Annotated in this window: 115 protein-coding genes (2 of these 115 only partly in view); 70 read left to right on the top strand and 45 right to left on the bottom strand. The window is 67.7% G+C overall.

From position 1 onward, the window contains the following. Both KIT25_19795 and KIT25_19790 read right to left on the bottom strand, forming a co-directional pair. Positions 1 to 2,804, bottom strand: the 5' portion of a protein-coding gene (locus tag KIT25_19795) for a glycosyl hydrolase (GenBank protein ID UYN94258.1). Its footprint begins 370 nt before the window's first position; 2,804 of the gene's 3,174 nt are visible here — the first part of the coding sequence; it begins with the start codon at positions 2,802 to 2,804; its stop codon lies off the left edge, out of view. A gap of 69 nt (positions 2,805 to 2,873) precedes the next feature. Continuing rightward, the gene (locus KIT25_19790; protein UYN94257.1) at positions 2,874 to 3,140 is read right to left on the bottom strand and encodes a Usg family protein; all 267 of its coding nucleotides are present in this window, start codon (positions 3,138 to 3,140) and stop codon (positions 2,874 to 2,876) included. Between the two features lie 282 nt (positions 3,141 to 3,422). Here KIT25_19790 and groES point away from each other — a divergent pair, with 282 nt between their 5' ends. From groES to KIT25_19775, 3 genes are all read left to right on the top strand, one after another. After that, entirely contained in the window at positions 3,423 to 3,737 is a 315-nt protein-coding gene (gene groES, locus KIT25_19785) for a co-chaperone GroES (GenBank protein UYN94256.1), read from the top strand. Positions 3,738 to 3,795: 58 nt separating this feature from the next. Beyond that, positions 3,796 to 5,433: a chaperonin GroEL gene (groL, locus tag KIT25_19780; protein UYN94255.1), complete on the top strand. Its 1,638-nt coding sequence runs from the start codon at positions 3,796 to 3,798 to the stop codon at positions 5,431 to 5,433. Between the two features lie 158 nt (positions 5,434 to 5,591). Next, positions 5,592 to 5,984 carry an NUDIX domain-containing protein gene (locus KIT25_19775; protein ID UYN94254.1) on the top strand — a complete coding sequence of 131 codons (393 nt, stop codon included), beginning with the start codon at positions 5,592 to 5,594 and terminating at the stop codon, positions 5,982 to 5,984. A 58-nt stretch (positions 5,985 to 6,042) separates the two neighbouring features. Here KIT25_19775 and KIT25_19770 read toward each other — a convergent pair whose 3' ends face one another. The 4 genes from KIT25_19770 to KIT25_19755 form a co-directional block, all read right to left on the bottom strand. After that, a complete protein-coding gene (locus KIT25_19770) occupies positions 6,043 to 7,092 on the bottom strand; it encodes a hypothetical protein (protein UYN94253.1) in 1,050 nt (349 codons plus the stop codon). Continuing rightward, entirely contained in the window at positions 7,085 to 7,378 is a 294-nt protein-coding gene (locus KIT25_19765; protein UYN94252.1) for a DUF1330 domain-containing protein, read from the bottom strand. Before KIT25_19765 ends, KIT25_19770 begins: the two co-directional genes overlap by 8 nt. A gap of 13 nt (positions 7,379 to 7,391) precedes the next feature. Beyond that, entirely contained in the window at positions 7,392 to 8,258 is an 867-nt protein-coding gene (locus KIT25_19760; GenBank protein ID UYN94251.1) for a sulfurtransferase, read from the bottom strand. 273 nt (positions 8,259 to 8,531) lie between these two features. Then, on the bottom strand, positions 8,532 to 8,813 hold the full coding sequence (locus KIT25_19755) for a hypothetical protein (GenBank protein UYN94250.1): 282 nt from the start codon (positions 8,811 to 8,813) through the stop codon (positions 8,532 to 8,534). A 117-nt stretch (positions 8,814 to 8,930) separates the two neighbouring features. On the opposite strand from KIT25_19755, the gene KIT25_19750 reads away from it, so the two are divergent. From KIT25_19750 to KIT25_19740, 3 genes are all read left to right on the top strand, one after another. Continuing rightward, on the top strand, positions 8,931 to 9,869 hold the full coding sequence (locus KIT25_19750) for an AEC family transporter (GenBank protein ID UYN94249.1): 939 nt from the start codon (positions 8,931 to 8,933) through the stop codon (positions 9,867 to 9,869). Between the two features lie 120 nt (positions 9,870 to 9,989). Then, positions 9,990 to 10,412, top strand: a complete 423-nt coding sequence (gene mscL / locus KIT25_19745; protein UYN94248.1) for a large conductance mechanosensitive channel protein MscL — start codon at positions 9,990 to 9,992, stop codon at positions 10,410 to 10,412. Positions 10,413 to 10,551: 139 nt separating this feature from the next. Then, positions 10,552 to 10,689, top strand: coding sequence for a DUF433 domain-containing protein (locus KIT25_19740; protein ID UYN94247.1), 138 nt, complete (start codon positions 10,552 to 10,554; stop codon positions 10,687 to 10,689). Positions 10,690 to 11,670: 981 nt separating this feature from the next. On the opposite strand, the gene dapA is transcribed toward KIT25_19740, so the two are convergent. Continuing rightward, positions 11,671 to 12,552: a 4-hydroxy-tetrahydrodipicolinate synthase gene (gene dapA / locus KIT25_19735; protein ID UYN94246.1), complete on the bottom strand. Its 882-nt coding sequence runs from the start codon at positions 12,550 to 12,552 to the stop codon at positions 11,671 to 11,673. Positions 12,553 to 12,732: 180 nt separating this feature from the next. Between dapA and KIT25_19730 the strand changes: the two genes are divergently transcribed. Then, a complete protein-coding gene (locus tag KIT25_19730; GenBank protein ID UYN94245.1) occupies positions 12,733 to 13,623 on the top strand; it encodes a LysR family transcriptional regulator in 891 nt (296 codons plus the stop codon). Between the two features lie 69 nt (positions 13,624 to 13,692). Beyond that, positions 13,693 to 13,908 carry a hypothetical protein gene (locus KIT25_19725; protein ID UYN94244.1) on the top strand — a complete coding sequence of 72 codons (216 nt, stop codon included), beginning with the start codon at positions 13,693 to 13,695 and terminating at the stop codon, positions 13,906 to 13,908. Here the strand turns inward: KIT25_19725 and KIT25_19720 are convergent. Further along, positions 13,901 to 16,090 (bottom strand): hypothetical protein, encoded by a 2,190-nt coding sequence (locus KIT25_19720; GenBank protein UYN94243.1) that lies wholly within the window; start codon positions 16,088 to 16,090, stop codon positions 13,901 to 13,903. The genes KIT25_19725 and KIT25_19720 overlap by 8 nt on opposite strands. Positions 16,091 to 16,184: 94 nt before the next feature. Here KIT25_19720 and KIT25_19715 point away from each other — a divergent pair, with 94 nt between their 5' ends. From KIT25_19715 to KIT25_19705, 3 genes are all read left to right on the top strand, one after another. After that, entirely contained in the window at positions 16,185 to 16,991 is an 807-nt protein-coding gene (locus tag KIT25_19715) for a response regulator (protein UYN94242.1), read from the top strand. Positions 16,992 to 17,068: 77 nt separating this feature from the next. Beyond that, positions 17,069 to 17,539, top strand: a complete 471-nt coding sequence (locus tag KIT25_19710) for a response regulator (protein UYN94241.1) — start codon at positions 17,069 to 17,071, stop codon at positions 17,537 to 17,539. A 123-nt stretch (positions 17,540 to 17,662) separates the two neighbouring features. After that, on the top strand, positions 17,663 to 18,037 hold the full coding sequence (locus KIT25_19705) for a response regulator transcription factor (GenBank protein UYN94240.1): 375 nt from the start codon (positions 17,663 to 17,665) through the stop codon (positions 18,035 to 18,037). Here the strand turns inward: KIT25_19705 and KIT25_19700 are convergent. Beyond that, entirely contained in the window at positions 18,034 to 18,465 is a 432-nt protein-coding gene (locus tag KIT25_19700) for a hypothetical protein (GenBank protein ID UYN94239.1), read from the bottom strand. The two genes, KIT25_19705 and KIT25_19700, sit on opposite strands and share 4 nt — an antisense overlap. 266 nt (positions 18,466 to 18,731) lie before the next feature. Here KIT25_19700 and KIT25_19695 point away from each other — a divergent pair, with 266 nt between their 5' ends. After that, complete coding sequence (locus KIT25_19695; GenBank protein ID UYN94238.1) at positions 18,732 to 19,055, top strand: hypothetical protein; 324 nt, start codon at positions 18,732 to 18,734, stop codon at positions 19,053 to 19,055. A gap of 46 nt (positions 19,056 to 19,101) precedes the next feature. On the opposite strand, the gene KIT25_19690 is transcribed toward KIT25_19695, so the two are convergent. Next, positions 19,102 to 20,688, bottom strand: a complete 1,587-nt coding sequence (locus tag KIT25_19690) for a TRAP transporter large permease subunit (GenBank protein UYN94237.1) — start codon at positions 20,686 to 20,688, stop codon at positions 19,102 to 19,104. A 4-nt stretch (positions 20,689 to 20,692) separates the two neighbouring features. Continuing rightward, positions 20,693 to 21,154, bottom strand: a complete 462-nt coding sequence (locus tag KIT25_19685) for a TRAP transporter small permease subunit (protein ID UYN97996.1) — start codon at positions 21,152 to 21,154, stop codon at positions 20,693 to 20,695. A gap of 291 nt (positions 21,155 to 21,445) precedes the next feature. Here KIT25_19685 and KIT25_19680 point away from each other — a divergent pair, with 291 nt between their 5' ends. Further along, on the top strand, positions 21,446 to 22,552 hold the full coding sequence (locus KIT25_19680; GenBank protein ID UYN97995.1) for a TRAP transporter substrate-binding protein: 1,107 nt from the start codon (positions 21,446 to 21,448) through the stop codon (positions 22,550 to 22,552). Positions 22,553 to 22,680: 128 nt separating this feature from the next. Here the strand turns inward: KIT25_19680 and KIT25_19675 are convergent, their stop codons facing one another. Beyond that, positions 22,681 to 24,810, bottom strand: coding sequence for a TRAP transporter fused permease subunit (locus tag KIT25_19675; protein ID UYN94236.1), 2,130 nt, complete (start codon positions 24,808 to 24,810; stop codon positions 22,681 to 22,683). A 94-nt stretch (positions 24,811 to 24,904) separates the two neighbouring features. Then, positions 24,905 to 25,930: a TAXI family TRAP transporter solute-binding subunit gene (locus KIT25_19670; GenBank protein ID UYN94235.1), complete on the bottom strand. Its 1,026-nt coding sequence runs from the start codon at positions 25,928 to 25,930 to the stop codon at positions 24,905 to 24,907. Positions 25,931 to 26,384: 454 nt separating this feature from the next. Here KIT25_19670 and KIT25_19665 point away from each other — a divergent pair, with 454 nt between their 5' ends. After that, complete coding sequence (locus KIT25_19665) at positions 26,385 to 26,585, top strand: hypothetical protein (protein UYN94234.1); 201 nt, start codon at positions 26,385 to 26,387, stop codon at positions 26,583 to 26,585. Positions 26,586 to 26,593: 8 nt separating this feature from the next. On the opposite strand, the gene KIT25_19660 is transcribed toward KIT25_19665, so the two are convergent. The 4 genes from KIT25_19660 to KIT25_19645 form a co-directional block, all read right to left on the bottom strand. Beyond that, positions 26,594 to 27,052, bottom strand: a complete 459-nt coding sequence (locus tag KIT25_19660) for a nuclear transport factor 2 family protein (GenBank protein ID UYN94233.1) — start codon at positions 27,050 to 27,052, stop codon at positions 26,594 to 26,596. Between the two features lie 40 nt (positions 27,053 to 27,092). After that, on the bottom strand, positions 27,093 to 27,704 hold the full coding sequence (locus tag KIT25_19655; GenBank protein ID UYN94232.1) for a hypothetical protein: 612 nt from the start codon (positions 27,702 to 27,704) through the stop codon (positions 27,093 to 27,095). 59 nt (positions 27,705 to 27,763) lie between these two features. Further along, complete coding sequence (locus KIT25_19650; GenBank protein ID UYN94231.1) at positions 27,764 to 29,287, bottom strand: hypothetical protein; 1,524 nt, start codon at positions 29,285 to 29,287, stop codon at positions 27,764 to 27,766. A gap of 92 nt (positions 29,288 to 29,379) precedes the next feature. Next, positions 29,380 to 30,471 carry an NAD-dependent epimerase/dehydratase family protein gene (locus KIT25_19645; protein ID UYN94230.1) on the bottom strand — a complete coding sequence of 364 codons (1,092 nt, stop codon included), beginning with the start codon at positions 30,469 to 30,471 and terminating at the stop codon, positions 29,380 to 29,382. Positions 30,472 to 30,577: 106 nt separating this feature from the next. Between KIT25_19645 and KIT25_19640 the strand changes: the two genes are divergently transcribed. Next, positions 30,578 to 30,991, top strand: coding sequence for an MAPEG family protein (locus KIT25_19640; protein UYN94229.1), 414 nt, complete (start codon positions 30,578 to 30,580; stop codon positions 30,989 to 30,991). A 27-nt stretch (positions 30,992 to 31,018) separates the two neighbouring features. On the opposite strand, the gene KIT25_19635 is transcribed toward KIT25_19640, so the two are convergent. Continuing rightward, a complete protein-coding gene (locus tag KIT25_19635; GenBank protein UYN94228.1) occupies positions 31,019 to 31,717 on the bottom strand; it encodes a YbaY family lipoprotein in 699 nt (232 codons plus the stop codon). 889 nt (positions 31,718 to 32,606) lie between these two features. On the opposite strand from KIT25_19635, the gene KIT25_19630 reads away from it, so the two are divergent. The 5 genes from KIT25_19630 to KIT25_19610 all read left to right on the top strand — a co-directional run bounded on the left by KIT25_19630 (position 32,607) and on the right by KIT25_19610 (position 35,130). Further along, positions 32,607 to 32,834, top strand: coding sequence for a hypothetical protein (locus tag KIT25_19630; GenBank protein ID UYN94227.1), 228 nt, complete (start codon positions 32,607 to 32,609; stop codon positions 32,832 to 32,834). Between the two features lie 336 nt (positions 32,835 to 33,170). After that, positions 33,171 to 33,941: a 2,4-dihydroxyhept-2-ene-1,7-dioic acid aldolase gene (locus KIT25_19625; protein ID UYN94226.1), complete on the top strand. Its 771-nt coding sequence runs from the start codon at positions 33,171 to 33,173 to the stop codon at positions 33,939 to 33,941. Positions 33,942 to 34,199: 258 nt separating this feature from the next. Further along, entirely contained in the window at positions 34,200 to 34,556 is a 357-nt protein-coding gene (locus KIT25_19620) for a hypothetical protein (protein UYN94225.1), read from the top strand. Positions 34,557 to 34,607: 51 nt separating this feature from the next. Beyond that, on the top strand, positions 34,608 to 34,904 hold the full coding sequence (locus tag KIT25_19615; GenBank protein ID UYN94224.1) for a hypothetical protein: 297 nt from the start codon (positions 34,608 to 34,610) through the stop codon (positions 34,902 to 34,904). A gap of 16 nt (positions 34,905 to 34,920) precedes the next feature. After that, entirely contained in the window at positions 34,921 to 35,130 is a 210-nt protein-coding gene (locus KIT25_19610; protein ID UYN94223.1) for a hypothetical protein, read from the top strand. Between the two features lie 68 nt (positions 35,131 to 35,198). On the opposite strand, the gene KIT25_19605 is transcribed toward KIT25_19610, so the two are convergent. After that, on the bottom strand, positions 35,199 to 35,729 hold the full coding sequence (locus KIT25_19605; GenBank protein UYN94222.1) for a hypothetical protein: 531 nt from the start codon (positions 35,727 to 35,729) through the stop codon (positions 35,199 to 35,201). 286 nt (positions 35,730 to 36,015) lie between these two features. Between KIT25_19605 and KIT25_19600 the strand changes: the two genes are divergently transcribed. Next, positions 36,016 to 36,360, top strand: a complete 345-nt coding sequence (locus KIT25_19600) for a hypothetical protein (GenBank protein ID UYN94221.1) — start codon at positions 36,016 to 36,018, stop codon at positions 36,358 to 36,360. Between the two features lie 209 nt (positions 36,361 to 36,569). Here the strand turns inward: KIT25_19600 and KIT25_19595 are convergent, their stop codons facing one another. Continuing rightward, positions 36,570 to 36,764 carry a hypothetical protein gene (locus KIT25_19595; GenBank protein UYN94220.1) on the bottom strand — a complete coding sequence of 65 codons (195 nt, stop codon included), beginning with the start codon at positions 36,762 to 36,764 and terminating at the stop codon, positions 36,570 to 36,572. A gap of 180 nt (positions 36,765 to 36,944) precedes the next feature. Between KIT25_19595 and nhaA the strand changes: the two genes are divergently transcribed. From nhaA to groL (KIT25_19575), 4 genes are all read left to right on the top strand, one after another. Then, positions 36,945 to 38,255 (top strand): Na+/H+ antiporter NhaA, encoded by a 1,311-nt coding sequence (gene nhaA / locus KIT25_19590; GenBank protein UYN94219.1) that lies wholly within the window; start codon positions 36,945 to 36,947, stop codon positions 38,253 to 38,255. A gap of 246 nt (positions 38,256 to 38,501) precedes the next feature. Continuing rightward, on the top strand, positions 38,502 to 38,720 hold the full coding sequence (locus tag KIT25_19585) for a hypothetical protein (protein UYN94218.1): 219 nt from the start codon (positions 38,502 to 38,504) through the stop codon (positions 38,718 to 38,720). A gap of 162 nt (positions 38,721 to 38,882) precedes the next feature. After that, positions 38,883 to 39,197: a co-chaperone GroES gene (locus KIT25_19580; protein ID UYN94217.1), complete on the top strand. Its 315-nt coding sequence runs from the start codon at positions 38,883 to 38,885 to the stop codon at positions 39,195 to 39,197. Between the two features lie 40 nt (positions 39,198 to 39,237). Then, positions 39,238 to 40,866, top strand: coding sequence for a chaperonin GroEL (gene groL / locus KIT25_19575; protein ID UYN94216.1), 1,629 nt, complete (start codon positions 39,238 to 39,240; stop codon positions 40,864 to 40,866). 628 nt (positions 40,867 to 41,494) lie between these two features. On the opposite strand, the gene KIT25_19570 is transcribed toward groL (KIT25_19575), so the two are convergent. After that, on the bottom strand, positions 41,495 to 44,239 hold the full coding sequence (locus KIT25_19570) for an ATP-dependent DNA helicase (protein ID UYN94215.1): 2,745 nt from the start codon (positions 44,237 to 44,239) through the stop codon (positions 41,495 to 41,497). A 108-nt stretch (positions 44,240 to 44,347) separates the two neighbouring features. On the opposite strand from KIT25_19570, the gene KIT25_19565 reads away from it, so the two are divergent. Then, positions 44,348 to 45,583, top strand: a complete 1,236-nt coding sequence (locus KIT25_19565; protein ID UYN94214.1) for an FAD-dependent oxidoreductase — start codon at positions 44,348 to 44,350, stop codon at positions 45,581 to 45,583. Here KIT25_19565 and KIT25_19560 read toward each other — a convergent pair. Continuing rightward, complete coding sequence (locus KIT25_19560) at positions 45,576 to 46,661, bottom strand: YbfB/YjiJ family MFS transporter (protein ID UYN94213.1); 1,086 nt, start codon at positions 46,659 to 46,661, stop codon at positions 45,576 to 45,578. The genes KIT25_19565 and KIT25_19560 overlap by 8 nt on opposite strands. Positions 46,662 to 46,723: 62 nt before the next feature. On the opposite strand from KIT25_19560, the gene KIT25_19555 reads away from it, so the two are divergent. The 8 genes from KIT25_19555 (at position 46,724) to KIT25_19520 (ending at position 52,850) form a co-directional block, all read left to right on the top strand. Then, complete coding sequence (locus KIT25_19555; protein ID UYN94212.1) at positions 46,724 to 48,325, top strand: lysine--tRNA ligase; 1,602 nt, start codon at positions 46,724 to 46,726, stop codon at positions 48,323 to 48,325. Then, the gene (locus tag KIT25_19550; protein ID UYN94211.1) at positions 48,322 to 48,726 is read left to right on the top strand and encodes a hypothetical protein; all 405 of its coding nucleotides are present in this window, start codon (positions 48,322 to 48,324) and stop codon (positions 48,724 to 48,726) included. The genes KIT25_19555 and KIT25_19550 overlap by 4 nt, the downstream gene beginning before the upstream one ends. Positions 48,727 to 48,757: 31 nt before the next feature. Next, positions 48,758 to 49,057 carry a type II toxin-antitoxin system prevent-host-death family antitoxin gene (locus KIT25_19545; protein UYN94210.1) on the top strand — a complete coding sequence of 100 codons (300 nt, stop codon included), beginning with the start codon at positions 48,758 to 48,760 and terminating at the stop codon, positions 49,055 to 49,057. Then, positions 49,054 to 49,473: a hypothetical protein gene (locus KIT25_19540; GenBank protein ID UYN94209.1), complete on the top strand. Its 420-nt coding sequence runs from the start codon at positions 49,054 to 49,056 to the stop codon at positions 49,471 to 49,473. The genes KIT25_19545 and KIT25_19540 overlap by 4 nt, the downstream gene beginning before the upstream one ends. A 74-nt stretch (positions 49,474 to 49,547) precedes the next feature. Beyond that, entirely contained in the window at positions 49,548 to 50,021 is a 474-nt protein-coding gene (locus KIT25_19535) for a MarR family transcriptional regulator (protein ID UYN94208.1), read from the top strand. Then, positions 50,018 to 51,229, top strand: coding sequence for an amidohydrolase (locus tag KIT25_19530; protein UYN94207.1), 1,212 nt, complete (start codon positions 50,018 to 50,020; stop codon positions 51,227 to 51,229). The genes KIT25_19535 and KIT25_19530 overlap by 4 nt, the downstream gene beginning before the upstream one ends. After that, a complete protein-coding gene (locus tag KIT25_19525; protein UYN94206.1) occupies positions 51,226 to 52,404 on the top strand; it encodes a hypothetical protein in 1,179 nt (392 codons plus the stop codon). Before KIT25_19530 ends, KIT25_19525 begins: the two co-directional genes overlap by 4 nt. Beyond that, complete coding sequence (locus tag KIT25_19520) at positions 52,401 to 52,850, top strand: OB-fold domain-containing protein (protein UYN94205.1); 450 nt, start codon at positions 52,401 to 52,403, stop codon at positions 52,848 to 52,850. The genes KIT25_19525 and KIT25_19520 overlap by 4 nt, the downstream gene beginning before the upstream one ends. On the opposite strand, the gene KIT25_19515 is transcribed toward KIT25_19520, so the two are convergent. Beyond that, complete coding sequence (locus KIT25_19515; protein UYN94204.1) at positions 52,822 to 53,478, bottom strand: TetR/AcrR family transcriptional regulator; 657 nt, start codon at positions 53,476 to 53,478, stop codon at positions 52,822 to 52,824. The two genes, KIT25_19520 and KIT25_19515, sit on opposite strands and share 29 nt — an antisense overlap. Positions 53,479 to 53,561: 83 nt before the next feature. On the opposite strand from KIT25_19515, the gene KIT25_19510 reads away from it, so the two are divergent. Together KIT25_19510 and KIT25_19505 are read left to right on the top strand one after the other, a co-directional pair. Then, a complete protein-coding gene (locus KIT25_19510) occupies positions 53,562 to 54,023 on the top strand; it encodes a sterol desaturase family protein (protein UYN94203.1) in 462 nt (153 codons plus the stop codon). Then, positions 53,948 to 54,469 carry a sterol desaturase family protein gene (locus KIT25_19505; protein UYN94202.1) on the top strand — a complete coding sequence of 174 codons (522 nt, stop codon included), beginning with the start codon at positions 53,948 to 53,950 and terminating at the stop codon, positions 54,467 to 54,469. The genes KIT25_19510 and KIT25_19505 overlap by 76 nt, the downstream gene beginning before the upstream one ends. On the opposite strand, the gene KIT25_19500 is transcribed toward KIT25_19505, so the two are convergent. Then, a complete protein-coding gene (locus KIT25_19500) occupies positions 54,466 to 55,038 on the bottom strand; it encodes a TetR/AcrR family transcriptional regulator (GenBank protein ID UYN94201.1) in 573 nt (190 codons plus the stop codon). The genes KIT25_19505 and KIT25_19500 overlap by 4 nt on opposite strands. Before the next feature lie 109 nt (positions 55,039 to 55,147). Here KIT25_19500 and KIT25_19495 point away from each other — a divergent pair, with 109 nt between their 5' ends. After that, a complete protein-coding gene (locus KIT25_19495) occupies positions 55,148 to 56,077 on the top strand; it encodes an SDR family NAD(P)-dependent oxidoreductase (GenBank protein UYN94200.1) in 930 nt (309 codons plus the stop codon). Positions 56,078 to 56,133: 56 nt separating this feature from the next. Continuing rightward, positions 56,134 to 56,859: an SDR family oxidoreductase gene (locus KIT25_19490; GenBank protein UYN94199.1), complete on the top strand. Its 726-nt coding sequence runs from the start codon at positions 56,134 to 56,136 to the stop codon at positions 56,857 to 56,859. 44 nt (positions 56,860 to 56,903) lie between these two features. Here the strand turns inward: KIT25_19490 and KIT25_19485 are convergent, their stop codons facing one another. The 4 genes from KIT25_19485 to KIT25_19470 form a co-directional block, all read right to left on the bottom strand. After that, on the bottom strand, positions 56,904 to 57,113 hold the full coding sequence (locus KIT25_19485; GenBank protein UYN94198.1) for a hypothetical protein: 210 nt from the start codon (positions 57,111 to 57,113) through the stop codon (positions 56,904 to 56,906). Between the two features lie 124 nt (positions 57,114 to 57,237). Next, a complete protein-coding gene (locus KIT25_19480) occupies positions 57,238 to 57,828 on the bottom strand; it encodes an NAD(P)H-dependent oxidoreductase (GenBank protein UYN94197.1) in 591 nt (196 codons plus the stop codon). Between the two features lie 39 nt (positions 57,829 to 57,867). Then, entirely contained in the window at positions 57,868 to 58,854 is a 987-nt protein-coding gene (locus KIT25_19475) for an OmpA family protein (protein ID UYN94196.1), read from the bottom strand. Positions 58,855 to 58,946: 92 nt separating this feature from the next. After that, a complete protein-coding gene (locus tag KIT25_19470) occupies positions 58,947 to 59,804 on the bottom strand; it encodes a branched-chain amino acid aminotransferase (protein ID UYN94195.1) in 858 nt (285 codons plus the stop codon). Between the two features lie 42 nt (positions 59,805 to 59,846). On the opposite strand from KIT25_19470, the gene KIT25_19465 reads away from it, so the two are divergent. The 14 genes from KIT25_19465 to KIT25_19400 all read left to right on the top strand — a co-directional run bounded on the left by KIT25_19465 (position 59,847) and on the right by KIT25_19400 (position 74,181). Beyond that, positions 59,847 to 60,710, top strand: a complete 864-nt coding sequence (locus tag KIT25_19465) for a DMT family transporter (protein ID UYN94194.1) — start codon at positions 59,847 to 59,849, stop codon at positions 60,708 to 60,710. A 136-nt stretch (positions 60,711 to 60,846) separates the two neighbouring features. After that, positions 60,847 to 61,365 carry a YXWGXW repeat-containing protein gene (locus KIT25_19460; GenBank protein UYN94193.1) on the top strand — a complete coding sequence of 173 codons (519 nt, stop codon included), beginning with the start codon at positions 60,847 to 60,849 and terminating at the stop codon, positions 61,363 to 61,365. Between the two features lie 96 nt (positions 61,366 to 61,461). Next, positions 61,462 to 62,979: an altronate dehydratase gene (locus KIT25_19455; protein ID UYN94192.1), complete on the top strand. Its 1,518-nt coding sequence runs from the start codon at positions 61,462 to 61,464 to the stop codon at positions 62,977 to 62,979. Positions 62,980 to 63,210: 231 nt separating this feature from the next. After that, entirely contained in the window at positions 63,211 to 63,417 is a 207-nt protein-coding gene (locus tag KIT25_19450) for a cold-shock protein (GenBank protein ID UYN94191.1), read from the top strand. Positions 63,418 to 63,421: 4 nt separating this feature from the next. Further along, positions 63,422 to 63,880, top strand: coding sequence for a GNAT family N-acetyltransferase (locus KIT25_19445; protein ID UYN94190.1), 459 nt, complete (start codon positions 63,422 to 63,424; stop codon positions 63,878 to 63,880). Between the two features lie 8 nt (positions 63,881 to 63,888). Beyond that, entirely contained in the window at positions 63,889 to 65,280 is a 1,392-nt protein-coding gene (locus tag KIT25_19440) for an amidase (GenBank protein ID UYN94189.1), read from the top strand. Between the two features lie 70 nt (positions 65,281 to 65,350). Beyond that, complete coding sequence (locus tag KIT25_19435) at positions 65,351 to 67,453, top strand: hypothetical protein (GenBank protein UYN94188.1); 2,103 nt, start codon at positions 65,351 to 65,353, stop codon at positions 67,451 to 67,453. Continuing rightward, on the top strand, positions 67,450 to 68,151 hold the full coding sequence (locus KIT25_19430; protein UYN94187.1) for a methyltransferase: 702 nt from the start codon (positions 67,450 to 67,452) through the stop codon (positions 68,149 to 68,151). The genes KIT25_19435 and KIT25_19430 overlap by 4 nt, the downstream gene beginning before the upstream one ends. 1 nt (position 68,152) lies before the next feature. Further along, on the top strand, positions 68,153 to 69,805 hold the full coding sequence (locus KIT25_19425; protein UYN94186.1) for a transporter substrate-binding domain-containing protein: 1,653 nt from the start codon (positions 68,153 to 68,155) through the stop codon (positions 69,803 to 69,805). Positions 69,806 to 69,807: 2 nt separating this feature from the next. After that, complete coding sequence (locus tag KIT25_19420; GenBank protein ID UYN94185.1) at positions 69,808 to 70,443, top strand: hypothetical protein; 636 nt, start codon at positions 69,808 to 69,810, stop codon at positions 70,441 to 70,443. Further along, positions 70,440 to 71,306 carry an SDR family oxidoreductase gene (locus tag KIT25_19415; GenBank protein ID UYN94184.1) on the top strand — a complete coding sequence of 289 codons (867 nt, stop codon included), beginning with the start codon at positions 70,440 to 70,442 and terminating at the stop codon, positions 71,304 to 71,306. The genes KIT25_19420 and KIT25_19415 overlap by 4 nt, the downstream gene beginning before the upstream one ends. Positions 71,307 to 71,334: 28 nt before the next feature. Then, positions 71,335 to 71,829: a superoxide dismutase family protein gene (locus tag KIT25_19410; GenBank protein ID UYN94183.1), complete on the top strand. Its 495-nt coding sequence runs from the start codon at positions 71,335 to 71,337 to the stop codon at positions 71,827 to 71,829. 121 nt (positions 71,830 to 71,950) lie between these two features. Then, a complete protein-coding gene (locus KIT25_19405; protein UYN94182.1) occupies positions 71,951 to 72,337 on the top strand; it encodes a DUF4168 domain-containing protein in 387 nt (128 codons plus the stop codon). Between the two features lie 74 nt (positions 72,338 to 72,411). Continuing rightward, on the top strand, positions 72,412 to 74,181 hold the full coding sequence (locus KIT25_19400; GenBank protein UYN94181.1) for an adenylate/guanylate cyclase domain-containing protein: 1,770 nt from the start codon (positions 72,412 to 72,414) through the stop codon (positions 74,179 to 74,181). Here KIT25_19400 and KIT25_19395 read toward each other — a convergent pair. Then, positions 74,166 to 75,113, bottom strand: coding sequence for an alpha/beta hydrolase (locus KIT25_19395; protein ID UYN94180.1), 948 nt, complete (start codon positions 75,111 to 75,113; stop codon positions 74,166 to 74,168). The two genes, KIT25_19400 and KIT25_19395, sit on opposite strands and share 16 nt — an antisense overlap. A 265-nt stretch (positions 75,114 to 75,378) precedes the next feature. Continuing rightward, the gene (locus KIT25_19390; GenBank protein ID UYN94179.1) at positions 75,379 to 76,035 is read right to left on the bottom strand and encodes a glutathione S-transferase family protein; all 657 of its coding nucleotides are present in this window, start codon (positions 76,033 to 76,035) and stop codon (positions 75,379 to 75,381) included. A gap of 37 nt (positions 76,036 to 76,072) precedes the next feature. Between KIT25_19390 and phaZ the strand changes: the two genes are divergently transcribed. Next, positions 76,073 to 77,284, top strand: a complete 1,212-nt coding sequence (gene phaZ, locus KIT25_19385) for a polyhydroxyalkanoate depolymerase (protein UYN94178.1) — start codon at positions 76,073 to 76,075, stop codon at positions 77,282 to 77,284. Between the two features lie 41 nt (positions 77,285 to 77,325). Continuing rightward, positions 77,326 to 79,497, top strand: a complete 2,172-nt coding sequence (gene scpA / locus KIT25_19380; GenBank protein ID UYN94177.1) for a methylmalonyl-CoA mutase — start codon at positions 77,326 to 77,328, stop codon at positions 79,495 to 79,497. 10 nt (positions 79,498 to 79,507) lie between these two features. Here the strand turns inward: scpA and KIT25_19375 are convergent, their stop codons facing one another. Further along, positions 79,508 to 80,332, bottom strand: a complete 825-nt coding sequence (locus KIT25_19375; protein UYN94176.1) for a DUF3108 domain-containing protein — start codon at positions 80,330 to 80,332, stop codon at positions 79,508 to 79,510. Between the two features lie 102 nt (positions 80,333 to 80,434). Here KIT25_19375 and KIT25_19370 point away from each other — a divergent pair, with 102 nt between their 5' ends. From KIT25_19370 to rpmB, 5 genes are all read left to right on the top strand, one after another. Continuing rightward, positions 80,435 to 82,303, top strand: a complete 1,869-nt coding sequence (locus KIT25_19370; protein ID UYN94175.1) for an ABC transporter ATP-binding protein/permease — start codon at positions 80,435 to 80,437, stop codon at positions 82,301 to 82,303. Beyond that, complete coding sequence (locus tag KIT25_19365; GenBank protein UYN94174.1) at positions 82,290 to 83,450, top strand: MFS transporter; 1,161 nt, start codon at positions 82,290 to 82,292, stop codon at positions 83,448 to 83,450. Before KIT25_19370 ends, KIT25_19365 begins: the two co-directional genes overlap by 14 nt. Before the next feature lie 14 nt (positions 83,451 to 83,464). Further along, positions 83,465 to 84,433, top strand: a complete 969-nt coding sequence (gene meaB / locus KIT25_19360) for a methylmalonyl Co-A mutase-associated GTPase MeaB (GenBank protein UYN94173.1) — start codon at positions 83,465 to 83,467, stop codon at positions 84,431 to 84,433. Then, positions 84,423 to 84,905 (top strand): YcgN family cysteine cluster protein, encoded by a 483-nt coding sequence (locus tag KIT25_19355; GenBank protein ID UYN94172.1) that lies wholly within the window; start codon positions 84,423 to 84,425, stop codon positions 84,903 to 84,905. The genes meaB and KIT25_19355 overlap by 11 nt, the downstream gene beginning before the upstream one ends. A gap of 73 nt (positions 84,906 to 84,978) precedes the next feature. Next, positions 84,979 to 85,284 carry a 50S ribosomal protein L28 gene (gene rpmB / locus KIT25_19350; GenBank protein ID UYN94171.1) on the top strand — a complete coding sequence of 102 codons (306 nt, stop codon included), beginning with the start codon at positions 84,979 to 84,981 and terminating at the stop codon, positions 85,282 to 85,284. 9 nt (positions 85,285 to 85,293) lie between these two features. On the opposite strand, the gene KIT25_19345 is transcribed toward rpmB, so the two are convergent. The 4 genes from KIT25_19345 to KIT25_19330 all read right to left on the bottom strand — a co-directional run bounded on the left by KIT25_19345 (position 85,294) and on the right by KIT25_19330 (position 89,971). Next, positions 85,294 to 86,301, bottom strand: coding sequence for an esterase-like activity of phytase family protein (locus KIT25_19345; protein UYN94170.1), 1,008 nt, complete (start codon positions 86,299 to 86,301; stop codon positions 85,294 to 85,296). A gap of 43 nt (positions 86,302 to 86,344) precedes the next feature. After that, entirely contained in the window at positions 86,345 to 88,270 is a 1,926-nt protein-coding gene (gene cobT, locus KIT25_19340; GenBank protein ID UYN94169.1) for a cobaltochelatase subunit CobT, read from the bottom strand. Positions 88,271 to 88,279: 9 nt separating this feature from the next. Continuing rightward, entirely contained in the window at positions 88,280 to 89,284 is a 1,005-nt protein-coding gene (gene cobS, locus KIT25_19335; GenBank protein UYN94168.1) for a cobaltochelatase subunit CobS, read from the bottom strand. 111 nt (positions 89,285 to 89,395) lie between these two features. Further along, entirely contained in the window at positions 89,396 to 89,971 is a 576-nt protein-coding gene (locus tag KIT25_19330; protein ID UYN94167.1) for a J domain-containing protein, read from the bottom strand. Between the two features lie 62 nt (positions 89,972 to 90,033). Here KIT25_19330 and KIT25_19325 point away from each other — a divergent pair, with 62 nt between their 5' ends. Next, positions 90,034 to 90,300, top strand: a complete 267-nt coding sequence (locus KIT25_19325) for a BolA family transcriptional regulator (GenBank protein ID UYN97994.1) — start codon at positions 90,034 to 90,036, stop codon at positions 90,298 to 90,300. A gap of 11 nt (positions 90,301 to 90,311) precedes the next feature. On the opposite strand, the gene KIT25_19320 is transcribed toward KIT25_19325, so the two are convergent. The 4 genes from KIT25_19320 to KIT25_19305 are packed head-to-tail and all read right to left on the bottom strand — an operon-like array spanning position 90,312 to position 93,976. After that, a complete protein-coding gene (locus KIT25_19320) occupies positions 90,312 to 90,962 on the bottom strand; it encodes a DUF2889 domain-containing protein (GenBank protein UYN94166.1) in 651 nt (216 codons plus the stop codon). Between the two features lie 12 nt (positions 90,963 to 90,974). Continuing rightward, complete coding sequence (locus KIT25_19315) at positions 90,975 to 92,291, bottom strand: HlyC/CorC family transporter (protein ID UYN94165.1); 1,317 nt, start codon at positions 92,289 to 92,291, stop codon at positions 90,975 to 90,977. Positions 92,292 to 92,294: 3 nt separating this feature from the next. Further along, entirely contained in the window at positions 92,295 to 93,422 is a 1,128-nt protein-coding gene (gene aroB, locus KIT25_19310) for a 3-dehydroquinate synthase (protein UYN94164.1), read from the bottom strand. Continuing rightward, positions 93,419 to 93,976, bottom strand: coding sequence for a shikimate kinase (locus tag KIT25_19305; GenBank protein UYN94163.1), 558 nt, complete (start codon positions 93,974 to 93,976; stop codon positions 93,419 to 93,421). Before KIT25_19305 ends, aroB begins: the two co-directional genes overlap by 4 nt. A 104-nt stretch (positions 93,977 to 94,080) precedes the next feature. Between KIT25_19305 and KIT25_19300 the strand changes: the two genes are divergently transcribed. From KIT25_19300 to KIT25_19285, 4 genes are read left to right on the top strand one after another with little or no spacing between them, the layout of a single operon-like run. Beyond that, positions 94,081 to 94,260, top strand: coding sequence for a hypothetical protein (locus KIT25_19300; GenBank protein ID UYN94162.1), 180 nt, complete (start codon positions 94,081 to 94,083; stop codon positions 94,258 to 94,260). Next, complete coding sequence (locus tag KIT25_19295; protein UYN94161.1) at positions 94,241 to 95,851, top strand: hypothetical protein; 1,611 nt, start codon at positions 94,241 to 94,243, stop codon at positions 95,849 to 95,851. The genes KIT25_19300 and KIT25_19295 overlap by 20 nt, the downstream gene beginning before the upstream one ends. A 53-nt stretch (positions 95,852 to 95,904) precedes the next feature. Further along, entirely contained in the window at positions 95,905 to 96,792 is an 888-nt protein-coding gene (locus KIT25_19290) for a site-specific tyrosine recombinase XerD (GenBank protein ID UYN97993.1), read from the top strand. Between the two features lie 45 nt (positions 96,793 to 96,837). Next, the gene (locus tag KIT25_19285; GenBank protein ID UYN94160.1) at positions 96,838 to 97,791 is read left to right on the top strand and encodes an acetyl-CoA carboxylase carboxyltransferase subunit alpha; all 954 of its coding nucleotides are present in this window, start codon (positions 96,838 to 96,840) and stop codon (positions 97,789 to 97,791) included. Between the two features lies 1 nt (position 97,792). Here KIT25_19285 and KIT25_19280 read toward each other — a convergent pair whose 3' ends face one another. Then, positions 97,793 to 98,437, bottom strand: coding sequence for a hypothetical protein (locus tag KIT25_19280; protein ID UYN94159.1), 645 nt, complete (start codon positions 98,435 to 98,437; stop codon positions 97,793 to 97,795). A gap of 38 nt (positions 98,438 to 98,475) precedes the next feature. Between KIT25_19280 and KIT25_19275 the strand changes: the two genes are divergently transcribed. After that, positions 98,476 to 99,375, top strand: coding sequence for a TauD/TfdA family dioxygenase (locus KIT25_19275; GenBank protein UYN94158.1), 900 nt, complete (start codon positions 98,476 to 98,478; stop codon positions 99,373 to 99,375). A 207-nt stretch (positions 99,376 to 99,582) separates the two neighbouring features. Here KIT25_19275 and KIT25_19270 read toward each other — a convergent pair whose 3' ends face one another. Next, positions 99,583 to 100,083 (bottom strand): GNAT family N-acetyltransferase, encoded by a 501-nt coding sequence (locus KIT25_19270; GenBank protein ID UYN94157.1) that lies wholly within the window; start codon positions 100,081 to 100,083, stop codon positions 99,583 to 99,585. 80 nt (positions 100,084 to 100,163) lie between these two features. On the opposite strand from KIT25_19270, the gene KIT25_19265 reads away from it, so the two are divergent. After that, positions 100,164 to 101,024 (top strand): MaoC family dehydratase N-terminal domain-containing protein, encoded by an 861-nt coding sequence (locus KIT25_19265; protein ID UYN94156.1) that lies wholly within the window; start codon positions 100,164 to 100,166, stop codon positions 101,022 to 101,024. Between the two features lie 38 nt (positions 101,025 to 101,062). On the opposite strand, the gene KIT25_19260 is transcribed toward KIT25_19265, so the two are convergent. The 3 genes from KIT25_19260 to KIT25_19250 are packed head-to-tail and all read right to left on the bottom strand — an operon-like array spanning position 101,063 to position 105,179. Continuing rightward, positions 101,063 to 102,292, bottom strand: a complete 1,230-nt coding sequence (locus tag KIT25_19260) for an alpha/beta fold hydrolase (GenBank protein ID UYN94155.1) — start codon at positions 102,290 to 102,292, stop codon at positions 101,063 to 101,065. After that, a complete protein-coding gene (locus tag KIT25_19255; GenBank protein ID UYN94154.1) occupies positions 102,293 to 103,048 on the bottom strand; it encodes a tyrosine-protein phosphatase in 756 nt (251 codons plus the stop codon). Between the two features lie 13 nt (positions 103,049 to 103,061). After that, positions 103,062 to 105,179, bottom strand: a complete 2,118-nt coding sequence (locus KIT25_19250) for a TonB-dependent receptor (protein UYN94153.1) — start codon at positions 105,177 to 105,179, stop codon at positions 103,062 to 103,064. 136 nt (positions 105,180 to 105,315) lie between these two features. Here KIT25_19250 and KIT25_19245 point away from each other — a divergent pair, with 136 nt between their 5' ends. From KIT25_19245 to KIT25_19230, 4 genes are all read left to right on the top strand, one after another. Further along, positions 105,316 to 106,053, top strand: a complete 738-nt coding sequence (locus KIT25_19245; GenBank protein ID UYN94152.1) for an energy transducer TonB — start codon at positions 105,316 to 105,318, stop codon at positions 106,051 to 106,053. 127 nt (positions 106,054 to 106,180) lie between these two features. Beyond that, positions 106,181 to 107,239, top strand: a complete 1,059-nt coding sequence (locus KIT25_19240) for a glycosyltransferase family 2 protein (protein UYN94151.1) — start codon at positions 106,181 to 106,183, stop codon at positions 107,237 to 107,239. A 150-nt stretch (positions 107,240 to 107,389) separates the two neighbouring features. Further along, complete coding sequence (locus tag KIT25_19235) at positions 107,390 to 108,394, top strand: 2-hydroxyacid dehydrogenase (GenBank protein UYN94150.1); 1,005 nt, start codon at positions 107,390 to 107,392, stop codon at positions 108,392 to 108,394. 11 nt (positions 108,395 to 108,405) lie between these two features. After that, positions 108,406 to 109,911 carry an L-lactate permease gene (locus KIT25_19230; GenBank protein UYN94149.1) on the top strand — a complete coding sequence of 502 codons (1,506 nt, stop codon included), beginning with the start codon at positions 108,406 to 108,408 and terminating at the stop codon, positions 109,909 to 109,911. Positions 109,912 to 109,941: 30 nt separating this feature from the next. Here KIT25_19230 and secA read toward each other — a convergent pair whose 3' ends face one another. Continuing rightward, positions 109,942 to 110,824, bottom strand: the 3' portion of a protein-coding gene (gene secA / locus KIT25_19225) for a preprotein translocase subunit SecA (protein UYN94148.1). It continues 1,877 nt past the right edge of the window; only the last 883 of its 2,760 coding nucleotides appear in the window; its start codon lies off the right edge, out of view; it ends in the stop codon at positions 109,942 to 109,944.

The raw sequence follows: 110,824 nt of genomic DNA, 5'->3' as shown, positions 1-110,824 counted from the left end.
ACGCCCTGCTTGAGCTTCGACAGCGACGCCACCAGTTCCTTGTGCAGGGCGAACTGCGCGGCGTAGTCGGCCGCCGTCGTGCTGAGGCGCGGGTCCTTGGCGACGGCGAAGCGCGCTTCCTGCTTCTTGCCGTCGACGCCGAGCTCGACCCCGTAGGTGCCGGGGACGACCGTCGGGCCCGGCGGATTCTCGGGGTCGGGCGCCAGCGGCTTGGGCCGGGGTGGGGCCAGGGAATAGTCGAGCCTGGTCGGACCGGGATACTTCATGTCCCAGACGAAGCGATGGAGCCCGGCCCTGGTGCCGGGCCTGCGCGGCGCCGGCGCGTCCTTGTCGTCGCTCGAGAACGACGCGATCCGTCGGCCCGCGGAATCGCGGAACGTCAGCACGACGGCGGACGTCGCATCCTGCGCCAGCCAGTAGTAGACGATGGCGCCGTTGGGCGGATTCTCGCCGACGTCGAGATGCTCGCGCCAGCGCGTGCCGTCCGCCTTCTCGACCATCACGGTGCTGCCGTCGATGCCGAAGGCCGGGCCGTAGGCGATGCCGCCGCGCACGTTGGCGCCGGCGCTCCAGTGGAGCTTGGTGCGGATCGCCGTGCGCGGCGCGAACAGCCGCGCGCCCTTGCCGCCGCCGCCGGCCAGTCCGCGGAGCGCCGTCACGTCGTCGAGGATCCAGAACGACCGGCCGTGCGTCGCCGCGACGAGATCGCTGTCCTTGAGCTTGAGGTCGTAGACCGGCACCACCGGCAGGCCGCCGGCCATGCGAGTCCAGTGCGCTCCGTCGTCGAGGCTGAAGAACACGCCGGTCTCGGTGCCGGCATAGAGCAGCCCCCTGGCCACCGGATCGGCGCGCACCACGCGGGTGATCTCGCCGGTCGGCAGGTCGCCGTTGATCGACTTCCAGCTCCTGCCGCCGTCGCTGCTCCTGAACAGGTAGGGCTTGTAGTCGGCGAGCTTGTAGCGCGTGGCCGCGAGGTAGACCGTCCTGTCGTCGTGCGCCGAGAGCTCGACGCAGCCGACATAAGCGAGCTTCGGCATCGCCCGGGGCGTGACGTTCCTCCACGTCTTGCCGTCGTCGCGCGTCACGTGCACCAGCCCGTCGTCGGTCGAGGCCCAGATCTCGCCGCGACGGTGCGGCGATTCGACGACGCAGGCGGTGGTGGCATGGACCTCCGCGCCGGCGCTCTCGCGTGTGATGTCGCCGCCCGAATGGCCCTGGCGCGCGCGGTCGTTGAGGCTGAGGTCGGGCGAGATCTTCTCCCAGTCCATGCCTTCGTTGCGCGTGCGGAACACGCAGTTGCCGCCGACATAGAGGGTGTCGGGATCGTGCGGCGAGAACACGATCGGATAGGTCCAGGCGAAGCGGTACTTGAGATCCTTCGGCGAGATGCCCGTCGATTCCTCGGGCCAGACGTTGACGAGCTGGATCTGGCGGGTGCGATGGTCGTAGCGCTGCAGCGCGCCGGCGCCGCCCGGGCTCGAGCCGATGGCGCCGATATAGACCACGTCGTGGTTCCTGGGATGGACGGCGATGAAGCCCGACTCGCCGGTGCCGGGGTACGAGCAGTCGGCCAGGGTGATGACGCCCCACTCCGACGCGCTCGGCACGGCAATCGAGGTGTTGTCCTGCTGGGTGCCGTAGACGCGGTAGGGATACTGGTTGTCGATGTCGAGGCGGTAGAACTGCGCCGTCTTCTGGTTGTAGATCGTCGACCACGAGGCGCCGCCGTTGAACGACACGTGCGCGCCGCCGTCGTTGCCCTCGATCATGCGCTGGGAATCGTTGGGGTCGATCCACAGGTCGTGATTGTCGCCGTGCCGCGTCGTGACCTCGCTGAACGAGGTGCCGCCGTCGGTCGATTTCCACATCTGCAGGTTGGTGACGTAGACCGTGTCGGCATGGCCGGTGTCGGCGAAGACGTGCGTGTAGTACCAGGGGCGGTGCATCAGGTCGCGGTTGGCCGAGACCTGGCTCCAGCGCGCGCCGTAGTCGTCGGAGCGGTACAGGCCGGTCTTGTCGCCCTCCGCCTCGACCAGCGCCCACAGCCGGCCGGCGCGGACCGGCGAGACCGTGACGCCGATCTTGCCCAGCATGCCGTCGGGCAGGCCCGGGTTGCGCGTGATCTCCTCCCACGTGTCACCGCCGTCGGTGCTGCGGAACAGGCCGCTGCCCGGCCCGCCGCTCGAGATGTTCCAGAAGTTGCGCCGCGCCTCCCACAGCGCGGCGAACAGGATGCGCGGGTTGTTTCGGTCCATCGAAAGATCGATCGCGCCGGCGACGTCGTTGCGATGCAGGATCTTCTGCCACGACTTGCCGCCGTCGCGGGAGCGATAGACGCCGCGCTCGCGGTTGGGGCCGAAGACGTCGCCGAGCGCCGCGGCATAGACCAGGTCGGGGTTCTCCGGATGCACGACGATGCGGCCGATGAACCTGGTCTCCTTGAGCCCGATGTGGCTCCAGCTGCGGCCGGCATCGGTCGACTTGTACATTCCGTCGCCATAGGAGACGTCGAGGCGGATCGCCGTCTCGCCGGTGCCGGCATAGATCACGTTGGCGTCCGACGGCGCGACCGCGATCGAACCGACGGCGGCGCTGCCCATGTAGCCGTCCGAGACGCAGCGCCAGAACACGCCGCCGTCGACCGTCTTCCAGATGCCGCCGGCGCAGGCGCCGAAATAGAACGTCATGCGATCCCTGGGATCGCCCGACACGGCGACGACCCGACCGCCGCGCGACGGGCCGATGCAGCGCCACTTCAGCGCGTCGAGGCCCGGCAGGGCGGTGGTCCGATTCTTCTGGGGCATGGGGAGGGGCCGATCTCTGATGAGCGTTCAGGGACCGGGACCCTAGGTCACCTCGGCATGAACCGGCAACTAATGCAACTGATACAGCCCGCTGGAGAAGCGGAACTCCGCCGGCTTGATCAGCGCGGCGTTGGCGACGCGCACCTTGTGCAGCTTGCCGTCGAGGTTGCTTTCCCAGAAGTCGAGGAATCTGGTCAGCGCCGGGAAGCGGGGAGCGAGGTCGAGGTTCTGCCACACGAAGCTTTGCAGGACATGCTTGTGATCGGGCATCCAGTAGAGAATCTCAGCCGTGGTCACGCGGTAATCGTTGAGTTGCGCAACAAAATTACGGTCCATCGAGGCACTCCTTGACACGACGCTCGTGAAGGAATAGTCACGCGCGCTTAACGAAAAATCAGCAAAAATCGTTCCACATCAAAGAGTTGGCAGCACTCCTGTGGGAATGCTGCCGGTGCGGGATGACGTGGCGGAACCTTTTCGCCGGTGCCTTGACTCCGACCCGCGACACCCCTAAATCCCCTGCGCCTTTGGCACTCACCAAGGGGGAGTGCTGACAGGACCTAATTCCGTCGCGGCGCGAGCCGCGCAGGTTCAACTGGGGATATTGGAGGAAAGAGCATGAAGTTTCGTCCGCTTCACGATCGCGTCGTGGTCAAGCGCGTCGCGGAGGAAGAGAAGACCAAGGGCGGCATCATCATTCCCGACACGGCCAAGGAAAAGCCGATGGAAGGCGAAGTCGTCGCCGTCGGCCCGGGCGCCCGCGACGAGAAGGGAGCGCTGGTCGCCCTCGACGTCAAGGCCGGCGACCGCATCCTGTTCGGCAAGTGGTCCGGCACCGAGGTCAAGCTCGACGGCGTCGAGTACCTGATCATGAAGGAAAGCGACATCATGGGAATCCTCGAGGGTTCCGGCGCCCTGAAGAAGGCGGCCTGATCGCTTCCGATCCCATCCATCGTCCATCGCAACTGAACATCCAAGAGGAAATAAGCCAATGGCAGCCAAAGAAGTCCGCTTCAGCGGCGACGCTCGTCAGCGCATGCTGCGCGGCGTCGACATCCTGGCCGACGCGGTCAAGGTGACGCTCGGCCCGAAGGGCCGCAACGTCGTGCTCGACAAGAGCTTCGGCGCGCCGCGCATCACCAAGGATGGCGTCACCGTCGCCAAGGAGATCGAGCTCGGCGACAAGTTCGAGAACATGGGCGCCCAGATGGTGCGCGAAGTGGCCTCGAAGACCAACGACATCGCCGGCGACGGCACGACCACGGCGACCGTGCTCGCCGCGGCCATCGTGCGCGAGGGCGTGAAGTCGGTCGCGGCCGGCATGAACCCGATGGATCTCAAGCGCGGCATCGACATCGCGGTCGAGGCGGCGGTCGAGGACATCAAGGCGCGCGCCAAGAAGATCACCGGCACCGACGAGGTCGCCCAGGTCGGCACCATCTCGGCCAACGGCGACAAGTCGATCGGCAAGATGATCGCCGAGGCGATGAAGAAGGTCGGCAACGAGGGCGTGATCACGGTGGAAGAGGCCAAGAGCCTCGAGACCGAGCTGGACGTCGTGGAAGGCATGCAGTTCGACCGCGGCTATCTCTCGCCGTACTTCATCACCAACGCCGACAAGATGATCGCCGAGCTGGAGAGCCCCTACATCCTGCTGTTCGAGAAGAAGCTCTCGGGCCTGCAGGCGATGCTGCCGGTGCTCGAGGCGGTCGTACAGTCGGGCAAGCCGCTGCTGATCGTCGCCGAGGACGTCGAGGGCGAGGCGCTCGCCACCCTGGTCGTCAACAAGCTGCGCGGCGGGCTGAAGATCGCCGCCGTCAAGGCGCCGGGCTTCGGCGATCGCCGCAAGGCGATGCTGGAGGACATGGCGGTCCTGACCGGCGGCCAGCTGATCTCCGAGGATCTCGGCATCAAGCTGGAGAACGTCACGCTCGACATGCTCGGCAAGGCCAAGAAGGTCATCGTCGAGAAGGAGAACACCACGATCGTCGACGGCGCCGGCAAGAAGGCCGATCTCGAGGGCCGCATCGCCCAGATCAAGGCGCAGATCGAGGAGACCACCTCGGACTACGACCGCGAGAAGCTCCAGGAGCGCCTGGCCAAGCTCGCCGGCGGCGTGGCGATCATCAAGGTCGGCGGCGCCACCGAGGTCGAGGTCAAGGAGAAGAAGGACCGCGTCGATGATGCCATGCACGCCACCAAGGCGGCGGTGGAAGAGGGCGTGGTCGCCGGCGGCGGCGCGGCCCTGCTCTACGCGATCCGTGCGCTCGAGAAGCTGCGCACCGGCAACGACGACCAGAAGGTCGGCGTCGAGATCGTGCGCCGTGCGCTGCAGTCGCCGGTCCGCCAGATCGCCGAGAATGCCGGCTTCGACGGCGCCGTCGTCGCGGGCAAGATGCTCGACCAGAAGGACACCAATTTCGGCTTCGACGCCCAGAAGGGCGAGTATGTCGACATGGTGAAGTCCGGCATCATCGACCCGGTGAAGGTCGTGCGCACCGCGCTGCAGGACGCCGCCTCGGTGGCCGGCCTGCTGGTGACGACCGAGGCCATGGTCGCCGAGAAGCCGGAGAAGAAGGCCCCGCCGATGCCGCCGGGCGGTGGCGACATGGGCGGCATGGACTTCTAGGTCCGGTCGACGGAACAATCGGAGAGGGCCGGGGAGCGATCCCCGGCCCTTTTTCTTTGGAGTGCCGACGAAGGATCTGGCACCGGCAACAGGATCGCTGTCCACCCGGGTTGGTTCATCTCCTTCGCTTCGTGCAGGACGACGGATAGGCTTGTGTCATGGATCACCCCATCTCCGTCAAAGGCGTCGTCATCGACGACAGCCGCGTGCTGCTGTTGCGCAACGCGCGCGGTGAATGGGACCTGCCGGGCGGGCGGCCGGATCCGGGCGAGGACCACCGCGCGGCGCTGGAGCGTGAGGTGCGCGAGGAGACGGGGCTCGCGGTCGAGGTCGGCGCCGCGCTCGACGCGCATCTCTTCGAGGTGTTGCCGGGCCGGTTCGTGCGCATCCTGCCGTTCGCCTGTCGTCTGCAGGCGATGGGCGACGTCGTCCTCGGTCCCGAGCATCTCGAGGCGCGCTGGCTGCCGCTCGCCGCGCTCGGCGCGACGATCGAGGGCTACAAGCTGCCGGCCTGCTATCTCCGCGCCATCGAGCAGGCCGCCGCACGGTGACTCATGACCCCTCCGTCGCGGTATGACCGCCCCGTCCTGCGGGGCGGAGGGGTCATGTTTATCGCCCGGCGATCCGCCAGGTGACGGACCAGCCGCGCTCGTCGAGCGAGCGTGCGGTCTCGACCCTCAGGAACCGGTCGTGCGCCGCGGCGGCGCCGATCCAGAGCTCGTTCCAGGCGTCGAAGGCCTTGAGCGGATCGGCAAGGTCGACGCCGCGCACCGCGCGCCAGCCCCGCATGACGACGTCCACACCGCGGTTCTCGACCTCCTCGCCCTGCGCGGCGAGCATCGCCGCGAGCCAGCGCGCGAAATCGTGCGCGCTCCGGGCGTCGCCGCGTTCGACGTCGGTCGGCAGATCGAGCTCGCGCGCCGTCTCCTCGTGGAACTGCAGGCCGACCAGGCGGGCGACGCGGCCCAGCTCCGTCTGCGCCGCGTCGGCGCCGAGCTGCTCCTGCAGGGTCGGCAGCATGGTGCGCAGATACTCGAGGGCGTAGGCGCGGAAGGTCTTGAGCCGCCGTTCCTCGGGCCAGTTCGCCGTCTCGAGTCGGGGTTGCGCCGACCAGTCGATCCTCGGCATCTCCTCCTTGCCATAGGCGAAGCGCACGCGTTCGGCTTCCGCGATGGGCCGGCCGTAGTCGCAATAGTAGCCCTCGAGGCCCGGCAGGCCGTCGACCGTCATGCCGGTGCAGACGAAGCCGAGCCGGTCGTTGCCAAGCGATACGCCGTTGTGTCCATGCCAGCCATGCAGCATGGCCGCCGACACTGAATGCGGGACGCCGGCGATCGCCGTTCCCTTCCAGATCCAGCGCGGCGGTGGATAGCGCACCCAGGCCTTGCTGTCGCTCTCGCGCAGATAGCCGGTCTTCACGCCGCCCAGCGCGTTGGAGTGATAGTGGTAGAGCGCGCAGGCCGGCGCGTCCTTCTCGTTCGCCAGGCCGAGCTTCTGCAGGCCGGGCAGGAACTTCTCGACATGCTGGCGGCGGAAATGGCGGAACACGTAGTCGCGCGCCGCCTCCTCGCCGCGCCGCGTGACCAGCCCGAGCACGAGGGCCGTCATCAGCGCGTTGTAGAGCGTGCCGACCGCCTTGTAGGCGGCATTGTCAGCCATCGTATCCGTCGACCAGGATCGCCTTCGACTTGCCGGCCTTGAGCCGCATCGCGAGGATCGGCTTGTAGTGGTCGGAGTCGTAGAATTCCTCGGCCTTCTGGTAGCTCGGGAATTCCAGCACCACGACGCGCGGCGGCGTCCAGCCGCCTTCCAGCGTCCGGGTCTTGCCGCCGCGCACGATGAACTTGCCGCCGAATTTGGCGATCGCGCCGGGCGTGTGCTTGCGGTACTCGGCCATCAGGGCCTCGTCGGTCGTCTCGACCTCGACGATGATGTAGGCGGTCACGTCGTTCCTCCTCTCAGTCCGTTTCCATCGGCAGGGCGGGGTCGTTCGACCATTCCTGCATGGAGTTGTCGTAGACCGCGACGTTCTTGTGCCCGAGCAAGGCCGTCAACACAAACGCGTCGAGCGTGGCCGCAATGCCGCCGCCGCAATAGACCAGCACCCTCTTGTCCGGCGCCGCGCCCACGCCCTCGAAGGCGGCGCGCAGCTCGGCGATCGGCTTCAGCGTCTTGTCGGCGCCGAACAGGCTCGCCGCCGGCACGCAGGACGAACCGGCGATGCGGCCCGGCCGGCCGTAGCTGACGCCGCCGCTGCCCTTGTGCTGGTCGAGGCTGAGCGCGTTGAGCGTCAGCGTGTCGCCCCGGCCGATGGCGCCCTTCACGACGTTCCTGTCGACGAAGATCTCCGGGCGCCCGCGCAGGGTGAGCGTCGCCGGCGGATGGTCGGTCGGCTCGGTGGAGAGCGGCCGGTTCTCCGCCTTCCACTTGTCGAGCCCGCCGTCGAGGATGGCGGCGTCGTCGAAGCCGACCGCGCGCAGCATCCACCACACGCGCGTCGCCCACACCGGCGAGGCATGGCTGTAGAGCACGACGAAGGTGCCGTGGCCGACGCCCTTGGCGGCGAAGGCGCGGGTCAGCCGGTCGAGCGGCGGCAGCGTGTAGCGCAGGTTCGAGGCGGTATCGGAGAGGTCGGCCTGGAGGTCGAGATAGGCGGCGCCGGGAATGTGTCCCTTGTCGTAGTTGGCCCGTCCGTTTTCGGAGATGTAGCCCGGCGCGTCGGGGCGCGGCCTGAGATACATCGTGACATCGAACACGCGCACGCCCGGCGCGCCCAAGCGACGCGCGAGCTCCTCGGTCGATACAAGCGCAGCGGAATGACCCATGTCGCTCTCCGTGTGGGAGGAGAGCGGAGACTAGGTCAGAGTGCTGGGGGCGCGCCACTCCAGCTTCTCTGTCGTCCTGAGTCGCGCTTTTCGGCCGTAGGCCGAAAACGCTGAAGCGAAGGTTTCTCTTTGTCGTCCTGAGCGAAGCGAAGGACCTAGCATTGCGGCAGGACCTTCGGTCGAACCCTTAGGTCCTTCGCTTCGCTCAGGACGACAGAAAAATGCGCCACTCGCGGCGCAGTAACCGGCGCCTTGGTGGCGCTCTCCTCCGGGTCAGATCGTCTTCGCCGGAAGCGGCGGAATCTCGACCGTCCTCGGCACCTCGGCGGTATCCGGCTTCCCGGTCGTCTTCGCCTTGGCTTTCTTCGTCTTGGTCTTGGTCTTCGTCTTGGCCGCCGAGGCGTGCAGCTTCTTCAGGCAGGCGTCGCGCGCGGTGGCGCTCTTCAGGCTGGTGCAGTAGGCCTTGGTGCCGGGCTTGGGTTTGGGGGCGGCGAACGACGGTGTCGCGAAAGCGACCGCGCAGAGCGCGGCCAGGCCGGCGAGCAAGAGACGCATCGGTACTCTCCCGGGCCGCTCTGCGAGGGGGACGCGATGCGGCCTCTGTGATGGGAAAATATTATTGTATTTTAGTATCTTATGTCAATTTCCTAATGAGTTCATGAAAGTGCTGCCGTGGCCGTCCTGCTGAATGTCGCCTTCCCCATCTTCGCCGTCGTCCTCGTCGGCTATCTGGCCGGCCGGTGGCGGATCCTGGGGGGCGAGGCGACCGGCGCCCTCAATGCCTTCGTGAGCTGGTTCGCGCTGCCGGTCCTGTTCTTCGGCACCCTGGCCCGCACGCCGGTGCGGTCCGTGCTCGATCCGGGGCTGATCGCGGGCTTTGGCGCGGCCGTTCTCGCCACCTTCGCCCTCGGCATGCTGGCCAGCCGCCTCGTCGCGCGCGGTGGCCTCGCCGCCATGAGTCTCGGCGGCATCGCCGCCTCCTGGGGCAATGTCGGCTACATGGGCGTGCCGTTGTGCCTTGCCGCCTTCGGCGAAGCGGGGCTGCCGCCCGCCATGCTGGCCGTGATCGTGACCGCCGTGATCTCCATGGTGTTCGGCGTCATGCTGATCGAGCTCGAGGTCGCGGCCGGCCATGGTCCGATCCGCACCTTCCTGCGCGCCGCCTGGAACGTCGCGCGCAACCCGCTGCCCGTGTCGATCGCCCTGGGGCTGGCCTGGTCCGCCGCCGGCCTCGCCCTGCCGACCCCTGTCGAGAAATGGATCGACCTGCTGGGCGCGGCCGCGGCGCCCTGCGCGCTGTTCGCGATCGGCCTCTTCCTCTCCGACAAGTCGGTGCGCAGCGGCCTGGTCGAGGCGGGCCTCGTCACCGTGATCAAGCTGGTGATCCAGCCCCTGGCGGCGTTCGCCATCCTGCCGTTCTTCGTCGACATGCGCTCGGTGCCCGGCCAGGCGGCGCTCCTGATGGCGGCGACGCCGACCGCCGCCAACGCCTTCGTGCTGGCCCGCCAGTTCAGCATCTCCGTGGAGCAGAACAGCGCCGCCGTCCTGCTGTCGACGGCCTTCTCGGTGGTCACGGTTTCTGCTTTGCTGGTGTGGCTGCGTATCGGCTGATGGCGAAAACCTCGCCCCGAGGAGGCCGCGTCGAAACAGTAACCCCTCACCCTGAGGAGGCCGCGCCGCGGCCGTCTCGAAGGGTGGGGAACGTGAAGACCCCGGGCACGGAGGGCGGAGATGCTGCAGGAATTCAAGAAGTTCGCGTTGCGCGGCAACGTCGTCGATCTCGCCATCGGCGTGATCATCGGCGTCGCCTTCGGCAAGATCGTCGATTCGCTGGTCAACGACGTCATCATGCCCGTCATCGGCTGGATCTTCGGCGGCCTCGATTTCTCGAACTACTTCATCGCCCTCGCCGGCGCCGCCGGCCAGGCGGCGACCTACGACGCCGCCCGGAAGGCGGGCGCCACGCTCGGCTACGGCCAGTTCATCACCGTCACGGTGAACTTCCTGCTGATCGCCTGGGTGCTCTTCCTCGTGGTGCGGCTGATGAACCGCCTGATGCGTGCCGAGCAGGCCGCGCCGCCGCCGCCCGCCCCGCCGACGCGCGAACAGGAACTGTTGACGGAGATCCGCGATCTGCTGAAGGCGCGCGCTTAGCTGCGAGTGTCATCCCGAGCGCAGCGAGGGACCTTTCTGTCGCCCAAAGGCCCCTCGCTTCGCTCGGGACGACGGCGGAGAATCGGAACGGCGCCCAATTCGTGCTACTTTTTGTCGCCAGAGCATCCCAGGTCTCCCCATGCCCCATCCGCGAATCGAGATGAACCCCGACATCATGGGCGGAAAGCCCGTCATCCGGGGAACGCGCATCCCGGTCGAGTTCGTGCTGCGCAAGCTCGGCGCCGGCCTGTCGGTGGAGGTCACTTCCGAGTCATAAGTTCCGACGGTTGGTATGATCCACTGCATATCAGCGATGAGATCATGGCCGATATCTTGCGAGCTGCCCTATCAGAGTGGCGCGCCAAGCCGGTCTAACTCATCATGTGATTCTCCAAACGCGAGTTGAAACTGCGCGGAGAATGGGAGAGCGCTTCGGCAAAATCGAATCTGGTTCACCGGTGGAAAAATTCGCGTGGAGAATCAAGGCAGCGATCCGACCCGGTGAACCAGATTCGATTCCGCGATCGCCCCTGGCGTAACCTGCGCTCATGTCATCCGCGTTCCCCATCGCCTGCCCAAAGGGCCCACCGTCAAAAGCCCGTCTGATTCGCGTCATCCGCATGGTCAAGCAGCGCAAGATTTGTCGTGGAGAATCAAAGGGCGATTCGCGAATCGTTGACCAGATTGGAACGGCAAGGGCAACGGGCCTAGGCTCGCGCGCATGCGTGCCTTGCCATTACGCAATCGGAAAACGAGACGAAGGTTCGTTTGTTGTCTGCCGCGCGTCACCCGGCCACAAGATCTGGAATCGTGGATGTTTTCTTCTCGTTATTTTATTCGGCAGCCACAACATCATGAGCCCTTCGAATCATCACCTCATCCTTGAGGAGCCGCACGACGTGCGGCGTCTCGAAGGATGGGCCGCAGACGAGGTGCTCGTTGCCACCCTTCGAGACGCGGTCCTGCGGACCGCTCCTCAGCGTGAGGCGGTCTTGTCTCGGCCGGAAGGACCCGCGTCCCCTCACACAACATCTGGAGGCGGCCATCGCCTCGACCGTCACCCTGCTCCGCCAACCACGGTCAGGTTGTAACGATGTTGCGCGCGTCTTGTGTCTTTGCGGTCGCTACTGAAACACCTCACCCTGAGGAGCACGCCGGAGGCGTGCGTCTCGAAGGCTGGGCCACCGAAAGGGTGCTCGTTCCCATCCTTCGAGACGCGGCCTTCGGCCTGCTCCCCAGGATGAGGTCGTGCGTGCCGCTACGCCGCCGCCTTCTCCGCCAGGAGATCGTCCAGCCGGCGCGCCAGGCCGTCGGAGATCTTCGTCAGCGGCAGGCGGCATTCCGGCGAGGCGATCAGGCCCTGTCGCCACAGGCAGTGCTTGATCGGCATCGGGTTGGCTTCGGCGAACAGCAGCGGCGTGAGCGTGGCGAGCGGCGCCCAGGCGCGGCGGGCGCCGGCGAGGTCGTTGTCGGCGAAGGCGCGCTTCACCTCGAGGAAGTGCGGGGTCATGACATGGCTCGCCGCCAGGATGCCGCCGTCGGCGCCGTGGGCCAGCATGGTGAAGTAGAGCGCATCCTCGCCGGTCAGCACGGCGAAGTCCCTGGGCTTGCGGGCCAGCAGGTCGAGCGATTGGGCGAGGCTGCCGGAACTGTCCTTGACGCCGACGATGTTGGGCACCCGTGCGAGCTCGAGCAGCGAGTCGTTGGTGAGGTTGACGGCGGTGCGATAGGGGATGTTGTAGATCAGCACGTCGCGGTCGGTGGCCTCGGCGATGCGCCGGAAATGGGCGATCATTCCGTCCTGGCCCGGCCGGTTGTAGTAGGGGCAGACCGAGACGATGCCCTGGAACGGCAGGTGCGCCAGCGCCTTCAGCGCCTTCTCGACCTTGCGCGTGGCGTTGCCGCCGACGCCGACGAACACCGGCACGCGCCCTGCCGCCACCTCGAGCGTCGCCTCGACCACCGCCTCGATCTCGTCGTCGTCGAGGGTCGGCGCCTCGCCGGTCGTGCCGAGCGGGAACAGCCCGTCGACGCCGAGCGCCAGATAGTGCTCGAGCAGACGTCGATAGCTCACGAGATCGAGCGCGCCGTCCCTGAACGGCGTGATCGCGGGCAGCCAGAGGCCGGAGATCCTGGTCATGTGTTCCTCTCTCTTCGTCGCCCCTCTCCCAACCTCTCCCCCTCGCGGGGGAGAGGAGGAAGAATCGGATTCCTCTCCCCCCGATCGGGGGAGAGGCTGGGTGAGGGGGTTACAGGAAGGCCGAAAATAAGAAAAACGAATGTTTTGGATATATTCGTTCGCCGATGCTTATATTTGGCGATGCATCGCGATCTCGACATTGCGCTCCTGCGCGCCTTTCTGACGGTGGTCGATACCGGCGGCGTGACGGCCGCGGCGTCGGTGCTCGGCCTGTCGCAGGCGGCGGCGAGCCAGCAGGTCAAGCGGCTCGAGGAGGTGCTGGGGTGTCGACTGTTCTCGCGCGAAGGCCGGCGGCTGGCGCTGGCGCCTGCCGGCGAGCGGCTGCTCGCCCAGGCGCGCCGGCTGGTGGCGCAGAACGACGAACTGCTGGCCGGCATGCGCACGCCGCCCTTCGAGGGCGAGGTGCGCTTCGGCGTGCCCTACGACATCGTCGGCTCGGTGGTGCCGCCGATCCTGCGACGCTTCGCCAAGGCGCAACCGCGCGTGCGCGTCGTGCTGGTCTGCGAGGATACGAAGATCGTGCGCGCGCAACTGCGCTCAGGTGGCGTCGACCTGGCGCTGACGACGGAGACCGGGTGCGGCCGCCATGGCGAGACGTTGCGCACCGATCGCCTCGTCTGGGTCGGCGGCGCGGGCGGCGATGCCCATCTCAAGGATCCGCTGCCGGTGTCCCTCGGCGCGCCGACCTGCGTGTTCCGGCCGGTCGCCGTCGAGGCGCTGGGCCGGGTGCGGCGCGACTGGCGCGCGGTCTGCGAGGTGAGCCGGCTCGAGCCGGTGCATGCCGTGCTGGAAGCCGGGCTGGCCGTGGCCCCGCTGCTGCGCTCGTCCGTGCCCACTGGAGAATCAGGGGCGCGTTTCGAGATCCTGGGCCGTGAGGCGCGGCTGCCGGCGCTGCCGGAGTTCCGCATCAACCTCTACCTGCCGCCGAGCGCCGGTGCCGCGGTGCAGGAGCTCGCCCACCATGTCCGGGCCAGCTTTTCCGGGCGGCCCGGCCGGCCGGACAACAATTGATACCAATGCGCCGCTGTTTGCGCGCAGGCGGCGAAACTATCCTGGCCCGCGTTCTTTCAGGGATTTTCCATGCGCTTCCTGCTCGGCTGGGCGTTCAAGCTCGGTATCATCGGCGTGATCTATCTCGGCATGACCAGCGGCTTCAGCGTCAAGCTGCCGGAGGAGGTGCTGGGCTACAAGGTGCCGTCGGAGGCCCAGCAATGGGTCGATCGCAACGCCCAGATCGGCGCCATCGGCAAGCAGACGCAGGACGGCCTCAAGTCGATCGCCGGCAGCTTCAGGTAGCCGGCGGCCCGGGGGCGGCCAACTCGATCTGGAACGTCGCGCCCTCGTCTCCCGGCAGCAGGATCAGGCTGCCGCCCGCATCCCTCACCGCGCCGAACGCGAGGGCGAGCCCCAATCCCAGGTTCCCGTCGCCCGGCTTGGTGGTGAAGAAGGGTTCGAAGATGCGCTCGCGGATGGACGGCTCCACGCCGGGGCCGTTGTCGGCGACCCTCAGCACCACCCGTCCGCCCGCAGCGGATTGCGCCGACACGTCGATGATCCTGTCGGCGCGGTCGGACTCGGCGAGCGCCTCGCCGGCGTTGCGCAACAGATAGACCAGCACCTGTTCCATCAAGGTCTGGGGCGCACGCGCCAGCAGCTTGCCCGCGGGAAAATGCTCGCGCACCTCGATGCCGTCGCGGCGAAGCTGCGGCAGCACGAACTTCAGCGCGTTGGCGAAGGCCAGGCGCACGTCGAGCGTGTGGCCTTCCTCGCCGGGCTTGCGGCTGAAGATGCGCATGCGCGCCAGGGTGTCGGCGGCGCGGTCGACCTGCGCCACGATGCGCTCGAACTTGGACGCGGCGAAGCTGCGGAACTCGGCATCCGACATCGGTGGCGTCCCGCTATCGCCGGCCTCGGATGGCGTCGGCGCCGTCTCGACCAGGGCGTTCTGCGCCGCCATGCGGATGACGTTCAGCGGCTGACTGATTTCGTGCGCGATGCTGGTGGTGATCTCGCCGAGCGTCACGAGGCGCGCCGACATGGCGATCGCCTGCTGCGCCTGGTGGCGCTGCGTCTCGTCGTGGCCGATCATCACCGTGCAGTCGCCGGTATCGGACAGCGACTGGCGCGACAGCGAGAAATGCAGCTTGCGGCGAGGCCCCTCGCCGGGCTCGTACTCGAGATCGACCTCGCCGGTCCGGGGCGCGCCGCCCGAGGCGAAGGCGAGCAGCGTCTCCGCGCCCTTCAGCCGGGGATCGAACAGCGCGTCGGCCGCCTTTCCGGCGGTCGCCAGGAGCTCGCGAAAGCGCGTGTTGCAATGCAGGACCTTGCCCGACGAGGAGACGACGGCCGCCAGGGCGGAGGGATGCTCGACGATGGCGTCGAGCACCTGGCGCTCGGATTCGGCGCGACGGGCGGCGTCCGAGCGCTCGATGAGGCGCAGGATCCGCAGACCCGCCCCGACCGTCAGCACGGTCAGCAACAGCGCGATGCCGACGACGAAGTAGTTGCGCGTCCGCAAGGGCCAGCGATAGAGGCTCTCGCCGATCACCACGGCGACGTAGGCCGGGAAGCCCTCGACCTTCTGGCCCACGACGATCCGGGTCGGGCTGGTGTTCCAATGTTCCGTCCCGGCATCCCTGACGTACACCGCCTCGCCCGCCGCTCCGGACTGGATCATGCGATGCGGCAGCGAATCATCGAAACGGCGGCCGAGCGTCGCCTCGTGCGGCAGGCTGGTGGCCAGCATCGTGCCGTCGGCGCGAAACAGCGAGATCCAGCCGTCGGCCCCGAGATCGAGGCTGCGGAAGAAGCCACCGAAGTAGGCCGAATCGACGCCGATCGCGACGGCGCCCAGCGTCGTGCCGCTGCGGCTCGCGAGCCTTCGGACGAGGTAGAAGCGCCAGGTCCCGTCGGGTTCGGCCCGGCCTGGAACGCCGACCACCGTCTCGCCGGAAGCCGACGCCATGGCGGTCCGGAAAGCGTCGTGCTCCGCCAGGGTCGCCTTGGCGGGCGGCCACTGCCGCGCCGAACTCAGGACCTCGCCATCGACGGCGACCACGAGGGCCATGCCGACCTGCGGCAGGCCGGCGAAGCTGCCGCGCAGCGACTGGAAGAACTCGCGGCTGCCCACGATCCGGCGGAACTGCGCCTCACCCTCGATCTCCTGCTCGTCGATAAGGGTGGCGATGCCGGCGAGGGCGAGATCGGCCGCACGATGGGCCTGGGCGGCGTGCGCGGCGACGCCCAGCGCGATCTTCTCGGCCGAAGCCTTCCAGGTGTCGATCGAGTGCTGGCGATTCTGCCAGACGACGACGATCGCCAGCAGCCAGATCAACGCCACATGCAGCGCCGAGATGGCGAGCGTGCGGCGGTGGCTCGATGGGCCCACGAAATCGGCGATCCGGCCGGCCCACGTCCGCCCGGCGGCACCGCCGGACACCCGCTCCGGCGTATGCAACATCTTTCCCTCGGTCGACACCCTTGTCTATTATACAACAGGGATGGCCCATTGGCCGGATAAGGTACGCGAACGTCTCCAATCTGGATGAAACGCCTCGGCACGGGGAGTGAAGTTGGCGGACGACGACACCCTGCGAACCCAAGCCGTCGATGCCCTCGTCGTCGACGACGATTTGGACGCGGTTGAAGAGCTGATCGAATATCTCAGCCGCGCCGGCTTGAGCTGTGCCAAGGCGGGGGACGGTTGGTCGGCGCTCAACCTGCTGGCCGACGGGTGCCGGCCGAACGTCGTGGTATCCGATCTGCGCATGCCCGAGCTCGACGGCCTGCAGTTCGCCGAGCACCTCAACAGGATGTCCGACCAGGAGCGTCCCGAGATCATCTTCATCAGCGGCAATGCCGGCTACGACGACGCCGTCGAGGCGATCCGGCTCGGGGCGCGCGACATGCTCACCAAGCCGATCGACGGGCCGAGGCTGGTGCGGGCCGTCAAGTCGGCCCTGCTGGTGCGCCAGTTGCGCCGTGGCGAGCGGGCGGGCGGGGATGCCAAGGGCAAGGCCGCCTCGCGGACCCCGGCCCAACGCAAGCGCGCCAGCCTCGACGATCTGCGTGCCGTCCGGAAGGTCAGGAGCAGATACTTCCCTTCCGAACTGTTTTCCGATCCGTGCTGGGAGATGCTGCTCGACCTCTACGACGGCCAGCTTGCCGGCCAGGACGTCACCGTCACCAGCCTGGGAGCGGCATCCGGTGCCTCCCTCACCACCGCCCTTCGCCGCATGGATTCGCTGCAATCCCATGGGCTTATCGAGCGCAGCGAGGATCCTGCGGACAAGCGGCGGACCATCGTGCGCTTGAGCAGGAACGGCCTCGAGGCGGTCGAACGGTTCTTCGACACCTACTCGCGTAGGCGGAGTGACTGATCGAGACTTCGCGCCTTTCTTCCAAACTGGAGGCGAAACGCCGTGCGCCGGACCGGGGTGGCGACCATATTGCGCGCATGACGAACATCCCTTCCGGACCCCAGTGGGCGACATCGCAGTGCGACGTTCTGATCGTCGAGGACGATGTCGTGCAAGCCGAGGAAATGGCCGCCTTTCTGGCCCGCGCCGGCCTTTCCGTGCAGATCGCGCATAACGGCGTGACGGCGTTGCCTTTGGCCCAGCAGCTTCAGCCGCGTGTGGCGCTGCTCGACTACAACCTGCCCGACCTCAACGGGGTCGAGCTCGCGACGGCCATCCGTGGCCTGCTGCCCGACACCGCCATCATCATGATGTCGGGTCGGATCGAGGGTCTGGCCGAACTGACGCTCGAGAAGATCGGCATCTCGGTATTCGTCAACAAGCCGGTCCCGCTTGGACCGCTGCGCCAGGCAGTTCAGCGCCTGGTCAAGTCGGGACGTCCGGTGCGCCGGCCGGGCACCGGCAGCGGCGGCTGGTTCGCCGGAGGGGTCGGCTCGCAGCGCGCCTGACGCGCCGAGCGCTTTCGACCGCGCATTTCATCGACGATGTGATATGCGTCAAAGAGTTGCCGGCGTCCGGCAACTCTCGACTATCGTTGTGCCGCTCCCCAGCATCCTGGAGTCAGGCGCCGCATGCGCATCGTTCTGGTCGAAGACGACGACGATCTGCGTCAGGAGATCAGCGAATATCTCCGGCGCCGCGGCCATGACGTGAGCGCCTGCGCCACGATGGAAGAGTCTCGCCGCACGCTCGGCCTGCCGGGCATCGCACCCGATGCGGTGATTTGCGACATGAACCTGCCCGACGGCAACGGTGCCGACCTCTGCGCAGAGGCGGCGCCGCGCTTGCCGTCCTGCCGCTGGGTGCTGATGTCGGGAGCCCACGAGCCCGACGAACTGGCGGAGAAGCTGGCCGGCATCGCCGGTCCGCCGCGCTGGGTGGTCGTCGACAAGCCGGTGTCGATGCGCGCCCTGAACCAGGCGCTCGATCCCGCCGCCCGATCCTAGAGGGCGAGGGCCGAGGGCTGCGGGGCCGCCTCCGCACGTTCGGCCTGCTCGGGCGCGGCGACCGGCCGGACATGGCCGACCAGGTGAACGAGCGATCCCGGACCGCGATAGAGGTTGCGATGATCGCGCAGATGGTCGAGCTGCCGGCGCGATTCGGGAGTTTCGGCGGCTGTCGCCGAGGCGACTTCGATCGCGCGCACGTAGCGCACGGGGCCGTTGGCGAAGCCCAGGAGCGAGCGGGGGATGGGGCCGGCGATCGGCCCCACGGTCCGCACCGCGTCGGGCAGAGCGACGGCCGCAGCGGCGGGCATTGCCCTCGCGGAGGCGAGCGCCAGCTGGGGCTCGCCTGCGAAGCCAGGCGTCGCCGCCAAGGCGAGCGACAGCGACAGACTCGGTAGCAGGGCGCGGCGATAGAACTTCCAGGACACGGTGACTTTACCTCCGACCTCGCCGCCCCCTCGAGCGGCAGCCGGAGATGCCACGCCGGCGGGTGTCTGTCGCGGTGCAACCAATCCAAGGTGAAGGTGCCCGGGTCACTTGTCTCCGCAATGGAAGGAAGCCGGTCCATAGGGCCCGGAAGTGCGCTGGATTCGGGACTTTCCATGCTTCCGGATTGGCGGTTTTGCACCGCCGCGAGAAGCCGGGGGGCGGCACTAGGCGGAAGGGGTGTCGGGCATGCTATACGGTCGGCCCGATGAAGCACGTTCTGTTCGTCCTGCCGGCGCTGCTGCTAGCCGCCTGCCAACTGCCCACCAATGTCGCCCTGTTGAAGGTCGACGAACTGCGGGCGGCACAGAACGCCTGTCTTTCGGGCAACGTGGTGCAGTTCGACGACGGTGTGACGGAGGCTTCGAGGATCGGGCGCTTCGTGGCGATGTCGTGCACGGTGCAGACCGACAAGCTGGTCCAGTACGCCATACCGCACGCCAACCGCACCGAACGCGAGGCCTTCGAGCACGATGCCGCGCTGCGGGCCACCGGTTTCGTGCTGCGCGCCCGCGGCCAGCCGCGCTCCTAGATGGGGTACGGGCCTACCGCTCTCGGGTTGGGGGCGCGTCGGCTCGCTATAGCAGCGACGGTAGCCAGGTGCCGATGCCGGGGAACGCGATCAGCAACGCGAGCCCGAAGACCTGGATGGCGACGAACGGCACGATGCCCTTGTAGATGTCGCCGGTGGTGACGCTGGGAGGCGCCACACCACGCAGATAGAACAAGGCGAAGCCGAAGGGCGGGGTCAGGAAGCTGGTCTGCAGGTTCACCGAGATCAGCACGCCGAGCCAGATCGGATCGACGCCCATGGTCAGCAACACCGGCGCGACGATCGGCACGACGACGAAGATGATCTCGATGTAGTCGAGGAAGAACCCGAGCCCGAACATCAACGCCATCACCAGCAGCACCGCGCCGAGCTGCCCGCCGGGCAGGCCGTGCAGCACGTCGTGGACGATCGCCTCGCCCCCCAGGCTGCGGAACACCATCGAGAAGACCGAGGCCCCGAGCAGAATGACGAACACCATGGTCGAGATGTGCAGCGTCGTTCGCATTACCTCGGTCAGGATGCCGCTCTGCCAGGTCCGCCACACCGCGACGGCGACGCCCCAGAACAGCGCCGCGGTGCCGACCAGCGCCATGCCGGCGCCGATCCAGGTCAGGGTCGAGACCTGGTCGCGCCAGATGTTGAGATCGACGGTGGCGCGCAGCACCAGAATCACGACCGCGGCGATGCCGGCGTATCGCACGGCGCGCGGTACCACGCCCTCGGCGTTGCGGGTCGCCAGCAGGAGCGCGCCGACGGCGCCGATGGCCGCCGCCTCCGTGGGCGGCGCGATGCCGAACAGGATCGAGCCGAGCACGGCCAGGATCAGGATGGCCGGCGGCGCCAGCACCTTCAGGACCCGACGCCACAAATCGGCGCGGTCGATCTGCTCGCGCATGGGCGGCGCGCGCTCCGGTGCCACGAACGCCACGAGGACGATCCAGCCCATGTAGAGGCCGGTCAGCATGAGCCCGGGCAGCAGGGCACCGGCGAAGAGATCGAGCACGTTGACGGGCTTCAGCACCAGGTCGAAGCGGCCTTGCGCCATCAGCGTGGCGCGGGCCTGGCCGCTGGCGCCCTGCAGGATGTCGCCCAGCAGCACGAGCACGATCGAGGGCGGGATGATCTGTCCCAGGGTGCCCGAGGCGCAGATCGCGCCGGTGGCGAGGCGCTTGTCGTAGCCGTTGTTCAGCATCGCCGGCAGGCTGAGCAGCCCCATGGTCACGACGGTGGCGCCGACGATGCCGGTCGAGGCGGCGAGCAGCATGCCGACGAGGATCACCGAGATGCCGAGCCCGCCTCGGGTCTTGCCGAACAGTTGCCCCATGGTCTGCAGGAGCTGCTCGGCGATGCGCGAGCGTTCGAGCATGACCCCCATGAAGACGAACAGCGGCACGGCGACCAGCACGTAGTTCGTCATCACGCCGAAATAGCGGCTGGGCAACGCCGCCAGGTCGATCGGACGGAAAACGCCGAACGCATAGCCGATGGCGGCGAAGATCAGCGCGGTGCCCGCCAGCGTGAAGGCGACCGGAAAACCGAGCAGCAGCAGCCCGCAGGCCGCCGCGAACATGAGCAGGCTCAGGACCTCGCCGAGCAGCGCAAGATCGCTCATCGTGTCAGGCCGCCGATTCGGAACCGCGGCCGAAGGCGAATTCCTCACGCCCACTGAACACGAGTACGCAGCGCAGGATGATCGCCACGCCCTGCAGCGCCAGCAGCAGGCAGAACACGGGGATGGCCGTCTTGAGGATGAACAGGCCGGGCAGGCCGCCTGCTTCGGCGGAGCCCTCGAAGCGGCTCCATGAGCGCTCGACGAAGCCCGTGCTGTAGAAGAAGACGACGCCCAGCATGGGCGCCAACAGGCAGATGGCGCCGAACAGGTCGATCCAGGCCTTGTTTCGCACGCTCGCGCCGCGATAGAAAATGTCGACCCGGACGTGCTGGTTGTGCAGCAGCGTATAGCCGGCGCCCAGCATGAACAGCAGCCCGTGCATCCACACGAACGATTCCTGAAGCCAGACCCAGCCGATGGCGAACACGTAGCGCAGGATCACGACGACGAAGGCGACGATCACCATCAGAAGCGTCAACCAGGCCACGCCCCTGCCGACAGCTTCGTTCACGCCGTCGATCGCCTTGACGATCGCCATCAAAACGCGCACCCGCTCCCCCCGTGATCGTCCCCGCCGACGGACCGCGCGGGGATGGTAGTTTGCGGTCGCTTCGGGCGCAACGCCGATAGGCTTGTCCGACGCGGAGCACTGAACTAGCATTTGCCGTGAAGGCGTCGCCGGACTGCATGTTGCACTGGTCCGGTCAATCGACCCGGCCCCAGACCGGAAACGAACAGGGAGAAGACTTCGATGACCATTGAGAGGAGATCGCTCCTGACCGGAGCGGCGGGTGTGTCTCTGGCTGTCGCCGCGGCGACCCAGTTCCCGACACCGGCGATCGCGCAGGGCGTCAAGCGCCTGCGCATGCAGACGACTTGGCCCAAGAACTTTCCGGGCCTGGGCACCGGCGCCAACTTCCTCGCCGAGACGGTGAAGCGCCTGTCGGGCGGACAGATCGAGATCCAGGTCTTCGGGGCGGGCGAGATCGTGCCGGCCTTCGAGACCATGGACGCCGTCCAGGCGGGCACGCTCGATATGGGCCATGGCGCGCCCTACTACTGGAAAGGCAAGGTGCCGGCGACCGAGTTCATCGCTGTCGTGCCGTTCGGCCTCAACTACATGGAACAGAACGCCTGGCTGCGCTTCGGTGGCGGCCAGCAGCTCGGCGACAAGGTCTACAAGGAGCTCGGCTGCAAATTCTTCGCCTCGGGCAACACCGGTTGCCAGATGGGCGGCTGGTTCAACAAGGAAATGAACTCGCTGCAGGACTATCGCGGCCTGAAGATGCGCATTCCGGGCCTCGGCGGCGAAGTGGTCAAGGCGGCAGGCGGCCAGGTCGTGCTGCTGCCGGGCGGCGAGATCCCGCCGGCGTTGGCCTCGGGCGCCATCGATGCCACCGAATGGGTTGGCCCCTACAACGACATGCTGCTCGGCCTGCACCGCTCGGCCAAGTTCTACTACTATCCGGGCTGGCACGAACCGGCGACCCTGCTCGACAACTTCATCAGCCTGAAGGTGTGGGACGCCCTCACCAACGAGCAGAAGGCGATGTTCGAGGCGGCCAATGCGGCGACCAATGACTTCGTGTTCAGCGAGTTCCAGGCGCGCAACAATACCGACCTTCAGAAGCTCATCAACGAACACAAGGTCCAGCTCAAGAAGTTCCCCGACGAGCTGCTGACCGGCCTCGGCAAGCTGTCGGGCGAGGTGGCCAACGATCTGGCGTCGAAGAACCCGCTCAGCCGCGAGGTGTTCGACAGCATTCTCACGTTCCGCAAGACCATGATCGACTGGGCGAACGTCTCCGAGCGCGCCTTCTACAACGCGCGCGCCCTGCCGTTCCCCTACGCGACCAAGACCTGAGGCACGACTTGCGGGTGGGCCGGCCGACGGCTGGCAGGCTCACCCGCGGCCCAGGTTGTCGTCCTCGCGTTGTATCCTTGACGGACGCCGAGCGGCCTTAGGGCTGGCTGCGGCTGTTGTTTTGTCCACTACGACGCGGTGCCGCGGCGCGACTGACGGATGTTCCAGGCCAGGAAGGCCAGCAGCACGATCAGGGCCGCCACGTGCATCAGCCGGGCGTTCGGCCACATCAGCGCCACCCCGAGGGCGAACAGCACGGCGCGCATCGGCAGAGCCACCGGCGCCTCGAGATGGCCGTCGAGTGCGCCGGCAATCGCGTAGATGGCGAAGGCGGCGAACAGGCAAACCTCGATGTCGTACCAGAAACTGCCGCCCAGGAGCGGCGTGTAGGCGAACAGGAACGGCACGATATAGAGGCCCTTGGCGATCTTCCACGACACGAAGCCGGTCGCCATGGGCGGCGTCTTGGCGATCGCCGCGGCGGCGAAGGCGGTGAGGCAGACCGGCGGCGTGACGCCCGAATCCTGGCTCAGCCAGAAGATGATCATGTGTGCCGAGAGGAGCGCGATGGTCAGCATCTCGGCGCTGAGCGACGCCTCCTTGAAGGTGCGCAGGATGTCGAGCGGCACGCGCTGCAGCAGCTCGCGTGCGCTCTCCACGCTCATTGCCTGGCCGATCTCGGCCATGCGGTCGGGGGCCACCAGCATCAGGATCGCCTTGGCCGAGTCCGACAGGGTGCCCGAGGCGATGGCGTTGACCATCTCGTTCTGCGCGATCAGGTCGGCGATGGCGGGAGCCGACAGGGTCGCGAGCACGACGTAGGCGGCCGTGACCGGCAGCCCCATGCCCAGCACCAGCGACGCGAGCGCCACCAGGATCAGCGCGATCATCAGGCTGCCGCCGGCCCATTCGTTGATCATCAGCGAGAAGGTGTTGCCGATGCCGGTGGTGGCGATGGAGTTGACGACCACGCCGATGCCAACCAGCAGCACCGCCGTCAGGATCATGTCGCGCGTGCCGCGGATCAGCGCCTGGACCACCGCCGCCGGGCCCATGCCGTGGCCCTTGCGCAGCCACGAGCTGGCGATCAGCACGCCGATGGCGACGCCCGCGCAGTAGGTCGGCGTGAAGCCGACGATCAACAGGCCGATCAGGGTGCCGATGGGCAGGAAAAACTGCAGCCCGCCCTCGCGGAACACCTGGGCCACGGTGGGCGAATCGTCGTCCATCGCCTTGAGGCCGAGCCGCCTGGCCTCGATGCGCACGTAACAGGCGACCGACCAGAAATAGAGGCAGGCCGGCAGCGCGGCCACCGCGGCGATCGTGAGATAGGGGATGTTGGTGTAGGAGGCCATGATGAAGGCGCCCGCGCCCATCACCGGCGGCATGATCTGGCCGCCGGTCGAGGCCGCCGCTTCGACGGCCGCCGCGAACTTCGCCGGGAAGCCGGCGCGCTGCATCATGGGGATGGTGATGACGCCGGTTGCCGCGACATTGGCCACCGAAGAGCCCGAGATCGAGCCCATCAGCCCGGAGCCCAGGACGGCGACGTAGCCCGGACCGCCGATCAGGCGGCGCGACACGGCGCGCGCCAGGCCGATGATGAAGTCGCCGGCGCCGGATTGAGAGAGGAAGGCGCCGAACAGCACGAACATGAAGACGTAGGTCGCCGAGATCGAGGCGATGTTCCCCAGCATGCCGTCGTCGGTGTAGAAAATGCGATAGAGCATCGTCTCCAGCGACAGGCCGGGAAACGTCAGCATTCCAGGCAGGTACTTGCCCCAGATGGTGACGTAGGTGAAGGCGACGATCATCATGCCGGGGATCAGCAGACCGGTGGTGCGCCTGATGAACTCGAGCGCGAGCAGCGGCGCCATCGCCGTGAACACCCAGTCGTACCAGCGATAGCGCGCGCCGCGGGCGAAGAAGGCCTCCTCGCCCAGCATCAGGTAGGCGATGCAGGAGAGCGCGGCGAGCGCCAGCAGGCAGTCGAACACCAGGGCCATCCGGCGTCCGGCCGTGCTGCGCGCGTGCCATGCCGGGTAGATAAGCGCGCAGAGCGCGCCGAAACCGCCGAAATGCACCACGTTGACCCACAGCTCGGACCAGGTGCCGAAGGTGTTGAAGTAGACGTGGATCAGGGCCAGCACGACCGCGCCGGCGCCGGCGATCATGCCGGGCCACGTCGCGGCGCCGCGCAGCTTCATGCCGGTGTCGATGTCGACATCGGCACGGCGCGCCTCGCTTGATTCGCTCATGGGGGCCTGTGGAAGTGCGGAACGGCGGACGGTGGCGAGGCGGTGGACGGCGGCTCACGAGGCCGCTGTCCACCGCCGTTTCCGGTCGCGGCCGTCAGGTCGGCAGCAGGCGCTGCGGGATGTTGAGGCCCTTTTCCTTGTAGTACTTGACCGCGCCCGGATGGAGCGGGAACGGGCCCGACGCGGCGCGCTGCAGATCGATCTCCTTGGTCGCGCCATGGATGTTGTTGAGGAACGGCAGGTTCTCGAAGATCGTCTTGGTGATCTCGTAGACGTCCGCCTCCGGCACCGCGGCGTTGACCGCCAGGAAGTTCGGCAGCACCGCCGTCGAAATGTCCTTGGTCAGGCCGGGGTAGGTGTTGGCCGGGATCTTGGCCAGTGACAGCAGCTCCGTCTTGCCGTTGGCTTTCTTGATGTCCTCCTCGGTGAACTCGAGGAAGCGCAGCTTGTTGCCGGCGCGCGCGAAGGCCTGCGTCACCGCGCCGGTCGGCAGGCCGGCCTCGAAATTGGTGCCCTGGATGGTGCCGTTCTGCAGGCTCTCGGAAGACGGCCCGTAGCCCTGGTAGACGAGATCCATCTTGGTGTAGTCGATGCCGAGATTCGGGAAGAGCCACAGATGCATGGTCTCCAGGCCCGAGCCGCGCGCGCCCATCGAGTATTTCTTGCCGTAGAGATTGACCACGTCGCCGATGCGTCCGGTCGTGGCGATGCCGGCGTCGACCACGAACTGCGAATAGTTGTACCAGAGCGGTGCGATGCCCCTGATGTTCTTCTGTGGCCCGACATCCTTGAACGGGCCCTCGCCATCGGCCGCGAACTGGGCCACCAGACCCTGCAGGATGGCGAGCTGAGCCTGGTTCTCGCGCATCAGCTTGACGTTCTCGGTCGAGCCCGCCGAGCTGATGGCGCTGACGTCGATGCCCTTCGATGCCTGCAGCTTGACCTTGACGAGGGTGGCGAGCGCGACACCCACCGGATAGTACGTGCCGCCCGTCGTCGCCGTCGTCAGCACGTACGAGCGCTGTGCCTGCTGGGCGCCCGCGCGTCCGGCAGTGGCGAGAACAGCCGATGCGGCCGCACCGCCTACAAGAGTTCTGCGACGCAGATCGAATCGCTTCACGAAACGCCTCCCTGATGACGACAATTGTGGAGTTGAGAGCGCGCGAACGCGCCCGGGCGCGTTGATTGCCATGACCGCTGACAGGAGGCAACACGATCCGGTCGGCCACCGTATGGCGACGATTGACAGCATCGATCTGTGAAAGCCTGAATGGCGAAAGACCGGATTTGGCCAGCGGAAGTCGGCTTCGCATCGGCGGCTGCCGGGCCGACCGGGGGAGGGCAGTCGCGCCCACCCTCGCCTCACGGCTCGAAGACGAACTCGCCAGCGGCTCTCCGCTGGACCGATGGCGCCGACCGTTGCCGGACAGCCACCGATGCTCCGTGCTTGCTCGGGGTCGCGCACCGACAGCGAATACCGCCGGCGTTCTTTCGTCGATATGCATGCATCGTGACTGTTGAAAGTTATGCACAGGAGCGTAGTGTGCCCCTTGGGGACAAGGGGAGAGCGTTTCATGCGTCTGCTATCGCGACCGCGCGAGCTCAAGCGGCTCGACGCGATTTTCAAGAGCACACGGCAGCGGGCGACCGTCCGGATGCTCGATTCGATGCTCTGGCTGCGCGGCAGCAAGGCCGAACCCGTGCGCAAGGTCGAGGTCGCGCCGGCCGCGCCGTCGCGCCGTTCGCCGATCGACTTCGGCCTGCGTCCGCGCTGAGGCGCGTCCTATTTGATCCGGGTTTCCTGGTAGAGCATGGAGACCCAGCGCCCGCCGCGACGAACATAGGTGTTCGACGACGCCACGGTCGCGGTTTCCGGCTTGGCGTTGCCCGACGCGCTCGTATAGGTCACGCGATAGAGCAGCATCGCCACATCCTCCGTCACCCGCACGACGGTTGTGCCCTCTGGCGCGATCGCGAAGCTCTGTATGGTGAAGTCGCGTGCCACGGCCTTCAGGAACCCTTCTTTGTCGAGGCGCGAACCGTCGTAGAAGATCAGAAACGCCTCGTCGGCGAGATAGGGCTGCAGCCCCGCGACGTTGCGATCCTTCGTGTCTTGCCAGCTCTGTGTCTCGAGCTTCAGCAGCTCCTCGCGCAGCCTCACCGCGTCCTGTGCCGCGGCGTGGGCGGAGAGCCCGCCGAGCGCAGCCGCTCCCGCCGCTGCCATGAGCCATCGCCTGTTCATCGCGCCTCTCCCCTAATCGTGTCCCGGCGTCCGCCGCCGATCACCGCACCAGCGCCGCCATCTTGCCGTCCAGCTCGCCGATCGCCCGGTCCGTCATGCGCTGCATGCCGACATCGGCGGAGGCGAACGGCACGGTGTACTCGGCGCGCCCGTTGATCCTGCTCACCGGGTTCATCGCCGAATCGAAGAAGTACAGGTCGATGTCCATCTTCTGCGTTCGATCGCCGTACGGCTCCATGTACTTCATGCGCAGGTCGACGAGTATGACGGCGCGCTTGCGCTGCTGCACGGCTTCGTTGAAGTCGTGCACCGGCGTGGCGGTCGGGAACCGGCGCTTCAGCAGCTCCAGGATCCTGGCCGAGAAATACAGCGGGTTGGTGTCTGCCATCACCACCGTGTTGGTGAGCGACGCCGGCACGACCTTGCCCCAGTATTCGTTGGCGTCCTTGATCGCGCCGATATGCGCTTCGACGTTCTCGCTGAAGATCAGGCCGACCGGCGCCTGCACCGTGACCGGCGCGTTCTCCGGCACGGCGGCGGCGTTGCCCTTGTAGACGTTGGTGAAGGCGTCGACCATTTTCGGCGGCGGCGGGCCGGTGCAGGCACCCAGCGTCAAGACGAGTCCGGCCGCGGCCCAGAACTTCCTGGTCATGTCGATTGTTCCCCTTGCTTGTGCCTTGTGCTGGTGAATGTCGCCGGCCGATCGTCGAACTAGCGCGTCGTGCCGCTGATGGTGCTGCGGTTGGCCGGCAGGCCCTGCGGATGCCCCGAGCCCTGGCCGTAGGTGTTGCGCACGCCTGCGGGCCCTTGTTGGACGGTGCCGCCGCCGCCCCCGCCGGAGCTCTGCATCTGCTGCTGCTGCATCATCAGCACGCCCTGGCCCGCCAGCATGCCGACCCTCAGGCCGATGTTGATGGCGTTGGCGAACATCGCCGCGGCCGCCTCGGGCGAGGCGCCCTGCCGCAGCTGCTCGATGGCCGCCGAGCAGGCCGCCGGGTTCTGCTCGCACGCCACCACGGTGTTGTTGACGTGGGGTGTCTCGCCGCGGCGGACGAAGCGCGGATCGCCTCCCGCCGGCGGCGCGAGGTCGTTGCCGGCCTGCTCGAGAATGCCGCAGCCGCCGGCCCGCTTCAGGGCGCCGTGCGCGGCCACCGACTTCGCGCCGTCGCCGGCCTGGGCGGCGGCGACGTAGTCGGAAACGAGCTTCTGGCATTGCGGAGACATCTGCGCGGCGAGCGCTGGCTGCGGCGCCGGCGGCTGGCGCGCCGCGGTGGACGGGCGTTGGGTCTTGGTGCCGGCGGTCCGCGCCGCCGCCCCGGTCGTGCCGTTGCACATGCCGACGACCTGACCGTAGAGGATGCGGCACTCGTTGAAGGCGCCGGCCTGGCCTGTCGTGCCCCATGGCGTGGTTTTGAGGGAACGCATGTTGGCCTGGCTCTCGGCACACTTGTTCATGTTCACCTCCGCCTGCCGGCACATCTTCTGCCAGCCCGGATCGGCCGCGACGTCGCCAACGCTCGGCTGCGTCTGTCCCGGCGGCGCGAAGCCCGACAGCACGAGCTGGCCGAAGCCTTGCCAGAAGCGCTGCGCATTGCCCTCAGCCCGCGCGCCGGTGCGCCGTTCGATGGCGGCGAGCAGATCGGGGCAATGGCCCTGCAGGGTCGCGAGCCAGCCCGGCCGCTGGTCGGCGCGCTCGTCGTCGAATGCCAGGTCGTTGCCGAACTGGTTGAGCACGCCCAGGCACTGCGGGTTGAGATCGTATGGCCCGCCGTCGAGCCCGACCGCGAAGGGCGGCAGCGGCGCGGCCTTGGGCGGGTTGGAGCGGTCGCGCAGGCCGCCGTTCAGCAGCGCGCAGATGCTGGGGTCGATGCCGGCGCGCGCCGTCCGGCCCTGCTTCGTGCGGATCAGGGGGCCGGCGATCGACAGGCAATGGTCGCCGACGTCCTTGGTCGTCGCATAGGCGGCGTCCGGCGGCCGGCCCTCGCCGACCTTCACGCCGGTCGACGTGCCGTCGGCGCGATACCAGTACTCGACCGGCATCTCGGGTGTCGGATGGTCGATGCAGTAGGCCTGGTAGATCAGCCGGAGATAGCTGTCGACGCTGAGCCAACCCGGCGGCCGCACCGACTCGCTTTCCATGCGGATGATGCTGTCGCGGAATTCCCCGCAGCTCTTGCTCTGGGCCTGAACCTGCAGCGGCAGCGCCAGCAGCGCGGCCGCGATCAGACGCTTCATCCCCCAACTCCCCCGACGACGAAGCCTTGTCGTCGGATATCAGGACATACCGCGCCTGCGGCGACAACACCCGAATGGGTAATGTTCCGCAGTCAGCGCGGCGGCAGCAGTCTCTCGTCCTGCATCTCGGCGATCACTCTGGCGAACATCGCCTCGCTGTCGATCGCCTCGGTGAAGCCGGCCCGCATCAGCTTGACGGTCGACACGATGGCGGGCGGGCCGGGCCGGTCGCGGCCGTAGCCCATTGTGTAGTCGGCATACTCGAAGGAAAGCCCGACGAACTGCTCGAGCGTGCCGGATTTCAGTCCATGTGCAGCGCGTACCGCCGCCCACTCCGCCTCGCGCGGACGGATCTCGCGGTCGAGCGACAGCGGCACGTGCCCGCCGGCCTTCATGCCGAGGGCGTCGGCGATCGCCGGCCACACGTTGGGCCACACGAAGACGTCGCCGTTGGTGACGTTGAAGATCTCGTTGCTCGCCGCGGGCGATTCGCCCGACCAGGCGATGGCGCGCGCCAGCAGGTCGGCATCGACGGCCTGAGCCACCCGGCCGACGCCGCCCGGAAAGTCGAGCGCCTCCTTGCCGGCGCGCTTCATCATCGCCGCATAGACGCCGAGCGCGGGGATCACGTTCATCGCGCTGCCGACGGAGGCGCCCACGATCAGCACCGGGCGCAGGATCGACCAGCTCCACGCCGCGCCCTTCTGCCTCTCGCGGACGTAACGCTCCTGGTTCCAGTAGAAGTTGGGCTGCTCGTGCATCTCCGAGCGGTTCTCGCGCGCCGGCACGACCAGCGGCCGCACATGCACGCCGTAGGCCTTGGTCCCCTGCAGCAGCGCGACGTGGCGCAGGCCGGGCGACGCGGCCAGCAACGGCTCGAAGAGATTGCGCAGCATCGCCTCGTTGGTGCGGATCTGCTCGTCCTCGAGCCAGCCCGCGACCAGGCCGGGCCGCTCGTGGAGCGCGGCGTAGACCAGGTGCGTGACGCCCGCCAACTCGCGCGCCGCCGCCCGGCAGGCCGCCGCGTCGCCGAGATCGAGCCCGATCCAGCGCGCGCCGAACAGCTCGTCCGGCCTGCGCCGCGACAGCGCGACGGTCTCGCAGCCCTCGGCGCGCGCGAAGTGCTTCAGGCAGGCATGGCCGACCAGACCGGTGGCGCCGGCGACCAGGACTTTCTTGACCATCGCCCGACTCTATCGCGGCGCCTGGCGCGAAGCGACGCGCCTCGCATCGCCGCCATCGCACGACGGTTCGACCGGCGATAGGATCGGCCCGGGAGAAAGTCACCGCATGAACGCCTCGGCCCTCGTCCTCGTCGCCCTGATCGCCTGGGCGCTCGCGCTGCTGATCCTGATGGAGGCGGTCCGCTGCGCCCTGGTGCTCGCCGGCAGGGTGCCGCCCAACGGCTTCCGGCCCGACAACGAGAATCTCTCGCCCTTCATGCAGCGCCTGGCGCGCGCCCATCTCAACTGCCTCGAGGGCCTGCCGGTCTTCGGCGGCCTGCTGCTCGCCGCGCTGGTCATGGGCTTCCAGGACGTCACCGATCCGCTGGCGCCGTGGCTCTTGCTGGCGCGCATCGTCCAGTCGGTCGTCCATCTGCTCTCGACGGGCGTCGTCGCGGTCAACATCCGCTTCGCCGCCTTCGCCGTCCAGATGGCGATCGCCGTCGCCTGGGTTTGGGGCCTGGTCGCGCTGTTGTGGTAGCGCGGCGACGGCCGCCGCCGTCGCGGCTCAGCGGCCCGCGGCGGTGAGCGTCAGCGCCAGCGGCCGCCGCAGATCCTCCGCCGTCACCGCCCGCGGCGCCATCGCGAACACCGTCTTGCGCGCGACGGTCACGCGCGCGGCGAGGACGAGCGTGCGGCCGTCGAGCCTCGTGTCGGCCGGCACGCGCAGCGTGAAGGGGATGGGCGTCTCCCAGCCGCTGCGCACCAGCTGCTCGGCCAGCACCACGTGCGCGCCGGCCGTCGTCGTGTCGACGAGCTGGACGCGCAGCTCGGCGCCGCGCGGCAGCGGATCGCCGGTGTCGAGCGCGGCCGTGCCGGTCGCCGGATGCGCCGGCGCCAGCGGCTCGCTGCCCGGCCCGATCACGGCGACGCGGAACATCAGCGCGCGGCCCCGCTCGTCGAGCAGGCAGGAGAAGCGGAACGGCACGATCGCGCCGTTGCGCCGCCGCAGCGCGCCGCTGCCGGCGAGCAGCACCGACTCGCCGTCGACCTGCAGGGTCATCCACGGCGCGCCGTCCAGCATCAGCAGCCCGAACGCCGGATCGGCGGCGCGGATCTCGCTGCCGGCGATGCCGGCGCAGCGCGACAGGGCGGGCAGCGAGAGGCCGCCGTCGGTACGCGGATCGTCGGGCCCGGTGAGGGCGGCCGAGGCGGCGCCCAGCACGATCAGGGCGACGGCGGTGGCGGCGAGCAGGGCGGGGCGCATGGGCGGACTCCTATGGTACCATGCTCGCGCCACCCGGATCGGCGGGCGATGATCTGCATCAAACCGCGTGAGGCCGCCCGGGGAAGCCGCCCGAGGAGGCTGCCGTGCCGGCGACCGCCCCCGCTGCGGGAGATTGCGTGTACACGAACGTGTTTCCCGTGGCGGAAAGGCCGGAAAGGCCGGGAAGTCCCCGGAGCGCACCCGGCGGCCCGATTCTGGACCAAATTCACCGGCGTTCGACCCCGTGGCGCACTGGCGGAAATTGCGGGAATTGCCCGTCGCCCCCAAACCTCCCTCTCTTCGGGCCGGGAAAGACGACGGCGCGCGACGGTCGGTTGCCGTCTATCGCTGGAAAGGGAGTCATGACTGTCACCCCGAGCGAAGCGAGGGGCCATTGAGGCCGCCGGAACGATCCCTCGCTTCGGGATGCGTCAGACGCGCCCAACGCGGGATGCTCGATCGTCCTGGTGCTTGCGATCTCGAGTGCGTCGAGGTCGCTGTCCTCGGCCATGACGTACCGGCTGTGTCGACCGGCGCGCCGCTCGCCGAATCGACATGTTCTCTTTCAGCCGATTGACCGTCCGGCGGTTCAGCATCTTGAACGACACGCGCTTCGACGAGGAACTGGCATCGTAGAGCGCCACCGCGCACAAGACGAGTGACAGCTCGGGACGGCCCTTCAACGAGGACCGCGGCGTCGGACGACTCCAGATTGCGATGAAGCAGTCACTTCGCTTCAGAGAGGCCGACGCTTTGCCCTACTATGAGATAGAGAGAAACCCTGCAGCGTTCCAAAGGGCGTCTCGTAGCTATGGGCGCGCTCGGGATGGGGTGGCACTTCTAGGTTCAAACCGCGCTACTACCAGCGCCTCCTGTGAGGAATAGGATCATGGCAAGGTCGGCAAAGCGGCTCGTCATCTGCCTCGACAACAAGGGCTACGAAGCGTCGCTGGAGCGGCGCAAGATCTATGTCGCCCTTCCCGACGCCCGTGCCGAGAAGCTGGGCCAGGTCCGCGTCATCGACGAGTCGGGCGAGGACTATCTCTACGACAAGGCCGCGTTCGGCCAGATTTCCCTGCCGCAATCGCTGCGTCGCGCGGTGCTGATGGCCGCCTGAGGACTTGCACGCGAGCAAGAGCCCACGCCCGACGATCGCGACGGACGGCTGCAGCAAGACCACGGTCCCGCGCGAAGGCTACGCGCGCAAAGGCGGGAGCAACAGCCCCGTGTCGCAGATCCATCGGTCCCCGCCCGCGCCGGGAAGCTGGGTCAGCCGGATCATCGACGAGTCGGGCGAGGGCGATCTCCACGACAAGGCCGCATGGCGGCTTGAGCCGGTGAACGCCCTTGCGGTCTTTGCGGCTCGCCGCCGTCGCAATCGGTTGAAAAAGCCCGCCCGATCGGGCCCAATCCGCGCGTTCCTGGAATCGATCGACGACCGAAAGAAGCACCCATGCGACAGAACAAGATCAAGCAGATGTGGCGGGCCGGCAAATGCGCGACGCTCGGCTGGATTTCCATTCCCAACGGCTTCGCCGCCGAGGTCATGGCGCGGCAGGGTTTCGACGCGCTGTGCGTCGACCTCCAGCACGGCCTTTCGGAGATGAGCGACGTGGCGCCCCTGCTGCAGGCCATCTCGCAGACCGACACGGTGCCGGTCGTGCGCGTCGCCTGGAACGAGCCGGCGGCCATCATGAAGGCGCTCGATCTCGGCGCCTACGGCATCATCGTGCCGCTGGTGAACACCGCCGAGGAGGCCGCCAGGGCGGTGGCGGCCTGCCGCTATCCGCCGGTCGGCATGCGCTCGTCCGGTCCCGTGCGCGCCGTGCACTACGGCGGCGCCGACTACGTCGCGCGCGCCAACGACGAGATCGTCGTCATGGCCATGATCGAGACCCGGGAGGGCCTCGCCAATCTCGACGCCATCTGCGCCACGCCCGGCCTCGACGCCGTCTATATTGGGCCGGCCGATCTCTCCTTCGCGCTCGGACTGGAACCGCGCGGCGACAACCCCGATCCGCTGCATCTCGCCACCTGCGACCGGATCCTGGTGACGGCGCACAAGGCCGGCATCAAGTGCGTGATGCATTGCGCCGGCGCGGCCTTCGCCTCGGGCGCGGTGAAGCGCGGCTTCGACATGGTGATGCTGACCTCCGATCTCTCCTGCATGATCGCCGGCGCCCGCACCCAGCTCGACGAGCTCAAGGCCAAGACCGCCGCCTGAGACGTCCCGTCCACCCGCCGCCAGGGTCGGTGGACGCGCCCTGCCGCGCAGTGTATGGCTGATCGACCATCGCCCCCCAAGCTCCGGCTTGCGATGGCTGAGAGATGCGTGCGCTCCCGCCCCGTGGAGGTGCTCGCATGAAGAACTGGCTCGAACCGCCTCTCGTTGTTCCGCTTTTCTGGTTTTGCTGATCGTCGGCTACGCGATCCTGCGCACGCCGAACTGACGGCCGCCCGTGCGGCCCCGAAGGGATTCGCCATGAACGTTCCGAAAGACACCAAGCCGATGATCTGGGGTGCCGTCATCGGCGCCGCCCTGTGTGCCGTGATCGGCTTCACCTGGGGCGGCTGGGTGACCGGCGGCACGGCGCAGCGGACGGCATACGCCGCGGCGCACGAAGCCACCGTCACGGCGCTGGCGCCGCTCTGCGCCGAACGGTTCCGTGCCCAGGACGGCGCCACGGCCAAACTGGCCGAGCTCGCCAAGACGAGCACGTGGGACCGCCGCAGCGCCATCGAGAAGAGCGGCTTCGCCACGGTGCCCGGCACCACGACCGGCGATTCCGATCTCGCCTCCGCCTGCGTCGAGATCCTGCTGGCGAAGCCGAAATCCTGAGGCGCGTGCCGGCGGCTCGATGCCGGCGAACCCGACCGCTGGAGACGGACGATGACCGACAAGCCGATCGACCTCGATCGACGTCGCGGCATGGCCGCCCAGAAGGCCACCGGCGCGCGTCGCCTGTTGGCCGAGGTCGAGGCCAACGAACGCGCCTTGCGGCTGCGGCGGGACGAGCTCGAGTCCCAACTGATCGCCGCGCCCGCAGCGAGCTGGCGGGACGCGGCGGAGAAGGCGCGCTACGTCCTCGGGCTCTATGCCGCCACCCTGGGCGCCGGCGATACGCAACGCCGCTCGCTGGTCGACGCCGTGCTGGCCGACTTCGAGCGGCTCGACGGCGACACTTGAGGAGAGGATTGCACGGATGAACAACCCGACCGTTTCCCAGCGGCCGAGCAAGGAGGCGCTGCTGAAGCAGGCGGACGGCTTTCGCGACCTTGCCCGCCGGTCGCGTCGGCTGGCGGTCGCCATCGCCGGCGAATCGGATCGGCGCCGGCTGGCGCGTCATGCCGAGGAACTCGACGAGAGCGCCTTGCGTCTCGAGCAGGAGGCCGCCGGCGCGAAGACTTTCTGACGACGCGAGACGGGCTGACGACTTTCCGGCGACGGGAGACCGGACCCCGCCGGCCGCGCTGTCGTCGCCTACTGGCGGACGGTTTCGCTGCGGGGCGGTTCGAAATTGTTGTCGGGCTGTAGCTGCGTGGCGACGAACAGCGCCGCCACCGCCAGCGCGGCCCAGACCAGCCACCGGTTCCAGCCGGGTTTCGCCGAGGCAGGTTTCGTCCCGGGGCCGGCGGCGGGCGGCGGTGCGGCTCGGCCGCTTGCGGCCTTGCGATCGGCGGCGGCCTCGGCCGTGAGCGGGATCTCGCCCACGGCGCTCGAGGGCAGCAAGGCAACCAGGCGCTGGGCAACCGCGGCGGCGTCGTCCGCCTTCCAGTTCAGGTCGGGCAGCCGCGCGAAGGTGGCGGCAAGGGCGCGCGACGCCGCGTCGGGCGGCAGGTTCGCAAGCCGCGCGGCTTCGTGCCAGGGATCGACCTGGAGGCGAGTCAGCGCCGAGAGCACCGTGAGGGCGTTGCCGTCCGTGTCGATCCCGTGCCGCTCGATGGCGACCGTGGCGAACAGGAAATCGTTGTACTTGGAATGGCCGAGAGAATATTCGGGGCGAAGGGTCATGGCGGGTCCCTGGATCGGAACGAAGGGCCCGCGGCGCGCCGGCGCTCGCGGGGCAGCGCCTGCTTTCAAGATGGGCCGCCCCCCGCACAAACCCAAGCGATATGTTGCGGAAGGGCGTGGAAACGCGGAAGAATCGCCGGAAAGGCGATCACAGTGGCGAGGTGGCGGCGGCCTTCAGGCCCTGAACGCGTTCACCCTCGGGCATGCCATGTCGGCCCTGCGGAGCAGCGTCGGCGGACTGGCAATCGGCCGACCGCCTCCCCATATGATATGCGTAGCTGCGGGCTTGCATGCACACGAACGGCTTGCCGCGCCGTCGAACCCCGGAAAGGGGGCCATCGTGACAATTAATTCCGTCCGCGGCGCCCAGTGCGCCGACGATTTCATTCGCGCGCTGCCCGCCGACGATTCCGTTTCGAGTCCCGAGCCGATGCTTCCTGCGCGCGACGAAGGACTGGCGATTCTCCTCGAGCTCACCCATCAAGCGGGTGTGTGGGAGGTCACGCGCGGCGGCGCAATCAGCGGCCGCTATCTCGCCCATCAGCCGGCATTCGAAGCGGTCGAAACTGTGGCCCACAAGATCATCTCGGAGGGCGTTCGGGTCGACATCATGCTGTGCACCCCACGGTGACGCCAACGCCCTCTCGACAGGAGGATCCACCCGTGAAGAACTGGCACTGGCACGACCCACCGATCCTGTTCCCGCTTTTCCTCATCCTCTTGATCGTGGGCTACGCGCTGCTGCGTCCAGCGTGAACCAGGCTTCCGCGACGAACGCTCGTACGCCACTGCCGCCGGCACTGCGGCCCGGGGGACGCCGCCAAGGTTGCCCCGGTTTTCCTAGGGAAGGGGGATCACGTCGAGCGCGGAAAGTCCAATGCTCAGCGCCACACCGACGCCGATCAGCAGTGCCAGACCGACTAGAACGTCCTTGGTCAACGTAAGATTCGACCAGAGCCGGTAACGCCGGGCGCCCCGCTCCGACTCGAGCCGCCGCGATTTGGCGGTTGCAGCGTCGAGGCCTTCGTCCGCCATTGGGCCCTCGCTAAGTTGGAGAAGCGAACTTGTTTCGCAAAGCGTGGCTGACCTTGATCATGGCCTCTCAGGCCGCGGTTGCAAGGCCAATCCGGGAAACGGAGGGGGAGCGTTCATGACGTCGGGTACCATGCTCCTGCATCGGCATCCCCACCATTTCGATCTGCCGCGGATGCGCCAATGAACGACACGCTCTCACGCCTTCCAAGCGAACCTGCGGACCGTCTCACGGGCCCGTTTGTCCGCTTCCTGCGGATCGAAGCGATGGCCGGCGTCGTCCTGCTGAACGCCACCATCGTCTCGATCGTCCTCGCCAACACGGCATGGTCCGCGCAGTTCCTGGCCTTCTGGGACATGCCGGCCGGGTTCCGGCTCGACGATGTTGAGCTCTACCGTTCGTTGAAACACTGGATTAACGACGGGCTGATGACCTTGTTCTTTTTCGTCATCGCACTGGAGCTCAAGCGCGAACTGGTGCTGGGAGAGTTGCGCAATCCACGCAATGCGGCCTTTCCCCTCGCCGCCGCGCTCGGCGGCATGATCGTACCGGCCGGACTGTTCGTGTTCCTCGTCGACGGAGGAGCGGGTGCGAGCGGATGGGGCACCGTCATGTCCACCGACACGGCCTTCGTGGTCGGCTGCCTTGCGATTCTGGGCGGCCGCACCCCACCAGGTCTGCGCCTGTTCCTGCTCTCTCTGGCGATTTTCGACGACGTGGGCGCCATCCTGGTCGTGGCGATCAGCTACAGCGGCACCTTGGACTGGATCGCGCTCGGACTGGCGGCATTCGGTCTGGCCGTCACGGCCGGTATGGCACGCCTGGGGGTCCGCAACACCCTCGTCTATTTCGTGATCGGTGGCGGTGTCTGGCTGGCGATCGACGCATCGGGTGTCCATGCGACGCTGACGGGCGTGATCCTCGGATTGATGACTCCGGCGCGGAGCTGGGTGAGCGACAGACGTCTGCAGGCCATTCTTGGAAGGGTGACCGCCCATCCTCCTGGCGAGCACTCGAGTGGCGGCGCCACGGCGCGTCGCGACTTGCGCCGGGCACGCGTCGCCACGCGCGAGGCGATGTCGCCCATCGAACGCCTCGAGTTCGCGCTTCATCCTTGGGTGGCCTTCGCGGTCATGCCGCTCTTCGCCCTGGCGAACGCCGGCGTCTCCATCGCCCCGACGAGCTTCGACAGAACCCTGACTGTCGCAGTCTTCTTCGCCTTCGTGCTCGGCAAGCCCGCCGGAGTCGTGCTGTTCAGCTTCCTCGCCGAGAAGCTGCGCGCCGGGATCCGTCCGAACGACCTTCCGTGGAGCGTATTGATTGCCGGAAGCCTGTTGACCGGCATCGGGTTCACGATGGCGCTATTCATCGCCAATCTCGCCTTCACGCCGGCCCTCCTGGATTCGGTCAAGCTCGGCGTGATGGGCGCGTCGGTGCTCTCCGCCGCAGCGGGGTTCCTGGCGCTGGCCTGGCTGACGTCCCCCCGCAGGTGACCGTTGCCCGCGAGCGAGTGAGGCGGCTACTGCGTCGCGCGTGAGCGGGCAGAAAGGCATGGTCAAGCGTCTGTGTCCCCCGCTCGGTGCTTCTGGGTTTGGGCGGCCGTGCCGTTCACAACTGTGGCTTGTTATGTCCGGTCTGCTTGAAGTACGGGCTCGGAAGGGCCACATCGAAAAGATCGAGAGCTTTCGACCATCCCGGATGGACGTTTCCCTGGGAATGCCAGCTCTCCGGAGCCAATCATGTTCGGTTTTCAGGGCGGTGAGGCCGCCGATGTCGTGGCACGCAAAGCGGGCTACATGAAGGATGCCCAGCAAAAATGGAAGTTCCTGACGAACTTCGATTGTTCGACGATCAAAACCAGGGGACAGCTGAGCTCAATGATCAAAACGCGGTCCAGCATTTCGGCAGAGCAGGCCGACCGCGACGTCGACGCTTGGATGCAAGGCAAGCAGTTTTGACGGCGCACTTTGCGCACTCGCTGATCGATCCTGAGCATGAACACGATGCACCGTGAGCATCCTCAAGCTCACTGATCAAGGATCACCATCTCTCTACCACCTGTTGCATTGCGAGCGCTGAGCGCTCGCCTCAGACGCCCCCGAAAATTGGAGAGAAACGCCATGAAATTCAGGCCGCTTCACGATCGCGTGCTCGTTCGCCGTGTCGATCCCGAAGGCAAGACGACGGGCGGGATCATCATTCCCGACACCGCCCAGGAGAAACCGATGGAGGGCGAGATCGTCGCCGTCGGTCCCGGTGCCCGCGACGAGAGCGGCGCCATGGTGCCACTCGACGTCAAGCCGGGCGATCGCATCCTGTTCGGGAAGTGGTCCGGGTCCGAGATCAGGCTCGACGGCAAGGATCTGCTGATCATGAGCGAAACGGACATCATGGGCGTCATCGACAGCCCGGCCATGGCCAAGAAGGCAGCGTAAAGCCCTCCGGCATTCAAAGCTCAGACAAGGAACAAGAATCATGTCAGCAAAAGAAGTACGTTTTGGCGACGATGCCCGCACCCGCATGATCCGCGGCGTCGATATCCTGGCCGACTCGGTGAAGGTCACGCTCGGTCCGAAGGGCCGCAATGTCGTGCTCGACAAGTCCTATGGCGCGCCGCGCATCACCAAGGACGGCGTCACCGTCGCCAAGGAGATCGAGCTCTCGGACAAGTTCGAGAACATGGGCGCCCAACTGGTGCGCGAAGTGGCGACCCGGACATCGGACAGCGCCGGCGACGGAACCACCACGGCGACCGTGCTCGCGCAGGCGATCGTGCGCGAGGGCGCCAAGTCGGTGGCCGCCGGCATGAATCCCATGGACCTCAAGCGCGGCATCGATCTCGCCGCCGAATGGGTGATGGACGAGCTCAAGGGCCGCTCCAGGAAGGTCTCGACCAGCGCGGAGATCGCCCAGGTCGGCACCGTCTCGGCCAACGGCGACAGGACGATCGGTGACATGATCGCCAAGGCGATGGACAAGGTCGGCAAGGAAGGTGTGATCACGGTCGAGGAGGCCAAGAGCTTCGAGACCGAGCTCGAGGTCGTCGAGGGCATGCAGTTCGACCGCGGCTACCTGTCGCCCTATTTCATCACCAACGCCGAGAAGATGATCTGCGAGCTCGAGAATCCCTACATCCTCGTCCATGAGAAGAAGCTGTCGGGCCTGCAGACGCTGCTGCCGCTGCTCGAGGCGGTCGCCCAGTCGGGCAAGCCGCTGCTGATCATCGCCGAGGAGATCGAAGGCGAGGCACTGGCCACCCTGGTGGTCAACAAGCTGCGCGGCGGGCTCAAGGTCGCGGCCGTCAAGGCGCCGGGCTTCGGCGATCGCCGCACGGCCATGCTCGCGGACATCGCCATCCTGACCGCCGGACGGGCGATCAGCGAGGATCTCGGCATCAAGCTCGAGAACGTCACGCTCGACATGCTGGGGACCGCCAAGCGGGTGCGCATCGACAAGGAAAACACCACCATCATCGACGGGGCGGGCAAGAAGAAGGACATCGAGAGCCGGATCGCCCAGCTCAAGGCGGAGATCGAGACGGTGAGCTCCGACTACGACCGTGAGAAGCTGCAGGAGCGGCTGGCCAAGCTGGCCGGCGGCGTGGCGATCATCAAGGTCGGCGGCGCCACCGAGATCGAGGTCAAGGAGAAGAAGGACAGGGTCGAGGACGCCATGCATGCGACCAAGGCCGCGGTCGAGGAAGGCGTTGTCGCCGGCGGCGGTGCGGCCTTGCTCTATGCAACCCGTGTGCTGGAGGGCAGGAAGGGCGCCAACCATGACCAGCAGGTCGGCATCGAGATCGTGCGCCGGGCGCTGCAGGCGCCGGTCCGCCAGATCGCCGAGAACGCCGGCTTCGACGGTGCCGTGGTCGCCGGCCGGATGCTTGAGCAGAAAGACAACAATTTCGGCTTTGACGCCCAGAAGGCCGAGTACGTCAACATGATCAAGGCGGGCGTCATCGATCCGACGAAGGTCGTCCGCGCGGCGCTCCAAGGCGCCGTATCGGTCGCCGGCTTGTTGATCACGACCGAGGCGATGGTGGCTGAAGCGCCACCCAAGAGTGAGCAACAGGCAATGCCGGGCGGCGGCAGTACAGGCTACTAAACCCGCCGTCGCATGCGTGACCATAGGGTGGGGGAAGGTCTCGGCCCCGGGGGCGGTTGTTCGGTGGCCCGCGGACCCTGATTCAGCGTGAACGCGCTGGCGCGTTCGGCGACGCGCTTGTCGGGATCGCGCATGTTGTCGCCGACCCCGCTGCGGTGATTCGCGGCCATGTTCGCCGTGGCGTTGACGTGCTCAACGCATCTCCTTGTTACCTGTGACTCTAACGCGCTCTGTTGGCTACGACCCGAAGGACGAGCGCGCATAGAAGTGGCAGAGCGCGAGGAGAGATTCGAATTTGGTTCACCGGTGGAAAAATTTGCGTGGAGGATCAAGGCCGCGAACCGACCCGGTGGACCAGATTCGATTCTGCGATCGCACCTGACGTAGCGTGTGATCATGTCGTTCGCGTTCCACATTGCTTCCCGAGTCGCCTCCCCAAAGGGCGAACGGGACCCCGGCAAAGACGGACCGAACGTCCACATGTCCCCTCACACAACATCTGGAGCTGGCCGCCGCGTCGACCGTCACCGCCTCCGCCAACCACCGCCAGGTTGTAACGATGTTGCGCGCGTCTTGTAGGTCGGACGTCGGCTGGTCGGGCCGGCGGCGTGCGCTATCCGCCGAATCGTCACCCCTCGCCCAGGAAGCCGCGCACCGTGTCGATCGCCTCGGCCAGTCCGACCCGTTCGATGCTCACACCGGCCGGGAAGGCGCCGAGCAGGCGGCTGGGCAGGCGGGAATCGAGCATGACGAACACGCCCCTGTCGTCGGCGCGGCGGATCAGGCGGCCGTAGGCCTGCTTGAGCCGGAGCCGCGCCAGCATGTCGTCGTAGGCGTTGGCGCCGGCCCCTGCGGCTTTCCACGCCGCCTTGCGCGCGCGATGGAGGATGTCGGGGCGCGGCCACGGCACGCGGTCGAACACGATCAGGCGCAGGCTGCGGCCGGGCACGTCGACGCCATCGCGCACCGCATCGGTGCCGAGCAGGCAGGAATGCTCCTCGGCGCGGAAGATGTCGACCAGGGTCGCCGCGTCCATGCCGCCGACATGCTGGGCGTAGAGCGGCAGGCCGGCCTCCTCGAGTGCCGTCGCGATCCTCTGGTGCACCGCGCGCAGCCGGCCGATGGCGGTGAACAGGCCGAGCGCGCCGCCCCTCGCGGCGAGGAACAGCTCGCGGTAGGCCGCCGCCACCTGCTCGGCGTCGTCGCGCCTGACGTCCTTGACGATCAGCACGCGCGTCGCCGCTGGATAATCGAAGGGCGAGGCCATCGCCGCGCGCATCGCCGGCGCGGCGAGATGGCGCGTGCCGGTGCGGGCCTCTGCCGACGTCCAATCGGCGAGGGCGGCCTGCGCCTCGTCGTTGGCGGGGGCCGGCAGGCCGAGGCTGTCGCGCAGGGTCGCCGAGGTGATGACCGCGCCGTGCGCCGGCTTGATGACCGCGTTCACGAACGGCTCGGTCGGGTCGAGATAGTGGCGGAACATGCCGACGTCGTGCTCGCGGTTCTGGCTTTTCTCGATGGCGAACCAGTCGACGAAGGCCGGGTCGGGGTCGTTGTGCAGGCCGCGCAGCATGCCGCGCCACGCCTCGAGCGTCAGTTCGCAGCGGTTGGCGAGCGAGCGCGCCACGCCCTCGATGCGGCCGCGCTGGCCCGAGTCGAGCGTGTCGGCGTCGGCCTCGAGCTTCTGGCGCAGCGCCGCGCGCAGGCGGCGCACCGGCTGGAGCATCTGCTCGAACAGCGCGGCCAGCGCGTCGGCCGCCTCGATCAGTCCCGGATTGAGCGGCCGCACGTCGCATTCGAGGCCGAAGCCCTGGTCCTCGCCGCTCGCCCGTGCGCGCACCTGCTGGCGCACCAGGGCGAGGAATTCCTCTGCCGGTCCGAGCACCGTGCCGTCGGCGAGCCGCGTCTGCCATTGCGGCGCGGGGAGGCGGCGCGCCAGGTCGAGCAGGCGGCGCAGCGCCGACTGCGCCTCCTGGTCCTCGCCCAGCAGATCCTGCACGCGCCGCTCCAGCCCGCGCGCGCGGCTGCCGCGGCGTCCTTCCGCGCCGAGGATCCAGCGGCGCAGGTCGGAGGCCTCGACGCCGCTCAGATGCGCGCCGAACGCGCCATCGGCGGCGTCGAACAGGTGATGGCCCTCGTCGAACACGTAGCGGAGCGGGCGCGTGGCGTCGTCGAGCCCGCCCATCGCCGCCTGGATCATGACCAGCGCGTGGTTGGCGATGACGATGTCGGCGGTGCGGGCGCGCCGGATGGTGCGCTCGACGAAGCACTTCCGGTAGTGCTCGCAGGCGGAGTAGATGCACTCGCCGCGCCGGTCGGCGAGCCGCGTGACCCGGCCGCGGCCCAGCAGGTCGATCAGCCAGGCGGGCAGGTCGCCGCCCACCATGTCGCCGTCGCGCGAGGCGAGCACCCAGCGCGCGAGCAGGCCGAGCCCGACCGCGTTCTCGGGCTGCAGGCCGGCGCGGCTCACCGCCTCCTGGAAGTTCAGCAGGCAGAGATAGTTCTCGCGGCCCTTGCGGATGACGACGCGGCGGCGCTTCTCCGCCGAATCGCGGTGCAGGCGGTCGAGCTCGACGTCGATCTGGCGCTGCAGGTTGCGGGTGTAGGTGGCGATCCACACCGGCGCGCCGTTCTTCTCCGCCCACAGCGAGGCGGGGGCGACATAGCCCAGCGTCTTGCCGACGCCGGTGCCGGCCTCGACCAGCACGACCCGCGGCTCGTCCTCCTCCTCGCGCGGCGCGAAGGCCTCGCTCGCCGCCGAGGCGTAGTCGCTCTGGGTCGGTCGCGCCTCGGCGATGTTGGGCCCGGCCGACACCATCTGCGCCAGCCTGAGCCGCGCCTCGCGCGGCTCGACCGGTGTGGCGGAAGGCTGCGGCTGCGGCGGCGGCTCCTCCCATTGCGGCAGCAGGCGCCAGACATCGAGCCCGGCCAGCGGCCGCGGCTTCTTCGCGGGCTCGCCGATGCCGAGCGCGGCGATCACTTCCGGTCCCCAGCGCCAGCCGCCGCGCGCCATGGCGAGCGCGGTCTCCTTCAGCTCGGGAGAGGCGAGGGCGGCCATGTCCTCGAGTTCGTCGATCAGCGCGCGGGCGATGCGGGGCAGCGCGGCCAGCTCGTCGTCGCCGGCGACGTCGAGCGCCTCGGCGAGGCCGCGCGGCGTCGGCAGGCAGAAGCTCGCCGGCCGAACGAAGGCGAAGAGCTCCAGCAGGTCGCGCGCCTCGATCGTCTCCAGGCCGAGCCGCGCCGCCGTGTCGGGCGCATGCACCACCAGCGGCACGACTGCGGGCGGCGGCGCCGCCAGCCGCTCGATCGTGCCGTCCTCCGACAGGAACAGCGCACCGCGCGCGGTGGCGACGAGGGCGGGCCAGCCAGCCTTCACCGCCCCCTCTCCCCACCTCTCCCCCTAACGGGGGAGAGGAGAAAGAAGGTCAGCCCCGCATGTTCCTCTCCCCCGATAGGGGGAGAGGTTAGGAGAGGGGGTGACACGATGACGTCCATCAACAGGCAGGTAACATACTATGCGGTTGCAATGAGGCGTCGTCTCCTCCTGACCGGCACGCTGGGCGTGCTGGCAACGCCGGCCCGCGCGGTCGAGTCCGATGTCGCCATCGTCGGCGCGGGCATCGCGGGGCTGGCGGCGGCGCGGGCGCTGATGGCGGCGGGGCGGAGCGTCGTGGTGATCGAGGCGCGCGAGCGCATCGGCGGGCGGGTGTTCACCGATCCGGGGCTCGGCTTCCCCTTCGACCACGGTGCGCAGTTCCTCGAGCCGGGGCCGCTCGCGCGCGCGCTCGGCGGCAGACCCGTGTCGTCCGGCCCGCAGGCGCTGATGCTGGGCGGCAAGGAACTCGATCGCGCGCAGTACGATCGCTACGAGAAGCTCCTGACGGCGTTGAGGGCGCGCATCGCCGAGGTCGGCCAGGCGGCGCCCGGCATCGACCCCTTCCGCCTGCTGATGCGCCAGGATCCGCTCGAGGTGCTGGCGCTCGCCGAACTGGCGCGCGCGACGCCCTTCGCCCAGGACCAGAGCTTCGCCGAGGGAATGGCCCCGCTCGTGCGGCAGTGGGCGGCGAAGGTGCCGGTGACGCTCGGCAGCCGCGTCGTGCGCATCGATTCGACCGGCCGGCTCGTGCTGCTGGTCACCACGTCGGGCGACGTGCGGGCGCGGACCGCGATCGTGACCGTGCCGGCGCCGGTGCTCGCCAACGGGCCCGGCTTCGCGCCGCCGCTGTCCGCCGCACGGCGCGAGGCGCTGGCCGGGCTCAGGACCGCCTCGTACATGAAGGTGGCGCTCGCCTTCTCGCGCCGGGTGATGGAAGCGCCGGCCAACGCCCGGGTGTTCAGCCTCGGCAAGGCGGGACGGGCGGTCGACTTCCTGCTGCGGCCGCAGGGCCGGGAGGCCGCCATCCTGTTCGTGGCCGGCGAGGCGGCGTCGCAGCTCGAGCGCCAGGGCGCGAGCGCGGCGGGCGCCCACGCTCTCACCCTGCTGGCCGAGCTCTTCGGCAAGGAGGTGCGCTTCGCCCATGCCGGTTCGCAGGCGACGCGCTGGGGCCTCGATCCCCATGCGCTCGGCGCCTGGCCGGTGCGGCCGCCGGCCGCCGCGCTCGCGGCGGCGCACCACGAGCGCATCTTCTTCGCCGGCGATTCCACGGCGGACGGCACGCTCGTCGGCGCCTACGGGTCGGGGCTGCGTGCGGCCGAGCAGGCGCGCAAGGCACTCACCTGAGCCGGACGACCAGCGCGCCCGCCGCGACGAGCGCGGCGGCGGCGGCGAGCGACGGCAAGGTCAGGCTGCCGGTGAGGTCGTAGAGATAACCGGCGAAGACCGGTCCGACGATCTGGCCCAGTCCGAACGAGGCGGTCATCAGCGCGATGTGGCCGCGCGCGGCGAGCAGGCCGAGGGCGGTCATGCCCATGAAGGTGCCGCCGACCAGGATCGCGGCGGCGACGATGGTGACGTCGCTCACCCAGAGCACGGAGCCGGCGATGCTCACGGCCTCGATGAAGCTGGCGATCGCGAAGGTGCGCAGGGCGCCCCAGCGGGCGGCGAGGCTCGACCACAGCGCCACCGACGGCGCCGCGCTCAGGCCGAACAGCACCCAGATCACGGGCTCGAGGCGGGCGATCGCAGGCGTGCCGCGCACTTCGGCGACGATGAAGGTGGCGGTGATGATGTAGGCGAAGCCGAACAACCCGTAGGCGACGACCAGCGCCGCCGGCACCTTGTCCGTCGCTACCGCGCGGCGCGTGCCGGTCGTGTCGGCCGGAACGAGCCAGGCGACGGCGAGGAGGGCGGCGCCGGCGAGGGCGGCGCTGGCGAACCACATGTCGCGCCAGTCGGCGAAGGGTGCGACGATGGCGGCCGAGGCCGCGATCCCCGCCCCGACGCCGGCGAAGTGCACGGACGACAGGCCGCCGCGCCCCGTCGCCGCCAGCCGGTCGAGCACCAGGCCCGAGGCGAAGACCATGGTGAAGGCGCCGGTCACGCCGGCGATCAGTCGCAGCGCCAGGAATGCCGCCATCGATGTCGTCATGCCCATGGCGGCGAGCGACAGGGCAGTGGCGAGCAGCCCGCCCAGCAGCCAGGCGCGGCGCGAGCCGGGCAGCGGGCGGATGGCGACCAGCGCGCCGGCGAGATAGCCCGCGAAGTTGGCCGAGGCGAGCAGGCCGGCCTCGCTCTTGCTGAGGCCGAGCGCCTCGACCATCGCCGGTAGGATCGGGGTGTAAACGAAGCGGCCGATGCCGATGCCGATGGCCATCGCGAGAAGACCGCCAAGGGCCACGAGGACGGGCGATTTGTTCATGCTCGCCGCGCACTTTGGTGCGGTGGCGCGGACGAGGCAAATACCCTAGTTTCGCCCATTCCATGCCAGTCATCGATCGCACCATTGCCGAGGCCGCGCGCGCGTGGCCCTTCGAGGAAGCCCGCAAGCTCGTTGCCCGCACGGGCGGCAGGACGCCGGCCAAGGGCTACGTGCTGTTCGAGACGGGTTACGGTCCGTCGGGCCTGCCGCATATCGGCACCTTCGCCGAGGTGGTGCGCACGACCATGGTGCGCCAGGCCTTCCGGCGGCTCTCCGACGTCAAGACGCGACTGTTCTGCTTCTCCGACGACATGGATGGCCTGCGCAAGGTGCCGGACAACGTGCCCAACAAGGAGATGCTGGCGCAGCACCTCGGCAAGCCGCTCACCGCGGTGCCGGATCCGTTCAGCAACGAGCATCCGTCGTTCGGTGCGGCCAACAACGCGCGGCTGCGCGCGTTCCTCGACTCGTTCGGCTTCGAGTACGAGTTCCAGTCGGCGACCGACTGGTACAGGTCGGGCCGCTTCGACGCGATGCTGCTCGCCATGTTGCGGCACTACGACGAGGTGCAGGCGATCATGCTGCCGACCCTCGGCGAGGAGCGGCGGCAGACCTACTCGATCTTCCTGCCGATCAGTCCGAAGTCGGGCCGCGTGCTGCAGGTGCCCGTCATCAAGACCGATCCCGATGCCGGCACCATCGTCTATCGCGACGAGGACGGCTCGACGGTCGAGACGCCGGTGACCGGCGGCAATGTGAAGCTACAGTGGAAGGCCGACTGGGCCGGCCGCTGGTTCGCCTTGGGCGTCGACTACGAGATGTACGGCAAGGATCTCATCCCGTCGGCCGAACTCTCGGCGAAGATCGTCAAGGTGCTGGGCGGCACGCCGCCCGACGGCTTCAACTACGAGCTGTTCCTCGATCAGGACGGCAGGAAGATCTCAAAGTCCAAGGGCAACGGGCTCTCGGTCGAGGAGTGGCTGCGCTACGGCACCCCCGAATCGCTGGCCTACTACATGTACCAGGCGCCGCGGCGCGCGCGCCGGCTCTATTTCGACGTGATCCCGCGCGCCGTCGACGACTATCTCGCCGCAGTCGAGAAGATGCCGGCCGAGGAACCGGCCAAGGCGATCGACAATGCCGCATGGCACATCCACGACGGCAAGCCGGTCGACTACCATTCGGGCGGCGTCGGCTTCGGCATGCTGCTCAACCTCGCCGGCGTGGCGAACACCGAGGACAAGGACGTGCTGTGGCAGTTCCTGCGCCGCTACATGCCGGGCGCCACGCCCGAATCGGCGCCCTATCTCGACAAGCTGCTGGCCGGCGCAGTCGCCTACTACCAGGACTTCGTGAAGGCCTCGAAGAAGTTCCGCCTGCCCACCGGCCAGGAGCGCATTGCGCTGCAGGATCTCGCCGACACCTTGCGCAGAATCCCCGAGAGCGAGAGCGCCGAGTTCATCCAGAACGAGGTCTACGAGGCCGGCAAGCGGCACTTCGCCAAGGAAGAACTGCGCCAGTGGTTCAAGACCCTCTACGAGGTGCTGCTGGGCAGCGAGCAGGGCCCGCGCATGGGCGCCTTCATCAAGCTCTATGGCCGCGACAACGTCGTGCGCCTGATCGAGCGCGCCCTGGCCGGCGAGGATCTCGGCAAGGCGGCGTGATCCTCTGCGGGGACGACGAGCTCGGCTACGTCGCCAGCCGCACGCGTTTTGTCGCCGGACGAGGCCTGCCGCTCGACGACACCTATCGCCTCGCGCATCTGCCGCTGGTCGCGCCCGACCATCCGCGGCTGATCGCCCGCGACGAAGGCCGGGGCTACGTCATGGGCCGGCACGAACGCGTGACCTCGCTCGTGGTGCCGGTGCCGGGCGAGGCCCTGCGTGATTTCCATTATTTTAATGGCCGCCGTTCAGGTGAACCGAACATTTGGCGGCAGGGGCGAACGCCATCTTGCCGCGCTCCGCCGTCGGAGAATCGGACGACGGTCAACTGCCGAGTTCGACCGACGGCCTCGTCGTTGATGGCGAGTCACGGAGGCCATTTCTCTTCGCAAGTAGCTTGAGAAGGCAGAACGATCTGTCTATTTTGGCCACATGAAGAAAGCCAGCATTTCAGAGGCCAAGAACAAGCTGAGCGCCCTCCTGGACGGCGTACGGCGGGGTGCCCCTGTCCTGATCATGGATCGCGGCCGACCTGTCGCGCGACTCGAGCCTGTTCTCGGTGAAGCGAAAGACGCCAGTGAAGGCCGATTGATGCGCCTCGTGCGTGATGGCGTCGTGCATCCGCGCCGCGCGGCCCTTCCCAAGTCGTTCCTCGCCAGTACCCCGCCGACACCAAGGCGCGGCGCGTCCGCTGTGGCGGCGCTGCTCGATGAGCGGCGGGAAGGCCGGTGAGGTTCTGGGATTCCTCTGCATTGGTGCCGCTGCTGGTCGCGGAGTCGTCGACGACACGGCTGCGTAGCTTGCTGGCTACCGATCCGGCAATGCTCGTTTGGTGGGGGTCGGTGGTCGAATGTGCGTCGGCGCTCGCCCGACTCGAGCGTGAAGGAGCGCTCGACGCGGCGGCCGCCACAGTGGCGGCTAACCGCCTTACGGTGCTGGGCCGGGGCTGGCATGGGATCGATCCGACCGAACTGGTGCGCGAAACGGCTGCTCGGTTCGTTCGCGTTCATCCACTCCGTGCCGCTGATGCATTGCAGCTGGCGGCGGCCTTCGTCGCGGCGGAAGGCCGACCGCCATCGATGGAACTGGTCACGCTCGACGATCGCTTGGCGGCCGCCGCGATGAAGGAAGGATTCGCCCTGGTCTAGAGGAGAGAGCAGTCGTTCCGACAGGCAGGCCAACGGCCTTGCCAACTAATTGCTTAGCATCCTAACTTTCTGCCATGGCGCGTCCCCAGCAGATCGATTTCGGCTTCAACGTCGCCCGGCTGGCCCGCCGGCTGCGCCAGGCGGTCGACGGCGAGCTGCACAAGTTCGGCCTGACCGACGCCACCTGGCGGCCGCTCGCCTATGTCGGGCGACTGGGCAGCGGCGTGCGGCAGAAGGAGCTCGCCGGCGCGCTCGGCATCGAGGGGCCGTCGCTGGTGCGGCTGCTCGACAGCCTCGAGCGGCGCGGGCTGATCGAGCGGCGCGAGGACGAGAACGACCGGCGCGCCCGCGGCATCCATCTCACGCGCGCCGGCCGCGAGCTGGCCGTGCGCGTCGCCAAGGTCGGCACCGAGCTGCAGCTCAGGCTGCTCGCCGCGGTGCCCGAACGCGATCTCGAGACCTGCCAGCGCGTGCTGGCCACCATCGAACGCCAGCTGGATGAACCGGCGGCACATGTCGAGGATACGTCCAGGAGGAGGAATCGATGAACCAGATCGCCTCTCAAATCGTCGTCAACGAACCGAATCGCTGGCGCCTCGAGACGCCGGGCGCAGCCGGCTGGCCGCGCAGCGCCCGGCCCGATGCGGCGAGGAAGTACTTCATGGTGTCGGCCGACGGCCATGCCAACGAACCGGCCACTCTCTGGTTCGAGCGCATGGACAAGAAGTATCACGAGCGCCTGCCGCGCGTGGTCACCGACAAGGACGGCGTGCAATGGCGCGTCTGCGAGGGCTATCGGCCCGATCGCCTCAGGCTCTCCACGCTCGAGGGCGAGGACATGGCGCGCAACAAGGCGGGCGCCGATCCGCTGGGCCGGCTGGCCGACCACGATCGTGACGGCATCGATGTCGAGCTGATCTTCCCCAACAAGGGCCTGGCCATGTGGGCGACGCCCGATCCGCAGTTCGCGATGGCGCAGTGCCGGGTCTGGAACGACTGGGCGTGGGAGCAGTTCGGCACGCATCAGGACCGCATGATTCCGGCGGGATGCCTCGCGACCGGCGATCTGGAAGGTTCGATCGCCGAGGTACAGCGGCTGGCGAAACTCGGATTCAAGTGCCTGACCCTGCCGTGCAAGCCGGTGTGGGGCGGCCATGACAGCAACCACGTCAACTACAACCTGCCGCATTTCGATCCGCTGTGGGCGGTCATTACCGACGCGGGCCTGCCGATCACCTTCCACGTCTCCACGGGCCGCGATCCGCGCGCGGCGCGCGGCAACGGCGGCGCCGTCGTCAACTACGTCTCGCACTCGCTGTCGCCGACCATCGAGCCGGTGGCCAATCTTTGTGCGTCGGGGGTGCTCGAGCGCTTCCCCACGCTGCGCTTCGCCACCATCGAGGCCGGCATCGGCTGGGTGCCGTGGCTGCTCGAGGCGATGGACGAGGCCTACAAGAAGCATCATTTCTGGGTGCGGCCCAAGCTCAAACACCTGCCGAGCGAGTACTACCGCATGCACGGCTTCTCCTCCTTCCAGGAGGACAAGGCCGGCCTCGATCTCGCCGAGAGCCATGGACTCGCCGACAATTTCATGTGGGCCAACGACTACCCGCACCACGAGGGCACGTGGCCGCATTCGGCCGAGGCCATCGAGCGCACCATGGGTCATCTCTCCGACGGCGCACGTTCCAAGGTGCTGGGCCTGAACTGTGCGCGCTTCCTCGGCATCGACGTGCCGGCGCGCTTCCGGCCATGAAGCGAACGCTGCGCGGCAAGGTCGCGATCGTCGGCGTCGGCGAGACGACCTACTACAGGCACGGCAAGTCGCCGCATTCGGAGTTCAAGCTGGCACTGCAGGCGATCCTCGCGGCGTGCGAGGATGCCGGCATCGATCCGCGCCGCATCGACGGCTTCGCCTCCTACTCCAACGACCGCAACGATCCCTCGCGCATCGCCGCGGCGCTCGGGCTCCCGGCGCTACGCTTCTCCAACATGAACTGGGGCGGCGGTGGAGGCGGGGGCTCGGCCGCTGTCGGCAATGCGGCGGCGGCGGTGGCCTGCGGCATCGCCAACTGCGTCGTGGTGTTCCGCGCGCTCGCGCAGGGACAGTTCCAGCGCTTCGGCGCCGCACCGCCCGGCGGCACGGCGTCGGGTGAGCCCGCCTTCAACGCGCCCTACGGCGTGATGTCGCCGGCGCAGCGCTACGCCATGCGGGCGATGCGCTTCCTGCACGATCACGAGATCGCGCCCTCGGCGCAACGCGCCATCGCGCTCGCGTCCTATCATCACGCCCAGGCCAATCCGCGCGCCGTCATGCACGGCCGGCCGCTCACCGAGGAGGCCTACGACTCCTCGCGCTGGATCGTCGAGCCGTGGCGGTTGTTCGACTGCTGCCAGGAGAACGACGGTGCGGCGGCGCTGATCGTCGTGCCGGCCGAGGAAGCCAGGGACTTCAGGCACGAGCCCGCCTATCTCCTCGGCTCGACGCAGGGCTCCGAGCATCGCAACGGCGCGCGCGTGCACAATGCGCCGCTCTACGGTACCTCGAGCTTCACCACGGTGGCGCCGCAGCTCTACGAAATGGCGGGCGTGGCGCCCGAGGACGTCGACGTCGTGCAGTCCTACGAGAACTTCACCGGCGGCGTGCTGATGAGCCTGGTCGAGCACGGTTTCTTCAAGGCCGAGGAAGCCAACGACTTCCTGACCAGGGACAATCTGGTCGCGCCCAAGGGCAAGCTGCCGCTCAACACCTCGGGCGGCAACCTCGCCGAATGCTACATGCACGGGCTCGAGCTGCAGGTGGAAGCGGTGCGCCAATTGCGCGGCCAGTCGACCAGCCAGGTGCCCGATGCCGAGGTCTCGATGGTGATCTCTGGTCCAATGGTGACACCGGTGTCGAGCATGATCCTGGGTGGGGAGTCGACGCTATGAATGTGAAGACGGGGAGCTACCTGCCGAGCGGATTGCCGATCCCCGTTCCGGAGAACGACGGCCTCGACACGCCCTATTGGGACGCGACCCGGCGCGGCGAGCTCGTGGTTCAGCGCTGCAAGGGTTGCGGTACCTTCCAGTGGGGCCCGGAGTGGATCTGCCACAAGTGCCTTGGGTTCGATCTCGACTGGGTGAAGGTGTCGGGCAGGGGCCGCATCTACAGCTGGGAGCGGCCGTGGCATCCGGTCCATCCGGCGTTGAAGGGCCACGGTCCCTACATCGTCGTGCTGGTCGAGCTGCCCGACGCCGGCAATGTCCGCATGCTCGGCAACCTGCTGGGTGATCCTGCCCAGGAGGTGAGGATCGGCGCCGAGGTCGAGGCGGTGTTCGAAGCGCACGACGACGCCAAACCCCCCTTCACGCTGGTGCAATGGCGGCGGGTCTAGCGGCGAGATCGCGCAGGTAGGCCGTTCCCAGCCGCACGAGCTCGTCTTCGAAGGCGCGGCTCTTCAGGAACGGCTGCTCCTCGAGGACGGCCGCGCGGATGGCGCCGAGAACGGCGCGGGTGAGAACGAAGTGCTGTTCCGCCGCCATGCGCGGGAACGCGCCCTGCGGCGCCGCGCCCGCGCGCTCGCCCAGCTCGGCGATGAAAGTGGCGACCGGCCGCATCATCTCCATGCCCAGACCCTGCGCCAGCACCGCCTGGATCACCGCCTTGCGCGCGCGCTGGCGGCCATGGAAGGCGCCGATGATGGAGCGGATCATGGCGCGGACCCGCTCCTCGTTCGAGATGTCGCCGCGCTGGGCGAGAGCGCGCGCGACATCGGAGATCGCGCGCTCCATTTCCCGGCGCGCCAGCTCGAACAGGACGGCGTTCTTGTCGGCGAAGTATTGGTAGAGTGTGCCGATGCTCACACCCGCACGCAGCGCGACGGCGTTGGTGGTGAACCCCGCCAGACCGTGCATTTCCAGAACCTGAGCGGCACCCTCGAGGATCGTCTCGACGGTGATTCCCGAGCGCGCCTGGCGGGGCGTTCTGCGGGTGATTTCAATGACTTGTCTTGCGCTTCCCACGGTTCGTCCTCCTTGGCAAAGGCGAGTAACGGAATATGAGCACTGCTCATATATATACAGGATAGCCGGGTTGGAGAGGCTCCGTGGAAAAACTTGGTATCGTCTATTTCGCGCTCATGCCGGTGATCGTGGCGGCCGGATTGGTCGAGGCGTGGTGGCTCTCGCGGACGCGGCGCGAGGCCTACGACTGGAAGGCGTGGTGGTGCTCGCTCGCCGATCTCGTCGGACGCCGCGTCGTCTCCCTGATCCCTCTCGCGATCGCCGCGCCGTGGTTCGTCTGGGCCTACGACCATCGCTTCTTCACCCAGGACCTCGGCAACGTGTGGTCGGTGCTGCTGCTCTTCCTCGGCGTGGAGTTCTTCTACTACTGGTATCATCGCGCCAGCCACCAGGTGCGCTGGTTCTGGATGGCGCACTCACCGCACCATTCGCCCAACCAGCTGAACCTCTCGGCCGCCGCCTGGGCTTCATGGGCAAGGCCGTCGGCGCGACCGTCTTCTTCGTGCCGCTCGTGCTGCTGGGCTTCGAGCCGCACCTCGTGTTGACGACGCTGTTCCTCAACCTGATCTACCAGTTTTGGTTGCACACGGACTGGATCCCGAAGCTCGGCTGGCTGGAGTACGTGATCAACACGCCGTCGGCGCATCGCGTCCACCACGCGCGCAATCCGGAGTATCTCGACGCGAACTTCGGAGGCGTCCTGATCCTCTTCGACCGGCTGTTCGGCACCTACATCGAGGAGCGCGCCGATGTGCCGTGCGACTACGGCCTCGTCTCGCCGAAGGTCACCTCGCACAACCCGTTGGTCGTCAATCTCGCGCCGTTCGTCAGCCTGGCGAAGGATCTTGCCGCGGCGCGCTCGCCACGCGACGTCTGGATGTACCTGTTCGGACCGCCCGGCTGGCGTCCCGACGGCAACGGCCTGACCACGGCCGAGCTGCGCAAGGCGGCCGCGACGCTGCCCAACGGTGTGCCTGCAACAGCGGCCTAGCCGTCGTCGTCGAGCGCCGCTCGAAAGATGCGCGCCAGCGACGCCGCGGTCGCCGGCGCCACCAAAGTATCGGAATGCTGAGTCAGCGTTTCCCAGACCGCGCCCTCGACAGCTGCGAGCGCGATGGCGAGGCGACCGGTTTCGGGTCGAACGCCCAGAACGCCCTCGAGCTTGTCCTGCAACTGCGGCAGGACCAGTCGGATTTCCTCCAGGATGACGTGACGACCCTGAATGTCGGGCAGCAGATCGCGAACCGCCAGGGACAGGTCCAGCTCGCGTCGCTTCTCCTCGAGAAACGCTGACATCAGCCCGAGCAGCGCTACATCGCGTCCGGCCGTTCTCTCCATGTCGGCTTGCAGGACCGCCTGAAGCAAGCGCCGGGTTCGCTGTCGCACGATCGCGGCGGCGATGGATTCACGATTGGGAAAGTACTGATAGAGCGAGCCGACCGACACGCCAGCCCGCTCGGCCACGCGCGTCGTCGTCACGGCGGCCCATCCGTCCTTTCGCAGAATGCGAATGGCGGCCTCGAGTATGGCCTCGACCATGGCTGCGGACCGGTTCTGCATCGGCCTTTTGCGTGGTGTGAGGGCTGTCGCCAATAGCCGATCCCCAATGCGAATGGTGGCCGCCGCAGCGTCGGCCCATCTTCGGGGGGCGGACAGGCGAGGTCAATTCATGGCGGCGAAGTTCCATCTGCTGACCGGAGCAACATCGGGTCTCGGGCTTGCGACGGCGCATCGAATGCTGTCGGATCCGGGGGCGCATCTGGTGGTCGGCGCCCGCCGTCCCGAAGCCGCCAGAGAGCTGGCGGCACTGAGCGGCCGCGACCGGCTGCGCATTCTACCGCTCGACCTCGCGTCGCTGGCATCGGTACGCGATTTCGTCGCGGCGGTCGTCGCCAGTCTCGACGGAGCGACGCTGGCATCGCTCGGCTGCAATGCCGGTGTGCAGATCGTCGGTCCGCGCCGTGTGACGGGCGATGGATTCGAGGAGACCTTTCAAGCCAATCTGCTCGGGCATGCGCTGTTGATCGACGGTCTGCAGGCCCACCTCGCGCCCGATGCGCCGGTCGTGATGACGGCGAGCGGCACACACGATCCTGCCAACAAGGCGGCCCGGTTGTTCGGCTTCCGCGGCGGGATATATCAAGGCATTGGGAACGTCGCGATCGGCGAGCTCGATGCCGGCGTGTCGACCAAGCAACAAGGTCTCGACCGCTACGCTACTTCGAAGCTCTGTCTGATCCTGTACGTCTATGCCCGGGCGCGCCGGCGCGCGCCAGGGGGTCCGCGCTTCATCGCCTTCGATCCGGGGTTGATGCCAGGAACCGGATTGGCGCGCGAGCGGTCGACCCTGGAACGTTGGGGTTGGGCGACTCTGCTGCCCAAGGTAGCGGCCCTGCTGCCCGGTTCCAGCACTGTGAAGCAATCCGGTCTGGCTCTCACAGAGCTTCTGACCTCGCGGGCGCATCCGGTCGCGAATGGCGCTCACATCGACTACGGGCTGGCAAGCACGCCGAGCTCGGTCGAGTCCGGCAGGGTGGATTGGCAGGACGAAGTCGATGCCTTCTTGAGGCGCAATGTTTGTCGGGAAGCCATGACCTAATCTCCCTTGAGCGCCGCCGCTCCGACCCACACGATCCGCGGCGAAGGAGAACGGCCATGGCCAGGGACAAGGTATGCGTCGTCATCGGCGCCGGCGACGCCACGGGCGGGGCGATCGCCCGCCGCTTTGCGCGCGAGGGCTATACCGCGGTGGTCACGCGGCGCAGCGTGGACAAGCTTCAGTCGCTGGTGGCGGCGATCACGAAGGAGGGTGGCAAGGTCCACCCTTTCGGGTCGGATGCACGCGACGAGGATCAGGTGGTCGAGCTCTTTCGCCAGGTCGAGACGGAGATCGGCGACGTCGAGGTCTTCGTCTTCAACATCGGCGGCAACGTGCGCTTCGACATTCGCGACACGACGTCGAGGGTCTATCGCAAGGTCTGGGAGATGACGGCGTTCGCCGGCTTCCTGACGGCGCGCGAGGCGGCGAAGGTCATGGTGCCGCGAGGCCGCGGCACCATGCTGTTCACCGGCGCGACGGCGTCGTTGCGCGGCGGCCGCGGCTTCGCGGCCTTCGCCGGCGGCAAGCATGCGGTGCGCGCGCTCGCCCAGTCGATGGCGCGCGAGCTCATGCCGCAGAACATCCATGTCGCGCACATCGTCATCGACGGCGCGATCGACACCGAATGGATCCGCGCGAATTTTCCGGAGCGCTACGACGCCGGTCCCGATGCCATCCTCCAGCCCGACGACATCGCCGAAGCCTATTGGCAGCTGCACTGCCAGCCGAGGTCGGCCTGGACCTTCGAAATGGACTTGCGGCCGTGGAAGGAAAGCTGGTGAGGCGCGGCAGTCGACGCGCCTCGCCTCCTGTCGTCGCCCGCGGGTTACCGCTTGGGAGTCGTGGCCGCGCCGACGCCGGCACCCACGGCGCCGCCGATCAGGGCGCCCGGCAGGACGCCTAGCGGAGTCACCGCGCCGATCAGGGCGCCCGAACCGGCACCGATGCCGCCGCCGGTCACCGCACGCTGGCCCCAGGTTTCGCCGCAGGCCGTCGTCCCCAGAAGGATGGCACCCAGCACGATGTATTTCGTCATCGATTCTTCCTCGTTTCTCGTTGCGAGGCGTGTGCACGCCTCATGTAGGAAGTAACGTTCCGAATGGGGCCGAAACCCGGCATCGGCCTGTGGCCGATCCGGGGCATTGTGCGGAACCGCACTGTCAAATGCGGGAGATGCGGCGCCGTACGACATCGAGGAAGCGCCGGCGCGCTTCATCGGTCGTGTGGTCCATGTTGTACTTCGCCAGATAGAAGAAGCGGACGTTCGCCGCGCACAGCGGCTTCATCCCGCGCGTCAGCACCTTGTATCCGGCGTTGCCGGCCATCAAGCGCACGACCCACCAGGGTGAGCCGTAGCTCGTCACCACGCCGAACAGCTTGATGTTGGCGAGCGCCGGCACGAGCTTGCGGTCGTCCTCGCGATAGGTGAAGGCGACGCCCGGACCCCAGACGCGATCGAGCCAGCCTTTCAGCATCGCCGGCATCGAGAACCACCAGTGCGGGAAGCAGAGGATCAGGCCGTCGATACGCTTCAAGGTCGTGGCGTACGATTCGAAAGCCCCGACATCGTAGTCGTTGCCCATGTAGCTCCGGCGCTCGGCCGCCGTCATCGCCGGCTGAAACTCTTCACGATAGAGGTCCGTGGCGACCACGTCATGCCGATTGGCGCGAAGCGTCTCGACGATGGTGCCAAACAGCGCGTGATCGAAGCTCTCGGTGAGCGGATGGCAATGAACGACCTGGATCAGCATGGCGCGACAACGCGCCGGCGTTCTCGTCCGTTGCGTCCGTCAGCGCGGGCCGATCCGCTCGACGATCTCGATGCGCCGGTTGCGAACCCGGCCGTGCTCGATTCGGTTGCTGGCGATCGGCACCATCGGGCCGGCGCCCGCCGCCGCCAGTCGCCTGGTGTCGATGCCGAGGACGGCGAGCGCGGCGACCACCGCGTCGGCTTGCTTGCGCGACAACGCCACGCCTTGCTCGACCGTGCCGGCGTCGTCGGTGTGGCCGACGATCAGCAGCTCGATCTGCGGCTGCTTGCGCAGCATGTCGGCGAGCTGCTCGATCTGCGCCGCCGCCGCGGGCGCGAGCGTCGCCGTACCGGGCGCGAATTCGATGGCTTGCAGCACGACCCGTCCGTCGCGCGCGAGGGCCTGTTCCAGGGCGCGCGCATCGATCGTCCTGACATGGGCGGCGGCCGCGGGCTTGCCCTCGACGATGGTCACGGCGACATGCGGGACGGTCAGCTTGGTGTTGCCGCCCTCCGTCTCGACGCCCATCACCGCCACCGTCGTCACGCCTGCCGCGCTCGCCCGCGAAGCGAGCAGATAGACGGTCGTGTGCCAGGTCGTCGGCATGTCGATGCCGGCGCGCGCGGCGTCCCAGAACGACGAAGCCGAGCGACCAGGCGCACATTCCGCACCGTCGCGGCAGACGAACTGGATTTGGAAACCGTGCCTTTGCAGCGACGCCTCGTAGCCGCGCAGGACGTCGAGGATCGACCGGCCGGGCGGTCCGTCGTAACGGATCGACAGCACCTTGCCGACCAATTCATGCTGCCAGGCCTCGTCCTCGCGGTCGTTGCGTTCCTGCGCCTTCCACGGCAGCGCCACCGTCGCGGCGGGCCGGCTCTCGTAGAAGGTGATCTTCGATCCTTCGTGGCGACCGACCAGCGCGTGGTCGCTCGAACCCTCGACGTCGGCGCGTTGCGCGAAGCACGGCGTCGTCGCGCCGCCCAGCACGAGGGCGGCCAGGGCGATCCTGTACAGCGAGGCCATGGTCTCAACGAGATTCGGGGTGCGCCGATGCGGCATGCACACACTGTCGAGCAATTCGCGACGCAAAGCCATGCCCGCCGTCGCGACGCGACCTAGATCACCCGCTGGGTGCGCGAGAATGCCATGTAGAGCTCGTGCGCCTGCCGCGCGATCGGGCCGGGCTGCAGGTCGCGGCCTTCGTAGCGGTTGACCGGCTGCACCTTGCCGGCATTGCCGGTGGTGAAGATCTCGTCGGCCTCGTCGAGTTCGGCGGGCCGCACGGTGCGCTCCTCCACCGTCACGCCGGCGGTGCGCAGCAGCCTGACCACGCGGTTGCGCGTGATGCCGGCGAGGAACGAGCCGTTGGGCACCGGCGTGGCGACGATTCCGCCCCTGGCGAGGAAGACGTTGGAGCTGCAGGTCTCGGCAACGTTGCCCATGGCGTCGAGCACGATGCCGTTGCTGAAGCCGCGCTCCAGCATCTCGGCGACACCGCGGCTCGAGTTGGGATAGAGGCAGGAGGCCTTGGCAAGCGTCGGTGCGCTCTCCGGCGTCGGCCGGCGGATGGTGCGGCACAGTCCGAGCGACAGCGGCGTGCCGGCGCGCATCGGCGAATGGTAGACGCAGAGCAGGAACTGAGTCGAGTTGGGATCGACCGAGATCGGGCCGGCGCCGCCCTTGGTCGCCCAGAACATCGGCCGCACGTAGAGCTCGGCCTTGGGCCCGAAACGACGGATGCCCTCGTGCATCAGCCGGAGGATCTCGTCGACCGTCCTGGTCGGCGCGAGGCCGAGGGTGCGCGCCGACTGCACGACCCGTTCCGCATGGAGGTCGAGATCGGGTCCGCAGCCCTCGAAGGCGCGGCCGCCGTCGAATACGATGGAGCCCAGCCAGAAGGCGTGATCGCGCGGGCCCAGGATCGCCGGGTTGCCCTCGTGCCAGGTGCCGTTCCAGTAGGTGAGCGTATCCATCTTGTCCTCGGTCTCGGAAGGCGGCGGGAATAGCAGATTCCCATGAGCGCGGCAGCCCTTCTGGCCCTGGCTGCGGCACTGTGCTTCGCGGTCGCCCTGATCCTCACCCAGTACGGCCTGCGCACCGTTCCGTCCTGGCGTTCGCCGCTTTACACGATCGGCGGCTCGATGGTGGCGGCCTGGATCGCCTCGCTGGTGTTCGTCGATTGGCGGGGGTTCGACGGGCGTGCCGCTGCCCTCTTCGCCGCGGTCGGCTGCATCTTCCCGGTCGTCGTCTCGATCCTGGCAGTGCGCGGCAACGAGGCGCTGGGACCCGCCATCTCCGGTGCCGTCGGCAATGTCACGCCGCTGTTCGCCGTCCTCGCCGCGGTGCTGCTCCTCGGCGAGACCCTGACCTGGATCCAGTTCGCGGGCCTCCTGATGGTCGTCGCCGGCGTCGCCCTGATGGCGCTGCGCGGCGGCGCCGGCGGACGGCGCTGGCCGGTCTGGATGCTCGGCCTGCCACTCGCGGCCGCCCTGGTGCGCGGCGTCATCCAGCCGGCGATCAAGGCGGGCCTCTCGCTGTGGCACGAGCCGCTCGCCGCCGCGGCCATCGGCTATACCCTGTCGGCCGTGGTCATCGTCGCGTTGGTCGGTCGCCGCGCGCTCGCCGCCGGTCCGGTCGATCGGATCGGGCTCCTGTGGTTCCTGGGCGTCGGCATGAGCAACGGCATGGCGACCTTCCTTCTCTATGCGGCGCTCGGCCTCGGGTCGATCACCCTGGTGGCGCCGCTGGTCGCACTGTTCCCGATGGTGACCGTGGTGCTCAGCTACCTCTTCCTGCGCAACGAGCGCCTGCATGCGATCGGCCTGCTCGGCATCCTCGTCAGCGTCGGCGGTGTCGTTCTCCTGCTCGCGGGAACCTGACGCGCCGTTCCGCATGATGGCCGAATGGGGGCGGAAAGGGCGCGCGAATTCCCCGTTTCGCGGGAAACGCCACGCACCGCGCCCGCGTAGTTCCCTTCACCTGCGGCATTCACCGCCGCACCGAAGGAGGAATGTCATGTTGAAGAACGTTGCGATGACGTCCTTGGCCGCCGTCGCGATCTTCTCTGCGGCGACGATGGCCACCGCGGCGCTGACGCCGGCTGCCGCCCAGGTCAGCATCACGTTCGGCGCGCCACCGCCGGCGCCGGTCTACGAGGCCGTTCCGGCGCCGCGGCACGGCTATGTCTGGGCGCAAGGCTACTATCGTCTGGTGAACGACCGGTACGTGTGGGTGCCGGGCCGGTGGGTCGAGGCGCGGCCGGGCTATCGCTACGTGCCGGATCGCTGGGACCGCGTCTACATCGGCGGCCGCGAGCAGTGGCGCTACGTGCCGAGCCGGTGGGACCGCGACGGCGACGGCATCCCCAATCGCTACGACCGGCGCGACGACCGTCACGGCTGGAAGGGCGACCGGGACCGCGACGGCATACCCGACCGCTACGATCGGTACGACAACCGGCAGAGCGCGCTGGGCGATCGCGACGACGACGGTATCCCCAACATCTTCGATTCCCGCGACAATCGCCGTTGGTAGATCGGCATAGCGTAGGCGTGGCGTGAGAAGGCGGGTCCGCGAAAGCGGGCCCGCTTTCTTTTTGCTATGATCGCGATCTCCCGGGAGGAAAACGACATGACGGCACCGCTCACCATCCGCCTTCATCCCAACGACAATGTCGTCGTCGCGCGCATGGACATCCTGCCGGGCGCGAAGGTGGACGGCGAGGTCACGGCGGCGACGCGGGTGCCGCCGGGCCACAAGATCCTGACGCGCGCCGTTCGCAAGGGTGAGCCGTTGCGCAAGTATAACCAGATCATTGGCTTCGCGGCCGAGGACCTGGCGCCGGGAGCGCACGTCCACACGCACAACTGCGTCATGGGCGATTTCGAGCGCGACTACGCCTTCTGCGCCGACGCCCATCCGACGGACTACGTGCCGGAGGGCAGGCGCGCGACGTTCCAGGGTTATCGCCGCGCCGACGGCCGGGCCGCGACGCGCAACTACATCGGCATCGTCACCACGGTGAATTGCTCGGCCGCGACCAGCCGCATGATCGCGGCGAAGGTCGAGCCGCTGCTTGCCCAATATCCGAACATCGACGGCGTGGTGCCGCTCACCCATGGCGGCGGCTGCGGCATGGCGGCGTCGGGCCTCGAAATGGACGTGCTGCGGCGCACCCTCGCCGGCTACACGCGCCATCCCAACATGGCGGCTGTCGTCGTGCTGGGACTGGGCTGCGAGACCAACCAGATCGCCGGTCTGATGAACGCCGAGGGATTGAAGGAGGGGCCGAAGCTGATCCCGATGGCGATCCAGGACGAGGGCGGCGTATCGAAGACGGTGATGCGCGCGGTGGGATTCCTGAAGGAGCTCTTGCCGGAAGCCAACGACGTGAAGCGCGAACCGATTCCCGCCGGCGAATTGATCCTCGCCCTGCAATGCGGCGGGTCGGATGGCTACTCCGGCATCTCCGCCAATCCGGCGCTGGGCGCCGCCGTGGATCTGTTGGTCCGGCATGGTGGCACTGCCGTGCTGTCGGAGACTCCCGAAATCTACGGCGCCGAGCATCTGCTCACGCGTCGCGCGGTGAGTCGCGAGGTCGGCGAGAAGATCGTGAAGCGCATCAAGTGGTGGGAAGACCACTGCGCGCGCACCGGCGGCGAGATGAACAACAATCCGTCGCCCGGCAACAAGGCGGGCGGCCTCACCACCATTCTCGAGAAATCCTTGGGTGCGGTTGCGAAGGGCGGCACGACCAACTTGGTCGACGTCTATGAATATGCGCAACCGATCACCGCCAACGGCTTCGTCTACATGGACTCGCCCGGCTACGATCCCGTGTCCGCGACAGGGCAAGTTGCGGGCGGTGCCAATATTTTGTGCTTCACGACCGGACGCGGCAGCGTTTTTGGGTGCAAGCCCGCGCCCTCGCTCAAGCTTGCGACGAATACCTCCCTCTATCGACGCATGACCGACGACATGGACATCAATTGCGGAACCATCGTCGACGGCGAGGAATCGATTGCGCAGAGCGGCCAAAGGATCTTCGATCTGATTCTGACGACCGCGTCAGGCCAACGGACCAAATCGGAGGCGCTTGGCATCGGCGACGACGAATTCGAACCGTGGAAGATCGGCGCCACGATGTGACATTCGGCAGTGCCACTGCGGGAAGGCAACCAAACTTGACTTCCCGGCGTTACGTGACCATATGCGGCCCTACGACTTACGAACTTGGCCCTGCTTCGCGGCCCAGCCCTCTGCGGCGACGGACTTTCCCACGAGCTACCCCCCAAATTCTTTGAGTTGTTCGCAGGCCGCTGCAGCGAGCGCACTGTCTGCGCTTTTCGTGTGTGCTCGATCGACGCCAAGGAGTGAGAGATGGCTACTGGTACTGTGAAGTGGTTCAACGCAACCAAGGGTTTCGGGTTCATCCAGCCGAGCGACGGCGGCAAGGATGTTTTCGTGCATATCAGCGCGGTCGAGCGCTCCGGCCTCAACGGCCTGAACGAAGGCCAGAAGATCAGCTACGAGATCGCCACCGAGCGCGGCCGTTCCGCCGCGGTCAACCTGAAGGCGTCCGACTGACGGCTTGAAGGTCGTCTCGCTGACCGAACGCCCCGATCTCGTCGACCTGGTCGCGGGATGGGGCTTCGGTGAATGGGGACATCTGCGTCCGGGAGACACGCTCGAACAGCGTGCCGCCCGTGTTCGGACGGGCATGAACGCCGACCGTGTGCCGGCGGTGTTCGTCGCCCTCGCCGACGACGGCCGGCCGCTCGGGTCGGCTGCCCTCGTCTTCGACGATCTCGAGGGCGATCCGCGCAATCCGTGGCTTGCCAGCGTCTTCGTCCCTCCGGAGCACCGGCGTCGCGGCGTCGCCTCGGTCCTGGTCGCCGCTGTCGAGGACGCGGCGCGGCGGTTCGGGTACTCCCGTCTTTTTCTCTTCACCGCCTCGGCGCCGGAACTCTATGCGCGACTCGGCTGGCGTTCGCTTGAGCGGCGGCACTATCGCGGCGAACATGTCCAGGTGATGGACAAGCCGCTGTAGGAGTGGGAATGGGCGAAGAACTGCACTATCTGTCGCTCGACGAGGTCGCGCGGCGACTCAAGGCGCGCAAACTGTCGTCGTCGGAGGCCACGCGCGCGCTCCTCGCCCGCATCGCCGCGCTCGATCCGAAACTCCGGAGCTATGCCACCGTGACGGCCGAGCGGGCGCTCGCCGACGCGGCGGCGTGCGATGCGGAGACCGCCGCCGGCAAGTCGCGTGGACCGCTGCACGGCGTGCCGATCGCGGTGAAGGATCTCTGCGACACCGCGGGCGTGCCGACGGCGGCCGGCATGGCGATCCGGCGCGATCACGTGCCGGCGAAGGATGCCACGGTGGTGGCGCGGCTGAAGCAGGCGGGCGCCGTCATCCTCGGCAAGCTGCAGATGACCGAAGGCGCCTACGGACTTCACCATCCCTCGATCGACCCGCCGGTCAACCCGTGGAACGCGGCGTACTGGCCGGGCGTGTCGTCCTCCGGCTCGGGCGTGGCGACGGCGGCGGGCCTGTGCTTCGCCTCGCTGGGTTCCGATACGGGCGGCTCGATCCGCTTTCCCTCGACCATGAACGGATTGTGCGGCCTGAAGCCGACTTGGGCGCGCGTGAGCCGTGCCGGTGTCTTCCCGCTCGCCGAATCGCTCGACCATGTCGGCCCGATGTGCCGCAGCGCGCTCGACGCGGCGATCGTGCTGGGCGTGATCGCGGGCGCCGATCCCGACGACCCGACCGCCGCGCCGCAACCGGTGCCGGACTATGCCGGTGCGATCGGCGCCGGCGTGAGGGGCCGCAGGCTCGGCATCGCGACGAACCTGATCGGCGTGGATGCCGACGCCCAACGCGCTCTCGCCGGTGCCGAAGCCGCGCTGACCCAGGCCGGCGCGGTGCGAGTCGACATCGAGCTGCCGTCGTTCGAGGACGCCGCCCTGAAATGGATGGTGCTGTGCGGCGTCGAGGCGGCGCTCGCGCACGAGGCGACCTTCCCCGCCCGGCGCGACCAGTACGGCCCGGAGTTCGCCGCTTTGCTCGACGTCGGGCGCGGGCTGTCGGCGATCGAGCTGGCGCGTCTTCAGGTGATGCGCGCACGGGTCAAGGGCGAGATCGATCGTATGCTGGCGGAAGTCGACCTGCTGCTCGTGCCGGCGATGGGCGTCGCAGCGCCGTCGCTGGCGGCGATGAAGGCGGCGGGCCGGACACCGCAGACGGTCGCGGGTCGCCTGCGCTATACCGCGCCGTTCGACCTCAGCGGTCATCCGACTCTCACCTTGCCGGGCGGCATGACCGCCGACGGCGTACCGGTCGGATTTCAGATCGTCGGCCGCGCCTTCGACGAGGCGACGATCCTCGCCGCCGGTCACGCCTTCCAGCAGGCGAGCGATTGGCACACACGACATCCGCCGGTCTGAGCGCGGCGCGATTGCATGGACGCTGAATCTCCGATGATGTAATTTGCCGCTCTGGCGAGCGGCGGGGAGCATGGCGAGCAACATCGGACGCAGGCTGCTGCGGCTACGGCCCAGTATTCTGTCGGTATTCGTCCTGTTGACGGTACCGGTGTCCTTCACCGTGCTCGCGGTCACCTATGTCCTGAACGACCGGGCGGCCGCGTCCAATGCCGAACAGCTCGTCGAGCGTTTCCGCGTCGAGGCCATCCAGAACATCCAGAGCGACTTCAACCCGCTCAAGTCGCTAATGCGTTCGGCCGCCGTGGTCGGCGAGGAGGAGCCCGCCTTCTTCTTCGATAACCGTTCGATCAAGTACCTTTTCAGCATGCTGCAGCACAGCGACAAGATCGTCTCGGTCTATGTCGGCATGAACGACGGCTCGTTCCGTCAGGCGCGACGCATCGACCCCAAGGTCAACGTCCATGGCCAGCCGCCGCCCGAGGGCGCGGTCTACGCTTATCGCTGGATGGAGAAGATTGGCGATCCGACGCGGGCCGATCACTATATCTTCCTGGACGCCGAAGGACGCGAGGTCGGCCGCCTCTCGGGGCCGACGAGCTACGATCCGCGCGTCCGCCTGTGGCACCAAGCGACCGTAGCTGCCAGGGAGCTCACGATCACCGATCCCGACGTCTTCGCCGTGCTCGGCCTGATCGGCTTCACCGTTGCCGCGCCGGTGGAGGTTCGCGGCGAACTGCTCGGCGTGGTGGCCATCGATCTCACCCTCGACGACATGGGCCTCTACCTCGCCAAGCGGCGGGTCAGCGAGGGGTCGCTGAGCTTCATGCTCAACCACCAGGGCCAGGTGATCGCCGCGTCGGATCTCTCCAGGAGCTACACCACCGACCGTGGGCGCATCGATCTCACCCATGTCACGTCGCTGCAAAAGGAGCTGCCGGCCGTCGCCTTCGGCGCCCGTCCGCGCAGCGCCCGTGACGGCGAGAGCTATTCCTTCACCTACGAAGGCCGCGATTACCTCGCCAACCTTTCGACCATGCCGCCGGAATTCGGCAAGCGCTGGCAGCTTTTTACCGTCACGCCGCTCGAGGATTTCACCGGCGGCTTTCGCCGCAACAACGAGCGCCTGCTGCTGTTCGGCCTGGCGGCGACGGCCGTGCAGATCTTCATCATCTACCTGCTGAGTGGCGTGCTGTCGGCGCCGCTCGAAAGGCTCGCGCACAAGGTCGGCAGGATCCAGGAGTTCGACAAGGAGGAGCTGCCGCCGTTGCAATCCTCGGTCCGGGAGATTTCGGTGCTGGCGCGTGCGATCGACACGCTCGACGTCGCGGTCAAGTCGTTCTCGGCCTTCGTCCCGGTGGGCTTGGTGCGCAAGCTCCTGGAATCCGACCAGAAGCTCGAGCTCGGCGGCCACAGCCGATTCCTGACCATCATGTTCTCCGACCTCGAATCGTTCTCCTCGCTGTCGGAGTCGATCCCGTCGCAGGAGCTGCTGCTGCGGGTCTCGGCCTATCTCGAGCTCGTCACCCGGACGGTCGACCAGGAGCAGGGAACGATCGACAAGTTCATCGGCGACGGCGTCATGGCGTTCTGGGGCGCGCCGGCCCTGCTCGAGGACCATGCCTACCGCTCCTGCGTCGCCGCCATGCGCATCTGCAAGGGCATGGACGAGCTCAATGCGCGCTGGGAGGCCGAGAACCTCCGTCCGCTCAAGCTGCGCATTGGCATCCATTGCGACGCCGTGCTGGTCGGCAATATCGGGTCGAAGGAGCGCATGAGCTACACCGTCCTGGGCGACGGCGTGAACGTGGCGGCGCGCCTCGAGGGCATGAACAAGGAATTCGGCACGCGTGTCTGCATCAGCCACAACGTCTACAAGGAAGCGGGAGAGCGGCTGTGCGTGCGGCCGGTCGACGACGTCGTGGTCAAGGGAAGGCGTGCCAAGTTCCCGATGTACGAATTGATGGGCGTTTACGGCGCCGACCCGGCGCTTGAGCCGACGGCGGCCAATCTCGAGCTGGCCCGATACACGCGCGATGCCTACGATGCGCTGGTCGCCGACGACAACGCGCTCGCCGTCCGGCGCTACAACGAGATCCTGGAGGCCTATCCCGAGGACCCGGTCGCCAGCCAGATGGCGCGCAAGCTCGTTCCCGTCCTGGCGGCATCGGCATGAGCCCGGACCGCGCGCTTGCCCTGCCGTCATCCGCGCTTCGGCCCAGCGAATATACCGCGGCGCTGATCCAGGTGCTGCGCGAGCGTCCGCAAGACGTGCGTGGCCGTCGGGTGCTGGAGATGGGTTCGGGCTCGGGCGTCGTTCTGGCGGCGCTCGGCGCGCTGCAGGCGGCTTCCCTGTGCGGTATCGACATCGAGGAAGATGCAGTGGTGTCGGGCATGCTCCTGCTCGGCGATCTCGGCCACGGCGAGCGCGCCGAGTTCCATCGCGGCGACATGTGGCGGCCCGTCGTCGGGCGCCGCTTCGACCTGATCGTCGCCAACCTGCCCCACTTTCCCATGGAGCGACCGGACGTTCCGGGGCGCTTGCCGACCTGGAGCGCCGGCGGGCGCAACGGAAGGCGCCTGCTCGATCCGTTCCTGGACGGTCTGGTCGATCACCTGGCGCCGGGTGGCCGTGCCCTCATCACGCACAACGGCTTCGTCGGCATCGAACGGTCGCGCGAGGTGCTGGCTCGCCACGGGCTCGGCCTCAGGATCGCGCATTCGACGCTGGTCTATATCCCGGCAGAGAAGCTCGAGCGTATGCCGGAAAGCGTGATCGCCGCCGAGAACGGCCACACGCTGCACTGCTACGGACCCTACGGTTTCGGCGAGATGCATATTGTCGAGATCGGCGCCACCGGAGCATCGACCTAGCATGTGGCGCGGTCTTCTTCTGGCACTGGCCGGCACGATCGCGGCAGTTACGGTGCAGGCGCAACAGCCGGCGGCGACACCCGATGTCGCCCTGGCGCAGCTGCTCGAGGAGGCACGCGCCGTCGGCCGGCCGGATTGCACTGCACCCGGCGCGGACAGGTTGGTGAGGGCCTACTGCACCGGCAAGATCCGCATCGGCGTGCGCAACTACTATCCGCTGTTCGGCGAGGTCAAGAACGGCGAGCGCGTCGGCTTCGAGCCGGACCTTGGCAAGGCGCTCGCGGAGCGGCTCGGCCTGGAGGTCGAGTTCGAGCGCGTCAACGCGGCGAGCAGGATTCCGCTTCTCGCATCGGACCGGATCGATTTCGTCATCGCCACCATGGGTCACAACACCCAGCGCGACGGACAAGTCCGTTTCATCCGGCCGCACTACTACCAGTCGGAGACGATCGTGGTCGCGCCCCGCAGCCTGCCGGTCAACGGCTGGCAGGATATGCCGGGCCGCACCGTTTGCGGCACGGTGGGCAACGGTTCGAACGCTGAAATCGTCGCGCACAAGACACGCTTGATGCTGTTCGACGAGGCCGGCGTGCTGCCCGACCGGCTGCGCGACGAGACCTGCTTCCTCGCCGCGCAGGACGACAGCTTCTTCGATTTCTACTTCATCGACGAATCGTTCGCCCGGCGCTTCGAGCGCAAGTTCGGCTTCGCCCAGGTGCCGTGGGGCATGGCGGTGGCGCGCGACGGCAGCGACAAGCTCGCCCACGCGCTCGATCTTCTGAGCCAGATTTTCCATCGTGACGGGGAATTCCTGAAGATCGCGCGCAAGAACCGTGTCGGCACCGCCTTCCTCGAGAAGCAGCAGGCGGTCTGGTCGAGCCCGCGCTGCAACACCGATACCGGCAGCACGAACCCGGATTGCGTCCTGCCGGCGCTGCACAACGTCATGCAGCCCACCCGCTTCGCCGGCAGCGTCGGCCGGCTCGAGGCCTGGTTCGACAAGACGCTCGGTTTCGACGTCTCGCTGCCGATGTTCAAGACCGAATCGGCCTGGTCGCTGTTCAAGAGCGGCATCTTCTACACCGTGGTGCTGGTGGTCGGCGCTCTCGCCGCCACCCTGATCTTCGCGCTGGTGCTGGGCGCCGCCATGGGCGCGCGCCTGGCGCCGCTGCGCTGGGCGACCCGCGGGGCGATCGTCGCGCTGCAATGCTCGCCCGTCGTGTTGACCCTGGTCATCGCCGCCGCGATCGCCCACGCCTTCTTTCCGTTCTCCGCGATGGTGGCGATCTGCGCGGCGATCGTGGCGCTCGGCCTGATGAACGGTGCCAACGCCGGACAGGCGATCGCCGAGGCCATGACCACCCTGCGCGACGAGCGGCACGAGGAGGGCATGAAGCTCTTCCTCCACGCCGTTGGCCGCTCGGCGAGCCAGATCGTCGCCTTCCTGGTCAACGCCGCCAAGGGCACGCCGATCGCGAGCTTCATCGGCGCCCCCGAACTTCTGAGCGCGCTCACCGACATCACGGCGTTCGCCAGCGGCCGCGGCACGACCTATTTCCTGCTGCTGGTCTTCTACACGGTGATCGTGATGGCGGTGGTGTGGATGGGCGGCAAGTTCCGCCTCTACCTCGAACGGCACCTGGCGGCGGCGTGACCATGTCGACCGAACGCATCCTGTCCGACTTCCTGCCGCAACTGCTCGCGGGCATGGCCGTCAACTTCGAAATCGCTGCCATATCGCTCGTGCTCGGTTTGGTCCTCGGTTTGCTGCTGATCGCGGGGCTGCTCGCGGGAGGGATCGCCAGCGGCGTGTCGGCGTCGGTGACGGCCCTGATGCGGGCGGCGCCGACCTTCGTCGTCATGTTCTTCCTGCTGAACTCGATCCCGCGCGACGCCACGCTATTCGGGTTCTCCGTCGCCATGTCGGGGGTCATGGCGGTGGCATTGTCGCTGCTGCCCTATGCGGCTGCCTATGTCGCCGATTCCGGCGTCGAGGCGGTCAAGCAGCTGCGCGGCGGCTCGCCGCTCGGCGCCCTGCTGCTGCTGCCCAACCTCGCCCGCGCCTTCCTGGTGCTGGTGATGTCGTCGAGCGCCGGCGCGGCCATCGGCGTCAGCGAGGGCATCGCCGTCATCCTGCGCCACGCCGAACAGTTGCCGGCGCTCGGCGATCGCCTGGTGCTCTTTGCCATCGGCATCGTGTGCTACGGCATTCCCCTGCAGCTCGGCTTCGCGCTGATCCGCCTGCTGCAGCGCAAGCTCGGCGAGCGCATGACCCGCGAAAAGGCGGCATGAACCAGTCCTACCGGTCGGTGTTCCGTCCCGACCTGTTCGCCGGCCGGACGATCGTCGTCACCGGCGGCGGCTCCGGTCTCGGCCGTTGCACGGCGCACGAACTGCGGTCGCTGGGTGCCCGCCTCGCCCTGATCGGCCGCACACGGGACAAGCTCGAGCGCGTGAAGGAGGAGCTCGGCGATCCCGCCACGCTCGTGTTTGCGGCCGATCTCCGGCGGGAGGAGGACGTCCGTGCGGCGGTCGAGGACGTGCTCGGCAAGGCCGGCCGCATCGACGGGTTGGTCAACAACGCCGGCGGCCAGTTTCCCGCGCCGCTCAAGGACATCTCGCTCAACGGCTGGAATGCGGTCGTCGCCAACAACATGACGGCAACCTTCCTGGTGTCGAAGGAGGTCTACCGCCGCTGGATGGAGGCCAACGGCGGTGCCATCGTCAATGTCGGTGCCGATTTCGAGCTCGGCATGCCGGGCATGGGCCACAACGGCGCGGCCCGCGCCGGGCAGACCAATTTCACCTATACCGCCTCGGTCGAATGGGCGCATTCCGGGGTGCGGGTCAATTCGGTGATCCCGGGCTTCATCGCCTCGTCGGGCCTCGATCGCTATCCCGAACGCGCCCACGACGTGCTGCGTTCCGTGAAGGGCCGCGTGCCGCTCAAGCGCCACGGCACCGAATCGGAGATCGCCGCCGCCATCGTCTATTTGCTGAGCGAGGCAGCAGCCTATGTCACGGGCATCGCGTTGAGGGTGGATGGCGGCCTGCACAACAACGCGCGCTCCTCGTTCTACAGCGTGCCCGATCACGACAAGTCGAAGCCCTACAACGGCTTTCCGCTCTACCGGCCGCCCAAGGTCCTGGAATAGATCGCTCACCCGAGGAATGGAGAAGACGATGCATGCCAGTCGATGGATCGTCGCATTCTGCTTCGTTGGCCTGTCGACCGTGGCCGCCCAGGCGCAGACGGCGAAGGCCGCGCTGAGGGACGCCGCCGGCAAGGACGTCGGCAACGTCGTGCTCGTCCAGGCGCCGCAGGGCGTGTTGATCCGCTTGACCCTGAAGGGCGCTCCGGCCGGCGAGCGAGCCTTTCACATCCATGCCGTCGGCAAGTGCGAACCGCCCTTCACCAGCGCCGGCCCGCACTTCAATCCGGACGACAAGAAGCACGGCGCCCATGCCGGCGACATGCCCAACCTGCACATTCCCGAAACCGGCGATCTCTTCGTGGAGTTGGTAAACCCGGCCATCACCTTGGCGAAAGGCGCGGCGAATTCGGTGTTCGACGCCGACGGCTCGTCCATCGTGATCCACGCCGGGCCCGACGACTACAAGACCGATCCGGCCGGCAATGCCGGCGACCGCATCATCTGCGGCGTCATCACGGAGTGACGCCGTCTTGTCGGGGCGGGGTGCGGCAATCGAGCCGAGCCGAGCGGACCCACGGTCGGGCAACCCGGACGCCGAGCCGCGAGTTGGTTTGCCAAGTCGCAAACCAGTCACGGAGAGCGTCATGAACCGGACGATCGCCTTCTGCTCGATGGGCCTCGCGGCGGCGGGGCTGTGGTTGATGCCGGCGGCCCACGCCCAGGGCCAGGATCCGAACCCGCGCACGCCCGTCCCGTCGGCGCCGGCCAAGCCAGCCGACATATCCGATGCCAAGCTCGACTCGGCGGCCGCCGCCGCCAGGGACGTGTTCGTCATCCGCAGCAGCTACGAGCAGAAGCTCTCGGAGGCCAGCGGCACCGAGAAGGAGCGGCTGACGGGCGAGGCCAATCGGGCGATGGAACAGGCGGTTGCCAAGCAGGGCCTGTCGGTCGAGGAATATCAGACCATCATCCAGGTCGCGCAGTCCGATCCCGTGGTGCGCGGCCGGCTGATGGAACGGTTGAACAAATAACGCATCGCAGGCTCACCACCCTGTGATGGGTGGCGGCAAATCCGGCCGCCGCGCGGTAGAGTATCAGCGATACCATGCGGCGGACTTGGACTTGGCGTTTCGACCTGCCTCCGGAGCGGCTGTGGCCGTTGCTGGCCGACACCAACCGCTTCAACGAGGCGATGGGCTTGCCGGCCTACGTGCTGGAGGAAACGCCGCAGCCCAACGGCACCGTGTTGCGCCGCGGCAAGGGCAAGGCCGCCGGTTTCGCGCTGGCGTGGGAAGAGAAGCCTTATGAGTGGATCGCCGGCCGCCACTTCCGGCAGGCGCGCGAATTCACCAAGGGGCCGTTCCGGCGCTTCGGGCCGGTGTTCGATCTCGAAGCCGACGGCAGCGGCTCGCGCGTCAGCTATGCGCTGGAGTGGGAACCTCTCACGCTGATCGGGCGCCTGTTCGGCAAGCGTCTGGCCGAGCAGGCGGGCGGCGCGGTCGGCAAGCGAATCCTCGAGGCGGTCGCTTTCGCGAGGGGAGAGCGCGTCATGCCGTTCGACCTCGCGCCGCCGCAGTTGCCGGAGGGCGCGCGCGAGCGGGCCGCCACGCTCGCCGCCGAGATCGACCGCAGCCCCTACGGCAACGGGCTCGGCCACCGCCTGTGCGAGCACGTGCTGACGGCGATGGCGAGCGATCTCATGCACCTGAAGCCGAAACGGCTGGCGCGCGACTTCGGCGTGCCGGAGCGGCAGGCGATCGAGGCGTGTCTCGCCGCGGCGCGCGCCGGGCTGCTCACCATGAAGTGGGACCTGCTCTGCACCAATTGCCGCGGTGCCAAGCTCACGGTGGCGGCGCTCAGCGAGTTGCCGCGCGGCGCCCATTGCCCGTCCTGCAACATCGACTACGACCGCGACTTCGAGCGTAACGTCGAGCTTGCTTTCGCGCCGGCCGCCGCGGTGCGCCCGTTGATGATGGGCGGCTATTGCCTCAGTGGCCCGATGGCCACGCCGCATGTCCTGGTCCAACTGGTGCTGGCGCCCGCCGAGCATCGCATCGAGCGGATCGAATTGCCGCCCGGCCGCTATCGCCTGCGCACGCTCCATCCCGGCGGCACGGTCGAGATCGACCATGACGGCGGCGCCTTCCCCGGCCTGCGCGCCACCGGTCGGGCGGTCGAGCCGTTGCCGCCGACGGCCCGCGGAACGATCGAATTCGTCAACGCCGCGGGATTCGAGCTCGCGCTGCTGGTCGAGGACCGCACCTGGACGCGCGACGCCTTGACGGCGCCGGAAGTGATCTCGCTGCAGGCCTTTCGCGATCTCTTCTCGGAAGCGACGCTCCGGCCGGGCGACGAGGCCGGCGTCGGCCATGTCGCGCTGCTCTTCTCCGACCTGCGCGGGTCGACCGCGCTTTACGAGCGGGTCGGCGACGGCGCCGCCTACAACCTGGTGCGCGAGCATTTCGCCCTGCTGGCCAGCATCGTGCGCGATCACAACGGCGCGGTGGTGAAGACCATCGGCGATGCCGTCATGGCCTCGTTCGGCGACCCGGCCGACGCGGTGCGCGCGGCGCTGGCGATGCAGCAGGCCATCGTCGCGCACGAGCTCGTGCTCAAGCTCGGCATCCATGTCGGGCCGAGCGTCGTGGTCAATCTCAACGACCGGCTCGACTATTTTGGCTCAACCGTCAACATGGCGGCCCGCCTGCAGGGCCAGAGCCAGGGCGGAGACATCGTGTTGAGCGAGGCGGTGGCGGAAGATCCCGCGGTCGAGCCGCTGCTCGCCGACCAGTCGCTGCACCGGGAAAGCGTGGCGCTGAAAGGCTTCGGGAGCCCGATCGGCTTCGTGCGTCTGGTGCCTCAGGCGCCGAAATAGGCGCTCATCACCGCGGCCGCCTCGTCGTTGGCCTTCAGTCCCTGCTGCAGGAAGCGGGTCAGGGAAAAGAAGCCGTGGATCGTGCCGGGGTAGTTCACATAGGTCGTCTTGACGCCCGAATCGATCAGCCGGTCGGCATAGGCGCGGCCCTCGTCGCGCAATGGGTCGAAGCCCGCGGTCAGGACGAAGGCGGGCGGCAGGCCGCGGAAATCCGTGGCGAGCAGGGGCGAGAGGCGCAGGTCGGCGAGGTCCGAGGCGGCCGGCACGTAGGCCTTCCAGAACCAGTCGATCAGCGGCGCCTCGAGGAAGTAGCCGGTGGCGAAATCCCGGTGGGACGCCGTTTGCCGGCGCGCATCGGTCGCGGGGTAGATCAGCATCTGGAAGGCGGGGCCGCGCTCGCCCGAATCGCGGCAGGCCTGGCAGACCACGGCGGAGATGTTGCCGCCCGCCGAATCGCCGCCCACCGCGAGGCGCGAGCCGTCGGCGCCGAAGGCCAGCGCGTTGTCGCGGATGTGGCGGAAGGCGGCGAGGCTGTCCTCGATCGGCGCCGGAAAGGGATGCTCCGGCGCCAGGCGATAATCGATCGAGACGACCTGGCAGCGGCTGCGGTTGGCGATGCGCCGGCAGGTGGAATCGTGCGTCTCGATGTTGCCGATCACCCAGCCGCCGCCGTGATAGTAGACGAGGGTGGGCAGCGGCGCATCGAGCGCGCCCAGCGGACGGTAGCGACGGAAGGCGATGGGACCCGCCGGGCCCGGCAGGGCGCCGTCGATCGTCTCGGCCACCTGCGGCGGCTCGGCCTCGCTGTCCTCCGACATCTTGTCGACGGCGATCCGGCCTTCCCGGTAGGGCAGGGTGTAGAGCCGGGGTCGTCCCGCCTGGACCGCCTTTTCCATCAGGTCGAGCAGCGTCCGGGCTTCCTCGTCGAGCATTTGTGCCTGTTCCTCCTCAGCGGCCGCCGACTGTGCGGGCGGGCCGGAGAAGGAGCAAGTCTCCGTCTCGGCGTTGTATTGTAATTGTATTGTTTCGACCGCATGTGTTATACGACGGGCATGATGCCGTTCGTTTCGTGCGCGTCCGGTGGGGCGGGTTCTGTTGCAACAGGCGTTGCGAAGAGTTTTGGCGATTTTGGCGATTTTGGCGAAGGGTTTTGGTTCCGATGCGGTATTATTTGTACGATTTCCGGCATTTCCGCCGCTAGAACTCGACGTCGAGCTCCTCGACTTCCTCGGGCTCGGCACGCGCCGCCGCCGTCCATTCGAGCAGGGCCGGAAAGGCCAGCATGAGGTCGCGGTAGGCGGCGCCGGCGGCGTCGAGCGCCACGCCGTAGGTGGCGAAGCGCGTGCAGACGGGCGCGTACATGGCGTCCGCCATCGTCGGCGTCGCGCCGAACAGGTAGGGCCCGCCATAGCGCTGCAGGCAGTCGCGCCAGATCGCGGTGACGCGATCGATGTCGGCCTGCGCGCCCGCCCATACCTTGAACGAGTCGTGCCGCGCCTTGAGGTTCATCGGCAGCGCCGAGCGCAGATTGGCGAAGCCGGAATGCATCTCGCCGCACACGGCGCGGCAATGGGCGCGCGCCACCTTGTCGGCCGGCAGCAGGCCTGCCTCGGGCTTGATCTCGTTCAGGTACTCGGCGATCGCCAGCGTGTCCCACACCTTGACCGGCCCGTGGTCGAGGCAGGGCACCAGGAAGGAAGGCGACAGCAGCAGCAGCTCGGCACGGGTCGCGGGATCGTCGATCGGCGCCATCCGCTCGTCGAAGTCGAGCCCCGCCATTTTGCACAGCAGCCAGCCGCGCAGCGACCAAGAGGAATAGTTCTTGCTACTGACGGTTAGAGAAGCCTCGGCCATGTCGCCGGGTATGCAATTTCCGAGCCGGCTGCCGTTAATGCTGTATGCACTGTACCAGACCGCCGCCGATGTGATGCTGCCGATGCGCGTTTGGGCGACAGTGGCTGGCCAGACTTTGGCCACCGGCGGCGTCTCCCAGGCCGAGAATTGGCGCGCGGTCGGGGCGTTGTGCGAGATGATGAGCCGGGCGGCGCTCAACCATCGGCGGCCGTCCTTCGGCATCGCCGAGGTGAAGCAGGGCAACCGTGTGGTGCCGGTGCGCGAGGAGGAGGTGCTGGCGACTCCCTTCGGCACCTTGCTGCGCTTTGCCAAGGAAGGCGCGCCGGCGCAGCCGCGCGTGCTGGTGGTGGCGCCGCTGTCGGGCCACTTCGCCACGCTGCTGCGCGACACGGTGCGCGTGCTGCTGCCCGAGCACGACGTGCACATCACCGACTGGGCGAACGCACGCGACGTCGGCCTGTGGAACGGCCGCTTCGGCTTCGACGAGTACATCGAGCATCTGATCTGGTTCCTGGAGGCGATGGGGCCGGGCGCGCACGTCGTGGCGGTGTGCCAGCCCTGCGTGCAGGCACTGGCCGCGGCGGCGGTGATGGCGGAGGACGACAACCCGGCCTATCCGCTGAGTCTCACCTTGATGGCGGGGCCGATCGACACGCGGCTCAATCCGACGGCGGTCAACGAGCTTGCGACCGGCCGCTCGATCCACTGGTTCGAGCGCAACCTGATCAGCCGCGTGCCGGTGCGGTTTTCCGGCGCGATGCGGCGGGTCTATCCGGGCTTCTTGCAACTCACCGCCTTCATGAGCATGAACGCCGAGCGGCACATCAAGGCGCAGATCGACCTCTATCGCGCCCTGGCGCGGGGCGACACGCAGCAGGCCGAGGCCATCAAGACCTTCTACGACGAGTATTTCGCCGTGCTCGACATGACGGCCGAGTTCTATCTCGAGACGGTGCAGCGGGTATTTCAGGAGCACCTGCTGGCCAAGGGCGAGCTCGAGTGGAAGGGCCGCCGGGTGAACCCCAGGGCGATCCGCCGCACCGCCCTGTTCACCGTCGAGGGCGAGCGCGACGACATCTGCTCCATCGGCCAGACGGTCGCCGCGCACGACCTTTGTTCCAGCCTGCGGCCCTATCGCAAGAAGCACTATATGCAGGCCGGGGTCGGCCACTATGGCGTGTTCGCCGGCAAGCGCTGGGCCGGCCAGATCTACCCCTTGGTGCGAAACACCATCCTGGCCAACGAGTAGGCCTGTGGCGCCTGCCAGGGCATTTGCGTTATTTAAGCGCCATGGCTGACTTTCCGAAGAAGACCCTCGCCGACTGGGAAGAGCTCGCGGCCAAGGAGCTGCGCGACAAGCCGCTCGGGTCGCTCCACTGGACCACGCCCGAGGGCATCGTCGTGAAGCCGATCTATACCGCGGCCGACCTCGAGAACCTGGAGACGCTCGGCTCGGACCTGGGGGGCTCGCTGCCGGGCTTTCCGCCCTTCACGCGCGGCCCGAAAGCGACGATGTACGCCGGCCGTCCCTGGACGGTGCGCCAGTACGCCGGCTTCTCGACCGCCGAGGAGAGCAACAAGTTCTACCGCGCCAATCTCGCGGCCGGGCAGATGGGCCTGTCGGTGGCGTTCGACTTGGCGACGCACCGCGGCTACGACTCCGACCATCCGCGCGTCGTCGGCGACGTCGGCAAGGCGGGCGTGGCGATCGATTCCGTCGAGGACATGAAGATCCTGTTCGACGGAATCCCGCTCGACAAGATGAGCGTCAGCATGACCATGAACGGCGCCGTGCTGCCGGTGCTGGCCGGCTACATCGTCGCCGCCGAGGAGCAGGGCGTGCCGCAGGACAGGCTCGCTGGCACGATCCAGAACGACATCCTCAAGGAGTTCATGGTTCGGAACACCTACATCTATCCGCCCGGGCCGAGCATGCGCATCGTGGCCGACATCATCGAACACACCGCGCAGCACATGCCGAGGTTCAACTCGATCTCGATCTCCGGCTATCACATGCAGGAGGCCGGAGCGACGCTGGTCCAGGAACTGGCCTTCACCCTGGCCGACGGGCTCGAGTACGTGCGCGCCGCCAAGGCCAAGGGCCTCGACATCGATGCCTTTGCGCCGCGCCTTTCCTTCTTCTTCTGCATCGGCATGAACTTCTTCATGGAGGTGGCGAAGCTCAGGGCCGCGCGCTTCCTGTGGGCCGAGCTGGTCCGGCCGTTCGAGCCGAAGAAGGCCGATTCGCTGTCGCTGCGCACGCATTGCCAGACTTCGGGGGTGTCGCTGACCGAAAAGGACCCCTACAACAACGTCGTCCGCACCGCCTACGAGGCGATGGCGGCGGTGCTGGGCGGCACGCAGTCGCTGCACACCAATTCGTTCGACGAGGCGATCGCGCTCCCGACGGTCCAGTCGGCGCGCATCGCGCGCAACACCCAGCTCATCCTCCAGCACGAGACGGGCGTCACCAAGGTCGTCGACCCGCTGGCCGGCAGCTACTATGTGGAGTCGCTGACGGCGAGCCTGATCGCCGAGGCGCGCAAGCTCATCCAGGAGGTCGAGGCGCTGGGCGGCATGACCAAGGCGGTGGAGGCCGGCATGCCCAAGATGCGCATCGAGGAGGCGGCGGCCCGGCGGCAGGCGCGTATCGACCGCGGTGAGGAGATCGTGGTCGGCGTCAACAAGTTCCAGCTCGAGGAAGAGCCGCCGATCGAGATCCTCGAGGTCGACAACGACGTAGTGCGCGAATCGCAGGTCTCGCGCCTGCAGAGGATTCGCTCCAGTCGCGACGAGCAGAAGTGCGTCGCCGCGCTCAAGGCGCTGGGCGAGGCGGCGCGCAGCGGCACCGGCAACCTGCTGGCGCTTTCGATCGAGGCGACGCGCGCGCGCGCCACTGTGGGCGAGATCTCGTCGGCGCTGGAGGGTGTCTACGGCCGCTACCAGGCGACCATCCGCTCGATCTCCGGCGTCTATGCCAGCGAGTGGGAGGGCGACGAGGGGTTGGCGCGCATCCGCACCGACATCGCGGCCTTCGCCGAGGAGGAGGGCCGTCGGCCGCGCCTCATGGTGGTGAAGATGGGCCAGGACGGCCACGACCGCGGCGCCAAGGTGATCGCCACGGCTTTTGCCGATCTCGGCTTCGACGTCGATGTCGGACCGCTGTTCCAGACGCCGCAGGAGGCGGCCCGCGCCGCCATCGAGAACGACGTGCACGTGATCGGCGTGTCGAGCCAGGCGGCCGGCCACAAGACCCTGGTGCCGCAGTTGATCGAGGAACTCGCCGGGCAGGGCGGCGCCGAGGTGTTGGTCGTGGTGGGCGGCGTCGTGCCGGCGCAGGACTACGACTTCCTCAGGAAGGCCGGCGTGGCGGCGATCTACGGCCCCGGCACCAACATCCCGGCCGCCGCCGCCGAGATCCTCGGCATCCTGCGCAGCCGCAGCCAGAAGCGCGCGGCCTGAGGCCGTTCGCTTACCGCCGCATCTCCGCGCGCTCCTCCGGCGTGAGCGGGCGCTGGCGGAAGAACAGCAGCCTGCCGCGGATCGTGCCGAAGCCGGTCTTCGCCTCGAGCTTCACGGGATAGCGGAAGTCGCTGTCATCGAGCCGGGCGAACCAGAGCCTCATCGTGTCCTCGCGCTTGCTCTCGGCCTCCTTCGGCGCGTCGTGGAACTCTCCCGCGACGCGGCGCGTATGAACCTCGCATACCAGGAGCTCGCCCCTCGCCTGGGGAACGCCGGCCTGTGCGGGCGTTTCGGTGCCGACCTTGCGCAGCATCACATCGATGCGCCGCTTGCCGTCGTTGGAGGGCACGGTCTGCTCGCAGGCCGCGGCGCCCGCCATGCCGACCGACAGGGCCCCCGACAGGGGATCGAGCGAGCCGCGGCGCTTGTCCTCGGGGATCACCACTTCCGGCCACGGCTTCCATTCCGGATTGTGCTGTTCGCGCATCTCGCCGTCGGGTCCGTACTGCGCCAGCCAAGTGCGTGTCTTGTCGCCGACCACGATCGACATCGAGCCGCCCTCGGGCTGCGCGCCCTCCGGCAGGAATCCGCCCCAGGCACGATTGCGGCCGACATAGTGGATGGTGACCAAACGCAGCAGGCCCTCCTTGAAGGTACTGCTTTCGACGTCGTAGCGGTTGCCGTCGAACTTGGCGGTGAAGTCGATGCGAAAGCCGGAGAAGCCGGCGAAGGTGATTTCGTAGCCGACCTCGACGTGGCGGTCGCTCTGGGCCCGCGCGGCGGTCGAAGCGGCGGCGCACAAGGCGAAAGCCGCCAAGGCCCTACGAAAACTCATGAGATGCTTTCCCCCCGGGGGCTTACTTCGGCCGCACGGGCACGATAGAAGGCCCGCGCCCCCGACACCACCCGACTCGCGTCGCTATCCACCCCGCATTTCATGTCGCCAGATCCCTCCGTTCGCGCGCCCGGCATCGATTCGGGCCGGTCGTGGCACGTGCTTTCCATCCTTGGCAGGCATTTGTGGCCAAAGGGGGAATTCGGCCTGCGCGCCCGCGTCATCGTGGCGCTGGTCTTGCTGGTGCTGGCCAAGGTCACCAATGTCTATGTTCCGATCCTCTACAAGGACGCGGTCGACGCGCTGAGCGATCCGCGCGTCCAGGCCGTCGTCGTGCCGGTCGCGCTGATCCTCGCCTACGGCGTGGCGCGCGTGCTGGCGCAGGCGCTGGGCGAGGTGCGGGATGCCATCTTCGCCCCGGTGTCTCAGCGGGCCATACGCAACCTCGCGCTCGAGGTGTTCCGCCATCTCCACGCCCTGTCGCTGCGCTTCCACCTCGAACGCCAGACCGGCGGATTGAGCCGCGTCATCGAGCGGGGCACGACGGGAATGGAATTCCTGGTCCGCTTCACCACCTTCAACATCCTGCCGACACTGTTCGAGATCGTGCTGGTCGGCGCCATCCTGTGGCGCCTCTACGACTGGCGTTTCACGGCGGTGACGTTCACGGTGATCGGCGGCTACATCGTCTTCACCATGGTGCTGTCGGAGTGGCGCATCCTGCACGTGCGCCGGATGAACGACGCCGACACGGCCGCCAACGCCAAGGCGATCGACAGCCTTCTCAACTACGAGACGGTGAAGTACTTCGGTAACGAGCGGCACGAGGCTGCCCGCTATGACGTCGGTCGACGCCAGTACGAGATGGCGGCCATCCGCTCGAGCCGCACGCTGTCGCTTCTCAACGTCGGCCAGGGGGCGATCATCGCGGTCGGCCTCGTGCTGGTGATGGTGATGGCCGGGCAGGGCGTGGCCGCGGGCACGATGACCGTCGGCGACTTCGTCGCGGTCAACGCCTTCCTGCTGCAGCTCTACCAGCCGCTCAACCTGCTGGGCTTCGCCTATCGCGAGATCCGCAACGCGCTGGTCAACATGGAGCAGATGTTCGGCCTGCTCGACGTGCACGCCGAGGTCGCCGACAAGCCGGGTGCGCCGCCGCTCGCCGTGTCGGGCGGCGAGATCGTGTTCGACCATGTCGACTTCCACTACGAGAAGGCGCGGCCGATCCTGCACGACGTCAGTTTTCGGGTGGCGCCGGGCCACACCGTCGCCATCGTGGGGTCGAGCGGTGCCGGCAAGTCGACGGTGTCGCGCATCCTGTTCCGCTTCTACGACGTGGCGGCTGGGCGGGTGCTGATCGACGGTCAGGACATCCGGGACGTAGCGCAGGCGAGCTTGCGCACGGCGATCGGCGTGGTGCCGCAGGATACCGTGCTGTTCAACGACACGATCTTCTACAACATCTGCTACGGCCGGCCCGACTGCACGCGCGAGGAGGTCGAGGCTGCGGCGAGGCTGGCGCGCATCCACGACTTCGTCGCCGGCTTGCCGCAGGGCTACGACTCCATGGTCGGCGAGCGCGGCCTGAAGCTGTCGGGCGGCGAGAAGCAGCGCGTGGCGATCGCGCGCACCATTCTCAAGAACCCGCGCATCCTGCTGTTCGACGAGGCGACCAGCGCGCTCGACACCCGCACCGAGCAGGAGATCCAGCGCTCGCTGGAGGACGTGAGCCGCGGCCGCACCACGGTGATCATCGCGCACCGGCTGTCGACCATCGTGCATGCCGAAGAGATCGTCGTGCTCGATCGTGGCCGCGTCGCCGAACGCGGCCGGCACATCGACCTGCTGGCCCGCGACGGCCTCTATGCCGACATGTGGCGCCGCCAGCAGGAGGCCCAAGCCGAGGCCGAGCGCCACATCGAGGAACCGCCCAGCTTCCGGACTGAGGGACACATGCATGTCCCCGACTAGCGGCTCCGTCGCGGTCGGGCCCTGGCGGTCGCTTATCCCGGTGTTCGCCGCGTGCGGCGCCATCGGCCTGCAGGCCGGGGCCGGCATGCCGCTGGTGCCGCTGGCCCTCGAGCAACAAGGCCACGACAAGCTGACCATCGGCGTGATCGCGGCCGCCTGGGGGCTCGGCATGCTGGCGTTCGGTGCGCGCATTCCGCAGGTCACGGCGCGGTTTGGGGCGGTGCCGGCGATCATCGGTTCGGTCGTCATCGGCTCGGTGGTGACGGTTGCCTACACCTTCACACAGAGCCCTGTCGTCTGGTTCCTCCTGTCCTTCCTGCACGGGGTCGTCGGCGGCGTGCCCTGGGTCGTCACCGAGATCTGGATGAACGTGGTGGTCGAGGAACGCCAGCGCGGTCGCGTGATGGCGGCCTATGCCATGCTCGTCGCACTCGGCCTGGCGCTCGGTCCGCTGGTGCTGCAGGTCGTCGGGGTCTACGGGCCGCTGCCGTTCTATGCCTGCGCCGGTCTCGCTCTCCTCGTCGCCCTGCCGCTGCTGCCCTATTGGAACAGGGCGCCGATCATCAAGCATCACGCCGATTCGGGCTTCATGAAGGTCATGGCGCTGGCGCCCCTTGCCCTGTTCGCCGCCTTTGCCTGCGGCCTCGGCGAGCAGGTCGCCTTCAGTTTCCTGCCTGTCTACGCCGTGGGGGCCGGTGTGCCGGCCGAGACCGGAGCGCTCTGGCTGTCGGTCTTCGTCGTCGGCAACATCGTGCTGCAATGGCCGATCGGCTGGATGGCCGACCATTTCGATCGCCGCGCGGTGCTGGCCGGCTGCACGCTGGCCAGCACCGCGCTCGTCGTCGCATTGTCGATGGTGCCGGCGACGTCGCCCGCGGTCTATGGGGTGGTGCTGCTGTGGGGCGGCATCTCGTTCGCCATCTATCCCGTCGGGCTGGCGTTGCTCGGCCAGCGCTTCCGCGGCGGCGACATAGCGCGCGCCAACACCGCCTTCAGCCTGCTCTACATCTTCGGCGGTCTGGTCGGGCGGCCGGCGACAGGGGCGGCAATGGATCTGTTCGGCGACCCCGGCCTCGGCGGCACGCTGGCCCTGTTCTATGCGGCGGCCGGCATCTTCGCCTTGCTGGCCTTGCGCCGGCCCGGCTGATAAGTCTCGGGTCGATGAGCGATCCCCTGCTCAAGCCGCTGCTGGCCGGCGACCGTCACGCGCTTGCCCGCGCCATCACCCTGATCGAATCGACCCGCAGCGACCATCGCGAACGCGCCGATGCGCTGCTGGCCGATGTGCTGCCGCATACCGGCAAGTCGGTTCGGCTCGGCATTACCGGCGTGCCGGGTGTCGGCAAATCGACCTTCATCGAACGTTTCGGACTGGCCGTGCTCGAGCGCGGCCGCTCGCTCGCCGTGCTGGCGATCGATCCGTCGTCCAAGCGGGGCGGCGGTTCGATCCTGGGTGACAAGACTCGCATGGAGGAACTGTCGCGGCGTCCCGCCGCCTTCATCCGGCCGTCGCCCGCCGGCGCCACCCTGGGCGGCGTGGCGCGGCGCACCCGCGAGGCCATGCTGCTGGTGGAAGCCGCGGGCTTCGACACGGTGATCGTGGAGACGGTCGGAGTCGGCCAGTCGGAGACGGCGGTCGCCGACATGGTCGACATGTTCATCGTGCTGCTGTTGCCGGCCGGCGGCGACGACCTGCAGGGCATCAAGCGCGGCGTGATCGAGTTGGCCGACCTCATCGTCGTCAACAAGGCCGACGGCGACCTGAAGGCGACCGCCCAAAGGTCCGCCGCCGACTATCAGCACGCGCTGCGCCTGTTGCGCTCGCCGACCCAGGGCTGGACGCCCGAGGTCACGACCTGCTCGGCGCTGGCCGGCGACGGGGTGGCGGATATCTGGCAGACCGTCGAGCGTTTCCGGGCCGCCGTCGGCGAAAAGGGCGTTGCCCGTCGCCGTGCCGAACAGGCGCGCGCCTGGATGTGGAATGAGGTGGGTGAGACCCTGCTGGGCGAACTGCGCAAGCACCCGGAGGTGAAGCGGCTGGTGATCGGGCTCGAGCGCGAAGTCGAGACAGGAAAAGCTACTCCTGCGGCAGCCGCCCGTCGTATGCTGCAAGCGTTCCATGGCCGCTAAATCAATCGTCCGTCGTGCCCGCCGCGCCGCCGCCCGGCAGGAGCTTCCTTTCTGGAAGCGCAAGACCCTGGCGCAGATGACCAAGCAGGAATGGGAATCGCTCTGCGACGGCTGCGGCATGTGTTGCGTCAACAAGCTCGAATACGAGGGTACCGGCGAACTCGCCCAGACCGACACTTGCTGCAAACTCCTGGATCCCAGGACGGCGCGTTGCCGGGACTACAAGAACCGCAAGAAGATCGTCCCGAACTGCATCCAGCTCACCCCAAAGGTGGTGGCCCGGATGGACTGGCTGCCCAAGACCTGTGCCTACCGTTTGGTCCATTTCGGGCAGGACCTGTACTGGTGGCATCCCCTGCTTTCGGGCGACTCGGAAACCGTGCACCAGGCGGGAATCTCGGCCCGGGGGCGCGTGATTCCGGAGGATCAGGTCGAGGATATCAGCGAGCGGGTGGTCGACTGGTACGCTTGACGAGGCCCCCTGCGGACCCTAAAAAGCCGGCCTTCCCGCCGCCCGGCGGGATCGTTTTTTAGCGGATATCGTCATGCCTCGTCGTTGCGCCGTTTCGGGCAAGGCCGTCCAGTACGGTCACAATGTCAGCCACGCCAACAACAAGTCCAAGCGCCGGTTCATGTCCAACCTGCAGGTCTCTTCGGTCCTGTCGGATGCGCTGGGCCATTCGGTGCGACTGCGCGTCACGCCGCGCGGGCTGAAGACCATCGAGCACAATGGCGGCATCGACGCCTTCCTCCTGGGCACCAACGACAGCAAGCTCAGCCCGGAAATGAAGGTGCTGAAGCGCCGGGTCGTATCGGCCAAGGTGAAGAAGGATGCCAAGAAGGCCGCGTAAGCGGCCTTTTTAGTTTTCCAGCTCGAACAGCAGCAGGATGTTGCGCTGCAGCGGGTTGAAGTTGTCGTCCGACATCAGCCACAGCAACGTCTCGCCGCGCCGGCCGACCGTTGCTGCGATGCCTTCGAGGTTGTCTACCGCATAGGGCGAAGCGAGGAACGCCAGCTCTTCCGGCTGGACGGTGCCGCCCGGCTGGAGCTGCGATGCGGGAAAGCGCACGACGCGGCAACGCACGCCGCGCACCATGTCGAAAGCGCGCTCGAGTGCCGCGAACGAACCGTCGGGCAACCTTGTCAACGCCGTGGGCCGGAAGTCCGGGCGGGCGGCATAGGCAAAGCCCTGCCAGTTGTAGCGGCCATTGCCAGCCGGCGTGCCGATCCATCCGGCGGTTGCGCCGGACCGCGTCGCCAGATCCTCGCTGATGGCGACCACGCGGCCATCGGGCAGCGCCGCCAACGCTTCGATCCCGCCATTGTTCGGTTGCTGTGCAAACTCCGGCGCTCCCTCGACCGGCTTCGGCGGGGCGTCCAGTTCGGCGTAGCGCCAGATCCGGTGTTGACGCTCGAACGACACCAGCCAGCCGCCGTCAGGCAGCCTTGCCAGTCCTTCGGCGTCGGCGAGCGCCTTGTCGCGGATGGGCAGGCCGTCGAGGCCGCGGAGGGAGCCGATACGCGCGCCGCTCAACCCCGCGAGATTGCCGTCGGAATCGTAGGCGACGATGGCGGTGAGCCAGCTCCCCTCGTCGGAGATCGCGGTGAGCGAGCGCCCGTCCGGTGCGACGTGGAGGTCGGACCAGCCGCCGAAATTCGGCGAGCTGGCCGTCATCGCCACGCCGCCGCGCCACTTCAGTCGGCCGACCTGCCTCGCCTGCGGGTCGTCGAGCTTGAGCGTGAGCACGGAGGAACGGATCTGGACAGACAGATCCTGCGCTCCCACGGGAGCGGGCGGCGGCGCGCCGGCGCAGGCGGCGGCGATCAGTAGGCAGAAGGTGGTGAACGACCGGAAGGCGGCGCGCATGGGGCGCGTCCGCTCTAGCACGGATCGGCGCGATGCCGGGAGATCAGGCGGTGCGGCGGCCACCCGACTTGGTTGTCGCGCCCCGGGTCGCCCGGTTGGCCGAACGTCCATGCATGGTGCGCAGTTCCTTGGTCTCCTCCTCATCGAAAAGGGAGGCGAGCTGCTCCATCATCGTGCCGCCGAGCTGGTCGGCATCGACGATCGTGACGGCGCGACGGTAGTAGCGCGTGACATCGTGGCCGATGCCGATGGCGATCAGCTCGACCGGCGAGCGCGTCTCGATCCAGTCGATGACGTCGCGCAAATGGCGCTCCAGATAGTTGCCCGGGTTGACCGACAGGGTCGAATCGTCGACCGGCGCACCGTCGGAGATCACCATCATGATCTTGCGTTCCTCGGGGCGCGGCAGCAGGCGGTTGTGCGCCCACAGGAGCGCCTCGCCGTCGATATTCTCCTTGAGGATGCCCTCGCGCAGCATCAGGCCGAGATTCTTGCGCGCCCGTCGCCAGGGCGCGTCCGCCGGCTTGTAGATGATGTGGCGCAGGTCGTTGAGGCGGCCTGAATTGGCGGGCTTGCCGGCTGCCAGCCACTGCTCGCGGCTCTGGCCGCCCTTCCAGGCACGGGTGGTGAAGCCCAGGATCTCGACCTTGACGCCGCAGCGCTCGAGCGTGCGCGCCAGGATGTCGGCGCTCATCGCCGCGACCGTGATCGGCCGGCCGCGCATCGAGCCGGAATTGTCGATCAGCAGCGTCACCACGGTGTCGCGGAAGTTCGTGTCCTTCTCGATCTTGTAGGACAGCGAATGCATCGGGTTGGTGATGATGCGCGTGAGCCGCGCCGCATCGAGCATGCCTTCGTCGAGATCGAACTCCCAGGCGCGATTCTGCTGCGCCAGCAGCCGGCGCTGCAGGCGATTGGCGAGCTTGCCGATCACGCCCTGCAGATGGCTGAGCTGCTGGTCGAGATGGTTGCGCAGGCGGCCAAGCTCCTCGGCGTCGCAGAGCATCTCGGCCTCGACGATTTCGTCGAACTTCGTCGTGTAGGCATGATACTGCTGGCCGAGCGGCTCGTTGGAAAGCGCGCCGGGCGGCAGCCATGGGCGTTCGGCGCGGCCCGGCTCCTCCTCGTCGCCCGATCCCATCTGCATCTCGGTCTGCGCCTGGTCGGCGACGGTCTCGGACGCATCGTCCTGCTCCGACGCGTCCTCGGTTTCCTCGCCCTGGGCGCCGTAGCCGTGCGTCTCGCTGGAATCGCTCTGGTCATCGCCGGTCTCGTTGGACTGGCCGTCGGCGTTCTCCTGGTCCTGGCTCTCCTCCTGGTCCTCGTCCTGCAGGTCGGCCGATTCATCGCCGAGCTTGAGGTCGCGGATCAGCTGGCGTGCCGCGCGGGCGAAGGCATCCTGATTGGCGAGCGCGTCCTTGAGCTTCTGGAAGTCGCGGCCGGCGGCGGCCTCGATGTCGGCGCGCCACATGTCCACCATCGCCCTGGCCGCGTCGGGAGGTGCCGCGCCCAGGAGCTGCTCGCGGGCGATCAGCCCGATCACGTCGGCGATAGGCGCATCGTCCTTGGATTTGATGCGGGCATGCCCGCGCTGATCGGAGCGCTGCCGCCAGAGGGCGGAGAGGTTGTCGGCGACGCCGGCCATGCGCCGGGCACCGAGCGCCTCGACGCGAACCTGCTCGACGGCCTCGAAGATCGCCCGAGCGGTCTCGCCGCGCGGCACGCGCCGCAGGTGCATCTTGCGATCGTGATGGCGTAGCTTGAGCGCCATCGAATCGGCTTCGCCGCGCACGCGGCTCACGTCCTCGACCGGCAGGTCGCGTGCCGGCACGGTGATGCGCGCCTCCTGGCCGAGCAGCGAACCGCCGTCGGGCACGAATGAGACGTTCACGTCCTTCTTCGAAATCGCCCGCATCGTGGTCGCGGTGACCCGGCGGAATTCCTCGATGGGCGTCGTGTCCTTGGCCATCAGGCCCTCTTAGTGCAGCTTTCCGCCCTTGCCGCTGCTCGCCGGCAATTCCTTGCCGAAGCAGCGTTGGTAGTACTCGGCCAGCGTACTGCGTTCGACCTCGTCGCACTTGTTGAGGAAGGTGAGACGGAAGGCGAAACCGATGTCGCCGCCGAAGATGCGGGCGTTCTCGGCCCACGTGATCACCGTGCGCGGCGACATCACGGTCGAAATGTCGCCGGCGATGAAGCCGGCGCGAGTGAGGTCGGCGAGCGCCACCATCGCCGAGATGATCTTGCGGCCTTCCTCATTGTCGTAGAACGGCGTCTTGGCTGCGACGATACCCACTTCCTGCTCGTGCGGCAGGTAATTGAGCGTCGTCACGATCGACCAGCGATCCATCTGACCCTGGTTAATCTGCTGCGTGCCGTGATAGAGACCGGTCGTGTCGCCGAGTCCGACGGTGTTGGCGGTCGAGAACAGACGGAATGCCGGATGTGGATGAATCACCTTGTTTTGGTCGAGCAGGGTGAGCTTGCCGTCGACCTCGAGCACGCGCTGGATCACGAACATGACGTCGGCGCGGCCGGCATCGTATTCATCGAATACCAGCGCCGTCGGGTTCTGCAGCGCCCACGGCAGGATGCCCTCGCGGAACTCGGTGACCTGCTTGCCGTCGCGCAGCACGATCGCGTCCTTGCCGATCAGGTCGATGCGGCTGATGTGGCTGTCGAGGTTCACGCGAAGGCAGGGCCAGTTTAGGCGCGCCGCCACCTGCTCGATGTGCGTCGACTTGCCGGTGCCGTGGTAGCCTTGAACCATGACGCGTCGGTTGAAGGCGAAGCCGGCGAGAATCGCCATTGTCGTGTCGTGATCGAACAGGTAGGCGTCGTCGACCTGCGGCACGTGCTCGGTGGCCGCACTGAAGGCTGGCACTTCCATGTCCGTGTCGATGCCGAAGAGCTGACGGGCGGAAACCTTGATATCCGGCATGCCCGACACGTTCTGCCGGGCCGCGGTCGTCGTCGAAGCCATCACATGTCCTACAAAACAATGCCCGCCAAATTGCGGGCCCTGCGCAGTGTCGCAAGCCGCTTTGTGCACCGCAAGCGGGCAAATGGACGCTTCAGGTCTGCAGGAAGCACGTCACTCGACCGGCAGGTTCTCCGATGCCCGCAGGGTGGAATAGGCGGCGTTGATTTCCTTGAGCTTTTCTTCTGCTTCCCGCGCGCCTCCATTGGCGTCGGGATGGTGGAGCTTGACCAATTCCTTGTAACGAGATTTCACGTCCGCCTGGGTCAAAGGCCACGAAAGTTCAAGAACTCCCAATGCGTTGCGTTCGGCGGGCGTGAGTTGCTCGCCGCCGTCGAGCCGCGGGGCGGGTCGTTCGCCGAGGCCTGCATCGTCTGCAAGATCGAGCGGATCGTGGATCCTCGGACCGCCGTTGTGCCGACCGCCGAGCGGCCAGACCGGGCGCCGCCAGATCGTGTCGGCGCGGATGTGCGCCTCGATCTGCTCGGCGTCGAGGCCGGCGAAGTAGTCCCACTTTTTGTTGTATTCCCGAACGTGCTCGAGGCAGAACCATCGATATTCGTTCAGCCGATCGCGCGCGCGGGGAGCACGATACTCGCCGTGCAATCGACAGCCGGGCGATTCGCAGACTCGCCGATAGGGCTCTGCGTCGTCGCGCGCCGCCAGAGGATTCGCTCGCCGCCGGGGCATTCATCTAATATGTGGCGAACGGATAGAACGGGCAAGTGAGGCGGCTGATGGGCGCGGTGGCGATGGCGATTGACAGCAAGTTGCGGAAGCGGTTCACGCCGACTCGGCTCTCGATCGAGGACGAGTCGTCGAAGCATCGCGGTCACGCCGGCCATCGCGAAGGCGGGGAATCGCACTTCCGGGTCGAGATCGTCTCGGTCGAGTTCGAGGGCAAGAGCCGCGTGCATCGCCAGCGGCTGGTCTACGAAACGCTCAAGGAAGAACTCGACGCGGGCCTTCATGCGCTGGCGCTGACGACGCTGACGCCAGCCGAAGACGGACGCCGCTGACGGCGCCGTCGTCAGCCGTCCATCTCGATTTCCTTGCCTTCGGCGGCGGCGCGCACGGCTTCCGCGCCCGGGCCGGTGTAGAAATGAGGCGCCCAGCGCTTCACCACTTCCCCGTTCGCCGCCCAGGCATGACAGGTGTCGATCACATAGGGCTTGCGCGGCGCCCTGACTTTCGCGTCGTCGGGCGGCGGAAGAGCGCCTTTTTCGGCGCGATGAGCGCGATTGAGGTCGCGGGCCTTGCGCGACGACATGGTCTGGAAGGCGGTGGTCGCCACCGGGCCCAGCAATTCGACGATGTGCGTGCAGCCGTGCACGCCGCCCAGCCGCTCGCGCACGGCACGGTGGAAGCCGCCGCCGATCCTGAGTCCGATCAGTTTCCTGAAGTCGGGCGCGATCTCGCCGCAGACTCGGTAGGGTGAACTGTCCGTCACCGCCTCGACGTTGACGATGGTGAGTTTGTGGTCGAGCGTGAGACGGATCGACATGTCGTGGACGAGGTCGCCCGGCTTGAGCGCGCCACGCCATTCATTGGGGTGCTCGTAGGTCTTTTCGTCGGTGATGCGCCCCTCGATGTCCCAGAGCCCGTCCTTGCGGAAGAAGCCTTGGCAGGTGACGCGGCGCGTATGCAGGTGCTGTCGCCCGACCGGCGGCGAAAGCGGCATGTTGAACCTCTTCTATGGTGCCTGGATCTTGGCCGCTTGTATGGCCGCGGTGGGGACGATCCGCAACTCGGCGATTCGGGTGCCCTCGCGCTTCAGAATTTCGAAACGGAAGCCGTGGAAAGCATAGACTTGCCCCACCTCCGGGATGCGGCGCGCCTCGTGGAGCACGAGGCCGGCGATGGTGATGGCGACACCCTCGGGAAGCCGCCAGCCGAACTCGCGATTGAGGTCGCGGATCGGCACGTCGCCCTGGCAGACCAGGCTGCCGTCGTCGCGGCGGACGACACCCCGTCGGATCGCATCGTGCTCGTCCTCGATGTCGCCGACGATCTCTTCGATGATATCCTCCAGCGTGACGATGCCGCGAAGTGCACCGTACTCGTCGACGACGATCGCGAAGTGCTCGTGACGCGTGCGGAACGCCTGCAGCTGGTCGAACAGACTGGTCGACTCTGGAATGAACCAGGGTGCCGTCATGACGTCGGCGATCCGGACCGTCGCCGAATCGCCGGCCGCCTTGATCGCCCGGAACAAGTCCTTGGCATGGAGGACGCCGAGGATGTTGTCGGGTTGCTTGCGGATCAGGGGAATGCGGGTATAGGGCGCCGCCAGTACTTGGCCGACGATGGTGTCGATCGGATCGTCCGCGTCGATCAGCACAACGCTTGCGCGATGGGTCATCACGTCGCCGACGGTACGGTCGCCGAGATCGAGCACCGATCGTAGCATCGCCTTTTCTTCCGGCGCCGCCTCACCGATCTGGCCCTCACCGTGCAGTTCGATCGCGCCGCGCAGCGCCTCGACATGCTCCTCGCCATCCTGCTGGACCTCGGCGCGCACGCCCAACAGACGGAGCATTCTGCGGGCGACGAACGTTACCGTGCCCACTATCGGGCCCAGCACCCGCAGCAGCACTGCGATAGACGGCGACAGCGCCAGCGCCACACGATCCGCATTCAGCAGAGCCCAGGTCTTGGGCATGACCTCGGCGAACAGCACGATCAGCGCCGTGATTGCGATGGTGGCGTAGACCACGCCGGCGGCGCCGAACAGGGCTGTCAACACCGCCGTGGACAGCGATGCGGCGAGGATATTCACCAGGTTGTTGCCGAGCAGGATGACACCGACCGCCTGGTCCTTGCGGTCGAGTAGGGAGTTGACCAGGGTAGCCCGCCGACTGCCTTGCTGTGCGAGCCTGTGCATGCGCGGTCGCGACGCGCCCGTGATCGCGGTTTCCGCGGCCGACAGAAAGAACGACAGCAGCAGGCAGAGCACGACGAGCGGTCCGGCAATCGCGGCGGACAGCGCGAAAGGATCCGCGTCGGTCATGGCTCAGGCGGCGATCGCGTCGTCCAGAAAGCCGTGCAACGTGACCTCGTCGACGTCGCGGCTAACGAACGCTGTGCCGATCCCGCGGGCGAGAACGAAGGTCAGCCGGCCGGCCTCGGCCTTCTTATCGCCGCGCATGTGCTCGATCAGGCGCGCTGCGTTCCAGGTCCTGCGGTTGTCGCCACCGATCGTGCGCAGCCGCACTGGCAGGCCGACCTGGGCGAGATGGCACCGAACCCGCGCTGCGTCTGCAGCGGAGCAGAGTCCGAGCCGCACGGAAAGGTCGAAAGCGAGGGCCATCCCGACGCCCACCGCCTCGCCGTGCAGCAGGTCGGGGCCGAAGCCGGTTTCGGCTTCGAGAGCATGTCCGAACGTGTGGCCGAGGTTGAGCAGCGCGCGCAGGTCTGTCGTTTCGCGTTCGTCGGCAGCGACGATGCGGGCCTTGGCCAGACAGCTGCGCTCGATGGCGTAGCTGCGCTTGTCGGCATCGCCGGCAAGCAGCGCCTGACCGTTCGCTTCGCACCATCGGAAGAAGTCCGGATCGTCTATCAGCCCGTACTTGGCCACCTCGGCATAGCCGGCGAGGAGCTCGCGCGGCGGCAAGCTGTTCAACACCTCGGTATCGGCGATGACCAGCCGCGGCTGATAGAAGGAGCCGATCAGGTTCTTGCCGTGTCGGGTATTGATCCCGGTCTTGCCGCCGACCGATGAATCGACCTGCGCGAGCAGCGTGGTCGGCACCTGGATGAAGTCGACGCCCCGCAACAGGACGGAGGCGGCAAAGCCCGTGAGATCGCCGACCACGCCGCCCCCCAGCGCGACGAGCGTCGTCCTGCGGTCGGGGTGGCGATCGAGCAGATCGTTCATCAGCTTGTCGAAGGCGCCGAACTGCTTGCTAGTCTCGCCGGCCGGAACGATCAGGGTGGTGGATTCGATCGAGGCCGCACGGAAAGAGGCCTCGACTCGCTCGGCGTAGTGTGGCGCCACGATGTCGTCGGTCACGACGATGACTTTGCGCGAACCGAGTACAGGTCTTGCCAAATGGCCCATGCGGTCGACGAGTCCGGGGCCGATGACGATGTCGTAGCTTCGTCCGGCGAGATCGACGCGAACGGTCCGGTGCGCCGTCATGCCGGCGCACTCGATGGCTGCAGATGGCGGCGCAGCGCCTCGACGACCTGCTCCGTGGTCCGCTCGGCCGGCTGGGCGGTCGATTCAACGACAATGTCGGCCTCGGCATAGATCGGGTAACGCTGCTGCATGAGCCGTTCGAGGACTTCCCTCGGCTCGCCCTGGCGCAGCAGCGGACGGTGTCCGCGCCGGCGCACCCGTTCGTACAGCACGTCGAGATCGGCACGCAGCCACACGGTAATTGCCTTTCTGCGCATCAACGCGCGGGTCTCCTCGTCGATGTAGGCGCCGCCCCCCGTCGACAGAACATGGGGCGGACCCTCGAGCAGGCGCGAGATGACCCGCCGTTCGCCGGCGCGGAACTCGACCTCGCCGTAGCGCTCAAAGAACTCGGAGATGGTGCAGCCTGCGGCATTCTCGATCTCCTCGTCGGCGTCGACGAAAGGCAGCGCCAGCCGCATCGCCAGCCGCTTGCCGATGGCGCTCTTGCCGGCGCCCATGAGGCCGACGAGAGCCACCGTACGCGGCATCTGGAGTGGCGGAGAAGCGTCCATGACAGTCGGCAAGGATGTCGCGCATCCGGCGAGCAGATTCAAGCGACTGCGACCGGGCCGGCGGCGTTGCCGCTCGTCCAGCGGGCGGGTAGTTTGCCCGGATCGTGCCGCTGTTTCGTTCCCGCAGCCATTTTCGCGTGCCCACGCTACGGCTTGGGCCAGTCGTCGCGTTTGTCGTCGCCTGCCTCGTGGTGGGCGGGCTGGTGGCGCTCGTCGTCATCGAGCCGCGACCTCCGCTGCGGCACTTCGAAGTGACGGTCCCGAATGAACGCTTCGCGCGTTAGCCTGTCGGCCGCGCTCGGTCTCGCCTTGCTCGTACAGGCGGCGCAATCGGCGTGGGCACAGGCGTCGCCGCTCGACGAGAGGCCGAGCGGGTTCCTGACGGCTCGAACCGGCGGCCTGCCGGCGGATGCCTGGACCGGCACCGCCCTCGCGACGGCGAAGCGGCTGGTCTCAGCCCTGCCAGCGGCGCCGCGCAGCCGCGCCCTGCGTGACCTGCAGTTCAGGGTGATGGTGAGCGAGCTGGCGCCACCGATCGCCGACGGCAGTGCGGGGCCGTCGCTGTTCGCCCGCAAGGTCGATCGCCTTGCCGCGATGGGCGAGGGCGAAAGTCTCAACGAGACGGTGCGGTCGGCCGACGCCTATTCGGATCCGGATATCGCCGCGATCGTGGTCGATGCTCTGTTGATGGCGCGCGAGCGGGCGGGTGCCTGCAGTATCGTCAGTCGCCATGCGCTGGCTCAGCCGTTCGGCCGCCGTGCGGACATCGCCTGCAAGCTGATCGACGGCGACAACGCCGGTGCGCTGGCGGCGATCGCTCCGCTGCGCGGCAGCGATGCGGGCTTCGCTACACTCGTCCGGGTCGCGGCCGGCGGATTGCCGCCGACGGCGGCGCCTCCCGGTCCTCTCGACGGCCCGGCGATGGTCATGCTCGATCTCGCCCATGTCGCGCCGCCACCTTCGGTGCTCGGTACGACACAGCCGGCGATGATCCGCGCCCTCGTCGGGCACCGCATGCTGCCCCTGCCGATGCGCATCGAGATCGCCGAGCGCGGGGAGGCTCTGGCAGTGATAGAGGCTACCCGATTGAGCGATCTCTACCTCCAGGCGATCGGCGATGGCGTGGCCCTGCCGCCGGCGACCGCGCGGCGCGCCCGCCTGGTCGCGGCCGCGCGTAATGCCACCACGCCGCAGGAGATCGTCAGTGCCATCGCCGCGGTCTACGGCGAGACGCGCAACAGTCCATTGTTCGCCACGGTGGCCCGTGCCAGCGCCAGCGCGCTGCTGAGCCTGCCCGCCAAGGCCGAATATGCCAATGTCGCCCAGGAGGCGATGCGTGGCCTCCTGCTGCTCGGCGACAAGCGGCTCGCCGAGGCCTGGACGAAGCTCGCGCTCAACGCCGCCTACAACAACGCGCGAGCGATGATCGCGCTCGATCGGCTGATGCCTCTCGTGGTCGTCGCAGGTATCGACAATCCGCAGCGGCTCGACGCCGACGACGTCAACCGCTGGTACGAGGTGATTCGTCAGGATGACGCCCGTACCGCGCCATTAAATGGCAATTTGCTGCTTCAGCTGTTCCGCGCCACCGGCAACGATCTCGCCCCGCGCGCGACGCAGCTTCCCGAGGTGCCACCCGGCAACGTGCGCCTCGTCATGCCGCCTGCCGCTACCCTCCGGGCGTTGCAGATCGCAGGGGCCGCCCGTCGGCGCGCCGAAGCGGCCCTGCTCGCCGCCGCTGCAGCCGGCGAAACGCCCCTGGCCCAGCTTCATCCGACGGCGGTCGGCATCATCGTCCGTTCCCTGCGCGAGGCCGGTGAGGACCACGCCGCGCGCCTGTTCGCGATCGAGACCGCGATCGCTCACGGCCTGTGAAGAAGAAGGTCGCAGCGCCCGCCTTGCCGCGCGAGGGCGAGGCGTTTCTCGAAATGCTGCGGGCCGAGCGCGGTGCGTCGCGGAACACCGAGGCGGCCTATGGAGCCGATCTGCGCCATCTCTTCGCCTTCGTCGCCCGCCGCCGGCAGGGTCCGCTCACGACCGATGCCGAGGCGCTTCGTGCCTACTTCAAGTCCCTCGACTACGTCGGCATGACGCCGCGCACCGTGGCGCGCCGGCTGTCGGTGATCCGCCAGTTCTTCCGCTTCCTGCTGGCGGAGCGGATGCGCGACGACGACCCGTCGACCACCCTCGATTCGCCGCGGCTCGGGCGGCCGTTGCCCAAGGTGCTGTCGCGTGACGAGGCCGACCGGCTGATCGAGGCGGCCAAAGTCCGGGGCGGAGCCGATGGCGGGCGTATGTCGACCTTGCTCGAGATTCTCTACGGCACGGGCCTCAGGGTCTCGGAACTCGTGACGTTGCCGCTGTCGGCGGTGGAGCGCGATCGGTCGATGCTGGTCGTGCGGGGCAAGGGCGGCAGGGAGCGGCTGGTCCCGCTGTCCGATCCGGCGCGCGCCGCCATCGCGCAGTGGCTTCATGTCCGCGCGGCGTTCCTGGAGCAAGGCGAGACCTCGCGCTTCCTGTTTCCTTCGCGCGGTCGCGCAGGGCATCTGACCCGCCAGCGCTTCGCCCAGCTCCTGAAGGAGGCGGCGCTCGCGGCCGGCATCGACCCCGCCCGCGTGTCGCCGCACGTGCTGCGTCATGCCTTCGCCAGCCACCTGCTCGAAGGCGGCGCCGACCTGCGCAGCGTACAGCTCATGCTGGGCCATGCCGACATCGCCACCACTCAGATCTACACGCACGTGCTCGACGAGAAGCTGCGCTCCCTGGTGCAGGACAAGCATCCACTGGCCCGCCGCCGGCGTCGGCCGGCAGAGTGATCGGGCGTTGACAGGATTCCGGGGCCGGGCGACACCTGAATTTCAATGACGACGTATCTCGAGTTCGAAAAGCCGATCGCTGAGCTCGAAAGCAAGATTGCCGAGCTTCGGCACCTGCCCAACTCAGGCGATGTCGACATCGCCGAGGAGGTCATGCGCCTGCAGGAGAAAGTGCAGAAGCAGCTGCGCGCGACCTACGCCAAGCTGACGCCATGGCAGCGCGTGCTGGTGGCGCGCCATGCCGAGCGACCGCACGCCCAGCGCTACATCGACCGCCTGATCGCGGACTACACACCGCTCGCCGGTGACCGCACCTTCGGCGAGGACGCCGCCATCGTCGGCGGGCTGGGGCGCCTGGGCGGCCGCAGCGTCGTTGTGATCGGCCAGGAGAAGGGCGATGACACCGAATCGCGCATCAAGCACAATTTCGGCATGGCCAAGCCGGAGGGCTATCGCAAGGCGCAGCGCCTGATGGGGCTCGCCGACCGCTTCCGGCTGCCGGTGCTCACCTTCGTCGACACGCCGGGCGCCTATCCCGGCCTCGATGCCGAGGCGCGCGGCCAGGCCGAGGCGATTGCCAGTTCCATCGACACCTGCCTCGCGATCGGTGTGCCGCTGATCAGCGTCGTCATCGGCGAGGGCGGATCGGGTGGCGCGCTCGCCATCGCCTCGGCCGACCGCGTCTACATGCTCGAGAACTCGGTCTACTCGGTGATCACGCCGGAGGGCTGCGCCTCGATCCTGTGGCGCTCCAATGCCAACGCGCAGGAGGCCGCCGAGGCGATGAAGATGACGGCGGCCGACCTGCACCGGTTCGACGTCATCGACGACGTCATCCCCGAGCCGATGGGCGGCGCGCACCGCTCGCCCGACGAGACGATCGACACCGTGGGCAGGGTCGTCGGCGAGGCCCTGGCCGAACTCGCCGGGCTCGACGCCGACACACTGCGCCAGCGCCGCCAGGAGAAGTTCCTGGCGATGGGCAAGAAAGGCCTCTAGCTCAGCTCTTGTCCTTGCCCGCCGTCGCCGCCCACAGCGGCGATGCCATGGTCTCGGTGAAGTTCCTGAACATCAGGTTGAAGGAGATGCTGATGCGGTCCTCTTCGGCGTCATTGGACGGCACAGTGTGCTTCAGCCATGACGGGAACATTACCAGCCGGCCGGTCTTGCTCTGGGCATTGGCACCGTTGGCCGTCAGCCGCGTGAACTGGCGTGGTTCGGGCATGATCATCGAGGGACGCGGATCCTGGAACAGGATGCGCGAATGGGGCGAGGGCACCGCCACGTAGTAGACGCCGCTCAGGTAGTTGTTCGGATGATGGTGCATCGGGTGATAGGCACCACGCGGATTGATGTTGGCCCAGCAGCCGGTGATGGTCATCGGATACCGGTCGATCTGCAGGAAGCGCGCGACACCGCGCGCCGCGGTCTCGACCAGCTTGACGAACTCGGCGAAGGCCGGCCGCGTGTGCAGATCCTGCGGCGTCTGCCAATTGCTGCCGGGCGGAATGGCGGGCCGAGGCGCAATGATCCGCTCGATCTCCGCCTTGAGCCCGGCGTTCAGCACCGCCGCCGCGGCGGGCTGAAGATCGACGATCCAGAGCGGCGTGGGGAACAGCTCCTGGACTTCCTGCTTCTCGATCATGAAGGTATCATAGCATCCCTTTGAAGGGGAGGAATGCCGTGACAGTCAGCATCTGCCCGATCACCGAGAGCTTCGGCGCCGAGGTGGGCGACGTCGATCTCGGCCGGCCGCTTACCGCCGCCGACCTCGCCGCCATCCGCGAGGCCTTCGCCAGATACGCCGTGCTGGTCTTCCCCGACCAGGAGTTCGACGACGAGAGCCAACTCGCCTTCGCCCGCAACTTCGGGCCACTTGAGACCACGGTCTTCAAGGCGCGCAAGGACCATAGGTTGCGGCTGCACGAGAACATGGCGGACGTCGGCAATCTCGACGCCCAGAGCCGCATCCTCGCGACCGATGACCGCCAGCGCCTTTACAATCTCGGCAATCGGCTCTGGCATACCGATTCCTCGTTCAAGCGCCTGCCGGCCTATTGCTCGATGCTGCATGCGCGCTCGATCCCGCCAATCGGTGGTCAGACGGAGTTCGCCGACCTGCGCGCCGCCTACGACGCGCTGCCCGAGGCGACGAGGAAGCGCATTGCCGGCCTCGTCGCCGAGCATTCGATCATGACCTCTCGCGCCAAGCTCGGCTTCACCGACTTCGACGAGGGCGAGCGCAAGGCCTTCGCGCCGGTGCCGCAGGTGCTGGTGCGCCGCCTGCCCGATGCGGGCCGCATGAGCCTCTACATCGCGAGCCACGCCGGCGCGATCCGTGGCATGGCCGACGACGAGGCGCGCACGCTGCTCGACGAGCTCACCGCGCACGCCACGCAGCGCCAGTTCGTCTACGGCCATCGCTGGCGCGTGAAGGACCTGGTGATGTGGGACAATCGCTGCACCATGCATCGTGGCCTGGCCTTCGACGACCAGCGCTACAAGCGCGACATGCGCCGCGCCACCGTCTCGGACGTGGCGCCGACCTGCGAGCAGATGGGGCTGGCGGTCGCGGCGGAGTGATGGCGCCCGCTAGATCGGGTGGGCGTCATAGAAGTCGTCGAGGAATGCCAGCGCGCGAATTTCCTCCTTAGTCAGCCTCAGACTGCCTTGGGCCTGATGGCGCCGATAGAGGCCGATCAGCGCTTCGTAGATGTCTGACGGTAAGGGCTCGACTGTATAGCCTCGGCGGCTGCCATAGAGACGCCATGACCATCGACATCGAACTGCTCAAGATGCCCCATGCGGCCGCTGTTGTGGTGGTTCGACTTCAAGAGACAACCGCATGATGACCCGCCGCCACGGCGGATGGCCGCTCTCGTTCGCCAGGTTGCGTCGAAAGGCCGACGACCAGTCGCCGCGCGGCAGCTCGACGAAGCCGCGCCGCGCGTAGTAGGGGCCGTTCCACGGCACGTCCCTATAGGTCGAGAGGTGGAGCAAGCCGTGGCCGCGGCGTCGCGCTTCAGCGGCGGTTCGGTCGATGAGAGCGGCGCCCAGGCCACGGCCCTGCCAGCGGTCGAGCACCGAGAGCTGGTCGAGCCAGGCCGTGCCGCCAACCAGTTTCATCAGGGCGAAGCCCACCGGACGGTTGAGCGACGAGACGGCGACCCAGAGGCGGCCGTCGCGCCGCCCGGCTTCCAGCGAGGCGATGCTGGCGGGCGGCATGGCAAGCACCCGCGCCAGACCGACGCGGCGATAGCGCTCGTCCGCCGCGTTTTCGATGTGCGGCAAGAGCTCGATTTCGGCGGGACGCGGGACGCGAATCATGGCCAGCGATCGCGTAGGCTCGGTGCCTGTCCGGAGGAAGCGCCATGACCATCGACATCGCCCCGTTGAGGAAGGAGCTCGGCCGCAAGATCGTCGACGAGGACGTCGTGACCGAGGCGCCGATCAAGGCGATGCTCGCGACCTTCGATCGCGATGAGAAGGTGCCGGAGGCAGGCGAGCCGATCGCGCCGGGCTGGCATCTGCTTTACCTGCACTCCTATGCGCGGCGCGCCCAGCTCGGCAAGGACGGCGCCGCCGCCGAGGGCGGTGTGCTGCCCCGAATCCCGATGCCACGGCGCATGTATGCCGGCTCGACCTTCACCTTCGACGGCGACATCCGGGTCGGCGACAGGCTCCGCCGCGAGCTCGAATTCAGCGACATCCAGCTCCGCCAGGGCAGCACCGGCAACCTGATCGTCACGACGCAGACCCGGCGCATCTTCACGCCGCGCGGGCTTGCGCTCACGGAGGCGGCTAACACCGTCTTCCGCGAGGAGGTGAAGCCGGGCCAGAAGACCGGCGTGCCGGTGCGCGAGGAAGCGCCCAAGGACGTGCCATGGCGGCGTACCATCACGCCCGATCCGGTGATGCTGTTCCGCTACTCGGCGATCACTTTCAATCCGCATCGCATCCACTATGACCGCACCTATTGCATCGAGACCGAGGGCTATCCCGGCTTGGTTGTGCACGGCCCCTTCGCCCAGCAGTGCCTGTTCGACCTGCTGCGCGATTCCTTGCCAGGCCGCAGGATCAAGACCTTCGCCGTGCGCGCACGCGCGCCGTTGTTCGACACCTCGCCGTTCGACGTGATCGGCCGGCCGACCCAGGACGGCAAGGGCGCGGAACTGTGGACCGTCACGCCCAAGGGTACCATCGCCGCGCAGGCGGCGGCGACGCTCGCCTGATTCGACCCCCGCTTTCCGTCGAACCCGGATGCATCTCTTTAGTCGTTTGCTGCGCCGAAGCGCAGCGGACGGAAGAAGGCGCGGATGTCATCGACCAGCAGGTCGGGTTCCTCGAGCGCGGCGAAGTGGCCACCTCTGGGCATCGGCGTGTGGCGGCGGAGGTCGTAGGCGCGCTCGATCCAGCTGAGGGGCGGCGGCGGCGTGAGATCGCGGGGAAAGGCGGCGAAGCCGGTTGGTGTCTCGACGCGCTGGCCTTTGGGCAGGCCGCGCGAATCGTGCTGGGCAAAGCCGCGATAGAGCCAGGTTGCAGTGCCGGCCGTGCCGGTAAGCCAATAGACCATGATGTTGTCGAGCAGCAGGTCGTGGGAGAAGCGCTTGCGCGGGTCGCCGGCGCAGTCGCTCCAGGCTTGGAACTTCTCGATGATCCAGGCGGCGAGGCCGACGGGCGAGTCGGTCAGCGCCACGCCGAGGGTTTGCGGCCGCGTCGCCTGGATGCGCTGGTAGGCCGTCACGTCGTCGCGCGTCGCCTGCGCCTTCGTGAGCCAGGCCTGCTCCTCGGCGGTAAGCTTGGCGACGCCGAGGTCGATGCCGGGTCGCAGCCCCATCATGTTGAGATGACAGCCCAGTACCCCGCGCTCGTCCTTCATCGGGAAGTCGAAGGCGGCCCACGACGAGATCACCGCACCCCAGTCACCGCCCTGCACGCCGTACGGCCGTGCGTAGTTCAGCTTCTCATGGACCAGCTTGTGCCAGAGGCCGGCGACGGCGCGCGGCCCGATCGGCCCGACGGTACCGTCCTCGCGGATCGGTGGGCCGGAGAAGCCGTAGCCCGGCAGGCTGGGCGCGATCACGTCGAAGGCGTCGAGCGGATCGCCACCATAGCGCTCGGGGTGGGCGAGCTTGTCGATGACGCCCAGGAACTCGACGATGGATCCCGGCCAGCCGTGAGAGATCACCAGCGGCAAGGGGCGCGGCGCACCGTCGACCTCGGTGCCGGGCTCGCGGATGAAATGCAGGCGCTGCGGGCCGATATCGACCAGATAGTTGGGCCAGCGGTTGATCGCCTCCTGGCAGCGGTTCCAGTCGTAGCCGTGGCGCCAATGGTCGACCAGGTCGGCCAGGAAATCGGGGTCGGTGCCCGATCCCCATGATCCGGCGTCGGCGATGGCCGGCGCCGGACGCCAGCGGCGCAGGCGCTCGTCGAGATCGATCAGCGCGCGTTCGGGGACATCGACCTTGAAGGGTTCGGGCGTGTCATGGCGCGCCAATCAGCTCTCCAGCAGCTCCGTCCTGAGCCGCCGCACCATAGCATCGTCGAGGCCGAGCGCACGCTCGGCGAAGGCCTGCGGGCTGCCGTAGTCGGTCCGCACCACTTCGAAGGCCGCCTCGAGATAGGGCGTGCGCGCCTCGACGATGGCGGCACGGGTGTCGACATCGAGTTCGGGGTAACGGCCGATATGGCCGGTCCACAGCTCGTTGGTGCGCAGGTAGTCCTCGACCACCGCATCCCAGGGCACACCGAGCAGGGTGAGCAGCAGCGCCGAGGCGAAGCCGGTGCGATCCTTGCCGGCGGTGCAGTGAAAGACCAGCGGCCGGTGCTGGCCATCGCTCAGGGTGGCGAACAGGGTGCGGAAGCCCGGCGCGCAGCGGCGTGGATAGTCCCGATAGTGCTCGGTGAGGAATTGCATCATCAGGAAAGGACTGGCCGTTCCATCGGCCACGGCGGCTCGGATCTTCTCGCCAAGACCCGGCTCGATGGGGGCGCCGACGACACGGCAGGCCACACTGTCGATGCGGTGCGGCGTCTCGGCCGCCTCGCTGACGCCGCGCAGGTCGACGACGGTGCGCACCCCGATGCGCGAGAGGGCGCCGCAATCCTCGGCGGTGAGGCCGCCGAGATGGGCGGACCGGAAGACCGCACCGCGGCGCACGGTGCGGCCATCGTCCGTGCAATAGCCGCCGAGGTCGCGAAAGTTGGAACCGCCCTTTAGCGGCACGACGTGTGGAAGGAGGGTGACCGACATGGTCACCCCTTTATCAGAACTTCTGTGACAGTCCGATGAGGAAGGTACGGCGCAGGCCGTACTGCGGAGCGCCGACGCCGACGCCGGTGCCGTCACGGATCTGATAGGTCGTATCGAACACGTTCAGCACGTCGAACCGGACCTGGGCGCCGCGCGTGCCCTTGATCGGGATCTTCTGCGTCGCCGACAGGTTGACCACGGCATAGGGCTGGCCGGCCGAGTCGTTGGGGCTGATCAAGGTGCGCCGCAGGCCGCTGCCGTAAATCAGGTCGGCCGATACGCGCGTCGCCCAGTCCGAACCGTGATTGAAGACATAGGCGGCGCCGGCCGACGCGGTCCAGCCCTGGTCGTGGTCGACGTAGATGTAATTCTGTGAAATGAAGGTAAGATCCGCCGTATCGAAGTTGAACTGGGCCGAGTTGATATTGTTGGCCATGGTGTTCGACCAGGCGAGGTTGCCGAACACCGACCAGGGACCGTCGTCGTAGCTCGCAGAGAGCTCGATGCCCTTGGAATGGGCGTTAGCATAGTTGAAGTAGCTCAGCACGATCGGTGCGCCGAACTGGCCCTTGTCGAGCAGGTTCTCGACTTGGCGGTAGTAAGCATCGATGCCGAGGCGCAGGCCGGGCAAGGGACGCAGTTCGAAGCCCGCGTCGAAGTAGTTGGAGCGCTCGGCCCGGATCGGATCGTTGAGCGTGTCGGGTGAAGCCCCGGTCGTGCCCAGGGCGGCCTGGATCGCGCCATCGTTGACCTGGTTGACCGGGGGCGGCGTGAAGTAGCGGGCGTAGCCCGCATGGAACGTGAGCACGTCGTTGGGCTTCCAAACGACGTTGATGCGCGGACTCAGCTGGTTCTCGGCGATGCGTGCCGAGTAGGCGTCGAAGCGCAGCCCGAAATTGACGGTGACGGTCGGCGCGGCACGCCACTCATCCTGGAGATAGATGCCGAGCAGCCAGCCGATGTTGTCGCCGCCCTGCACGATGCCCATCGGCTGGTCGCTCGTCGGATCGCCAGCAGCGTCGACCGGCAGGACGTTCGAGTGGGTCAAACTGGTGGCGCGCTCGCGCTGGACGAGGAAGCCGCCACGGACCGTGTGGTCGGTCGCAGCCTTCCAGCTGCCGTCGCCCTGCAGGCCGGCGGCGAAGCTCTGCTGGCCCGCCCACGGCGCGATGCCGTTGAACATCAGGTCGCCCAGCGCATCGGGCTGGTAGGAGAGTTGCGAATAGCGGGAGAAGGCCGAGATCTGGAAATCGAGGCTGTTGTGGCGTTTCTGCACGGTCAGCATGCCGAAATAGGTGTCTTCCCACTGCCGCTGATCGAGCAAGGCGCTGTTGATCTGCGAGAAGCCGAAGACGGGAAAGTCGGCGACGACGCCCGACCGTTGCGGAATCTGGTAGCGGGCACTGGCACCGCCGGCGACGAAACTCAGCCGCGTTTCGTCGTCGACGATACCGGTGATCTTGGCCAGTGCGTGCCACTGGTCGGTATCGTTGTGGATCGCCGTCGGCGTCGGCTCAGGATTCTCGATGCCGGCGCCGCTGTGCAGGAACTGACCGGTGGCGAAATAGTCGATCGCGCCGCTGCGGCCGCCATAGCTCAGCGACGGTTGAAGGTAGTCGCGTGAACCGGCAGTCATCGAGGCCTCGGCCCCCGGATGGGTCGTGCCCGATTTCAGCGTCATGTCAATGATGCCGGCGGTGCGAAAGCCGTACTGCGCCGGCAACGCGCCGGTGATCAGCGACATGCGGTCGGCGAAGCGCGTCGCCAGAACCTGGTTGAAGATCGACAGGCCCTCGGGCAACTGCACGCCGTCCAGCCGGTACTGCAGGTTGCCGTGGTCGCCGCGGACGTGGACCTGCCCGAAACTGTCCTGCACGACGCCGGGCGCACGCAGCAGCACCTGGTTCAGCGGCGCGCTCTCGCCCTGCGGGACGTTTTCGATGGTGCGCGGGGTGAAATCGTACGTCGTCGCGCCGAGGCTCGGCTGGATGGAGCCGCGCGCCTCGTCAAAGCGTCGGGCGGTGATCTCGAGGTCGATGGTGGCGGGTGACGTTCCGGCTTGTCCGAGGGCGGTGTGCGGCAAGGCGAGCCCGGCGAGTACCAAAACTCGAACTGTGAAACGCCGTCGCATCCTCTTTCCCCCGGTCCCGAGTCATGCCAATCCATAGCCATTGGACAGTGTGATGTTATACTATAACATTCTAGGAGAGCAAGCCGGGCAACGACCGCATGCGTCTGTGCGCGCACGCTGGCTGCGGGGCGGCGCCGTGGCGGCGTCGTTGACGCTCCACGCCGGAGCGATCGTCTTGGCGCTGACGATCTTCGGCGTGTCGGGAGCTTTCCCCGACGATGCGCCGTCGATCACATTCTACGCCGAGCCAGGCACGGCGGACGATTCCGACGACGGTGCGTTGCCGCTCGAACAGGTGGCTGCGGCGATCGCCGCACCGCCGGCGGAAGACTTGCCTCCACCGGAGTTCAAGACGGAAACGATCCCGCCGGTCCCCGAGCCGCCCCTGCCGCCGGAGTTCAAGACGGAAACGGCGGCCCCGCCGAAAGAACCCATCGCCAACCCGCCGGTCGCGCAACCTCCATCCGTACCGCCTCCGCGGACCGCGTCGCCGGCTCGACCGCCGCCGCCTGCTGCCGCGCCGGCGTCTGTCGCCAACCCGGCGTCGCCCTCCGGATCGCCTTCCGGGCCGCCGGCATCGGTGCCCTCGGTCGCGCCTGTCGCGTCGCCGCAGTGGAACGCGCTGATGGCCGCTTGGCTTGCCGCCCGCAAGAAGTACCCGGGCGAGGCGCGGCGTCGGGGCGAACGCGGCGACGTTACGATCCGCTTCGCCGTGGCGGCCGACGGCCGCGTGCTCGAGGTCAGTGTGGTGACGAGCAGCGGCTTCCCGTCACTCGACACAGCCGCGCTCGGCATCCTGCGCGGTGCGACCGTGCCGCCGCCGGGCAGTGCGCAGACACGCGACGTGCGCATCCGCTACAGTCTGACCGACTGAATTTTCTACACTCCACCTCGCCCAACCAAGCTTGCGCGTTGCTGGTCTGCCGGCTCGATCCGCGATACTACTCAAGCCTGAATCGATGCCGCGAGGACACTCCATTCCAAGACCTATTGACGCGGAATTGAGCTCATCGCTCGTCGAGACCCGTATTCCGACCTACAATCGCCCGGCCCTGCTGCGTCGGGCCCTGCGCTCGTTGCAGGAGCAGACCCACCGCAACTGGCGCGCCGTCGTGCTCGATGACGGCGACGCTGGGCGCACGCGCGGGCTGATCGACGAGATCGGCGATCCGCGTATCCTTCACCGTCCCAATCCCCGGCGGCTTGGCGCGGGCCCCAATATCGCCCAGGCGTTCTCGATGACACCGCTGGCCGGCGGCATGTTCTTCCATGTCTTGGAGGACGACAACCTGGTCCTGCCCCGCTTCATGGCCGACAATCTCGCCCTGCTGGCGACGCACGGCGTCGACATCGTGCTGAACAACCAATGGATCGAACGGGTTTCGGAGGATCTCGACCTGTGGCCCCCGGAGCACGACGACGACACTACGCTCGACTGCTTCAGCGAAGGCATATGGACGGCCGACGATCTCAGGGTCGCGATGATGTGGCGACTGCCGCTGTCCAACGGTGGCCTGTTCTGGCGGCTCGGCTGCCGCTCCGATCTGACGGTGGACGACGTCGAGGATGCCGGCCAGCAGGAATGGGTGCGCTGTTTCCGCCTTGCCGAAGACGTCTATTTCAACGCCACGCCGAATGCGATCTGGCGCCCCATCTCCGAACTCTACAGCACCGAATTCAATTTTTCGATGTTCCTCAAGGAGCACCGCCTGCAGCAGACGATGCGGCGGCGCGTGCTGGCGGCGATGAATGCGCGCGGCGCGCGCAACATGCTTCTCTCCGATCGCTTCACGACCCCGTTGCCGCTGCGCGAGATCGGCGTGCTCAGGACTCCCGGGCGTTGGCCGGGCACTTCCGGCCTCGGCTGGCGCCGTCGCCTCGCGCTGGTCGCCAAGGCGCTGGCCATACGCTTGTTCGCGCCGCCCGCGCCGCGCCAAGCCATTCGCGCGCTCGGGCGACGGCCAGTCCACGCGCCGTCTCGCCCGTCGGCCATGCCTGCAGCGCCGCTTGGCCCAATCGATCCGGACAGCACCCGGCCTTCAGGCCCGCGCTCGGCCTGATCTTCTGCTGACGGGCGAGGCTCGCCACGGCTCCTCGAACTGGATCACGTGACAGTCGCTGACGGCCATGGCTTCGTCTTGCGATGTCGATATGCTGACTTCCCGGTACGCCAATTCCACTCGGGGGGCGAGGCATACAGGGAGCGAACCATGCGCGTCGCCGTGTTCAGCACCAAGCCGTACGATAGACAGTTCCTCGATTCCGCCAACACCGGTACGGGCCACGAACTCGCCTTCTTCGAGTTTCGGCTGACTAAGCTCACGGCCGCAACGGCGGAAGGTTGCGGCGCCGTGTGCGCCTTCGTCAACGATGAGTTGGACGCCGGTGTCCTGAGGGAGCTGGCGCGGCGAGGCGTGCGCCTGATCGCGCTTCGTTGCGCGGGCTTCAACAACGTCGACCTCGTCGCCGCGCGGGACCTCGGCATCGTCGTTGCGCGGGTGCCGGAATACTCGCCGCACGCCGTTGCCGAACACACCGTGGCCCTGATCCTGGCCCTCAACCGCAAGATTCACCGTGCCCACGCGCGTGTGCGCGAGGGCAATTTCTCACTCGATGGCCTGCTTGGCTTCGATCTCAACGGCCGTGCTGTGGGTGTGATCGGCACCGGCAAGATCGGCACGGCCTTCGCGCGGATCATGAAGGGATTTGGCTGTACCCTGCTCGTTTGCGACCCTTGGCCCAATCCCGACTGCAAGGCGCTGGGCGCGCGCTATGTCGGCCTGACCGAGCTGTTGGCTGGCACCGACATCGTCTCCCTGCATTGCCCGCTCACCCCAGAGACCAACTACCTAATCGGCGCCGATGCAATCGAGCAGATGCGCCCCGGCGCCATGCTGATCAATACCAGCCGCGGTGCGGTGATCGACACCCGTGCCGTGATCGAAGGGCTGAAGAGCGGAAAGATCGGTGCGCTCGGGCTCGACGTCTACGAGGAAGAGGCCGATCTGTTCTTCGAGGACCTGTCTGACAAGGTGATCCAGGACGACGTATTCGGCCGCCTGCTCACTTTTCCCAACGTGCTCATCACCGGGCATCAGGCATTTTTTACCGCCGACGCCCTGCAGGCCATCGCGCGAACGACGATCGGTAACCTCACGAGTTTCGAGCGCGACGGCGGAGCGCCGCACGAGGTCTCGGTCGAAAAGCTCAGCTGACGGAGCGCCTCGTGGACGCTTTGCTTGCACTGCTGCCGATCCTGCTGATCCTGGCGTTGATGGTGGGACGAGGCTGGTCGGCCGCGATGGCGGGATCGTTGGGTCTGGTACTCGCCGTCGCAGTCGCGCTCGCGGCGTTCGGCTTCGGCCAGCGGCCGGACCAGGCACTGACACCAGCGCGCGCCGTCGGCGGTTCGATGGCCGAAGCGCTGTTTGTGGCTGCCACCATCCTATGGATCGTGTTCCCTGCGCTTTGCATCTATGAACTGCAGGCGCGCACTGGCGGTTTCCTGGCGATTCGGGCGGCACTCGGTCGGCTGTCGGACGACCCACGGCTGATCGCCATACTTGTCGCCTGGTTCTTTGCTTCTTTCATGGAGGGTGCCGCGGGTTTCGGCACGCCGGTGGCACTGGCGGCACCCATCCTGGCGAGTCTCGGCTTTCCGCCTGTGCAGGCGGTGGCCTTGGCGCTTGTCGGTCACGCTGCGGCGGTTTCGTTCGGTGCGGTCGGCACGCCGGTGTTCGCTCAGGCCACGCTCACCGGTCTGGGCGAGCTCGAACTGTCGCGCGACACGGCGCTTTTGCACGCGGCACTCGCGCCAATGCTCCTGGTCTTCTTGGTGCGTATGGTGACGGCCAGCTCCACGGGGCTTCCCTGGGGATGGATGGTGGTCGCTGCTGCGGGGTTCCTCGTGCCGTATCTCGCGATCGCCGCCCTGGTCGGGCCGGAGCTGCCGTCACTCGCGGGCGCGCTTGCGGGTGGCGCACTGTTCGCCGTGCTGCTGTATTGGCGTCGCGAGAGGCGGGCGCCTCCATCTGCAAGCGGCGAATGGCAGGGTCTGTGGCGCGCCAGCCTTCCATATGTTGTGCTGACGATTCTGATCGTCATAACCCGTCTTGTGCAGCCGTTGCGGCAGGTGTTGCAGGACGTGGTGCTGCAGTGGTCGCTGTTCGGTGCCTTCAACGGCAGTATCCAACCGCTCTACCACCCCGGCACCATGCTGCTGCTGGGCTTCGTCGTCGGCACTTTGCTTCAGGGCCGGCAACCCGGCGAGATTGTCGTCGCTGCGGGTCATGCGGCTCGGCGGCTCGCGCCGGTAGTGGTGGCTTTGGTCGCCATGGTCGGCCTATCGCGTGTCATGGTGCATGCGGGCATGGTTGCGACGCTTGCCGACGTCGCAGCCGCCCATCTTGTGGCACTGTGGCCGCTCGTCGTGCCGGCGATCGGGGTACTCGGAAGTTTCGTCACCGGCTCGGCCACCACGTCCAACATCCTGTTGGCCGACTTCCAGGCGGCCACCGCGCGTGCACTCGACCTGCCGGCCGCTCGGTTTGTCGCCGCGCAGGGTGTCGGTGCTGCGATCGGAAACATCGTCTGTCCGCACAACGTCGTGGCCGGCGCCGCGACGGTGGGCCTGCTCGGGCGCGAGGGCGAGGTGCTGCGCCGCACCGTGCTTCCCTGCCTGACCTACGCGGCGGCCGGTGGCCTTCTGTTGTGGTTGTGGGTCGTTCTCTAACAGGGCGGGTCGACGCAGGGCGGCCGGAGTTCACACCCGCCCGTGGCAGTGCTTGAACTTCTTGCCTGAGCCGCAGGGGCAGGGGGCGTTACGCGAGACCTTGCCCCAAGTCGCCGGATCGTTGGGATCGACTGCCGGCCTGGTGCGCGGCCGCGCCAGCGTCGCGACGCCACCTCCCGAAGGGTCCGCCGGATCGTAGTCGGGATTGCCGGCGAGGGCCGAGGCGAGCGCCGGGTCCTCGTGCACCTCGCGCATCTGGGTCGGCGCCTGCGGCACTGGCGGCGCCTCCATACGCAATTGCAGGGTCGCCAGGATGTTGACCACCTGCTCGCGCAGGTTGGTCAGCAGGTCGTTAAAGAGATTGAAGGCCTCGCGCTTGTACTCGTTCAGCGGATCTTTCTGGCCATAGGCGCGCAGGCCGATGCCCTGGCGCAGATGGTCGAGATGCAGCAGATGGTCCTTCCAGCTCTGGTCGAGGATCTGCATGAGAACGCTCTTCTCGACCTGGCGCCAGACCTCGGGCCCGTACTGCGCCGCCTTCTGGGCGAACAGCCGCTCGGTGGCCTCGCCGAGCCGTGCCCCGATCTCCTCGTCGGCGATGCCCTCTTCCTTCGCCCACTCGTCGACCGGCAGATCCAGCCCGAAGGTCCGCTGAACCTCGTCCTTCAGCTCGGCGACCTTCCACTGCTCGGCGTAGACGCCTTCGGGGATGTGGCGTCCGACCATTGCGTCGATCACGTCGCGACGCATGCCCGCCACCGTCTCGGAGACATCCTCGGTGCCCATCAGCTCGATGCGCTCCTTGTAAATCTCCTTGCGCTGGCTGTTCATCACGTCGTCGAAGCGCAGCAGGTTCTTGCGGATCTCGAAGTTGCGCGCTTCGACCTTGCCCTGCGCCGTCTGGAGCGCCTTG

The organism is Enhydrobacter sp., from assembly GCA_025808875.1.
Lineage (GTDB): Bacteria > Pseudomonadota > Alphaproteobacteria > Reyranellales > Reyranellaceae > Reyranella.
This window is presented reverse-complemented; position numbering and strand designations above follow the sequence as displayed.

Excerpts from the sequence above, each read along its gene's own strand:
- KIT25_19790 (UYN94257.1), bottom strand. The coding sequence starts at position 3,140 with ATGGACCGTAATTTTGTTGCGCAACTCAACGATTACCGCGTGACCACG.
- groES (UYN94256.1), top strand. The coding sequence starts at position 3,423 with ATGAAGTTTCGTCCGCTTCACGATCGCGTCGTGGTCAAGCGCGTCGCG.
- groL (UYN94255.1), top strand. The coding sequence starts at position 3,796 with ATGGCAGCCAAAGAAGTCCGCTTCAGCGGCGACGCTCGTCAGCGCATG.
- KIT25_19775 (UYN94254.1), top strand. The coding sequence starts at position 5,592 with ATGGATCACCCCATCTCCGTCAAAGGCGTCGTCATCGACGACAGCCGC.
- KIT25_19770 (UYN94253.1), bottom strand. The coding sequence starts at position 7,092 with ATGGCTGACAATGCCGCCTACAAGGCGGTCGGCACGCTCTACAACGCG.
- KIT25_19760 (UYN94251.1), bottom strand. The coding sequence starts at position 8,258 with ATGGGTCATTCCGCTGCGCTTGTATCGACCGAGGAGCTCGCGCGTCGC.
- KIT25_19755 (UYN94250.1), bottom strand. The coding sequence starts at position 8,813 with ATGCGTCTCTTGCTCGCCGGCCTGGCCGCGCTCTGCGCGGTCGCTTTC.
- mscL (UYN94248.1), top strand. The coding sequence starts at position 9,990 with ATGCTGCAGGAATTCAAGAAGTTCGCGTTGCGCGGCAACGTCGTCGAT.
- KIT25_19740 (UYN94247.1), top strand. The coding sequence starts at position 10,552 with ATGCCCCATCCGCGAATCGAGATGAACCCCGACATCATGGGCGGAAAG.
- dapA (UYN94246.1), bottom strand. The coding sequence starts at position 12,552 with ATGACCAGGATCTCCGGCCTCTGGCTGCCCGCGATCACGCCGTTCAGG.
- KIT25_19730 (UYN94245.1), top strand. The coding sequence starts at position 12,733 with ATGCATCGCGATCTCGACATTGCGCTCCTGCGCGCCTTTCTGACGGTG.
- KIT25_19725 (UYN94244.1), top strand. The coding sequence starts at position 13,693 with ATGCGCTTCCTGCTCGGCTGGGCGTTCAAGCTCGGTATCATCGGCGTG.
- KIT25_19710 (UYN94241.1), top strand. The coding sequence starts at position 17,069 with ATGACGAACATCCCTTCCGGACCCCAGTGGGCGACATCGCAGTGCGAC.
- KIT25_19705 (UYN94240.1), top strand. The coding sequence starts at position 17,663 with ATGCGCATCGTTCTGGTCGAAGACGACGACGATCTGCGTCAGGAGATC.
- KIT25_19695 (UYN94238.1), top strand. The coding sequence starts at position 18,732 with ATGAAGCACGTTCTGTTCGTCCTGCCGGCGCTGCTGCTAGCCGCCTGC.
- KIT25_19690 (UYN94237.1), bottom strand. The coding sequence starts at position 20,688 with ATGAGCGATCTTGCGCTGCTCGGCGAGGTCCTGAGCCTGCTCATGTTC.
- KIT25_19685 (UYN97996.1), bottom strand. The coding sequence starts at position 21,154 with ATGGTGATCGTCGCCTTCGTCGTCGTGATCCTGCGCTACGTGTTCGCC.
- KIT25_19675 (UYN94236.1), bottom strand. The coding sequence starts at position 24,810 with ATGAGCGAATCAAGCGAGGCGCGCCGTGCCGATGTCGACATCGACACC.
- KIT25_19665 (UYN94234.1), top strand. The coding sequence starts at position 26,385 with ATGCGTCTGCTATCGCGACCGCGCGAGCTCAAGCGGCTCGACGCGATT.
- KIT25_19660 (UYN94233.1), bottom strand. The coding sequence starts at position 27,052 with ATGAACAGGCGATGGCTCATGGCAGCGGCGGGAGCGGCTGCGCTCGGC.
- KIT25_19655 (UYN94232.1), bottom strand. The coding sequence starts at position 27,704 with ATGACCAGGAAGTTCTGGGCCGCGGCCGGACTCGTCTTGACGCTGGGT.
- KIT25_19650 (UYN94231.1), bottom strand. The coding sequence starts at position 29,287 with ATGAAGCGTCTGATCGCGGCCGCGCTGCTGGCGCTGCCGCTGCAGGTT.
- KIT25_19645 (UYN94230.1), bottom strand. The coding sequence starts at position 30,471 with ATGGTCAAGAAAGTCCTGGTCGCCGGCGCCACCGGTCTGGTCGGCCAT.
- KIT25_19640 (UYN94229.1), top strand. The coding sequence starts at position 30,578 with ATGAACGCCTCGGCCCTCGTCCTCGTCGCCCTGATCGCCTGGGCGCTC.
- KIT25_19635 (UYN94228.1), bottom strand. The coding sequence starts at position 31,717 with ATGCGCCCCGCCCTGCTCGCCGCCACCGCCGTCGCCCTGATCGTGCTG.
- KIT25_19630 (UYN94227.1), top strand. The coding sequence starts at position 32,607 with ATGGCAAGGTCGGCAAAGCGGCTCGTCATCTGCCTCGACAACAAGGGC.
- KIT25_19625 (UYN94226.1), top strand. The coding sequence starts at position 33,171 with ATGCGACAGAACAAGATCAAGCAGATGTGGCGGGCCGGCAAATGCGCG.
- KIT25_19620 (UYN94225.1), top strand. The coding sequence starts at position 34,200 with ATGAACGTTCCGAAAGACACCAAGCCGATGATCTGGGGTGCCGTCATC.
- KIT25_19615 (UYN94224.1), top strand. The coding sequence starts at position 34,608 with ATGACCGACAAGCCGATCGACCTCGATCGACGTCGCGGCATGGCCGCC.
- KIT25_19610 (UYN94223.1), top strand. The coding sequence starts at position 34,921 with ATGAACAACCCGACCGTTTCCCAGCGGCCGAGCAAGGAGGCGCTGCTG.
- KIT25_19605 (UYN94222.1), bottom strand. The coding sequence starts at position 35,729 with ATGACCCTTCGCCCCGAATATTCTCTCGGCCATTCCAAGTACAACGAT.
- KIT25_19595 (UYN94220.1), bottom strand. The coding sequence starts at position 36,764 with ATGGCGGACGAAGGCCTCGACGCTGCAACCGCCAAATCGCGGCGGCTC.
- nhaA (UYN94219.1), top strand. The coding sequence starts at position 36,945 with ATGAACGACACGCTCTCACGCCTTCCAAGCGAACCTGCGGACCGTCTC.
- KIT25_19585 (UYN94218.1), top strand. The coding sequence starts at position 38,502 with ATGTTCGGTTTTCAGGGCGGTGAGGCCGCCGATGTCGTGGCACGCAAA.
- KIT25_19580 (UYN94217.1), top strand. The coding sequence starts at position 38,883 with ATGAAATTCAGGCCGCTTCACGATCGCGTGCTCGTTCGCCGTGTCGAT.
- groL (UYN94216.1), top strand. The coding sequence starts at position 39,238 with ATGTCAGCAAAAGAAGTACGTTTTGGCGACGATGCCCGCACCCGCATG.
- KIT25_19565 (UYN94214.1), top strand. The coding sequence starts at position 44,348 with ATGACGTCCATCAACAGGCAGGTAACATACTATGCGGTTGCAATGAGG.
- KIT25_19560 (UYN94213.1), bottom strand. The coding sequence starts at position 46,661 with ATGAACAAATCGCCCGTCCTCGTGGCCCTTGGCGGTCTTCTCGCGATG.
- KIT25_19555 (UYN94212.1), top strand. The coding sequence starts at position 46,724 with ATGCCAGTCATCGATCGCACCATTGCCGAGGCCGCGCGCGCGTGGCCC.
- KIT25_19545 (UYN94210.1), top strand. The coding sequence starts at position 48,758 with ATGAAGAAAGCCAGCATTTCAGAGGCCAAGAACAAGCTGAGCGCCCTC.
- KIT25_19535 (UYN94208.1), top strand. The coding sequence starts at position 49,548 with ATGGCGCGTCCCCAGCAGATCGATTTCGGCTTCAACGTCGCCCGGCTG.
- KIT25_19530 (UYN94207.1), top strand. The coding sequence starts at position 50,018 with ATGAACCAGATCGCCTCTCAAATCGTCGTCAACGAACCGAATCGCTGG.
- KIT25_19525 (UYN94206.1), top strand. The coding sequence starts at position 51,226 with ATGAAGCGAACGCTGCGCGGCAAGGTCGCGATCGTCGGCGTCGGCGAG.
- KIT25_19520 (UYN94205.1), top strand. The coding sequence starts at position 52,401 with ATGAATGTGAAGACGGGGAGCTACCTGCCGAGCGGATTGCCGATCCCC.
- KIT25_19505 (UYN94202.1), top strand. The coding sequence starts at position 53,948 with ATGGGCAAGGCCGTCGGCGCGACCGTCTTCTTCGTGCCGCTCGTGCTG.
- KIT25_19500 (UYN94201.1), bottom strand. The coding sequence starts at position 55,038 with ATGCAGAACCGGTCCGCAGCCATGGTCGAGGCCATACTCGAGGCCGCC.
- KIT25_19495 (UYN94200.1), top strand. The coding sequence starts at position 55,148 with ATGGCGGCGAAGTTCCATCTGCTGACCGGAGCAACATCGGGTCTCGGG.
- KIT25_19490 (UYN94199.1), top strand. The coding sequence starts at position 56,134 with ATGGCCAGGGACAAGGTATGCGTCGTCATCGGCGCCGGCGACGCCACG.
- KIT25_19485 (UYN94198.1), bottom strand. The coding sequence starts at position 57,113 with ATGACGAAATACATCGTGCTGGGTGCCATCCTTCTGGGGACGACGGCC.
- KIT25_19480 (UYN94197.1), bottom strand. The coding sequence starts at position 57,828 with ATGCTGATCCAGGTCGTTCATTGCCATCCGCTCACCGAGAGCTTCGAT.
- KIT25_19475 (UYN94196.1), bottom strand. The coding sequence starts at position 58,854 with ATGGCCTCGCTGTACAGGATCGCCCTGGCCGCCCTCGTGCTGGGCGGC.
- KIT25_19470 (UYN94195.1), bottom strand. The coding sequence starts at position 59,804 with ATGGATACGCTCACCTACTGGAACGGCACCTGGCACGAGGGCAACCCG.
- KIT25_19465 (UYN94194.1), top strand. The coding sequence starts at position 59,847 with ATGAGCGCGGCAGCCCTTCTGGCCCTGGCTGCGGCACTGTGCTTCGCG.
- KIT25_19460 (UYN94193.1), top strand. The coding sequence starts at position 60,847 with ATGTTGAAGAACGTTGCGATGACGTCCTTGGCCGCCGTCGCGATCTTC.
- KIT25_19455 (UYN94192.1), top strand. The coding sequence starts at position 61,462 with ATGACGGCACCGCTCACCATCCGCCTTCATCCCAACGACAATGTCGTC.
- KIT25_19450 (UYN94191.1), top strand. The coding sequence starts at position 63,211 with ATGGCTACTGGTACTGTGAAGTGGTTCAACGCAACCAAGGGTTTCGGG.
- KIT25_19440 (UYN94189.1), top strand. The coding sequence starts at position 63,889 with ATGGGCGAAGAACTGCACTATCTGTCGCTCGACGAGGTCGCGCGGCGA.
- KIT25_19435 (UYN94188.1), top strand. The coding sequence starts at position 65,351 with ATGGCGAGCAACATCGGACGCAGGCTGCTGCGGCTACGGCCCAGTATT.
- KIT25_19430 (UYN94187.1), top strand. The coding sequence starts at position 67,450 with ATGAGCCCGGACCGCGCGCTTGCCCTGCCGTCATCCGCGCTTCGGCCC.
- KIT25_19425 (UYN94186.1), top strand. The coding sequence starts at position 68,153 with ATGTGGCGCGGTCTTCTTCTGGCACTGGCCGGCACGATCGCGGCAGTT.
- KIT25_19420 (UYN94185.1), top strand. The coding sequence starts at position 69,808 with ATGTCGACCGAACGCATCCTGTCCGACTTCCTGCCGCAACTGCTCGCG.
- KIT25_19415 (UYN94184.1), top strand. The coding sequence starts at position 70,440 with ATGAACCAGTCCTACCGGTCGGTGTTCCGTCCCGACCTGTTCGCCGGC.
- KIT25_19410 (UYN94183.1), top strand. The coding sequence starts at position 71,335 with ATGCATGCCAGTCGATGGATCGTCGCATTCTGCTTCGTTGGCCTGTCG.
- KIT25_19405 (UYN94182.1), top strand. The coding sequence starts at position 71,951 with ATGAACCGGACGATCGCCTTCTGCTCGATGGGCCTCGCGGCGGCGGGG.
- KIT25_19400 (UYN94181.1), top strand. The coding sequence starts at position 72,412 with ATGCGGCGGACTTGGACTTGGCGTTTCGACCTGCCTCCGGAGCGGCTG.
- KIT25_19395 (UYN94180.1), bottom strand. The coding sequence starts at position 75,113 with ATGCTCGACGAGGAAGCCCGGACGCTGCTCGACCTGATGGAAAAGGCG.
- KIT25_19390 (UYN94179.1), bottom strand. The coding sequence starts at position 76,035 with ATGGCCGAGGCTTCTCTAACCGTCAGTAGCAAGAACTATTCCTCTTGG.
- phaZ (UYN94178.1), top strand. The coding sequence starts at position 76,073 with ATGCTGTATGCACTGTACCAGACCGCCGCCGATGTGATGCTGCCGATG.
- scpA (UYN94177.1), top strand. The coding sequence starts at position 77,326 with ATGGCTGACTTTCCGAAGAAGACCCTCGCCGACTGGGAAGAGCTCGCG.
- KIT25_19375 (UYN94176.1), bottom strand. The coding sequence starts at position 80,332 with ATGAGTTTTCGTAGGGCCTTGGCGGCTTTCGCCTTGTGCGCCGCCGCT.
- KIT25_19370 (UYN94175.1), top strand. The coding sequence starts at position 80,435 with ATGTCGCCAGATCCCTCCGTTCGCGCGCCCGGCATCGATTCGGGCCGG.
- KIT25_19365 (UYN94174.1), top strand. The coding sequence starts at position 82,290 with ATGTCCCCGACTAGCGGCTCCGTCGCGGTCGGGCCCTGGCGGTCGCTT.
- meaB (UYN94173.1), top strand. The coding sequence starts at position 83,465 with ATGAGCGATCCCCTGCTCAAGCCGCTGCTGGCCGGCGACCGTCACGCG.
- KIT25_19355 (UYN94172.1), top strand. The coding sequence starts at position 84,423 with ATGGCCGCTAAATCAATCGTCCGTCGTGCCCGCCGCGCCGCCGCCCGG.
- rpmB (UYN94171.1), top strand. The coding sequence starts at position 84,979 with ATGCCTCGTCGTTGCGCCGTTTCGGGCAAGGCCGTCCAGTACGGTCAC.
- KIT25_19345 (UYN94170.1), bottom strand. The coding sequence starts at position 86,301 with ATGCGCGCCGCCTTCCGGTCGTTCACCACCTTCTGCCTACTGATCGCC.
- cobT (UYN94169.1), bottom strand. The coding sequence starts at position 88,270 with ATGGCCAAGGACACGACGCCCATCGAGGAATTCCGCCGGGTCACCGCG.
- cobS (UYN94168.1), bottom strand. The coding sequence starts at position 89,284 with ATGGCTTCGACGACGACCGCGGCCCGGCAGAACGTGTCGGGCATGCCG.
- KIT25_19330 (UYN94167.1), bottom strand. The coding sequence starts at position 89,971 with ATGCCCCGGCGGCGAGCGAATCCTCTGGCGGCGCGCGACGACGCAGAG.
- KIT25_19325 (UYN97994.1), top strand. The coding sequence starts at position 90,034 with ATGGCGATTGACAGCAAGTTGCGGAAGCGGTTCACGCCGACTCGGCTC.
- KIT25_19320 (UYN94166.1), bottom strand. The coding sequence starts at position 90,962 with ATGCCGCTTTCGCCGCCGGTCGGGCGACAGCACCTGCATACGCGCCGC.
- KIT25_19315 (UYN94165.1), bottom strand. The coding sequence starts at position 92,291 with ATGACCGACGCGGATCCTTTCGCGCTGTCCGCCGCGATTGCCGGACCG.
- aroB (UYN94164.1), bottom strand. The coding sequence starts at position 93,422 with ATGACGGCGCACCGGACCGTTCGCGTCGATCTCGCCGGACGAAGCTAC.
- KIT25_19305 (UYN94163.1), bottom strand. The coding sequence starts at position 93,976 with ATGGACGCTTCTCCGCCACTCCAGATGCCGCGTACGGTGGCTCTCGTC.
- KIT25_19295 (UYN94161.1), top strand. The coding sequence starts at position 94,241 with ATGAACGCTTCGCGCGTTAGCCTGTCGGCCGCGCTCGGTCTCGCCTTG.
- KIT25_19290 (UYN97993.1), top strand. The coding sequence starts at position 95,905 with ATGCTGCGGGCCGAGCGCGGTGCGTCGCGGAACACCGAGGCGGCCTAT.
- KIT25_19285 (UYN94160.1), top strand. The coding sequence starts at position 96,838 with ATGACGACGTATCTCGAGTTCGAAAAGCCGATCGCTGAGCTCGAAAGC.
- KIT25_19280 (UYN94159.1), bottom strand. The coding sequence starts at position 98,437 with ATGATCGAGAAGCAGGAAGTCCAGGAGCTGTTCCCCACGCCGCTCTGG.
- KIT25_19265 (UYN94156.1), top strand. The coding sequence starts at position 100,164 with ATGACCATCGACATCGCCCCGTTGAGGAAGGAGCTCGGCCGCAAGATC.
- KIT25_19255 (UYN94154.1), bottom strand. The coding sequence starts at position 103,048 with ATGTCGGTCACCCTCCTTCCACACGTCGTGCCGCTAAAGGGCGGTTCC.
- KIT25_19250 (UYN94153.1), bottom strand. The coding sequence starts at position 105,179 with ATGCGACGGCGTTTCACAGTTCGAGTTTTGGTACTCGCCGGGCTCGCC.
- KIT25_19235 (UYN94150.1), top strand. The coding sequence starts at position 107,390 with ATGCGCGTCGCCGTGTTCAGCACCAAGCCGTACGATAGACAGTTCCTC.